Below are 105,718 nucleotides of genomic sequence, written 5' to 3'. Positions count from 1 at the left end.
AATTACACCACGTGCGCGGACGCTAACTCTCGCCCAGCCAGAAACAGCGCGCCCCTCAATCACGGCATGAAAGCAAAGAGGCGACCGGTGTTGTTACAATGCCGGTGACCAGGACCCACACGCCTACCTGACCTAGGTGTTCGAATAGTCGCGGCCGAACTACCGCGATCATAATATGACAGGCTGCTCCTTTGGCACTGTCCGAAGGGCCGTCACAGCAGTTAATCGGCAGCGTCACACGTCATACATGTATCGACCCACTGATTTTCTGCTCATGCTACAAGGAGACAGGTAGCAATGAGTGTGGGTATGGAAGACGGCGTTAAACGTTGGACCGCGAAGCGCAAGACGGCGCTGGTGATCGAGATCAACGGTGGCGGAGGCGAGCCGGTCGTTCGATCTGTCGCCCTCTGAGATCGAGAGCTGGGTCGATGACGCGAAGCGGGGGATGGAGAATTCGCTGCGGGCGACCCGCTCGACATCCGCGAGCAATACGAGAAGCAACTGAAGGAACTGCGAGGCAGGCCTACGACGAGGCTATGCTGGAGCTGCGTGCGCGAAAAAAGTTCCAGGCCCTGCTGGATGCTCAGGACGAGAAATGATCCGCAGCATTCATCGGGGCCTGCTCGCGGACGGGTTTGCGGTGCCGCTGACCAAGCTCTGCGCCTGGTTTGGCGTCCCGCGGCGCACGGTCTACTATCTGCCGACGAAGGGTGCGCCGAAGATCGCGGCGCGCTTCGCGGAACCGATCAAGGCGATGATCGAAGGCAATCCGTCCTTCGGCTACCGCACCGTAGCGTGGCTGCTGGGCTTCAACAAGAACACGGTCCAACGGATCTTCCAGCTGAAGGGCTGGCAGGTCCGCAAGCGGGCGCTCGGCATGCGGCCGCGGATCGAGGCGATCCCTTCGGTGGCCGCCGCGCCGAACGAGCGCTGGTCGACGGACATGTGTCGGGTCTGGGCAGGACGCGACGGTTGGACCACCCTGGCGCTCGTCATCGACTGCCACACGCGCGAGTTGCTGGGCTGGCACCTGTCGCGCTCGGGCAAGGCCACGACGGCCGCCAGCGCGCTGGAGCACGCACTGATCACAAGGTTCGGCACGCTCGACCGGGTGCCACAGCCGTTCCTGCTTCGCTCCGACAACGGCCTGGTCTTCACCAGTCGCAAGTTCACCGCGCTGGTGCGCGGCTACGGGCTGAGGCAGGAGTTCATCACCCCACATTGTCCGCAGCAGAATGGCATGGTGGAGCGCGTAATCCGGACGCTGAAAGAGCAATGCATCCATCGTCAACGCTTCGACAGCATCCAGCACGCCGCCCGCGCAATCGGCGACTGGATCGGCCTCTACAACCATCGGCGCCCGCATCAGGCGCTGAAAATGAAAACGCCAGCACAGGCATTCAGATTAGCGGCTTAACCTGAGCAGATTCAGATGGGTCATTACAATGCCGCGGCCCTTCGTCTGCTGCTCACGTTGCTGATCGACTCGGCCGTGTGATTTGGTCAAGCACGTGCGACAGAATGGGGTTGTCGCCCTTGTCGCCTAAGGTCAATTTCACCGCACTGATGTCGCCGGTGGCCGTGTCATCGCTAAATGCACTTTGCGATGTTGGCGTCTGCGTAGGGTTCCATACTGGTGCGTGAGCCAGCTTCCATCACAGGAGGAATTTGATCCCGTGCTATCCTACCAGCAGGTTCAGCGGCACCGGCGCGTGCCGCATGAAGTTCTCCACCTCGGCCGGCTTCTACCAGCGCCTCAGCGTTGGGAAGTCAAGGACCAGCCAGTGTGACCGGCAAGCGACAGAATGCTCGCGACCATCCGGGCGTTTGCCTCAGCGCCGGCCCGGATAGGACCTTCACCGTTAAGCGAAGCTGTACCGCTGCATCACTGAGCGCCGGCGGTCGGCCACTGGCTCTGACCTTGGGCGCGAGTTACACCATATCCTTGTCCAGCCAAACCAACAGAAAGCCACGCCACTTCAGTGCCCCATTGTGACTTTCCAGTTCGTCGTACGGCAGTCGCACCACCCTAGCAGGTTGCTGAAATAGTCACTCTGCCGGGACGTTTTCCTGTTCGGGCAGCTGGGAGCTTATCGCCTTGCGGCTGTTTCAGCGAGTAACTGACTTCAGTTCGACGCAATGGTCAGACGACGAGGTCAGACGGCGAGCAGCCTCGGGAGCCGGCCGAGATTGTTGGGGCCCTGGTCAGGATGAAGCGGGAGCGCACCTTTTCGAGGCCACGACGGACGGTCTGGGCCATGCCGCCCAACGGTCTTGGCCCAGCCGAAAGCCTCTTCGATGCGTTTGCAATGACGTTGGGATGTGGCGGAGCCGTTGTGCAGGGTGGTTCGCCCGTCTATCCCCGAATACCTCGATCTCTGGGCGACATGGGGCGTAACGCAGGCCTCGCGCAGGTGGTGACACAGCCTGCAGCATCGAAGCCCCGGTCGGCACCCAGCGTGAGCCTCCTGGTCGATCCCGGGGAATGGCGGTGGATCATGTCGCGCGCCGTTCGGCCCGGCCATCGGCCTGTGTGAGGTCGACCTGCACGATAAGGCCTGACCGATTCTCCATCAGGGCATGACCAATGAAGCACAGCATCGCGCCGGTGCCGAGGGGCTTCCTGTAGAGCCGCGCATCCGGGTCGGTGACCGCTCTAGGGGTGGCATTCGTCCGCCTCTGCCCCCGGAAGTCGACCTCGGCATTGCAGCTGTGGCGGGGGTCTCGGGGCATCGGATCGGTCTTGATTGCTGCGGTCGAGGTGGATGGATCGGGAGCGTGGTCCCATGATCCCGCGCGAGGTCTCGGTGCTCAACAGCCGTCCCGGTTTTTGGTGAAGACCGTGAGCACCCACACGGGATCATCAATGCTGAGGCCGGCAAACCAGCGAAACAGCAGGTTATACTGCATCTGCTCCATCAGCTGCCATCGGAGCGGACCGAATAGAGGATCTGGAGCAAGCTGGCCCGGATCAGCGACTCCGGGGCAATCGAGGAGCGACCGAAGGGGACGTAAAGGCTCCGAAATCGGTGTCGACACGGGCCAGCGCGTCGTTGACCACCTGCCGGATCCTGCTAAGGGAATGCCTGCCGGGATGCGGTCTACGAGATCGACATAGCTGAAAAACGACCCGCTCGTCTCGTCCGTACCCCGCAGCGTGATCTCCCTTCGCCGTGGGAAGGGGTGACGCATGTTCTCCATCCAAGGTCGAGGCCGACTATTTCAGCAACCTGTCGGCAGGTTGCTGAAAAGGGCCTCTGGGTCTGCGCGGGAGCACGCAATCGTCTGTAATCTGGGAAATGCACCCCGAAATCCATGCATTACTGGTGATTCTGAGGCTGATCTCCGATTTCGGGAGCATGGACATGACACTTCAGAGCTTTTTCAGCAGCCTGTTAGTCATGGCAGACCATAAAGCACATAGGCTCGGTTTGCGATTCTCCATTGGCAGGGGTTTCCGTAACTACCTCGTGTTAAAAGCAAATAATATCAATGATTGAATTCGATCCAATGGCGCGTCGCGCCGTCGCGCCAGTGTACCACCCTGAAGAGCTAAGTGGAGCCTTGAGATCGGTGGTCAGATGCAGCGCTTTCGATTCAGAGGCGCCTATATGCGTTTCAGGCTCCGAAGTCGCCTTTTTGCCCGAGCAGCGCAAACCGCTGATCGCGCCTCCGCCATTTGCTTGTCAGACCCCGCAACCGGTCTTGTCGCGCTTTAGTCCACCCCTGCGGCCGCCAGCGCATATTTGTCCGACCCCGTGCCCAGCAGTCTGGCGCAAGCTGTGCTTGACCTGATTGCTGTCCGCACGACTTGCCCTGGTGGCAGTGAGATGTTTGGTCTTGCCATTGCCATTCACGGCGGGTCTTCACAGGTTCATCGCATAAGTCACTGCCCGTCCGCCCGCTTCGGAACGAACAAGGGCTCCCTGACGTTCGAGAGCGGTCAGATCTCGGGTGGCGGTTGCGGCTGAAACGCCGGTAATCTTGCGGTAGCTCCGGGCGCTGAGCCCAGCAGCCACGCGTTTCGGGCCTTGCGCGAATACCACTTCAAGCGCGTGACGTTGCCGGGGGGAAAGCGCGGGGCCGTAACGAAGAAAGAAGGCGTTGCGGCGGAGGAGATAGCGTGCTTCTTCCCGGCTTGCCTCAGCGCCCTTTTGCAGGCAGCGGAGAAACCACAGGACAAAGGCCGTGGCGTCCACGGCCCCCTCCCCTTCCCTACGTCCTGCCTGGAGCGCCTGATAATAGGCTTTTTTCTCCCGCTCGATCTGTCGCGAGAGCGAGAATGGAAGGGCACGCCCGGTGGCAAAGACATGTTCGATAATTGCTCGACCGATGCGCCCGTTGCCGTCCGAGAAGGGGTGGATCGACTCGAACCAGAGATGCGCGATAGCAGCGGCAATGGGCACGGGCAGCGGCCTTGGCTGCGCGAGCCAGTCGAGGAAACCACGCATCTCGTCGGCGACGCGATCCGGCGGCGGTGCGGCATAAAGCACCTCCTGTTTGCCCGCTGCGGCGGAACGCACGATTTCGATATCGAAGCGCCGCCAGCCGCCCTTGTCCTCCACCTCCATCCCGTAGAACAGCAGGCGGTGCCACTCGAAGAGATCCTCCTCCGTCAACGGGCCGGTTGCCTCCCGCGCGGCAAGCATCAGCGCCACGATCGCATCGGAGCGACGGCTCAGAACTGCCCGCTCCCGGTGGCGAAGCGACGCGATGACGGAGGCCTCTATCTCGGCGGCGTTCAGCGTGACGCCCTCTATTCCGAAGGAGGACAGGGCCTCCTGCACGATCTGGCCGAGCCGCAGATTTTCCAGATCATCGCCGGACAGGCCGGCCTGCAGCCCCTGCGCCTCGCCCAATGCCTCCTGCGCATCAGCAAGGGCAAGCTCCACGGCCGCGGGATCATAGGTGAACTGCGGCCAGAATGGGGATTGCCAGATATGGGGCATGAGGTGTTTCGCCTTGTTATTCACCTCTCAATATGCTGAATTGTGAGGTGAATACAGCGTGAAAACGCCTCATGCGGAAAGGGCGACGGGAGTCACCGCCGCCCCCCATGTCAGATTGCGTTGGCCTTCAACTGCCCCGCAATATGCTCCGCCTGACGGATTGCCAGCGAAACGATAGTCAGCGTGGGGTTTTCCGCCGCCGATGTGGTGAAGACCGAACCGTCGGAAACAAAGAGGTTCGGCACGTCATGGCTCCGGCCCCATTTGTCCACCACCCCGTCGCGCGGGTTCTCCGACATCCGGTTGGTCCCAAGGTTGTGGGTGGAGGGATAGGGCGGCACCGGCATGGTCCGCACCGCCCCCGCGGCACGATAGATCCGGTCGCCCGCCGCATAGGCATGGTTGCGCATGGTCACATCGTTCGGGTGATCGTCGTAATGCACGTTCGCGACGGGCTGGCCGAACTTGTCCTTGACGGAGTGGTTCAGCGTGATCCGGTTGGTCTCCTGCGGCATGTCCTCTCCCACGATCCACAGCGCCGCCAGCTTGTCGTAATCGTCGAGAATGGAGGTGAAGCTCCGCCCCCAGCCGCCCGGATTGACGAAGGCGGCGGTGAAGGGCAGGCCCAGCGATATGGTCTCCATCTCATAGCCGCCGACATAGCCCCGCTCCGGTTTGTGACCCACCTCGTCCTGCACGATCCCGGCCATGACGGTGCCGCGCCAGAACCTCACCGGCTGCTCGAACACCGCAAAGACGGATCCCGTGGTGTGGCGCATGTAGTTGCGTCCCACCTGACCCGAGCGGTTCGCCAGCCCATCGGGAAACATCTCGGAAGCGGAGGCGAGCAGCAGGCGCGGGCTTTCGAGGGAGTTGGCGGCAAGACAGACCACACGGGCCTTCTGCACCTGCTCCTTTCCGTCACGGTCAATGTACCGCACACCGGTCGCGCGGCCTTGGTCATCGTGTTCGATGCGGGTCGCGCGGCACTGGTCGCGCACCTCCAGAAGCCCCGTCGCCTCACCCTTTGGGATGTCGGTATAGGCGGCGGACCATTTCGCACCCCATTTGCAGCCCTGAAAGCAAAAGCCGGTCTGCTGACAGGGTGGCCGTCCGTCGTTGTCCACGGAATTTATGGCCATATGGCCCGTGGAAACCTCCTTGTAGCCTGCAGCGGTGGCCCCCTTCTCCAACACCTTGAAGTTGTTATTGCCAGGCAGACCAGGAAAGTCGTTGGTGCGGGTGACGCCCAGCTTCTTTTCGGCCAGGTCATAATACGGGTCCAGATCGCCCCGGGTGATCGGCCAGTCCAGCAGGTTCGCCCCGTCCACGCGCCCATAGGTGCTGCGCGCCCTGAACTCATGCTCCTGCAGCCGGAGCGATGCGCCCGCCCAATGGATCGACGTGCCGCCCACCGCCTTTACGATCCAGGCGGGAAGGTCGGGAAAATCCTTTGCCACGCGCCATGAGCCAGAGGTCGAACGCGGCTCTCCCCAGCTCAACTGCGTGAAGCTGTCCCATTCGTCGTTGATGTAATCTGCCGGAAGGAGCCGTGGGCCCGCCTCCAGCGCGACGACCTTCACGCCGTGCTGCGCCAGCTCGTTGGCCAGCACCCCGCCACCCGCGCCGGAGCCGATGATGACCACGACGGAGGCATCGTCATGCGTGTATTTCGCTGTATCCACCATGATTGCGCCCTCCCCTTACAGCCAGTCGATGTCGTCGAAACCGCGGTCGATGTAACCACCCTTGGAGAAACTTTCTCCCTCGTAGCCGAAGAGCGGCCATATCTCCTTCTGGTTATAAAGCCCCGTCACGAGGCCGGAGCGCACCTGTCGGAAGAACGGCGTCTGCTCCACCACCCTGAGAACCGCGACGCGCTCCTCCTCCCAACCCGCGTTGAGGTAGCCGGTAAGCCCCTGCCCCACTGCGGCATCGTTGAGCAGTTGCACCCCCGCCTCCACACCGGGCGCCTTTTCCGCCGTGTCATAACCCTTGACCGCGAGGGCGTAGAACCGGTCTCCCAGACGGTCGTGCGGATAGATGTCCCGCGCCATCTGGATCAGGGTCGCCATGGTTTCGGGTTTCAGCACCTGCGTCTCCAGCGCCCAGGCCGCATCCCGGCCGGACACGAACCCCGTACCGATCATCAGCGTGGCCCCCGCCGCCACGGCACGCCCGAGCAGGGCACGCCGGGTCAGTCCCGCATGGCGCAGGCCATGCGGAGAGACAGCCGTCAGGCTAGTCGTCATTGGTCTTTCCTCCTCCTCGGGTCGCCCCCTCCTCCGGGGCTGCCTACCGCCGGGGTGGACCCCGGCGGGCCTTCATTACAGGTAGCGACCGGCGCGCTGCAGCACCTCGATCTCGTAACCGTCGGGGTCCTGAATGAAGAAGAATTTCGCGATCACCTCGCCCCCGGGCGCGAAATCGACCAGCTTGCGGGGCGCAAGGCCAAGTTGTGTCAACCGCGCGTGCTCGCTGACGACATCATCGACGGAAACGCCCAGATGACCATAGCCGTTACCGCGCTCGTAGGGCTCCTCCCGCCCCTTGTTCACGGTCAACTCAAGCTCGAAGCTGCTTTCGGCATTCGCGAGATAAAGCAGCGTGAAACTGTCGAAATCCAACTTGTCCACCAACTCCAGCCCGAAGGCCCGGTGGTAGAAATCGACAGACCGCGCCTCCTCCATCACCCGGATCATGGAATGGATCATTTTCGCCATGGTCATTCTCCTCGCAAGTAAGGAAAACCGCTTTCGACCGGGCCGGGGTAGTATCATCTTACCCGCCGGGATTTTTTGTAGGCCCCGGGCGGTCGCAGTCCTGATCAGGGCCATAAGGCCCCGCGCGCCGGAGCCGGTCAGCGGATCAGGCGGCGCGGTTCATGTCCCTGCCCTGCCCGGCCTGACGTTTCTCCAGAAAGACGAGGCACGAGCACCGGAGCAGCGACGTGAAATTCGCAGGCTCGCCGTAAAGCTCCAGAACTTCACTGTGCAGGGTGGACAGGAAGGCACTGACGGAAATGTCCTGATCGGCCGCGATCTCATCTATGATCGCCCAGAAGGCCGCCTCAAGCCGCACCGAGGTGCTCTGTCCATTCAGTCTGAGCCGACGGGTGATGGGTTGATAACGTGCCGGATCCTGCTTCGCGAACATTTCGCACATGGCTCGGTCCCCCCTAGCTGTCGGAAAGCATCGCATGCAGTTCTGAAATGTCAAAGAATCGCGTGGCCTTGCACCGCGTCCTCCGACTTTTTTACGTCATCGGGCGCGTTCGGCCACGGGAATCAGGGGGGTGGAATCTCGGCAACGCGCCGCCTAACGTCGCACCGGGAACGGGAGATCACGGGGAGACATCATGAAAATCAAGGCCGCCGTCATTCAGATCGGCTCTGTACCCTTCGACGCCTCCGCCACGGTGGAGAAAGTGGGCGAGCATGTCCGCGCTGCCTCGGCGCAGGGGGCCGAACTGGTCGTGCTCCCGGAGGCGCTCGTGTCCGCCTATCCAAAGGGTGTCGATTTCGGTGCACGGGTGGGCGGACGCCTGCCCGAGGGGCGTGACGCATTTCTGCGTTATTTCGACAGCGCCATCGATGTGCCGGGCACTCATACCGACCGGCTGGCGGAGATCTGCCGGGAGGCGCGGGTCCATATGGTGATCGGCGTGATAGAGCGCGACGGTGGCACACTGTACTGCACGGTGTTGTTCTTCTCGCCGGAGGAGGGGCTGCTCGGCAAGCACCGCAAGCTCATGCCAACCGCGATGGAGCGGCTGATCTGGGGATTTGGCGACGGCTCCACCTTGCCGGTCTTCGAGACGGAGATCGGGCGGCTCGGCTCTGTCATCTGCTGGGAAAACTACATGCCGATGCTGCGCATGGCGATGTATGGGAAGGGCATACAACTCTACTGTGCGCCCACCGCCGATGATTCCGATGGCTGGACCGCGAGTATGCGCCACATCGCGCGCGAGGGCCGGTGCTTCGTCTTCAGCGCTTGCCAATATATCACTCGCGCCGCCTTCCCCGCTGATTATATCCCGATTCAGGGCAACGATCCAGAAACCGTGCTCATGCGTGGCGGCTCTGTCATCGTGAACCCGCTGGGCGAAATCCTCGCCGGTCCGGTTTACGGAAAGGAGGCGACGCTCATTGCAGAGGTCGATATGGATGACATCGCGCGCGGAAAATACGACTTCGACGTAGTAGGTCACTACTCACGGCCCGATATCTTCAGTCTGATCGTGGATGAGGAGCCCAAGTTCCCGGTGATCGGCAGGGAATAGCCAACCCCCGATCCTCTCCGCGCTCTTTTTCATCCGATTGGAGGAGGGCGCGGAAATCGTTGCGGTATTGAATGAGTTGTGGGATGTTATTCGCAACAAACGTTCATAATCCACGGCGGGGACATTCATGGATGCAGTGATCGGCCAGATCGGTGATCTGGCGACGTCGGGCGAGCGGATGATCGAACGCCTGCGGCGCAAGGCGTTCCTGCCCGGCAGTCGCAAGGGTCTCAATCTGCGCATCGGTATCGCTGAGGCGGCGCAGCTTCTGGGATGCTCCACCAACCGCATCCGCATGGCGGAGGAAGACGGGCGCCTCCCCCCTCCCCCGCAGTCTGAAAACGGTCGGCGGCCAGGATATTCCATCGAGCAACTGCTCAACATGCGGGACGTGCTCGGTGCCAGCCCCCGCCGCGGCCCCGATGACACGCCGGCCATCATTGCGGTGCAGAACTTCAAGGGTGGTGTGGGAAAATCCACCGTAACCACACATCTTGCACATTATTTCGCGGTTCAGGGATATCGTGTGCTGGTGGTTGACTGCGACAGCCAGGCCACCACGACGACGCTGTTCGGCTTCAACCCGCATTTCAATATCGAGCGGAACGAAACGCTCTATCCCTACCTTTCCATCGATCCGACGGAGGCCACGCTCAATTACGCCGTCAAGCGGACGCCATGGCCGAACGTGGACCTGATACCGTCGAACCTTGAACTGTTTGATGTGGAGTATGAGCTCGCCGCTGCGGGTTCGGACGGCCAATCCGTGCTGCCTCTGCGCTTTCGCAAGCTTAAACAAGGTCTTATAGACCTTTCCAAGAATTACGATGTCGTTATTCTGGATCCGCCGCCTGCATTGGGCACCATCTCGCTCGCGGTGATGCAGGCGGCGAATGCGCTTCTTGTCCCACTGGCTGCAACCACGCCCGACTTCTGCTCCACGGTGCAATTCCTGTCCATGATGGATCAGGTCCTGCAACAGCTCGACGGTGCAGGTATTTCCGTGGACTACAGTTTCGTGCGGTTGATCTGCTCGAAGTTCGACAGCAACGACCCCTCCCATGCCATGATCCGCACCATCATGGAGCAGACCTTCGGCCCCGCGCTGATCCCTGTTCCAATTCTGGAGTCTGCGGAGATCAGTCATGCTGCGCTCCGTATGATGACGGTCTATGAACTCGAGAAACCCATCGGCACCGCCAAGACCCACAAGCGGTGCCGCGCCAATCTGGATGAGACGCTGTCTCAGGTGGAACAGCTCGTCCGTCATGGCTGGGGGCGGATCACGCCGGCTGATGAGGCCGATATTTTCTATGCGGCGGGCTGAGGGGGAAACAAATGGCGCGAAAGCAAAGCGACTATCTGGCCGATCTGCTTGGTAGCAACGACCCCTCCCCTGCCACCGAAAGGGTACGTCCCAGCACGCTTCTGAGTCGCGAATCCGCCCTCGCCCGCGTGCAGTCCGGGGAGGTCAAGCAGGTCACGCAGCTTCTCCTCGACCCTTCTCGCGTGCGCGTCTGGTCGGGTAATGCGCGGCGTTATGACCGGCTGACCGAAGAAAATTGCGCTGATCTCATCGAATCGCTGATAGCGGAGGGGGGACAGAAAGTTCCGGCGGTGGTGCGGCATGTCAGCGACGACCCCGCATATGATTATGAAGTCATCGCAGGAACCCGCCGGCACTGGTCCATCAGCTGGTTAAGGGCTCATTCCTACCCGGAAATTCAGTTTCTCGCGCAAGTTGCGATGCTCGATGATGAGGCGGCATTTCGTCTCGCGGACATCGAAAACAGGGCGCGCCGGGACATTTCTGATCTGGAACGTGCGCGAAATTACGCTTCCGCCCTTTCCAGTCACTATGGCGGCAAACAGAAGCGAATGGCGGAGCGGCTTCGGGTATCGGAAGGCTGGCTGTCCAAGATGCTGCGCGTGGCGGCCATTCCCGACTCCATTCTTGCGGCCTTCAGTTCCGTGGACGACATCCAGCTCAAACCGGCATACAGCCTTGCACAGGCCCTGAATGACAGGGACGCCTTCAGAGCCATCAGCGCCGAGGCGCTTCGGATCGCCAAGGAGCAAGATGACCGGCTCCATGCGCGAAGGGAGGCGCTCTCCTCCTCCGATGTGCTCTCCCGGCTGATGGCTGCCCCTCGCGAAGAAACCTCCCGCGCACGAAGCAGACCGCTGGTGTTCAATTCCAGACTCGGGCGTCCGGCGCTTTCTGTTCAATCGGTGAGCCGTCAGGGCATCACGCTCCGTCTCCATTCCGGTTCGGGTGCAAGTCGCGAAGAGCTTGCCGGGGCGCTTATGGAAGCGCTTGATCAGATGGAGTCGGGTGGCTTCGATCTGAAATGATGTCCGCTGCGAAAAGTTTCCCCGGGGAAACTTTTCACGGCCCCTTTCGCAAGAAATTTCCCCGGGGAAACTTCCGATGACCATCTCCCGAAGCAACCGTGGACCGGAACAGTTCGACCTGTTTCTACCTTACATCGCCGACCTGCCCCTGCGGGATCAGCGGGAAATGATGGAGCGCCCGTTCTTCAGTCTTGCCAAGTCGATTCGTACGAAACCCATCGACTATCGCAGCCCGGACGGAAAGCTCTGGGTTCATGTTTCCGCCAACCCGGACTACGGCATGGCCACGATCTGGGACGCCGATATCCTGATCTATTGCGCCAGCGTCCTGGCCGACATGGCGCGACGCGGCATCAACGATATCCCGCGGAAGCTCGACCTTATGCCTTACGATTTGCTCCGTTCCATTGGCCGGCCCACTACCGGGCGTGCCTATGAGCTGATGGGGCAGGCGCTCGACAGACTTGTAGCCACGACGGTAAAGACAAATATCCGCGCGGAGAACCGGCGTGAGGCGACTTTTTCCTGGCTGGATGGATGGACCCAACTCGTAGATGAACGGACAGGGCGCAGTCGGGGAATGACGATTGAACTGTCCAACTGGTTTTACGAAGGCGTTCTGATGACAGGCGGTGTATTGTCGATAGAGCGAGCTTATTTCGCGATCACGGGCGGGCGGGAACGCTGGCTTTATCGAGTCGCACGCAAGCATGCCGGGGGGGCAGGCGAGCAGGGCTTCGCGATCTCCTTTCCGACATTGTTCGAAAAATCGGGCGCGGAGGGTCAATACCGCCGCTTCAAGTTCGAATTGCTCCGCATCGCTGACAAGAACGAACTTCCGGGCCATGCCCTCACCGTCGAACATGCGACGCGAGGAGAACCCATGCTGCGCATGCGCCGCCTGTCTCAGCCCGACAAGATTGCCCAGGTCATCATCGATACGCGTGCACGTGCGAAGACACTGAGCTCCGTCTATGATCTCTCTGATGAGACGACGAAGCGGCTGCGATCCGAATGCCCCGGATGGGACCTGGGCTTTTTGCTCCGCGAGTTTCAGGCCTGGGTAGCAGAGGCCGCAGGCCGCGCGCCCACCAATCCAGAAGCAGCCTTCATCGGCTTCGTGCGCAAATACCACGAACAAAACCGGCATCTGCTTCGCTGAGCGTTCCCGAAGTGTCGTGCGCCTCCGCGGTCCTCCTACGCGACATTCGATCATCAACCACGAACACACCCCAATTGAAGCTCTCACGGCGGAGAGGCATCAAAAGTGATTCAAACCAATGCGCAAGGAACGCGCAAAATCGGAGTCGTAGACACATCGGGAACGGGTTTCGGCACTTCAGGAACAGTGCCCCGACACATCGGGAACGAGCACATCGACATATCGGGAACGTATGATCGATCCTTCGGGAACGAAGTCCGGGAAATAGTCATTCGTTATCATCATATTAGGGCCTGATTTTTCGCTTTAACTGCTTAACTTCAATATAAACCTTCTAAGCGTGATCATTTCTTTCTTTGATTTGAATTGCCGGAGCAAACGGTCATTCATCACGCCCCGAGCGAAATCGATAGCGTCTTTCCGGCCTAAGCCATTTAGGCGAAAGCACTTTCCCTACCGCGAGGTGTTAAAATTTTTCACTTTGGCACGCATGGAGAAGCAAACAATTCCCCCCGCCATGCGCCAGCGAGCGTCCGCCCGGCGACGATGACCCATATCACCCCCAGCAGACCGACCATCGAATATCCCAAAAGACCAATCGCGGTAATCGGCAGCAGAACCGACAGTTTGAGGGTCGCAAGGGCATAGACCCCGATTGGAAAGGTGTAGCCCCACCAACCGAGGTTGAACGGCAGGCCATCTCGCAGATAGCGGCAGGTGATCAACAACGCCATCGCGCACCACCACAGCCCGTAGCCCCACATCATGACCCCGCCGATAAGGCCAATACCTGAGGCGGCGGCACCATACTGGTCCAGACCATGGGCTGTCAGGATATCAGGTGCTACCTGGCCGAGGGTCATCAGCCCCAAGGCTCCAGTGGCGATCGGACCCAGAGCCAGCCAGCTTGACGCCGCCATGGACGCGTGCGGAAGCTTGTGAAGTGCGAGCCGCAGCAGCAAGACGACCAGCATGCTCATCGCAATCGGTACCGAAAGCGCCCAGAGTGTGTAAGAGACCCAAAGAACGGTCAGCCCGTTTACCGCATGGGGCGCAAGTAACCCACCGGAAACGGCCGCTACCTCCGCCGCTACCACTGGCAGAAGCCAAACCGCAGTCATCTGCTCCATGGAGTGGCTCTGCCGGGTAAACATCATGTAGGGTATGGCGACGCCGCAGAGGGCTGCCAGCGCCACGTCTATCCACCACAGTGTCTCGGCCACGATAAAGACGGATGCTCCGAAACGTTGCGCGCCATAGATGAGGAAGCCATTGATGATCGTTGCGAGGCCCATCGGGATGCAACCGAAGAACATCGCCATGACCGGATGGTTGAAGACCTGCTTTACCTCGCCGGGGAAGATGGCCCACCGAGCGGCGTAGATCACGGTGAAAAGGCTGAAAAGGACGATATTGGCTACCCATAAAACCTCTCCCATCGCGCGAAACGGCGTCTGGGCGAGGGCGACGGCGAGGATCCCTGTGCCCATCGTTACCGCGAACCAGTTGGGCGTAAACTGCCGAACCACTTCCCGAGAGCTGTCGAGGCGGCTGAGCGGCTGGAAGGTGGATGTCACGGTGCGCATCGTTTCGTCTGTCCTTTTGGGTCCTGCGGCGGAGATAAAGACACCGGGATCACCAATCCAACGGATTAAACTTGTTCGAATGATCTATTTTATCGATGATAGTTTACGCCCGTTGCGGGGCAGGGCGCTTCATCACGCAGAGGAAGAAAGATGACCCTGGAACAGTTACGAATTTTCATTGCCGTCGCAGAACGCCAGCATGTGACAGAGGCCGCGCGTGCGCTGAACCTCACGCAGTCCGCCACCAGCGCCGCCATCGCAGCGCTGGAGGAACGCCATGATGTTCGGCTTTTCGACAGAGTCGGGCGGGGGATCGTATTGACTGATCTGGGGCGGAGCTTCCTCCCCGAAGCACGCACGGTCGTTGCACGGGCCGAGGAAGCGGTAGCCTTCCTCGCAGCCTCTACCGGTCTGCACCACGGGCGGTTGCGGCTGGTCGCCAGTCAGACCGTCGCAAACTACTGGCTGCCGCCGATCATGCAGAGTTTTCACGCCGCCCACCCGGGGATCGAACTGACTTTGCGGATCCTCAACACCCACGACGCAGGAAGCGCCGTCGCGGAAGGGGAGGCTGATCTCGGTTTCGTGGAGGACGAAGTGTCCTCCCCTGCGTTTACACTTACGCCTGCCGCCATGGATCAGCTCGTCCTCGTCGCCTCGTCGCCGGTGGCGGATCCTGGCAGGGCGGGTTGGGTCTTTCGTGAAAAAGGCTCGGGAACCCGTGCGATATTGGAACAAGCGCTCGCAGCAGCCGGTGTGACACCGAGGATTGAGATGGTGCTCCCCTCCAACGAAGCCGTGCGTGCGGCGGTGGAGGCGGGAGCAGGGATCTCCGCTCTCTCCCGCGTGGTTGTAGAGGCGTCGCTTGCCGCTGGCCGGCTGGTCGAGCTTCCTTTTCCACTGCCACCCCGCATGTTCCATGCCGTCCGCCCCACGGAACGCCATGTAAGCCGCGCCGCGCAGGCGTTCCTGAACGCCGCTCTCGGCACTGCAGACCTCCCTTTGGGGAAGGCAATCCTGTCGAGCACCTGAAGCAACGGCGCGCAGGCTCTCCTGTGGCAATGTGCCGGTCATGCGGGGTGATATTGTCATCATGGATGACTGTGGTGTGCTGATCCTTCCGCCTGAGGAGGCGCCAGACGTGTTGGAGGAGGCCACTGTCCGGCAGGCGCGCGCCAACCGCAGTCGTGGTCGCATTGCCGCAGGCGAGAAGCTCGGCGACCTGTCAGGGGCCAGCGCGCTTGTGGCGGCGGCGATCTGAGGGCATCGCGCCCGTGCAGGGGAGGGGGGCCGGCCTCATGCCGGACGGGGGTCAATGGATCCCCGCAGCCGTCTGGCAGGCAGGCTGACCCTTGAGCAGTCGGTCTATGCTTCCCAAACTCGGTGGTCCTGCCCGATCTGTCGCCATGAGCCGAGCGCGGGAGTGCTGCCGAGCGGAAATATCGGTGAAGGGGTAGGCTCACCCATCGGTGCGCGGTCCATCCGTCGGCGAGGATGTGACACCGGCACCGCCTGAAGCAACCGTCGTGTATAGGGATGAGAGGGCTGGCCCAGCACCGCGTAGGCCGGACCTTCCTCAACGATGCGCCCGCGATACATCACGACAATGCGGTCGGCGACACGCTCCACCACGGCCATGTCGTGACTGATGAAGAGCATGGCGAGATCATCGTCACGCTGGAAGGATTTCAGCAGATCGAGAATCTGCGACTGGATCGCTACATCGAGCGCAGAGACAGGTTCGTCTGCAATCAGCACTTTCGGGCGCAAGACCAGCGCCCGGGCGATGCAGATCCGCTGGCGCTGGCCGCCGGAGAACTGATGGGGATAACGCTCAAGGCTCCCCTCCGGCAGGCCGACCCGCGCGATAAGGGCTTCCAGCAGGGCGCCCTCCACCGGCAGGCCCCTTATACGCAATGGCTCCGACAGTATCTGGCGGATAGACATGCGCGGGTCCAGCGCAGCGTAAGGATCCTGAAACACCATTTGAATATCGGCGCGCGCGGCGCGCAGATGCTCCCCCTCCAGCGTCAGGAGATCACGCCCTGCCAGGAAGGCGCGCCCTTCGGCCACGGGGAGGAGCCGCAGCAGGCTCTTGGCAAGCGACGATTTTCCACAGCCGCTTTCGCCGATGATCGCCACCGTTTCCCCGGGATGCAGATCGAAGCTCACATCCTCCACCGCATGAACATTGGCTATATGACGACGGAGCAGGCGCGAGCGCACAGGATAACGGGCTGTCAGGTGGTGGACGGATAACACGGGCGCGGCGCGATCAACCTCGACGGGTGTAGCTGTCCCGCCTTCCCGGAACTTCGGTGCAGCATCCAGCAGCTTGCGCGTATAGGCGTGACGGGGGGCGTCGAACACCTTCTGGACCGTGCCCTCCTCAACGATTTCACCCTGAAGCATGACGGCAACGCGATCGGCGATCTCTGCCACGACGCCCATGTCATGGGTGATGAACAACACCGCCATTCCGTTCTGCTTCTGGAGGCCGCGGATCAGCCCCAGGATCTCGGCTTGCACCGTTACGTCAAGCGCGGTCGTGGGTTCATCCGCGATGAGCAGGTCCGGTTCACAGACCAGTGCCATGGCGATCATCACCCGCTGCCGCATGCCGCCCGAAAGCTCATGGGGATATTGGGCCATACGGCGCTCGGGGTCGCTCAGGCGGACCTGCTCCAGCATGGCAAGCGCGCGGACTTGCGCATCGGCGGCCCGGCCATGCTGGCGGATCGCCTCCGTCAGCTGGGCACCGATCGTCATCACCGGGTTGAGCGATGTCATCGGGTCCTGAAAGATCATCGCAATCCTGGCGCCCCGGAGCCGCCGAAGCACTGGCTCCGGGGCCGCCGCGAGATCGACAGGTTCCTTGCCTGAGAGGATGATGCGGCCGCCGGTGATCCGTCCTCCCTGAAAGTCGATAAGACGCATCACCGATTTCACCGTGACGGACTTGCCGGACCCTGACTCTCCGACCAGCGCAAGTATCTCGCCCCGGTGGACATCAAGAGACACTCCGCGCACAGCGGGCTGCGATTGTCCGCCAAAGGACACGACCATGTTTTCGATGCTCAGGAGGGGTGCGCTCATCGGTTTATCTCCGTCAAGCAGCCGCGCGGTGGGCCCAGGCGCGGATTTCCAGCAAAGAATCCCGGCGCGAGGCCGCCATCTGCACCACGGAAAGCCCCGGTGCCTCGCCATCGCCGATCCAGTCGTTCCAGACCGTCACGAAATCCGGCCAGTCCGCCATGTCGGCGATCCAGAGTTGCGCATTGATGAGAGCGCTTCGGTCTGTGCCCATCTCCGCCATCAATTCGTCGATTACGCCCAGGATGCCGCGTGTCTGACCTATGAAACCTTCCGCCTTGTCAGGCGCGGTAAGGCAGACGGATGCGATATCCCCCGCTGCGGAGCCAAGGAAAATCTTCGGCCCCCAACTGTCCTTGCGCCCGGTTTTCCGAATACTCATGCTGCGGCTTCCTGGCGGTAAGCGACGGCGACGATCTCAAGAAGCAGATCCGGTCGGTAGAGCTCTCCCGAGACGCAGGTCCGCGCAGGGGGGTTCGTGTCGTCCACCCATGTGTTCCAGACGGAATTCAGCGCCGAAAAGTAACACATGTCCTTCAGCCAGATCGTCACGCTGAGCAGGTCGGACTGCGAGATGCCGGTTTCCGTCATCAGCGCGTCGAGCTGTGCGATCACATCCTTCGCCTGTTCCTTGATGTCGCCGTCCAGATTGCGGGGCTGCAGCCCGGTGAAATGAACCCACTGACCTGTTTGGCAGACCAGCGAACGGCGAGCCCCGTCCATCGTGTTGAAGTGAGAGCGTTTGGTCATCAGTATTTGCCTTTCAGTGCGATTTGAGTTTCGGGTCGAACTGGGTCCGCAGGACGTCCCCCAGCAGGTTGAGGCCCAGAACGGTCAGAAAGATGGCAAGGCCGGGGAACAGGGCCATCCACCAGGCGCTGGAGATGTAGGAGCGCGCATCCGACAACATCCCCCCCCAGGTCGGAATGGTGGGCGGGACGCCAAGGCCCAGGAAGCTCAATGAGGATTCCGCGATGATGGCGTTGGCCATCGAGAAGGTCGTGATGACAATGATCGACAGCATGACGTTGGGCAGAATGTGATGACGGATGATGAACCCGTCCTTCGCGCCGAGCGCGCGAGCGGCGGTGACGAACTCCCGTTCCTTCAGCGCCATGGCCTCTGCCCGCGTGACCCGCGCATAGGGGATCCAGCGTTGGGCCGTCAGGGCAACGATGACGATCGTCAATCCCTGACCGATGAAGGCCACAATGGCGATGGCAAGCATAAGCGGCGGGAAGGACCAGGTGATCTCTACCAGCTTCTGGATCGCGCCATCGATCCGACCGCCGAAATAGCCGGACACTATGCCAAGAAATACGCCGGCGACGCTCGCAAACAGCGCCACGCAAAGGGCAATGACAAGCGACACACGTGCACCGAAGATGATGCGGCTCAGGATGTCCCGGCCGACATGATCCGTGCCAAGCACATGCGGCCCCGTCCAATCCGGGGGCAGCATGGCAGACATGAGATCCTGCCGGTTCGGGGCATGCGGCGCGAGGATGGGTGCGAGGATGCCGGTCAGGATCAGCAGCCCCAACACCGTGAAGCCGAATGCGGCCTTGGCGCCGAACAGGTGCCGGTAACGGGTGCGAAGGGTCTGCCAGCGGGTGCGGAATTCGGGGACGGAGATCTCGGCCATATCAGTTGATCCTGATGCGCGGGTCGATGACGGTGTAGAGAATGTCGATGATCAGGTTCACCAGGATGAAGATCGTCGTATAGGTCAGCACGAGCCCGACGATGAGCGGGAAGTCCCGCGCCCCTATCCCTTGCACGAGCAGACTGCCGATGCCGGGCCAGGCGAAGACCGTCTCGACGATCATTGCCCCTGAAAGAAGCGCGCCGAATTCCAGCCCGACGATGGTGACAACACCGACCAGCGCATTGCGGAAGGCGTGGCGCCAGAGGACCCTCGCGCCGCTCAATCCCTTGGCGCGGGCGGTCATCACGAAATCTTCGCCGAGCGCGTCCATCACCGAGGCGCGGGTGAGCTGGGTGATGATCCCGGTCATATTGGTGCCGAGCACAATGGCAGGCAAGGCAAGGTGCTTCAGAGCCTGTCCAAGTGCATCCCACCTGCCCTGAAGCAGTGCGTCAAGGATCAGAAACCCGGTGATCGGCTCCAGTTCCATACCCCATGGCTCTCGACCGCCCGACGGCAACATATGCAGGTGTCCGGCAAAAAGCAGGATCAGCAGAATGCCGATCCAGAAGTTCGGTGCCGAAATACCCGCGAAGGAGATGGCGGATGCGATTGCGTCCCACATCGTCCCGGGGCGTGCCGCCGCCAGCACGCCAAGCGGAATGCCGATAAAGACCGCGATGAGCGTGGCGGCCACGGCGAGTTCTATCGTCGCGGGCAAGCGTGTCGCAATGACGTCGAGCACGGGTATCTTGTAGCGGAAGCTGTCGCCAAAATCGCCGACAACCGCCTTTGCCACGAAGTTGGCGAACTGGAGAGGTGCGGACTGATCCAGCCCCCACGCTTCCCGGATTCGGGCCTTTTCCTCTGCCGTGGCTTCGTCCGACACAAGCATGCTTACCGCATCGCCGGGCGCGAACTGCATCAGTGTGAAGATCAGCGCGGCGACAACCAGCAGGACCGGAACGGCCCCCGCGAGCCGTCGTGCGATATAGAACAGCATGGTGCTTCCTTCATGAGGGAATTGGCACAGCGCGCGTGCAGCAGCTGAAAGTCGGCGTCAGTTCACGAAGATTTCCCAGCCGTTTACCTGGTCGGCCGGCCGCGGTTGGAAGGTGACGGTGTTGGAGATGCCCCAAGCCATCTGGTGCTGCCACATGAAGGCCGCCGGTGCTTCCTCGACGAGGCGGGAGATCACGGACTGCATCTTCTCATTGCGCAGGGCGGGATCGAACTCCGCCTTTTCTGCCGCAAGCCGCGTATCCAGTTCCGCGTCGGAATAGCCAATCCGGGGAGAACCGCCCGTGCCGAAATACTGGTGGAGTGCCCGCGACGGATCGATCATCGAGCCGCGCCCCATATAGTAGAAGGGCACCTTGCCCGCCTGCACGTTCGACCAAAGCGTGGCCCATTCCGGCGTATCCAGCGTGACCGTGAAACCCGCCTCTTCCAGCATCGGCAGCATGGCCTCCGCGATCTGGCGGTCGGCCGTATACCGACCCACGGGAGTGGAAAGCGTGATTTCTACGCCTTCGAGCCCGGCCGACTTCAGCAGGTTCCGTGCCTTTTCGGGATTGTAGTCGTAGGGGCTGACGAAATCCGGATCAAAGCCGATCTGGCCTTCGCTCACCGGGCCATTCAGCAAAGCTGCCTGCCCTTGCAGGATGGCCCGGACGATGCCTTCGCGGTTGATGGCATGCGCGACGGCCTGCCGCGCCTCCTTCCTGTCCCAAGGGTGGGTTTTCGGTGACATGGCGAGAAACATCATCTCCACCGAATTGATGGTCTCGATCCGGGCATTGGGCATGTCGCGGACGCGCTGCACAAGTTGCGGCGGCACCCCTTGCGCGATCTGCACCTCACCATTGGCAAGTGCCGTCACGCGTTGCTCCGGTTCCGGCAGGATGCGGTACATGACCTGGCGGGGATTGTTCGGCGACAGCATCGGATGCCCGTCGTTCCGCTCAAGGATCATATGCTCACCGATCCGCACCTCAGCGAGTTTGTAGGGCCCGGCGCCATAGGGTGCCTTGCTGAACATCTCTGCTCCATACTGGTCGTAGAGCGCCTTGGATGTCACCACGATCCCGGCGAGATTATCCCGCAGGGTCGCATCGGCGGATGTCGTCCGGATCAGCACAGTAAGGTCGTCGACGATCTCTACCTTGTCGATGCTGGAGACAAGATAGCCCTTGCCGGAAGTCGGGTCGTTCTTCAGGAAGTTGATGGAATGAACGATATCCGCCGCTACCACCTTCTCGCCGTTGTGGCGGGTGAGTCCCGGGCGCAGGCGGAGCTCCCATGTCAACGCGTCCACCGGTTTCACGCTCTCCGCCAGATAGGGGACGTATTCCTTTCTGTCGAAGTCGTAACGCATGATGCAGCCGTAAATCTGGCACCATACGCTGGAAACGAGCACGACCGGATCGGAGTAGGGGTTATGGCCGGAGATCGTCTCGGTGATCGCGACGGCTACGCGGGCATTCGTCGGCTCTGCGGCAGTCGCCGGCGCGGAAAGAGCCACGGCGGCGAGGGTGGAAAGCAGAAATTTTTTCATGTCCGTCCGTTTTGCTCCGGCCTGCCTCTATGGGGCAAGCTGCTGGTGTAAAAGGATATGTTGCTGGCGTTTTGGCTTGCTTCGTAAGTAAGTGAATGCTTACTTACCTGATGAACAGGCAAATTTCGTGGATTCTGGCAAAAACGCCCGCCATCCGCAAATTATGCCTGATTCATAGGCGTTCAGAATGACGCTTGCACATGAAAGGGACGAAAAGCGTGCGAGAAAGCAAGGCGAAGGCAGATTCCAACGCGGTGCACGGTGTTCAGGAACGGCTGATGACAGCTGCGACGGCGGAATTCGTGGCGCAGGGCTATCATGGTGCAAGCGTGTCGAGGATTATCGAACGCGCGCAATGCAATGTGCGGATGATCTACCACTACTTCGGTAGCAAGGACGGTCTCTATCGTGCCTGTCTGGAACGGGTCTATGACGATCTGCGTGCGGCAGAGGCGCAGGCAACCTTCTGGGAAGACCCGCCGGATCACGCGATCGCGGCCCTTGTGCGTTTCACCTTCGACTATATGACCGCGCATCCCGAGTTTCAGGGCATGATGCGTATCGAGAACATGGTGGAGGGGGAGAACGTTCGCAGGCTCATGGCAGTCAACCACCGCGCAGGGAACCTGTTCACCAGAATCGACAGCGTCTTGTCGCGAGGGTCCGCAGAGGGCGTATTCGCGCGGCGCCCGGAGGCGGCTGAACTCTACCTGTCCATTCTCGGTCTTGCCACGATCCACTCCTCCAACCGCCATACAATGGGTGTCGTGCTGGGAGAGGATCTTGCCAGCCCCGCCTTTCTCGAGCGACGCCGCCGGATTTTGCCCGACATCATTCTATGCTGGCTGCGAACCGGGGTGGAGGAATGAGCCCTGCGATAACGACCCCGCATCCGCTTGCGACAGCGGCGGGGCAGGAGATTATCGCGGCGGGCGGCACGGCGGCAGAGGCGATTATCGCGGCGGGTGCCGTCCTCACGGTTGTCATGCCGCATTTCTGTGGCATCGGCGGGGATGCGGTCTGGCTGCTGGTCGACCGCCGCGGGCGGAAGAACTGCCTTCTCGCCATCGGCCAAGGTATAGCGCGCCCCCCGGTTACCGCGGCAATCCCCCAGCGTGGTCCCGGTTCTGTTCTCACCACCGCGGCAGTCGTGGATGGTTGGGGCAGGGCGCATGCGCTTTCCGCTTTGCATTGGGGAGGGCGGTCGCGGTTCGGTGATCTGATGCAGCCAGCCATCGGACTGGCAGAGTCCGGTTTCGTCATCTCTGCGTCCCAGAAGTTCTGGCGCGATTTTCGCGCTTCCGAAGCGGAAGACTGGCCTGGCTTCGCGCAGCATTTTCCCCGCCATGTCATCGTGCAACGTCAACCAGACCTTGCGCGCAGTCTGCGTGAGATAGCCGAACACGGCCCGCGCAGTTTCTATGAGGGGCTGCTGGCGCAGAGAATTGTTGCCGGATTGCGCGCGGCGGGCGTGGTGATCTCCCTCGATGATCTTGCGCGGACACGGTCGCGGGAATGTGTGCCTCTTGAATTGCCTTATCGGGATTTGACGCTTCTGGCGCCGCCCGCGCCAACGCAGGGCGCGGTGACGCTCGCCATCATGGGTATACTCGAGCGCTTCGAGTTGAGCGTCCTTGCGCCCGGAAGCGCGGATCACCTGCATCTGTGCGTGGAGGCAGTCAAACGCGCGTTCCTCTCTCGCGATGGGATTGCGGACCCGCGCTTCGCGCCGGATAGGACGTCGGAGATGATCGCACCTGCGCGACTGAACAAGGATGCGGAGGGGATCGACATTCATCGCGCCTTGCCGTGGCCGGCCGTCTGGCAGGCAGGTGACACGGTGTTCCTTGCCGCGCATGACGCGCACGGAAATGCCGCGAGCGTATTGCAAAGCACGTATTTCGACTGGGGGAGCGGGGTTATTGCTGGCGACACGGGCATCCTGTGGCAGAACCGAGGCGCCGCATTTTCCCATGACCCTGCGCACCCCAATGCATTCGCGCCGGGAAAGCTGCCGTTTTACACGCTCAACCCCGGCATGGCCCTGCGGGAGGGGCGGCCGCGGTTTCTCTACGGTACACAGGGGGCTGATGGCCAACCGCAGACGCTCGCGATGCTATTGACCCGCCTCATAGACTTCGAGGAGACGCCGGAAGCCGCCTTGCGGGGGCCACGCTTCTTGCTGGGCCGCACCTTTTCCGACAGTCGCGACAGCCTGAAGGTCGAAGCGGATGCTGGACCGGCGCTGGCCGCCCTGCAAAGCCGCGGACACGAAGTATCGCCCATACCGGAGTTGAGCCCGCTCTCCGGTCAGGCCGGCGTCATTGCGCTGTCGAGAGAGGGGGCTGTCGCCGCGCATGACCCGCGTGGTGAGGGAGAAGGCGTGGTAATATCACCCTTGGAATGCCATGCGTGAAATGGGTTGCGGTTGAACGCTGCCTTCCGGATGGACTTCAGCCTTATTCGCGATGCTGGGGCGCGAGGTCGAGAGTTGCCATCGGTAACATGCGGGCAGTTCCGGCGATCGCTGCGTGTTACCGACGGCGGTATTGGGCCTGTCCCCCGGTCCGAACCACGTTCCATCATCATGCAGGACAGAAGCGCATTTCTAAATCCGACAGCAGGGTAACGGTCGAGACCATTTCAGCCTTCGGAGAAGCCGCGTCGCACGACCAGTTCGTGATCCACGTTTCTTGACCTCGTGACAAAGGCCCGGCTGATATTCTCTGCAGCGCGCTGTATTGCTGGCAGAAACTGCGATTTGACCTGTTCGGCGTTCGCCCGCGTCATCGGTGTGCCGACGTTGATGGCCGCAACAGCGCGCCCTTCGGCGTCAAACACGGGCACGGCAACCGATATCAGACCTTCCTCGAACTCCCCTTCGACGAGCGCATAACCCTGATCGCGTACCGTCGCGAGACGCTCTGCAAAAAGGACGGGATCGGTGATCGTCCGGGGCGTTACCGGCTTCAGAAGTTCGGGGTTGAGAATTCTGTTCAGTTCGGCGGGCGGCAGATGTGCAAGCAGCACCCGGCCGAGGGCAGAAACAGCAGCCGGCACACGCGTACCCACCGAGATCGTGACGCTCTGCACGATCCGCCGGGCCTCTGCACGGGACAGATAAACGACGTCGGACCCGTCCAGCACCGCGAAGGAGCAATTTTCCGAAAGCTCCTGCACCACCTCCTCAAGGTAGGGCTGCACGATCTCCCGAAAGTTCCAGGTCGAGAGGTAGGAATAGCCAAGTTCGAGCATCTTGGGCAGCGGGCTGAACGATTCCTGCTGATTGCTGAGATATCCGAGCTCTGTCAGCGTGAGCAGGAAGCGGCGTGCCGCAGCACGGCTGAGGCCGGTACGCTCGGCGACCTCGCTGGTCGTGACCTGCGGCTGATGTTCGGAAAAGAGGCGCAGAACCTCGATGCCGCGTGCCAGAGCAGAAACGAAGTCAGCCGGCTTGATCTTGCCCGCGGCGTTCGCGGGTTTGCGGCTCGTCGAGGCCTTGGCGATTCTCGCCATGCGATACTCCCTTGGGTCTTTGCGGATGGGTTGGGGCCGGGTCTGCAGGAAATGGCGACCGCTGGGCCACGCGATATCGCACAGTATGATGGCATTTCGGGCAATGACAAGATCACATTGCGGAATGAAAGGACTGATAACGGGCAAAATTCATATTTTCGCACCGATGTGCGAAAATATGTTGACACCTAAGGTCGAAGGCGCGAATTTTGCTTGTCCGCAACAGGAGGAGCCGCTTTGGAAGCTTTGAGGATTGAAAAGCTCGTCAAGGAGTTCGGCTCTGTACGCGTGTTGAAAGGTATTGATTTAATCGTCAACCGCGGTGAAGTGGTTGTCGTGCTTGGTTCATCCGGTTCCGGTAAATCGACCATGCTGCGTTGTGTCAACCTGCTTGAGATACCGGACGAAGGTGCGATTTACCTGGATGGCCAGAAAATCGGCAGAGATTCGGGCAAAGGGACGGAATATCCCGCTGCGGAGCAGACGAAGGTGCGCGGGCAGGTTGGGATGGTATTCCAGCAGTTCAACCTCTTCCCCCATCTGACGGTCGAGCAGAATGTGATGCTGGGGCTTCTGAAGGTCCGCAAGCTCGGAGCGGCGGAGGCGCGGGCAATCGCGCACACCTGTCTCGACAGGGTGGGAATGGCGGACAAGGCCGGGCGTTACCCTGCCGCGCTGTCGGGCGGACAACAGCAGCGTGTGGCGATCGCACGCGCGGTGGCCATGCAGCCGACATTGATGCTTTTCGATGAGCCCACGTCCGCGCTCGACCCGGAGCTGGTGGGCGAGGTTCTGAACTCCATGCGGCTTCTGGCCGAGGAGGGCATGACGATGATCATTGTCACGCACGAACTGGGCTTCGCCTATAATGTCGCGACGCGCGTGGTCTTTCTCCACAACGGCTGCATCCATGAGGACGGGCCGCCGCATGAGGTGCTCGTTCGCCCCCGGACACCCCGGATGAGGGAGTTTCTCGCGAGCCACTCGCAATTCCGCATTCCCGAGCACAAGATGGCGGCGGAGTGAAATGCAGGGCATTGCGCAGACCGCTCATCGGATAGAGGATCGCCGTTTTCTCCGGGGAGAGGGGCGCTACCTGGCCGATATCCGGCCGGAGGGTTGCACTGCGATGGTGGTCGTGCGGTCTCCGCATGGCAATGCCCGGATCGGAGATATAGACACTGCGGCGGCTCTCGGGATGCCCGGAGTGCTCGCTGTACTGACCGCTGCGGATGTCGCGAGCGCCGGGGCAAAGGCGCTCCCCTGTCTGGCGGAGATAGGCAAGTGGGACTGGGCGCGACCTGTGCTTCCCGCCCGGCCGTTGCTGGCCGCGGATCAGGTCCGTCATGTCGGTGAGCCGGTCGCGGTGGTGATTGCCGAAACGCCTGATATGGCGCGCGATGCGGCAGACATGGTCGTCGTCGACTACGAACCGCTGGAGACCTGCGCGACCGTTGAGCAGGCCCTTGCGGGAGAAACAAGCATATGGCCGGAGGCCCCTGACAATATCGGGTTTGACTGGCATTCGGGTGATGCGGAGCGGGTTGCCGACGCCTTTGCACGTGCCGCCAACGTGGTATCGGTGGACCTTTACAATAACCGGGTCGCCGGCATGTCGCTGGAGACGCGCGGTGCGATAGGTGAGTGGGACGCGCGCGAGGAGCGGTTCACCCTGCATGTCTCCTCTCAGGGGGGTCATGCGATCCGCCGCATCCTGTGCCAGAACGTGTTCGGCATTCCAGAAGGGCGGATGCGGGTCATCACGCCGGACGTGGGCGGTGGGTTTGGCCCAAAGATTTTCGCCTATCAGGAATATGCGCTGGTGCTGCTGGCGGCGGTGAGACTGAACCGGCCTGTGAAGTGGGTGTCCGATCGCGGCGAGGCCCTGATCAGCGATACCCAGGGGCGCGCACAGACCTGCCGGGCAGAACTCGCGCTCGATGACACGGGCCGCTTTCTGGCAATGCGGTTCGACTGCCTTTCGGACATGGGTGCCTATCCGGGCCAGCATGGGCCGAACATCGCCACTGTCGCAGGCGACGGCCTGCATCCCGCGACCTATGACCTGGAGGCTGTGCATGTCCGTGTTCGCGGCGTGTTCACAAATACACTGCCTACGGACTCCTATCGCGGTGCCGGTCGGCCCGAAGTGATCTACGCCGTTGAACGGCTGGTGGATGCAGCAGCGCGCGAGCTCGGCTTCGACCCGGTAGACCTGCGGCTCAGGAATTTCGTTCCGCGCGGGAAGATGCCCTTCACGACGGTGACGGGGCAGGTTTACGACGATGGGGATTTCGCCCAGTTGACGGAGCGCGCCGTCGCGCTTTCGGATTTCACCGTGCGGGAGTCGCTCCGGGAAGCGGCGCGGGATTGCGGCAAGCTCTCCGGCATGGGGTTGGCTTACTTCATCGATCGCTGTGGCCGGGGGCTGGATGAATTTGCAGAACTGCGCTTTGATCCGTCCGGTTCAGCAGTGCTCATGGTCGGCTCGCAGAACAACGGTCAGGGTCATGAGACGGCCTATGCCAATATCGTGGCGCAGGGTCTGGGATTGGATCGCCGCCTGATCCGCGTCGTTCAGGGGGATACCGATCAGGTCGCCTTCGGGCGCGGCACAGGCGGGTCGCGCGCTCTCGCGGTCGGGGGGAATGCGGTACATCTGGCCACCGGCCGGGTACGAGCAAAGCTTGAAGCCATCGCGGCGCATCTGCTGGAAGGCGAGGTCTCGGCACTCCGGCAGGAGGAAGGGCGGTTCCACCTGACCGGCACGAACCGCAGCGTGACGCTGGCAGATTGCGTGCGCGCGGCTTTCACAGCACCACTCCTCCCCGCCGGCATGGAGCCGGGGCTGTCCATCGCCGCGCATTACCGGCCGGAACGTCCGACCTTTCCCAACGGCTGCCATGTCGCGCAGGTCGAGATCGACATCGAAACGGCGGAGATCCGGCTGACCCGTTATGTGGCGGTGAACGACGTCGGTACGATCCTCAATCCCCGTCTGGTGGAAGGTCAGTTCCACGGCGGTCTGGCGCAGGGCGTCTCGCAGGCGTTGTTGGAGGAGGTGGTCTATGACCCCGAAACCGCCCAGCCGCTGACCGGGTCACTGATGGACTATTGCTATCCCAAGGCAGACGATTTCGTCGCCTTTGAGATTGATTTTGTGGAAATCCCGTGCCGCATCAATCCGCTTGGCGTGAAGGGCTGCGGTGAGGCGGGGACAATCGCCGCTCCACCTGCCATTGCCAATGCGGTGATGGATGCGCTGCGCGACTACGACACGGAGGGCCTTCAGATGCCCTTCACGGCACCCAAGCTCTTTGCCGTCCTGGCGCGCGGTCCCCGTGCGGCGGGAAAGTGAGCGCACAAGGCCCCAACACGGAGAGAAACATGACGATCGGCACGTGGATGAAAGCAGCCGCCGTTGCGGCCGCGTTAATTGCGCCGGGCGTGGCGCTTGCTCAATCGACCTGGGAGCAGATCCAGTCCACCAAGAAGGTGCGGCTCGGCTGCGCCCAGTCCGAACCCTGGTGCTTCAAGGATCTGAGCGGCACGACGGATGGTGTGAGCGTGACGTCAAACGGAAGTGTCTATCGCGGCGTCGCTGTCGCAATCGGCAAGTATATTGCCGATTCAATGGGGGTGGAGCTTGCGATCGTGGACACGACCTGGGGCAATGCGGTGGCAGGGCTGCAGGCGAACCAGTACGACTTCATGTTCCAGCTTGACGCGACGCCCGAACGCGCGCTGTCGATCGACTTCGCCGGACCGGTGATGTGGTATCCGGTAGCGCTTGTGGTGAAGGACGATTTCGCGCCAACCACCTGGGCAGAACTGAGCGACCCGAAATACCGCCTCGCCGCGCCCGCAGGAACGACCTTCGTGGATGTCATCTCCGAGAAAGCGCCTGCCGCAACGCTCGCCACCTTCCAACAATCGAGCGAAGCCATCGCCGCCTTTCAATCCGGTCGCGTTGACGGGGCGGCCTCCACCGGGCCGATGGCGGATGTCACGCGTCTTCGGCTGAAATCCGGCAAGACGCTCGTGCCGAAGCCTGTGGTCGCGCGCCCCTCCAGCGCCGGGATCCGCAAGGAAACCGACGAGCGTTGGAAGAACTTCCTGCAGGTCGCCGTGACCTATGCCTATGACACCGGCACCACGGACAAGCTCTATCGCGACTTCCTTGCCTGGCGGGGGCTTGACCCCGCCACTGCCGTCTCCACGCGGCGCGAGGATCTGATGCGCTGAGCCTCTGCCCGTTCCGGCCTTGCGCCGGGCGGGCCCATGCTCTCCTCGGGGGTCGGCAAAGGTCTGACCCGGATTGGAAGCCCTCTGCGGAAGGACGGACAGGTGGACTACGTTTGGGACTTTTCCGCCGTCTGGCGGAACATGGATCAGCTCCTCGCAGGGCTGAAGGGTACGGCGATCCTGACGGTCGCCTGTCTGACACTGGCCCTGCCGCTTGGTCTTGCGCTTGCCGTCATGCGCATGTCGCCGCAACGCCTTATCCGCTGGCCCGCCGTGGCGGTCGTGGATTTCTTCAGGGCAGCTCCGGCGCTGGTGCTCATCGTCTGGTTCTATTTCGCCTTTCCGCTTATCGCGAATGTGAATCTGGATGCTTTCGGCGCCGCCTTCCTGGCCATCGGCCTGCAATCCTCCGCCTATATGGCAGAGGTGTTCCGCGCGGGTATGCAGGCCATCGGTCGCGGACAATGGGAGGCCGCATCCGCCATCGGGCTGACCAAAGCGGCAGCGGTGCGTCACGTCATTCTGCCGCAAGCCGTGCGGCACATGATACCGGTGTTCCTCATCAGATTTGCCGAACTGGTGAAGGGCACGACGCTCGCCGGTATCATCGCCTATGGCGAGACGGTCTATCAGGCGAACATGCTGGCCGCTCAAACCTATCGGCCGCTGGAGGTCTTTACCCTCACGGCGCTGGTGTTCTTCATGCTGATCTTTTCGATCACCGGAGCGGCTCAGCTTCTGAACGCACGTCTTGGGCGGGGAAAGTAGATCATGGGCTACGCTTGGGATTTCTCCTCCGTCATTCGCTACAAGCATGTTCTGATCGAGGGGCTGCTCGGTACCCTGTGGCTGGCTGCACTCGCCGTGACAACGGCGATGGTGGTGGGTATCGTCGTGGCGCTCTGCCGTATCTCTGCAACGCGGCTTCTGTCCTGGCCGGCTGCCGCGATCATCGCCTTCTTCCGCAACATCCCCTACATCGTGCAGCTTTTCTGGTTTTTCTATGCGGTGCCGGTGATTTTCGGCGTACAGGCATCGCCTTTTCTGGCCGCCTACGCCTCTCTCTCGCTTTATGGCGGCGCCTATTTTGCCGAGATCTACCGCGCTGGGATCCGCTCGCTCGACCGGGGCCAGTGGGAGGGCGCGAAGGCCATCGGCCTTCCGATGGGCGGCGTCATGCGGCACGTCATCCTCCCGCAGGCTATCCGCCGTACGGTTCCCGCCCTCACCACGCAGACGATCGAGATGGTGAAGCTCACCACCGTCGCGTCCTCCGTCGCCTATTTCGACATTCTCTACGCCGGCAAGCTTATCGCGGATCAGGATTTCCGTCCTATCGAAGCCTATACTTCGGTGGCGATCCTGCTGATTGGCGCGCTGCTCATCCTGTCCTGGGCCGCATCGCGGCTTGAAGCGAGGCTCCGCCGTGCCTGATACCCTGACTGCATCCTTCCGGCCCTCCGAGGCGCTCCGCCGGACGGGTTCTTCCGCCACGATCACCATTACCCAGACCGCGCGCGATCTGCGCGCCGCCGGGGTGGATGTGATCTCCCTCAGTGCCGGTCAGCCGGACTTCGATACGCCCGCCCATATCGGCGCGGCAGCCGCCGAGGCAATCCGCCGGGGAGAGACGCGCTATCCACCCGTCGCAGGCATCCCGGAACTCCGATCCGCCATCGCTGCGAAATTTCGGCGGGAGAACGGTCTGGAATATCAGGCCAACGAAACCATCGTCAGCACAGGGGGCAAGCAGGTGATCGCAAACGCCCTGCTGGCGACGCTCGGCCCGGGCGATGAAGTGGTGATCCCAACGCCAAGCTGGGTTTCATACCCACAGCTCACCGCCTATTGCGGGGCGACGCCGGTGCTTGTTCCCGGCGATCCGCGGCACCAATACAAGGTATCCCCCGAGGCGGTGGCGGCGGCGATCACACCGCGCACCCGCTGGATCATCCTGAACACGCCGAACAATCCAACCGGTGCGGTCTATTCGCCCGCCGAACTCGCCGCACTGGCGGAGGTATTGGAGCGGCATCCGCAGGTCTGGATCCTGACCGACGACATGTACGAGCATCTGCGCTACGACGGCATCCCATTCACGACCATGGCTCAGGTCGCGCCTGCGCTGAAGGATCGCACGCTGACGATGAACGGCGTGTCCAAGGCCTATGCCATGACCGGTTGGCGCATCGGATACGGGGCGGGGCCACGTCCTTTGATCGCGGCGATGGAGAAGCTTCAGACCCAGATCACCTCCGGGGCCTGCTCCATCGCACAATGGGCGGCAGTGGCGGCGCTGGAGGGGCCGCAGGATTACGTGTCCCAAAGCCGCGAGGCCTTTGACCGGCGGCGGAAATTGGTGGTCGCGCGGCTGCGCGCCATTCCGGGCATGAGCTGTGACATGCCGGAGGGTGCATTCTACGTCTACCCGTCCTGTGCGGGTTACATCGGCTGCACGACCCCGGCAGGTCGGAGGATCGCGACGGACGAGGATTTCGTCATGGCCCTCCTGTCGGAGGCGCGGGTGGCCACGGTGCATGGCGCCGCGTTCGGCGGCACCGACAGCTTCCGGCTTTCCTATGCCGCGGCGGATGCGGAACTGATGCGCGGCTGCGACCGGATCGCGGAATTCTGCGCGACGCTGCGCTGAGACGAGGAAGGCCGCGAAGCTGCTTGTCGCGCTTGGGCCCTGTCGCGGCGGGACAGGTTCGCTTGAGGGCCGCTGAAAAGGCTTCGGGGCTCGCGCCGAGGCGGAGATCTGCCCCACATTGTCGAAGAGCGCCCGGGAAACTCTCGACCGGCCCGGTTTCCTGGCATTCAAGGTAAACCCGGGCCAATGCTCGACTGCTTTCAGCCTGTTAATGGCGGGAAGGCTGCTGCGCTCTGTCGGTTGACATTTTTCCGATCCTCTTTTCAGGTCATCCGCGACGATAGGGGAGAGATCGAGCCATGAATCCTGCAACTATGACCGGACTGGAATTGCTGCGCGCCGCGGCAGCCGGCAAACTGCCGCGCGCCTCGATCAGCGGTACGATGGGCATGTCCACGATGGAGGTGGAGGAGGGACATATCGTCATCCATGCGCGGGCGGACGAACGGCATCTCAATCCGATGGGCGGTGTTCATGGCGGTTTCGCGGCAACCGTGCTGGATTCGGTGACCGGATGCGCCGTGCATTCCCGTCTGCCTGCAGGCGCGCGCTACGGCACGGTGGATCTCAGCGTGAAGATGCTGCGCCCCGTTCCTTGCGATCAGGCACTGCTGGCCGAAGCCAGAGTGACCCATCTGTCGCGCTCGCTTGGCGTGGCGGAGGGGACGCTGCGCGACGAGGCGGGTAACCTGCTCGCCAGCGCTTCGGCGACCTGTTTCATAAAGCGGCCCTGACAAGGTCTGCGGCTTCTCTCGGGGCAATTGTCTGTCTTGCCGTGCAGGAAATGCATGTCCCGGGCCCAGACGCATAAGTCATGACCGCCGTTCTCCACGCCTGCCGTCGGAACGAGGGTGGAAAAAGGGTCATGCCACGTGAGTAAGTGAACGTCCCGCGCCTGCGGGACGCAATCGGGAGACTCCCGGCGCGGGGCAGGGGCTGTCCCGGGGAAATAGTTTCTGCACCATCCCGAAGTTCTGGACGCGAACAGAAAATGGCCCGACGCTCAGCGGAGTCTCCAGAAGGACCGACTCGGCAGGCCGAACGGTGACCTCGCAACACCGGATGCAGGGAGCGCGACATGACAATCGACCTCGACCCCGATACCGATCTGGGCTTCTCCCGTGTTCTGGCCGCGCCGAGACATCTGGTCTGGGAGTGCTGGACGCGACCGGAACATATTCCGCATTTCTTTGTCCCCGCTCCGCACAGGGTTACGGGCGTGGATATCGACCTTCGCGTCGGCGGGAGATTCAACACGACTTTCGACGTGGATGGCGCCGTGGTGGAGAACCGCGGCGTCTATCTGGAGATCGTGCCGGAGGAGAAGCTGGTCTTCACGGACAGCTATACAGAAGGCTGGAAACCAACGCCCGCGCCGTTCATGACCGCGATCCTGCTGCTTGCCGATGCGCCGGGCGATGAGACTGGCTATACGGTGATCGTCCGGCACCGCACGCCGGAGATCCGCAAGACGCATGAGGAGATGGGGTTCCTCTACGGCTGGGGGACTGCCGCCGCGCAGCTCGAAGCCTATTGCGGGGGGCTGCAGGGTTAGCCTCGTCCCCCCGCCCCGGAGGCCGAATGGATTGAGCCTGCCCGTCACAGCAGGCGCCCCGCTCCCAAGACGGCGTGAGGGGAACACCCCCTCGCGCCGCCGGATCGTTGCAACGGATGGCGCCGACGGTGGAAGCCCGGTTAGAACGGGCTGTCAGGGAAATAGAACCTCTCGGCATTCTCCGGCGTGATGAGGGTCGAGCCGATGATGAACCGGCCGTAGACCGGCGTGTCGGAGACGAACCGGAGGGCGGTCATTTCTATCGCCGCGGAGATCAGCGCCGGGGGATAGGTCACATCGACGGGGAACTGCGGATCCTTGTCCATGATCCGCTTCACGATCTCCTTCATGCCGGCGCCGCCGATGATCCACATCTCGTTCGTCCGGCCTGCCTGAGCGATCGCTTCCTGCACGCCGATGGCCATATCGTCATCCGCTGCCCAGACCGCGTCGATATGGGGGTATTTCGACAGATAATCCTGCATCACCTGAAAGGCGTCGTCGCGGTTCCAGTTGCCGTGCTGCTTGTCCAGCACCTCGATGCCGGAGCCGTCGATGGCCGCTTCGAAGGCCGCGACACGTTCGTTGTCGAGCGTCGTCGGGATGCCGCGCAGAACGACCACCTTGGCGCCGGACTTCAGGTTGGCCTTGAAATATTCCCCGGCCACCCGGCCGAAAGCGGTGTTGTCGCCCGCCACGTAGAGATCCTCGATCCCGTCGATGGCAAGGCCGCGGTCCACCACCGTGACCCACTTGCCCGCGTCCTTGACCGCTTTGACCGGCGCGGTCAGCGGCTCGGATTCGAACGGCAGGACGACGAGGCCGTCGATGTTGCGCGTCGCGAGCATGTCTTCGATATCGTCAACCTGCTTGCCGGGTTCACCGGCCGTTGCGAGCACGAATTTCAGGTTGGGATAGACCTTCGACAGCCGCGCGATCGTCTGTTGCGCGTGCCAGTTCAGCCCTCCCATGAAGCCATGCGTTGCCGACGGGATGGACACGCCGATCGTGGCGCCCGCATCCTGTGCCCGCACTGCTCCCGCTGTCGCGATGGCGACGGAAATCGCCGCTGCCGCGGAAAAGAAATGCCTGCGTTTCATATTTTCTCCTCCCCTTTGTGCCGCCGGCATGGCGGCCTTCCCCTCATGCCGCCACGTTGGGCGGAAGCTCTCTCCTGCGCCGGCCGGAGCCTGTTCTCTGCCCGGACGCGCTGCAGGGTTCATCGCCCCTCGGCCGTCGATTTTCCCCGCTGCAACACGACGGCGAGCACGATGATGACGCCCTGAATCGCACCGTTGAGATAGGGCGACACCAGATCGGCGAGATTCAGGATGTTGTCGATGAGACTGAGGATCAGCACGCCGACCACCGTTCCCCAGACCCGTCCATATCCGCCCTTCAGGGCCGTGCCGCCGATGATGACGGCGGCGATGGCCTCCAACTCCCACAGAAGGCCGGTGGAGCCGGAGGCGGAGCCAAGGCGCGGAACATAGAGGATCGTCGCAAGCCCGACGAGCAGCCCCAGAAACACATAGGCCATGAGGCGCGTGTTCTCGACATTCACCGCGGAATAGCGCGCCACCTTGTCGTTCGAGCCGATCGCCTCGATATGCCGGCCAAAGCGCGTGTGCCGCATGACGACCTCTCCCACCACCGCGGTCACGGCGAAGACGATGATCGGCCATGCGATTCCGAACAGCCCGCCGTAATAGACCGGACGGTAGAACTGGCGCGCATCGAAGTTGAGGCTCAGCGTGCCACCATCGGCGATCCAGGTGACGAGGCTGCGGAATATCCCCATCGTGCCCAGCGTCACGATGAACGGCTCTATTCCGACGCGGGTGATCAGCGCCCCATTCACGAACCCGGCCGCAAGGCCGACGGCCAGCGCGACCGCCATCCCCGCCAGAACGAGCGGCACACCGATTCCGAGCGTCGGGATCAGCGCATTCATGGCGAGGATCATCATTCCCGCGATGAAGGCCGCCATCGACCCCACCGAGAGGTCGATCCCCCCGCTGGTGATGACGAATGTCATGCCGATCGCGATCATGCCCGTGAAGGCGGACCGGGCAAGGACGTTGGTGATATTGCCCGCCGACAGGAAATTGGGGTTCAGGAGCGCGCCCACCACGATCAGCAGGATCAGCGCGGCCAACGGGCCAAGGGTCGAGAGGGAGAATTTACGCATCCGCTTCGGCCTTCCCTGTCGTTCCCATCACCAGCCGGACCACGGCGGTCTCGGTGATCTCCGCGCCTTCCAGCATTCCGGCCACGAGGCCCTGCCGCATGACCATCACCCTGTCCGACAGTCCCAACACCTCGGGCATGTCGGAGGAGATGACGATGACGCTCAGCCCCTCCCGCGCCAGGCGGTCGATGAAGTGGTAGATCTGGCTTTTCGTGCCGATGTCGATGCCGCGGGTGGGTTCATCGATGATGACAACCTCGGGATCGGGAAGCATGGTCTTTGCCAGCAGCAGCTTCTGCTGATTGCCGCCCGAGAGATTGCCGACCGCCATGTCGCGCCGAGGCGCGCGGATGTCGAACTCGGCAATGGCGCTGGTCAGGGCCTCCTCCTCCGCGCGGCGCGACAGCAGCGGCCAGCCGAAGCGTTCCAGCGCAGGCAGTGTCAGGTTCTCGCGCAGGCTCTTGGTGAGGAGGAGGCCGCTTTCCTTGCGGTCCTCCGTCAGATAGCCGATGCCGTGGCGGGCCGCATCGCGCGGCGATGCCACACGGATTGCCGCGCCGTGCCGGAGGAGGGTGCCGCGGTGGGGCCGCAGCCCGACCAGCGCCTCCGCCAGTTCCGTCCGTCCCGCACCGATCAGCCCGGAGATCCCCAGCACTTCTCCCTGCCGCAGCGCGAAGGAGACATCGCTGACCACGGGGGGCACGTCGAAATCCCGCACTTCCAGCACGGCGGGGCCGAAGGTGGTCCGGCGGGGCGGAAAGATGTCGGTCAGCTTGCGCCCGACCATGGCGGTGGCCATGCTGTCCTCCGACATTTCGCCGCGCAGCGCACGGCGGACCACGGCACCATCGCGCAGAACGGTGATGCGGTCGGCCAGACGGTCCACCTCCTCCAGCCGGTGGGAAGTATAGAGCAGAGCCACACCATTCGCCCGGAGCCTGTCGATCTGGCGGAACAGCACCTCCACCTCCCGCCGGGTCAGGGGGGCGGAAGGTTCGTCCATGATGAGAACACGGGCATTGCGCGACAGCGCCTTGGCGATTTCCACCATCTGACGGTCCGACACCGAGAGATTGCGGATGCGCGCATCCGGGCTGACGCGGCATTCGAGCTGATCGAGCAGCGCCTGCGTCGCCTCCCGCATGGCGCGATGGTCGAGCAGCAGGCCGCCCATCTCGCGGCCCAGCCAGATGTTCTGCGCGACGGTCAGGTCCGGGGCCAGGTTGAATTCCTGATGGATCACGACGACGCCCAGTGCCTCGGCCTCCGCGCCGGACCGGTAGGGCGCCGGGGCGCCGTCCAGCAGAACGGTCCCGCTGCTCGGCTGAAGAAACCCGCCGAGGATCTTCATGATCGTGGACTTGCCCGCGCCGTTTTCGCCGATCAGCGCGTGTACCTCGCCGGGGTGGAGATCGAAATCGATGCCGTGCAGCACCTCGATCGGGCCGAAGGCCTTCCGAACGTCCCGGAGAGAGAGGGAAGGGGACGTCATAGCCGCACCCATCTGGCATTGGCTTTGGAGGACCGGACGGCGGCGGCGATGAACCGCATGCCGCGCATCCCGTCCTCCAGCGTGGGAACGATCACGCCGTCCGGCAGCGGCAGCCCCGCCTCCCGTGCGCGGATGGCCCGCGCGGCCTCCACGTAGATATTCGCAAATGCTTCCAGATAGCCCTCGGGATGTCCGGCCGGAACGCGGGTGAGACGGGTGGCGGCCGCCGTCGCCTCCGGCCCGCCGCGGGTCAACAGGCGCTTCGCCTCTCCGACGGGTGCGAACCACAGGCGGTTTGGCTCCTCCTGCGCCCATTCCAGCCCGCCCCGCTCCCCGTAGAGCCGCAGACGCAGGCCGTTCTCATTGCCCGGAGACACCTGACTTATGAGGAGCGTGCCCCGCGCCCCGCCCGGATAGCGCGTCAGAATATGGGCATTGTCGTCCAGAACGCGCCCCGGTCCGAAGGACGACAGGTCCGCCGCAATCGCCTCCGCCTGCATCCCGGCGACGAATTCCGCCAGATGTAACGCATGCGTACCGATATCGCCGAGCGCGCCGCCTGCACCCGACCGTGCAGGGTCCGTCCGCCATTCCGCCTGTTTCGATCCGCTGGCCTCGACAGGTTCCGTCAGCCAGTCCTGAAGATATTCCACCTGCACGAGCCGGATACGGCCCAGCGTGCCGCGCGCCACCATGTCCCGCGCCTGCCGGATCATCGGATAGCCGGAGTAGGTCTGGGTCAGAACAAAGAGCGCCGGTGAGGCCGCGGCCACTCGTTCCAGCCGCTTGGCTTCGGCGAGAGTGGCGCTCAACGGCTTGTCGCAGATGACGTGGATGCCGCGTTTCAGAAACTCGATGGCGGGGCCGACATGCCTGTCGTTCGGCGTGACGATGGCGACGGCGCGGATGCCATCCTTCCGCCGCGCCTCCGCCCGGGCCATCTGTCGGTAGTCGTCGTAGCTGCGTGCCAGACCCAGTTCCTGCGCCGAGACCCGCGCCCGCTCCGGCGAGGAGGACAGCGCCCCCGCCACCAGCGCGAACTGCCCGTCCATGGCCGCAGCGATCCGATGCACGCCGCCGATGAACGCGCCCTGACCACCCCCGACCATGCCGAGCGGAAGCGGCGTCATTCCTCCAGCCCCAACAGACGGCGGTTGTCCGACCGCCCTGTTCCCGCATCGGCGAAATCGTCGAAGGCGCGGTCCGTCACCCGGATGATGTGGTCTTTGACACGGGCCGCGCCCTCGCGCGCGCCGTCTTCGGGGTGTTTCAGACAGCACTCCCATTCCACCACCGCCCAGCCTGCGAAATCATATTCGGTGAGCTTGGAGAATACGGCGCCGAAATCGACCTGTCCGTCACCGGGGCTGCGGAAGCGACCCGCCCGTTTCAGCCACGGCTGATAGCCGCCATAGACGCCCTGGCGCCCCGTCGGGTTGAGTTCCGCGTCCTTGACGTGAAACATCCGAATGCGCTCATGATAGATATCTATGAACTCCAGATAATCGAGGTGCTGGAGCACGAAGTGTGAGGGGTCGTAGAGCAGGCAGGCCCGCGGATGCCCGCCGACGCGCTCAAGAAACATCTCGTAGCTGACGCCGTCATGCAAGTCCTCGCCCGGGTGGATTTCGAAGCAGATATCGACTCCCTCTTCCTCCGCATGGTCGAGGATCGGACGCCACCGGCGCGCCAGTTCGTCGAACGCCTCCTCCACCAGCCCCGGAGGGCGCTGCGGCCAGGGATAGAGATAGGGCCAGGCGAGCGCCCCGGAAAACGCGGCCATCGCGGGCAACCCCAAGCGGCGCGAGGCCGTCAGGCTCCGCTTGACCTCATCCACCGCCCATTCCGTCCGCGCCGCGGGCAGGCCCCGGAGCGACGGCGGCGCAAAACCGTCGAAGCAGATGTCATAGGCCGGATGCACGGCGACCAGCTGACCCTGCACATGAGCGGAAAGTTCGGTAATCGCGATGCCCGTTTCGGCAAGGCTGCCCGCAACGTCATCGCAGTAATCCTGCGAAGCGGCGGCACTCTCCAGATCGAAGAGCCGGTGGTCCCCGGTCGGGATCTGCACCCCCTCATACCCGAGCGACGCCGCCCATTTCGCAAGCGGCAAAAGATCATCGAACGGCGCGGTATCCCCCGCGAACTGCGCCAGGAAAAGACCCGGTCCCCTGATCGTCCTCATCGCTCCTCCCCCGCCGCGACGGCACGATGTAATCGATTGCATTCAGCATAGACATGCAATGTAATCGGTTGCAATCCTTTTGATCACAGGGAAGCGGGAGAAAAAGGTGAGCAGGGAGCGACCGAGAATTGGCGATGTCGCGCGGATGGCGGGCGTCTCGACGGCCACCGTCAGCCGGGCGCTCTCAAACCCGGCGCTGGTCAGCAGGGAGACGCGGGCCGCTGTCATGGATGCGGTGGAGGCGACGGGCTACCGGCTCAATCAGGCCGCGCGCAACCTGCGGCACCGACGGACGGGCGCGATCGTGGCGCTGGTTCCAAATCTTGCCAACCCGTTCTTTTCCCAAATTCTCTCGGGTATCGCCTCCGTGCTGGGTCCGGCGGGCTATAATCTGCTGATCGTCGATACATGGACGGCCGGTTCCGATCGGCTCCGCGACTGTGCCGAACCTTCGCTGGCGGACGGGCTGATCGTTCTGGACGGCACCCTGCCTGCGGAAATCGTGACGGGCCGCCTTCCCGTGGTGGAGGCCTGCGAGTGGATCAATGGATTGGCCGCACCGCGGGTCAAGATCGACAACCGGGCCGCGGCGGGGCTGGCGATCGACCACCTCGTCGATCTGGGGCACCGGCGTATCGGCCATGTCGCGGGCCCGCCGGAAAGCGTGCTGAGCGTGGCGCGGCTGGCCGGTGTGAGGGATCGGCTGGCGATGCGCGGGCTAAGTCTTGCCGAAGATGCTCTCTATGCGGGGGATTTTTCGCTCGCCTCGGGGCGGCGTGCGGCTCTCTCCTGGATCGCGCAACCTGCTGATCTGCGGCCCACCGGCCTGTTCCTCGCATCCGACGCCATGGCCTGCGGCTTCATGGCGGAGGTTCAGCGCCACGGCATTCGCGTGCCGGAGCAGGTTTCCATCGTCGGGTTTGACGATATCGAGCTGGTGTCACATGTTTCGCCGCCCCTGACGACGATCCGCCAGCCGCGTACCGCCCTTGGCCGCATGGCGGCGGAGCGCCTCCTTCATCAGCTTGGCGGCGCAGAGGAGGCGGAAAGCGACACGATCCTGCCGGTGGAACTGGTCATCCGCTCCAGCGCCACCGTATTCGCAGGGTGAACCCTTCCGGTTGCCGGACCTTGCCGGAGCGATCTGGGGCGGGTTTGCGGGTTGCGCCTCCCGGTCGTCAGTTGCGCATTTTCTAAAGCACGCGGGCGCCGCGCTGGTTTCCATGGGATGCATCGGGGCTACCGGGAGGTCGGCATCGAAACTGGATCAGCGTCTCACAAAAGGGTTGCGGCAGAAATACCCATCCAGTAATGAAACGTAATAACATTACATATGGAGCATGCCATGACCGTCAGCCCCCTTGCCCCGGATCTCCGGCTGCCTGTCACTGTGCTTTCAGGGTTTCTGGGCGCAGGCAAGACGACCCTTCTCAACCATGTTCTGAACAATCGCGAGGGCCGTCGCGTCGCGGTGATCGTCAACGACATGTCGGAGGTGAATATCGACGCCGATCTCGTGCGCGGTGGAACCGAACTGTCGAGGGCGGAGGAGAAGCTGGTAGAGATGACGAACGGCTGCATCTGCTGCACCCTGCGCGACGATCTGCTGCTTGAGGTGCGGCGTCTCGCCGAGGAGGGTCGCTTCGACTATCTACTCATTGAATCCACCGGGATCGCAGAGCCGCTCCCCGTAGCCGCGACCTTCGATTTCCGCGATGCGGGGGGCGAAAGTCTGTCGGACATCGCCCGCCTCGACACGATGGTGACCGTGGTCGATGCGGTGAACCTGACCCGGGATTTCTCCAGCCACGACTTCATTGCCGATCGCGGTGAGAGCCTCGGAGCGGAGGATGAGCGCACGCTGGTCAACCTGCTGACCGACCAGATCGAATTCGCCGATGTCATCATCCTGAACAAGGTCACCGCCGCGGGCCCGGTCCTGCTGGGTCTGGCCCGCAAGATCGTCCGCGCCCTCAACCCCGATGCGCGGCTGATAGAGACGGATTTCAGTCGGGTGGCGGCTGACGACATCCTTGACACGGGAAGGTTCGACTTCGACAGGGCGCATGAGCATCCGCTCTGGGCCAAGGAGCTTTACGGGTTCGAAAACCACGTCCCGGAGACCGAGGAATATGGGATTTCCTCCTTTGTCTATCGGGCCAGGCGGCCATTCGACCCGCGCGCGATTCACGCCGTTCTCAACGGCGATCTGCCGGGCGTGATCCGGGCGAAGGGGCATTTCTGGATTGCGAGCCGACCGAACTGGGCGGTGGAGTTCAGTCTTGCCGGCGCCGTCTCCAGCGTGACACCGCTTGGCGGGTGGTGGGCCTCCGTGCCGCGGGACCGCTGGCCCGGTCATCCCGACAGTCTCGCCGAGGTGGCGAAGGTCTGGCAGGACCCTTGGGGTGACCGGCGGCAGGAACTGGTATTCATCGGCGCTGGCATGGACCGGGAGGCGCTGACGGCGGCCCTGGACGCCGCGTTGATCGATGCCCAGGACTTTACCCCGGAGCGGTGGAAGCAGTTGCCCGATCCGTTCCCGCAATGGGAACAGCGCCGCGTGGCTTGAGCCGTCTGCCTGCCAACCGCAAGCCTCCAGAGGCATTGCCGTGCCGGCCTTGCAGCGCATGGTCTTCTGCCTCGGACCGAAGGAATTCCACGATGGCGCAGAACCTTGCCACCTCCTTGAAGTGCCGCCGCCGCCGGTGCCCGATGCAGCGTTACGACGGGCTTCCGCCTGAACTCAGGGCGTGGCTCGCGGGGGCGGCTTTACCGTGGAGCCCCCATTCCGCGCTGCGTCTGTGGTCGCGCGCGCTGCGCGAGGCGCAGGGTGATGCCGGATCGGCCCGCGCACGGCTCGACCGGACGGAGCGGAGGATGCTGGAAAGGGACCGTCTCAGGATCTGGGGCCGCAGCTATCCGCGACCGGCTGGCCTCCACGAGACGGGGGAGGCGCTGCCTGCAGCTCGACGGAAGGGGCCGGTATTCCGCGGCCGCCACCAGAGCTGACATCGCGGCTGCTCAAGGGTGGCTTGCTCCCGGGACACTTCCTGAAGGCAAGGTGTCGAATTCGATGTCAACGTGCCGGTTCTTCCGGGGGCGTTGTTCACTTCCGCAGCGGGCGGCAGGGTTCCCATGGCCCGCTGCGATCTGAGCGAGGGCGAGTGGCGGCGGGTCGAGCCGTTATTGCCGAAAGCCGTCCAGAGCAGGTCCCGAGCTCGGGGCCGACGTGTGGTGAACGGGATTCTACATCCTGCGCACCGGGCGCTGCGGCGCGATCTTCCCGACCGCTGACACCGTTTATGGTCGCCTCAACCCCCGCAGCAGGTGCGGTATCTGGCTGAAAGTGTTTGAGGAGCCGGCGCAGCGCGCGCCGCAGCCGGTCGCGTTGATCGGCTCGTCCAGAGTCCGCGCCATCAGCTCGTCGCCGGTGGGAAAAGGGCCGAGGATCCTGTCCTTGGCCATTCTCACGGCGGACCAAGTTGCAGGATCCACGCCATTGTCGATCAGAATGGCCCGTCCCGTCCGCCTGCCTGTCACGCGGGACCGTATCGCACCTGGTAACGCCTCCGGCGGGACGGTGGCCCCGGTGTTGCCGAACGCACCGCCGGCATCCGTGATTGCCGATCGCGGCTCGGACAGCCGTGCCTTGTTCGCATGGGTGGCGGCAAGGGGACAGGCCCGTGTTCCAGCGGCGCAGCCACCCGCACCGCACAGTCCTGTCCGACCTCTGCCGCGGCAACCTGATCGAGAGAGTTTTCTGCAAACTCAAGCAGGTCGCGCCGCATCGCCACCCGTTTCGGGAGACAGGCAACCAGCTTTCCTCCCCGCAGGCACCCTCCCATCGGCGAGGATAGGGTGGTGCTCAGGTGTGTCCGTAACTCAGTCAGACGGTCTCGGTGATCCTCTGGTTCAGGGCATCGAAGAACTGGAGCGTGAGTTTCTTGGCGGTCGAGTCGATCAGCCGGGTGCCGAGCTGCGCAAGCTTGCCGCCGATCTTCGCTTCCGCATCGTAGGTGAGCAGCGTACCCCCCTCCACGGGAGCCAAAGCTATGACCGCGCCCCCTTCGGCAAAGCCCGCCACGCCGCCCGATCCCTTGCCGAAGATGCGATAGCCGTTCGGCGGGTCGATCTCGCTCAGCGTGACGTCACCGGCGAACCGCGCCTTGACCGGTCCGACCTTGAGCGCGACCGTCGCCGTCAGCCGGTCATCCTCGCCGCGCTCGAGACTTTCACAGCCGGGAATGCAGGCCTTCAGCACTTCGGGGTCGTTGATCATCTGCCACACCGTTTCCACGGAGGCGGGGATCAGTTGTTCGCCGGTGAGTTTCATCGCGTCCTCCGCTCAGATGTAGTCAGCGGCACGGTCAGCTTCGACCGCCGCCGGATCGCGTTCCGCCGCCGTCCCGAAACCGGCGCCACCCGGCGTCCGCATATGGATGCGGTCGCCCTTGCGGATGACATGCTGCACCTTTTGCTCGTTCGGCGTCAGCGCCCGGTCGTTGATCTCCAGAACCCCCGGCTGCCCATGGTCGCCGCCCGCGATTCCTGGCGGGGGTACCACGGTCCGCTCGGCATGGAAACCGACGACCACCGGCAGGTCGGAGCGGTATTCCAGCAGTGTCTCCTGCCCCAGCCCGCCGCGATGCCGCCCTGCGCCACCGGAGCCGATGCGGAAGCGCTTGTGCTGCACGCGGAAGTTCGACTGCTGCTCCATCATTTCCACCGGCACGCAGGAGATGTTGGAGGGCCAGCTCAGCGCGTTGTAGCCGTCGCGCTGATCCGTGCCGCCTGTGCCACCGTTGAAGAAGAACTTGTTCACATAAGTTTCGCCCGTGGGCGTGACGCCGGTGGCCTGAAGGCTCCAAAGCGGCGAACCGGGGCCGGCGGCGACGCGGGTGGGATCGGCCTTCGCCAACGCGCCGAACACGGCGAACGGCAGGAAATGCCCGGTCAGCGTTCGCGTCTGGCCGGAGGCGGGGTAGCGATGGTTCAGGATCGATCCCTCCGGCGCCACCACTTCGATCGGGCGCAGCGCACCATCGTTGTTGGGCATGTCGGGCGCCAGGATGCATTTCAGCCCGTAGACCGTCTGGGCATAGGTGTAGCAGAGCGCGACGTTCACCGCCCGGTCCACCTGGGGGGAGGTGCCGTCGTAATCCACCAGCACGCTGTCGCCCTGCACCTTGACCTTGATCCGGATGGTCAGCGGCTCCACCACACCGTCGGTGTTCAGTTCGTAGTCGTATTCACCGTCCGGGAACCTGCGGATGGCGTCCCGCATGGCGGCCTCCGACCGATCAAGAATCTCGTCGGCGAGACTCACGAGTTCGGTGAGCTGGTAGTCGTCCATGAGGGCAAAGAGCCGCTTTTCCATCAACTCCAGCGCAGAGACCTGCGCCCAGAGATCGCCCACCACCTGATCGGGAACGCGGACGTTCTTGCGCAGCAGCGCGATGAAGGTCTGGTCGACCTTCCCTGCGTCGATCAGCTTCAGCATCGGCACCTGAAAACCTTCCTCGAACACGTCGCGGATGTCGGAGGTGCCTGTGCGGCCGCCCATGTCGGGCGAATGCGTGGTGGAGGCGGCAAAGCCCGTCAGCTTGCCGTTCAGGAAGATCGGCTTCACCACGGTCAGGTCCGGCAGGTGGCCGGTGCCCATCCACGGGTCGTTGGTGATGAGCACGTCGCCCGGGTTCAGCGTCTCCGCCGGGAAATGGTCGAGGAAATGCCGCACCGTCTTCGGCAGCGTGCCGATGAAGGAGGGGATGGAGTCGGTTGCCTGTCCCAGACACCGGCCCTTCGGATCGGTGATGATGCAGGAGAAATCGTAGGATTCCCGCACAAGCGTGGAGAAGGAGCTGCGCACCAGCGCTGCCGCTGCCTCATCGACCACGGAGACCAGGCGGGTCCAGATCACTTCGAGTGTGACGGCGTCGAACCGAGGGGTTTGCATGAGCATCTTGCTGTTCCTGTCCCTGAGCGTCAGTTGGCGATGGTGACGACGATGTTGCCGTTGGGCTCCACCCGGAAGCTGCCCTCGGGGCCCACCACGAGAGTGGATTCCGGCTCCTCGATCACCGCCGGGCCATGAATGTCGATACCGCCCGGCAGCATGATCCGGTCATAGACCGGGGTTTCCGTGAAGTCGCGAAGTTCGGGGAAATAGATCTGGCGGCGCTGTTTCACGGCTGTTTCCGGATCGGCGCCATCGGTCTGACGTGCCATCCGCGCCGAGCCGGTTTCGGCGGAGACGGTGATGCGGACGTTGACGATCTCGATCCGGTCGGTGGGCGGGTTCAGGGTGAACACCTCCCTGTAAGCCGCGCGGAAGGCGGCCAGCACCGGCTCCATCGAGGCGGCGGAGTAGGGGCCTTCCGGCAGTTCCACGACCAGCTCGAAGCCCTGACCGATGTAGCGCATGTCTGCCAGCCGGCGCACGCTGATCGCTTCCGCCTGCGGTACGGTCTCCGTGACAACCGCGCGGCTTTCTGCTTCCAGCCGCTCGAAGGTCATCTCGAGGGCGGACCAGTCCACCTCGGCCACGGGCCGGGCGACAGTCGCCACCCGATCCACCCGCGCGGGGGCGATCAACAGGCCAAGCGCCGAGGCCACGCCCGCGCCCGGTGGGCAGACCAACCGGCCGAGGCCCAGCTTCCGCGCCACCTGATAGCCGTGCAGCGGACCGCCGCCGCCCGTAGTGACGAGCGCATAGCGCCGCGTGTCCTTGCCGCGTTCGGCGATGTGCACACGTGCGGCGCTGGCCATGTTCTCGTTCACGATGTCATGCACGCCCCAAGCCAGTTCGGGAACGGAAAGCCCCGTGGCACCGGAGAGCGATCCGAGCGCCGAGGCGGCCGCTTCCGGGTCAACACTCATCGTGCCACCGGCAAAGAAGTCGGGGTTCAGATAGCCGAGCGTGAGGTTCGCATCGGTCACCGTGGGAAGCTCGCCGCCCAGGCCGTAGCAGGCCGGACCGGGTTTGGAACTCGCGCTTTCCGGGCCGACCTTCATGAGACCCATCTTGTCGATATGGGCGATGGAGCCACCGCCCGCACCGATCTCGATCAGTTCGATGGTGGAGATCTTGATGGGCAGGCCGGAGCCTTCCTTGAAGCGCCGGGTCCGGGCAGCCTCGAACTTGTAGGAGATCAGCGGTTCTCCTTCATCGACCACGGACAGTTTCGCTGTCGTGCCGCCCATGTCGAAGGCCAGCACATGCGATACGTCCGACCGCTCCCCAAAGAACGCCGCCGACAGCGCGCCGGCAGCGGGGCCGGATTCAAGGAGCTGGATCGGGTTGCGCCGGGCTTCGTCGATATTGGTCAGCCCTCCGCTCGAAACCATGAGGAACAGGGGCGCGGTGACGCCGATCTGCTTCAGCCGGGTTTCGAGTTCGGTCAGATAGGCCGCTGCAAGCGGCTTGACATAGGCATTGGCGACGGCGGTGGAGGTCCGCTCGTATTCGCGGATCTCGGGTGCGACCTCGAAGGAGGTGGTGACGGAGACGCCCGGATAGGCAGTGCGGATGAATTCTGCCGCCGCGTCCTCATGCGCCGGGTTCGCATAGGAGTGAAGGAAGGAAATCGCGATCGACGTGGCCCCTTGCGTGACAAGGCTTTCCACCGCCGCCTTCAGGCTCTCCATGTCGAGGGGCGTTTCCACCTCGCCGCGCGGGGTCATGCGTTCCCTCACCTCGGCACGCAGGGTGCGGGGGACGAGGGACCGCGGCATCTCGATGAAGATATCGTAAAGTTCGAATTTCCGCTCGCGGCCGATCTCCAGAACATCGCGGAAACCTTCGGTCGTCAGCAGCGCCGTCACGGCGCCCTTTCGCTCGATCAGGGCGTTGGTGAACAGGGTCGTGGCGTGGACGACGCGATTGACCTCTGCCGGATCGACGCCTTCGCGCCGGATGATGCGCTCTGCGCCCCGGATCACCGCCTCGGAGGGGCGGTCCGGTGTGGTGAGGACCTTGAGGTTGTGCTGAACCCCCTTCTGCGGCTCGAAAAGCACGAGGTCCGTGAAGGTTCCGCCAATATCGATCCCAAGTGAATAAGGCATCGCATCGTCCCGTCCTGGGGCCGCCATAGCGCTCAGGGAGCGGCGGCTGGTTGCTGCTGGTGCGCCGGGAACCGATGGGTCGGGTCCCTGTCTCGACATTTCTACGCCCGAAATAATAATCGCACAAGTGTGCGAAAAACATTAAAGGCAAAAAATCTCCCGTTTGCGGCGATCAGTGCGGAATGGTGTCAGAGATAATCTGCCGCATTGGAGACCCAGCCCCTGGCGAGAAAGTCCGCGCGCGGCGGCGCGAAGATGTCGATCAGGAGATGACGACCGGACCCCAGACCTTCGGTCGTGTGAATGACTTTCGGAGGGATCACGCAAAGGCTGGGGGACGGAGCCTCGAGATGCAGATCTTCGCGCCAGACGGTCGCGTCGGGCCCCCACGGCGTGCGCAGATGGTGCAGGAAACTGCCCGCCAGCGCCAAGGACCCCTGCTCAAAATCCTCATGCGCGTGGGGCGAAAGCTTCGTTCGGTCACGCAATCCCGTGTATTCGACCCAGTTGAAGCTGAGGCATCGGCTGCGCAGGATCTTCAGCCGCGGCTTGTCGGTGGGCGCGTGGATATCATCCGCGTGGATGACCCGAGGCCCGGACTGCACCGGATGGCCCGGGGGCGCGAGTGGCAGTATCCCGTCTTCGGCTGCAGCATAATCGGCGTCGTTTATCGCATCGGCAGGGGCGCCGCCGCTGATCGGCTTGATGATGGCGATCGCCGTTCCGGGTGCGGCCACGATGGAAAAATCACCCTCCCCGAGCAGGCAGAGAGAGCGGGCAGGGGCTTCGACCGTCCGATCTTCCTGTGTCACGCATCCGGAAGCATCGGGAAAGATCGCGACCGCTTCTATGGCGGCTTGCTGGCGGAGAGGCTCTGCTCCCGCCACGGCATAGTCCACGATGAAGCGCTTGCCCCGCGCCCGCGTCAGCCGCCAACCGGAGGGAGCCGCATCCGTCGGGAATTCCACGAAACCGGGCAGGCGCGGCATGGTCTGAATGGTCATTGTGTGATCCTTTCGTTTTGAAGGGAGCCAGCTTCGGCCAGAGTCCGCGCGCCTGCCAGCACCATGCCCTGATCGGAACCGATGAGTGCCAGGGAGACGCCCCGGGCCCGCAATCCGGCAAGGGCGGAGGGCGTCGCGCCATAGGCGCCAAACGCCCGGCCGGATGCCTGCGCTGCGGAGGCGACGCGGCTGAATGCCCGGTCGATTTCCGCGCCACCGGAGCGTCCGAGCCCCAGTCCGACGCCAAGGTCTGCCGCGCCAAAGAATACGCCGTCGATGCCAGGGGTCGCCGCGATGGCTTCCACCTGATCCAGAGCTTCCGGGTCTTCGATCTGGGCGATGACACTGACTTCCTCGCCTGCTGCAGCAAGGAAGTCGGCCATGGGTCGCGCCGTGAAATCTCCATGCCGGGTGGAACCGGCATAACCGCGTCCACCTGCGCCGAACCTTGCCCAGCGGGCCACATCGGCAGCCAGCGCGGGTGAGCGGACGTGGGGAACGAGCAGCCCGGAGGCTCCGCCGTCCAATGCCTGAAGCGCGGCTTCCGGGCTGGCATGGGAAAGCCTGACCAGCGTTGGCAGGTCGAGAGCCCGCGCCAGGGCAAGGCACCAGTCCAGCTCACGCCGGCCCAAGGCCGAATGCTCTGCATCCAGACAGATGAAATCCACCCCGGCCCGCGCCATGATCTCCACAATCTCGGAGGCGGGGGTTTTGATGAAGGTGCCTGCCATGAAAGCACCCGCGCGAAGGCGGGCGCGGAAGCGTGAGGCTGCGCGCTCTTGGGACACGGATGGTCTCCTGTTCTGAGGATCGGCTATGCCGGCGATCAACTTTTCCCGGGTCAGCGGGGCAAGGGTTCCCGCCAGCGGAAATACTGCATCGCGACCGGGATCAGCCATTCCTGCCGCGCCGGCCACGCCACGGCACGCGGAGCATCAAGGCGGAACAGGCTCCGCGCCTCCTCCGTGCGGCCAAGGATCGCCATGGCCGCCTTGTTGCCGAGATAGGGCGCCATCGCGAGGCCGGAGAAGCAGTAGCCCATTGCGAAATGTATGCCCTCATGCTGACCGACATGGGGAAAAAGATCCTCCGTCGCCGCGCATTTGCCCCGCCAGGCGTGGGAAATCCGAACATCCCGCAGCTCCGGGAAGAAATAGGCCATCTCCTCCCGGAGGCGCAGGGCCATATGGCGAAGTGAGGGGTGCAACAACCCCGTCCGTCCGCCAAGCGCCAGCCGATTATCCGGGGTGATCTGGTAGTAGGTCGAATTCTTGCGGTTGTCGTGATAGGTGCGCCGCCCCGCCCGCAGACGCGCCACGGTCGCTTCGGGAAGCGGTTCCGTGCCGATCATGAAAGCGACGATAGGGATAAGCCGCCTGTGGTGCCAGCGCTGGCCTTTCGGCGTGTAGCCGTTGGTCGCCACCAGGACGTCTCGCGCAATGACCTGCCCGCGCGTTGTGTGAACCGCGAAGCCCCGCGGTTCTTTCTGAATTGCCGTCACGGGGGTATCGCCGAGAACGCGCGCGCCCTGCGCCATGGCCTCATCGAGCATCGCTCGAGTGTAGAGCGCCGGGTTCACTGCCGCGTTGGCGCGGATGTGCACACCTCCGACGTATCGGTCGGATACCAGTTCGGCGTCGCCCGCCGTCAGGAAATCGACAGCCTCGCCCACGTGTCGGGCTCGAAGCTCCCATTCGCGGAACAGCTTGTCGCGATGGCCCGGAGTGACTGCGCCCACCACCCGGCCGCAGTTGCGAAAGCCGGTTGGGCGGTTCAGCGTGGCGATGCGGGAAAAGGCATCATCATAGACCTGACCCAACTCTCCGAACCAGGCCTTTGCCGTATCGAGGCCGCGCTCCTCCATCATCTGGCCGAAGCTGTGCTTGAAATACCGCCCAAGCATCGCCCCGTTTCGCGAACTGGCCCCCCCGCCCGGAACGCCCGCGTCCAGCAGCAACACATCCCGCCCTGCCGCCGCCAGTGTCTGTGCCGCCGCCGCACCCGTCAGACCCGCCCCCACGATCACCACATCGGCGCGCGTCGGCAAGGGAGCGGGAGCACCCCGCGCCATTCCACCGGCAAGCGTCCACCACAGGGGCGTCTCCGAAAAATCATCGGTAAATGGCGGAAGACTCATTGGCAGCCCCTCGAACTTACGTCAGAATGTTTATCGCACAACTGCGCGAAATCCAATATACGAATTTCCGACGGATGTGGGAAACCGGAGAGGAAATGGGAAAGAGGGCCGCGGGATGATCGAAGTGACGATGAAGGTGAACGGGCGGGAGATCACGCGGACCGTGCCGGGACGGCGGCTTCTCGTCGAGTTGCTGCGGGAGGATCTCCGTCTCACCGGCACACATGTCGGATGCGACACCAGCCAATGCGGGGCCTGTACGGTCCACCTCAACGGGCGCAGCGTCAAGTCCTGCACCGTGCTCGCCGCGGCCTGTGACGGGGCCGAAGTCACCACGATCGAAGGTATCACCCCGCCCGAGGGGCTCCATCCGATGCAGCAGGCGTTTGCGGACACCCACGGCCTGCAATGCGGCTACTGTACGCCCGGCATGATCATGACGGCCCTGTCGCTCGTCCGCCCGGGAGGAGGGGTGCCGGATCGGGAGGAGTTGCGTGAGTTGCTGCATGGCAATCTTTGCCGCTGCACGGGATATCAGAATATTCTCGCCGCCATCGAGAAAGGCGCAGAAATGATGCACCGGGGAGAGGCGTGATGCACGACTTCGCCTATCACCGTCCGCGCGATCTTGCCGAAGCGCTGGCACTCCTTTCCGGTGACGACGGGGCAATGGTTCTGGCAGGGGGGCAAACACTTCTGCCCACCATGAAACAAGGACTGAACCAGCCCTCCGCATTGATCGACCTGTCGGGGATTGCGGGGCTTTCCGACATCCATGAAATCGCGGACGGTTTTCAGATCGGCGCGATGGCCACGCATGCGGCCGTGGCGGGTGATCCCGCGATCCTGCGCCGGTTTCCTGCTTTTGCGCGGGTGGCCCGCCAGATCGGCGATCCCCATATCCGCAACCGGGGAACGATTGGGGGTTCCCTTGCCAACAACGATCCCTCTGCAGATTATCCGGCCGCCCTGCTCGCCTGCGGTGCGGTGATCGTGACGGACAGAAGCGAGTTGCCGGTGGAGGAGTTCTTTGCCGGGCTTTTCGCTACGGCGCTCGATTTTGGCGAAATCATCACCTGCATCAAGGTGCCCCAGCCGAGGCGCTTCGGCTATGCCAGCATCCGCAACCCCGCCTCCCGCTATGCAAGCACCGGTGTCGCCGTGGCGGTGCGTCAGGATGGAACGGCGGTTGTCGCGGTGACGGGGGCAGGGCAGGACGGTGTGTATCGCTGGTCGGAGGCCGAGGCGCGCCTGAATGATGATTTTTCGGTTGCAGCCGTGGAGTCCCTCTTGCCGGACGCGGATGACATGATGGCTGATGCCCGCACGCCGGGCGCATACCGGGCGGCCCTTGTTCTCGCCATGACGAAGGCTGCGGTAAGGACGGCACATGAGCAACAGATCAGCCGATGGCGATGATGCCTTGTGATGCGCGCTTCTCCGACCGCCATTATCGCTTGCCTTCCCGGCAATCATGCGGGGAATGGTTTGGGGGAGTCACATCGGGAGGATCTCCGGCATAGTCGATGCAGCGCCTTGATGCGACCAAGGCCCGAGCAACGCGGGCTTCGGCAAGGGCGCTCGGGCTGCGGGGAAGTTCGCCTGACAAGAACGCCCGGCGTCGAGGCGGCTGAACTGAAAAGGATGTCCGCTTGCGCGCGCTGATGATTTCGGGAGAGGGTTGCGGTGCTATCCGGCCGTCCGCCCCCTCCGACCGCCCGTGTCGTGTGCGGGAGGACACTCCGTCGGATACTCCGATGGCCGCCCCGGAGCCGGCTTCCAGCCTGCATCGACGGCAGGTTTGCGATAGCTCTGGCGATCATCTCCCCGGCAGCAGTCTCCACCATCTGTTCGCGCCAAAGTATCGCGAAGGGTCGAAAGGGGCCTAAACCCTGAACAAAGCCAGCCCATAAGGATATTCAGGAAAAGCCGCTAATTTTTTCGAACATCTTTGCAGAGTGAAATTTTTTATGGTGTTAGGCATAGTATCGCCAAAGCCGATGCCGTTTGCAGTCGGTATGTTGCGGACGCCGCAAGTATTATTTTAATCGCACGCCTGGTTTACCGCCAACGCTTTATCGCTGGACAATTTATGGAATTTGCGAGCATTCTCCTTGCAAGAAGGGGGAAGATTCCTCGCCCTTCCGAATTTAAACTAGGCGTCTGCTTTTTCTGCCAGACAATGAACAGCGGCTGATGAGTAGGCGCTCCATCTAAAGTGAATTACACCATTCGGTCGTGATAGCCCCCGTGGCAGGTGTCTTTTTGGCTATCTCAACTGATATATTTCGGGGGCAACGACTTGGCTGGAAGCAAACCCTCTGGTCCCGATAACGAAGGCACACTGTCTGGATTTCTGGGAACCGTCGAGAGGGTCGGCAATGCCGTGCCCCACCCGGCAATCATATTCCTGATCCTGATCGGCATCATCATCGTCCTGTCGACGATTTTCGGCCTGATGGGCACGTCGGTGGTCTATGAAGGCTACGACGTGGCACTCGGCGATATCGTTGAGCGGGAAAGCAGCGTCCGCAGCCTTCTGTCGCCGGATGGAATACGGTTCATGCTGACCAGTCCGGTGGCCAATTTCCTGGCCTTCACCGGCGTGGGGGTGATCCTCGTGGCGATGATCGGTGTCGGGCTGGCGGAGGAATCCGGGCTGATCGCGACGCTGGTGCGCAAGCTCGTGGCGATCGCGCCGCGGGGGATCTTCACCTTCATGATCGTCTCGGTCGGCGTCCTGTCCTCGATTGCGGCGGATGCGGGATACCTCGTGCTCGTGCCGCTGGCGGCCGCTGCCTTTCATAGCCTTGGCAGGCATCCTCTGGCGGGCCTCGCTGCGGGTTTCAGCGGTGTTGCCGCAGTGTTTCTGGTCAACGTCTTCGTGACGCCCACGGATGCGCTTCTGGTGGAAGTCACCAATGATGCGGTGCGTTCGGTCAATCCCGCGGCGCAGATCACCCCCGTCGGCAACCTCTATTTCATGATCGTTTCCTCCATCGTCATGGCGATCATCTGCACGATCATAACCGAGAAATACGTGGAGCCCCGCCTTGGCCCCTATACCGGTGGTGTACCCGTGGAGGTGCATGACGGGCTGACGGACGCGGAACAGCGCGGGCTGAAGGCAGCGGGCCGTACCCTGCTCATCGTCGTGCTCATCATCGCCGCGCTCACGGTGCCGCCGATCCCATGGGGCATATTGCGCAATCAGGACACGGGCGGGATCATGTCGGGTTCGCCCTTCATGAGCGCGCTCATCATTCTGATCAGCACGGTATTTCTGTTCGTTGGCTATGCCTATGGCCGCGCGGCGGGCACGATCGAAAACATGACTGCCGCGATCGGCCTTATCGTGAAGACCTGGGGCGGACTGTCCGGCATGATCTTTCTGCTGTTTGTCATCGCCAACTTCATCGCCTTCTTCAACTATACCAACCTTGCGACGGTTCTGGCGGTCAACCTCGCCGATATCCTGCAGGCCGCGCCGCTGGGAGCGACCAGCTACATCTTTCTCTTCATCTTATTGGTGGCGCTCATCGACATCATCCTGACAGGCGCGCTGGCGAAATGGGCCATTCTGGCGCCCGTTTTCATTCCGCTGTTCATGCGTCTCGGGGGTGAGCCCAACCTGGTGCTGGCGGCCTATCGCGTGGGCGACAGCCCGATGAACGTCATCACGCCGCTGAACGTGTATCTGGCTGTCATGGTGGGGTTCGCCCAGAAGTATGAGAAGGACGCCGGGATCGGAACGATCGTGGCTCTCATGCTGCCCTATACGGTGGTGCTTCTGGTGCTTTGGACCCTGATGCTCGTCGCCTGGTACCTGCTCGGCGTCCCGTTGGGGCCGAACTGATCCAGCGACGGTTCCCGTCACCCGAATATACAGCGCGGCTGCCCCGAGATACTGAAGGGATTTCAGCATGTTCACAGTAAGACCGGCGACATGTGGCATGGTTTTTGCTGTTCTGATGATCACGACCCTCACCGCCTGTCGGGAGGAGGATAAGACGGCTGCGCCCGAGTTGCGTCCCGTGCGGAGCATCGTCGTGGCCGAAAGCGCCTCGGGAGAGACGGTCACCCTGTCCGGCACGGTGGAAAGCCAGATCCAGGTCGAACTGGCGTTCCGTATCGGCGGGCGGCTTGTCGAGCGGCTGGTGAATGTCGGCGATACGGTCGCGCCGGGGCAGGTCCTCGCACGGCTCGATCCGGCGGATGAGGAAAACGCCCTGCGCAGCGCCGAGGCCGCGCAGATCGCAGCAGGCGCCCAGTTTTCCGAGGCGCGGTCGAATTACCAGCGTCAGCGCCAGCTTTATGAGCGCGCGTTTCTGGCGCGGGCGGGGCTCGAGCGGGCCGAACAGGTCATGACCTCGGCCCAGAGCGCCTTCGACGCCGCCGATGCACAGGTGGGAATAGCGCGCCGGCGATTGGACGACACAGTGCTCGAAGCCGATGCCGGAGGCGTCGTCACGGCAGTGGGTGCGGAGGCGGGCGAAGTCGTCACCCCCGGGCGGCGCATCGTTCAGGTTGCGCGGGACGGGGGGAAGGATGCCGTCTTCGACGTGCCCGCGGCGATTGTGACGGCCAGCCCGCCTGACCCGGAAGTCTCGATAAGGCTAAGCCTCAATCCGGGTGTCAGTGCCACCGGACGCGTGCGGGAGATCGCACCGCGTGTGGATCCTGCGACCGGCACCATTCGCGTCCGCGTCGGTCTGATCGACCCGCCGGAGGAGCTCCGGCTGGGCTCCACCGTCAACGGGCGCGTGCATTTTGGCGGTTACGGAGGGATCGAACTGCCCGCCTCGGCCCTGACCTCCGCGGATGGTGCGCCGGCGGTCTGGATCGTAGATATGAACACCGGCACGGTCTCGCTTCGGCCTGTCGAGGTGACACGGTTCACGCCGTCTTCTGTCGGCATCTCCAACGGCGTGCAGCTCGGCGACCGGGTCGTCACAGCCGGGGTGCAGGCGCTGCGTCCGGGCCAGAAGGTCCGCCTCCTCGGGGAGGGATCATGATCGGTCCCAACCTGTCGGAATGGGCGATCCGCAGCCGGTCCCTGACCATCTATTTCATGCTGGTCGCCGTCATCGCGGGCGCGTTCGCCTTCATCAACCTCGGTCGTGACGAAGACCCTTCCTTCACGATCAAGACGATGCTGGTCACTGCCGTCTGGCCGGGTGCCACGATTGAGGAGACCCAGCGCCAGCTTACCGACCGGCTCGAACGCAAGCTGGAGGAAACGACAGGCCTGGACGCTGTCCGTTCGATCACCCGGCCGGGGATCGTGACCATTTATGTCGATCTTGAGGGCGCCTTCCCGCCGGAGCGCGTGGGCGCGGTCTGGCAGGAGGTGCGCAACGGCATCGGCGACATACGCCACACGCTGCCGCAGGGGGTATTGGGGCCGTTCTTCAACGACGATTTCGGCGATGTCTTCGGCATCGTCTACGGCTTCACCGCGGATGGATTCAGCGAGCGCGAACTGCGCGACTATGTCGATTTCGTACGGACACGCCTGATGGGCGAGGTGCACGGGATCGGCAAGGTCGAATTCATTGGTGTGCAGGATGAGGCCGTCTTCATCGAATTTCAGCCCGACCGGGTTGCTGCCATGGGTCTGGACTACGGTCAGATCCTCGCCGCTATCGCCGCACAGAACGTCGTGCGACCCTCGGGCACCATCAACTCGGGCAAGGAAAACCTGATCCTGCGGGTCAGCGGGGCCTTTGAATCGGAGAACGATATCCTCGACGTATCGCTGCTCGCCGACGGGCGCGCGATCAGGCTCGGCGATATCGCAACCGTCCGGCGCGGCTTCGTGGACCCGCCGCAACCGCTTCTGCATGTGAACGGCAAGCGGGCTATCGGCCTTGGCATTTCCATGCGGGAAGGCGGCGATATCCTTGAGCTCGGGGCAGAGATCGACCACGCCATGAAGGGTATCGTCGCCGACCTGCCGATCGGGATAGAGCCGCATCTGGTTTCCGATCAGCCCCGCGTCGTGACGACGGCGATCGGGGACTTCATCACCTCGCTCTATCAGGCGATTGCCATCATTCTGGTCATCAGCTTTGTCACGCTCGGTGTGCGGGCCGGAGCCGTCGTGGCCGTGGCGATCCCCGTGACGCTCGCGGCCGCGTTCCTCGTCATGGATGTCATGGGCATCGACCTGCAACGGGTGTCGCTTGGCGCGCTGATCATCTCGCTGGCCCTGCTGGTCGATGACGCGATGACGACGACGGACGCGGTTCTGCGCAGGCTTGCCGCGGGCGATACGGTGGCGGAGGGGGCGACCTATGCCTACCGTCGTCTTGCCGCACCGATGCTGACCGGAACGCTGATCACGATTGCCGGCTTCGTTCCGATCGGCTTTGCCCAGAGCCAGGCCGGCGAATACACGATCTCCCTGTTTCAGGTGGTGGCGATCACGTTGATCGCCTCATGGCTGGTTGCTGTCGTGTTCACGCCGATCATTGCGGGTGTGCTGCTCAAGCCGCCTTCCGCAGCGGTCAGTCAGGAGCCGGGCCGGTTCCTGCGCGCCTTCGGCAAGTTCCTCAATATCGCGATCAGCGGCCGTTGGATCACGATTGCCATTACGGCCGTTGCCTTTGCGGTGGCCGTTCTGGGCATGCAGCAACTCAACCGGCAGTTCTTCCCGCCATCTGACCGCAACGAACTGATCGTCGACTTTCAGTTGCCCCGATCCAGTTCGATCTTCGCCAGCGAGGAGGCCATCTCCCGGGTGGAGCGATACCTTGCCGCCAGTGAGGACGTGGATTTCTGGACCAGCTATATCGGCCGGAACGTCATACGCTTCTATCTCCCGCTCGCCATCCGGCCGCCAAGCGACCACCACAGCCAGATCGTCGTGATGGCCAAGAGCCTGGACGCGCGCCTGCGGCTTCAGGATGCGCTTGACAGGTTTCTGGTGGAGAACATGCCTGAGGCGGTGGTGCGGGTCAGCCCGCTGGAGATGGGTCCGCCGATCGGCTGGCCGTTGCAATACAGGCTGAGCGGTTCGGATATTGAGGTAATTCGCACCGAAGCTCTTCGGCTTGCAGAGGTGATCGCCTCTCACCCCGGCACGCGGAGGGTGCATTTCGACTGGATCGAGCCCGCCCGTCAGCTTCGCATCGAGATCAATCAGGAGCAGGCCCGGCGCCTTGGGTTGACCAGCTCACAGCTCTCCGCCGTGCTCAATACAGCGATTTCCGGCTCGACCGTCACTCAGCTGCGGGACGACATCTACCTTGTGAACGTCATCGCGCGTGCACAGGCGGAGGATCGGATTTCCCTGGATGGGCTTGGCACGCTTCAAGTGCCGGTGCCGGGGGGGCGGACCGTTGCCCTCAGTTCCTTCGCCACCTTCAGCTTCACGCAGGAACAGCCGCTGATCTGGCGGCGCAACCGCGAACCGACGCTGACCGTGCTCGCCGATGTGGCGCCCGGACTGTTGCCGGAGACGGTCGTCGCCGATCTTTCCGACAAGATCGCGGCGCTGAATGCATCGCTCCCTTTCGGTCACCGGATCGAGACGGGCGGAACGGCCGAGACATCGGCGGAAAGTCAGGCAGCGGTGTTCGCCGTGGTTCCGCTGATGGCGTTCCTCATGCTGACGCTGCTGATGGTGCAGCTCAAGAACTTCCGCATGGTGGGTATTGTCGTGCTGCTTCTGCCCTTGGGGTTGATCGGCGTGGTGGGGGCGCTGTTGCTCTTTGCGCGCCCGCTGGGCTTTGTGGCGATTCTGGGGATTCTGGCGCTACTCGGCATGATCGCGAAGAATGCCGTCATCCTGATCACACAGATCAACGATGAACGGGCGGCGGGGGCCGGTGTGCGCGAGGCGGCGGTCTCATCGGCGATGAACCGATTGCGACCCCTGCTGCTCACCGCGCTTTCGACAGTTCTCGGCCTGTTGCCGATCGCGCCGACCCTCTTCTGGGGCCCGATGGCATTCGCGATCATGGGGGGATTGCTGGTCGCGACCGTTCTGACGCTCATCGTCCTGCCGGTCCTGTATGTGACGCTCTTCGGCGATGACAAGAACGGGGGCACCGACAGGATCGCGGAGCCCGCGGGACCGGCCGCGCCACCGCAGGATGCCTGAGGAAGACGCGCCCCTTGCCTGGACGGGGGTGGCCGACAAGGCCAGCTATTACAGACTTTTTGCGGCCTATGTGCTGGCGCTGCTGGCCACCGGCATGGCGACGGTTGCGCTGGCACTGCTGGCCTATGATCTGGCGGGGGGCGATTCCGGCACGGTGATGGGTACGGCGCTTTCTCTCAAGATGCTGGCCTATATCATCGCCGCCCCCTTCGTGAGCGTGCTGATCCGGCATGTGCCCCGCAAACCGATGCTCATCACATTGGATATCCTTCGCGCGGGCAGTCTGGTGCTGCTGCCGTTCATCACCGCGATCTGGCAGGTATATGCGCTTGTTTTCGTCTTCTCGCTGGCCTCCGCCATCTTCACGCTCGTCTATCAGACGATCGTTCCCTATCTGCTGGCCAATCAACATGACTACACGAACTCGTTGGCCCGCTCACTGATCGCAAGCGAGCTTGAAACCTCGCTCAGCCCGCTTCTCGCCGCGGGCCTCCTCCTGGCCTTTGCATCGACGGGCGTTTTCGTCATCAGCGCGCTTGCCCTCCTGCTGTCGGCATGGCTCGTCAGCCGGATGCGCACGCCGGAGCCGACAGGCAGGCGGAGCGAACGGATGGTCGCCGCATTCCTCCGCGGGCCGAGGCTGTTTCTGCGGACACCCCAACTGCGCGGGCTTATCGCGCTCGACATCGCGGTGGGCTGCGGGAGCGCCATGGTGATGGTCAATACCGTGGTCATCGTGCAGGGCACGTTCGAGATGACCCGCTACGCGAGTGCCATAGCCTTTGCGGTGTTTGGACTCGGGTCCATTTGCGGGGCCATCGTGATCACACCGGCGCTCCGCGTCCTTCCGGAGCGGTCGATCATGATCGGCGGGGCGGTATTGCTGTCAGCGGGTCTGCTGGCGGGTATGGTGGTGTGGTCCATTCCCGGTCTGCTGACCCTCTGGTTCCTGATCGGTCTGGGATGTGCGCTTGCCCTGACGCCGGCGGCCTATCTCATCCGACGTATCGCACGGCCGGCGGATCTTCAGGCCCTGTTCGCCGCGCAACTATCGTTGACAAGCGCGTGCCTGCTGGTCGCCTATTCGGTGGCGGGCTGGCTGGGCGCACGGGCCGGGCTACCGGCAGCCTTTGCCGGGTTCGGGATCATCGCTGCTGGCGCGACGCTTCTTGCCGCGGTGCTCTGGTCCGTGGGGAAGGGGCCTACTGCGGACCCGCCAAGGGCAGAAGGACCGCCTCGCTGACACCTGCCACGACATTGACCGTCGCTTCGAAGACGTTGGACTGACGATTATCGTCCCGCAATATCGTGGCGCCGAACCGGTCGATCCCGCCGATGAGCGCAATCAGCTCCGGAGAGGTGGCGACCGCAAAGTGATTGAGCCGGTCGCCCGTTCCCCGCACATCGCTGAGATCGATCACGATGACCCCCGGCAGATCGGCGACCCGCCCGGTGTCGCGGAGCGCGCCCAACCGTTCCGTTCTGCCGCGGAGCAGCCCCGATATCCACAATGCCCGGTCCCGACCCGAAACCGCTATGTAGATCGGCATCTCTCTTGGCCGAAGTGCCGAAACCTGGCTTCGGAACACATCGATATCGAGATCGGGGGAGAGCAGCACCACCGCGCGCAGTTTGTCGAGAACGCTATCGGAGCCCCGGATGGCGATCTGGCGCACCGCTTCCATCACCAGCAACGCACCCATCGAATGCCCGGCAAGTATCACGTTATCCGCCTTGCTGCGCGCCACCAGCGTCAGCACCTTTTCCAGTCCATCGCGGGCGAACAGCGCGCTTTCCCGGTCGTAGGCGTAACCGCGCATGCTCGCCGCCGATGGCCAGGCATAGGACAGGGCCACCCCCGGCGTGGCGAAGTCATGCGTCATCTGGGCGTGGCGATACAGTCCTTCGGCGAAATTGGTGTTGAAGCCGTGAACGAAGATCGTCACCTCGCGCGCCCCCGGAGGCCGTTGGACAAGGCGTGCGTTCAGGGCGCGGAGGAACGCGGGCTCATCCGCAAAATGTTGTTCTGAAACCGTCAGGAAATCCGTCTCCGGGTCGGGCTTGCCGTGTCGTGGAAAGGTGATCGTGCCGGTTTGCCGTTCCGGCGGGACGGAGATCGCGAACGCCCCCCAATGCAGTGTCTGGGACCGCGCGCTTGACAAGCCGGTCCCATCGGCGGTGGGCCTGCGGCTCGTCGCGACCAACACCTCCGTGACCTCGCCCGTCCGGGCGGCTTCGGGCGATATCGTGATCGTCCCCCGTGGCGCACAACTGCACAGCGCGACGCAGAACGACAGGACAAGTCCAAGCTTTCGGATGATCGGGCCTCCGGGACGGCGAACATAGGTGCAATGTTACCCGAACCGGGCGACTTGCGACAGCGGCCGGCACGCGGTTGAAGTCCCGCGTGCCGGCCGCGGCGCCGGGACTTTTAAAGCGCCGCGAGAATGCGCGCCCACGAACGGATGCCCTTGTGGAAGCTCACCAGCTCATACTTTTCATTGGGGCTGTGGATCCGGTCGTCGCTCAGGCCAAAGCCGGCCATCACCACATCCATACCCATCCGCTCCTTGATCATGGTGGTCACCGGGATCGATCCGCCCCCGCCAACAAAGGCCGCGTCCTTTCCCCATTCCTCGCTGAGCGCGGTCAGCGTGCTCTGGAACACCGGCGCCGAGGTATCGAAGGCCACCGCGCGGCCCGCTCCATGCTCTATGAACTCGACACGGCAATCGGCGGGAATGCGGGCGTTGACGAAGGCGCGGAATGCGTCGCGCACCTTGTGCGGATCCTGATCGAACACCAGCCGGAAGGAGATCTTGGCGGACGCCATCGCCGGGATCACGGTTTTGAAGCCCGCGCCCTGATAGCCGCCCCCCATCCCGTTGACCTCGCACGTCGGGCGGGACCAGACCATCTCCAGCACGGAGCGTCCCTTCTCTCCGGCGGGCACCGAGAGCCCGACTTCGCCGAGAAAATCTTTCTCGGAGAAGTCCAGCTTTGCCCAGCTCTCCCGCAAAGCCTCGGGAAGTTCAGGCACTCCGTCGTAGAATCCAGGCAGCGTGATGCGGCCGCTTTCATCACGCAGATCGGCGAGAATACGGGCCAGCACATGGTTCGGATTGGCGGCCGCCGACCCGTAGAAGCCCGAATGCAGGTCACGATCGGCGGCGTGGATGATGATCTCCTCACCACAAAGGCCGCGAAGCGAGGTGGTGATCGCCGGGGTCTCCTTGTCCCACATGTTGGTGTCGCAGATCATCGCGACATCCGCACGCAATTCGTCGGCATTGGCGTCGAGGAACGGCGGAAGGTTCACGCCTCCTGATTCCTCCTCCCCTTCCAGAAGGATGGTGACGGCGATCGGAAGCTTGCCCGTGACGGCCTTCCACGCACGGCAGGCTTCCACAAAGGTCATGAGCTGCCCCTTGTCGTCCGCAGCACCGCGGCCGACGATGAATTTCGATCCGTCCGCACGCGTTTCGATGGAGGGCGCGAACGGGTCGTGATCCCAGAGATCGAGCGGATCGACGGGCTGCACGTCGTAATGCCCGTAAAAGAGCACAGAGGTGCCGCTGGCCCCCCGGTCATGCCCGACAACCATCGGGTGCCCGGCGGTGTCGCGCACGCTCGCTTCGAACCCGATGGAGGCGAGATCCGCGGCATGCCACTCGGCACAGGCCCGTGTCTCCGCGTCATAGGCCGGGTCGGTGGAGATGGATTTCAGACGCAGCGTGTCGAACAGGCGTGCGATCGCATTGTCAATGTCAGCGTCGATATGGGCAAGAACGGAATCCAGTTCACTCATTTGAGAAGCTCCTTCCCTTTATCTGCAATGTTCAGGCGCGTGGTGCACCCGCGATGGAAGAACAGCGGAAAGCGGCAATCGATCAGAAGGGCCAGATAAGCGGCACCAGCCAGACTGCCACAACGAAATACCAAACGGTCAATGGCAGACCGAGCGGCCAGTAGTCACTGAATCTGTACCCCGCCGGACCCATGACCATGGTGTTCGATGTGGTGGACACCGGCGTCAGGAACGATGCCGAGGTCGCCACGCTGAGCGCCATTATTGCGGGGAGCGGCGACACACCGAAGGCATTGGCCGCCATCACGGCGACCGGCAGCAGGATCATTGTCGTGGCGGTGTTGGACACCACGATCCCCATGACTACCGCCAGAATGAAGATCATGGCCAGAAGCAACCGGGGGGAGGCGGCGCCGACAACCTCGACGACATGATGGGCGATAAGCTGCGCGGCCCCCGTCTCCACCAAAGCGGCGGAGAGCGGAAACATCGCCGCAATCAGGACGACGGTGGTCCAGTTGATCGCCCGGAACGCGTCCTCCACGCTCAGCAGGTTCAGAAGCAGGATAGCGCCAGCGGCCAGTACCGCCGCCACCGAAGGGGCCAGAGCCCCGGAGGCGATGGCGATGACCATGGCCGCCACGATCAGCAGCATGGCATTCGCGCCGACACCCAAAGGCACAAGCTGCCGCCGCACGGAGTCCGACCGGTCCACGATCAGCACACCCTCCCGCGCCTCGTATTGCCGCAGGGCGGTCCACGGTCCCTGGATCAGCAGGTGGTCGCCCGCATGCAGCGTCACCTCCCCGATCAGGTTTTCGCCGTGCCGCTGAATCGCCATGACCACCAGATCCCCGGGCGTGATGACCATTCCGGGAAATATGGGCTGCCCGATCAGGGAAGACCGCAGCGGTATCACCGCTTCCACCACGCCTGTTGAGCGGTCAATGAGCCCGCCCGCCGCCTCCGCCCCGGAAAGAGCAACGACTTTCAGCCCCTGCCGGCTGGCGAAATCATGGGCCTTCTCGGACGAACCGCGCACCACGAGACGATCGCTGGCCCGCAGTGCTTCCCTTCGCCGGGGCGTCCCGGCCGGTCCGATGACGGAGATCAGCCGCAGCCCTCCTTCCAGCGGAAGCTCCTCCACCCGCGTTCCCGCAAGCGCGGAGCCTCGCACCGGACCAAGAACGAACGTATCGCTGGTGAGCCTGTACTGCTGCACGAGCGTTTCGGCATGGCGTCTCAGATCGCGCGGCAGGCGTGGCGCGATACGGGCGGGAACCAGCCGGGATCGCAGCAGCAGAACGATCACGATCGTGCCGGCAAGAAGCGGCACCCCGGCCCATGCAAATTCAAAGAAGCCTATCGCGTGGCCGGTATAGTCGAGCGCCGAATTCGCGATCAGAACATTCTTGGGCGCCCCGGTCAGTGCCAGATGCGATCCCGCGCCGGAGGAAAACGCCATCGGCAGCAGGAATTGCGACGGCTGCTCGCGCAGTCGGACGGCGATGAGCATGACGACCGGCATGAGGGTGCCGATGGCCCCGCTGGAATTGATCAGCGGGCAAAGCGCGGCAACGGCCAGCATCCCGATAACCAGAAGCCGTCTGGAGCTCCCTGCCACCAGGCGCTCGAACTGCTGGCCCATCCAGGCGGTGACGCCTGTGGCCTCAAGCCCGGCGGTGACAATGAAAAGAGCGGCGACGAACACCACCACCGGGTCGCCGAACCCGACAAAGATGTGGTCGAGCGACAGGATACCCGTGAGGTAGAGCGACAGCGCACTGCCCATCGCGACCACGACCAGAGGCAACCTGTTCAAGATGAACAGGCCGATCGTAGCAAGAACGATCAGAAGAAGGAGCGAAATGTCACTCATCTTGTCACGTCGTTCTTCAAAAGCTCCAGATCACGGGCACCCAGAACACCGCCACCACAAAGAACCACAGCATGAAAGGCAGTCCGAACTTCCAGTAATCGGTAAACTTGTAGCTGCCAGGCTCCATGACCATGAGGTTGGTGGGCGTGGCGACCGGCGTCAGGAAGGAGGCCGCCGCCGCCACGCCCACCGACATCAGGACAGGTTCAGGAGATATGCCCATCTGCTTTGCCGTGACGACCGCGATGGGAATGATGATCAGCGCCGTTGCCGTGTTGGAGATGACCTGCCCGAGAATGGCTGTCAGCACGAACAGCCCCGCCAGCAGCATACGCGGCTCGGATTGCCCGACCACCGCCACCAGCTTCTCGGCCAGCAACTGTGCCGCGCCGGTCTGCTGGATTGCTACCGACAGCGGCATCATCGCGCCGACGAGGATCACCGTCGTCCAGCTGATCGACCGATAGACCTGATCGACGCTGAGGATGCCGGTGAGCACGAAGGCGCCCGCGGCCAGAAGACCGGCGACAGCCGGCGGCACCAGCCCGGTCGCAAGAAGGATCACCATTCCCGCCAGGATCAGCAGCGTCGTCTGCGCCCCCGGCCCCATGGGGAGGGCCTGACGGCGGACGAGTTCGGGGGAATCGACGACCAGAACCTCGGCGGGCTCCAGCCGGGTTTCCATCGCCTCCCACGTTCCCTGAAGAAGCAGCGTGTCGCCGGAGGCCAGCTGGTCTCCCGAGGTGAGATCCTTCCCCTGCCGCTGGATCGCCAGCACGATGAGGTCGCCGCTCGGCGTGACCATTCCGGGAAAGAAGCGTTCGCCGATCAGCGGAGAGCGCGGCTTGATGACCACTTCCGCCAGCGCCGAATTCCGGTTGAACAAGGTGTTTGTCGTCTCGTCCGCGCTGACGGCATCGACCATGACCAGCCCGAGTTCCTGCGCGAATTCGCCCACGGCCGCGCTTTCCCCCCGCACGACGACGATATCCCCGGCGTTGAGTTGTGCGCGCTGCCCGGACGTGCCTTCCCCTCCCGGGGTAACCGAAACGAGCGCCAGCCCCTCCCGGTCGGACAGGTCGAGAGCGCGACGGCTCGTTCCCACGAGCGGAGAGTCCTCCCGGATGCGCAGCGTCTGCACTTCGGACGACAGCCGGTATTGCTCAACCAGCGTCGAGGCGTGCCGGCTCAGATCGGTGGGCAATGTCTTGCTGGACCGGGCGGGCAGGAGCCTTTCCCCCAGCAGCACCGAAATCAGCACGCCGCCCAGCACCAGCGGAATCCCCACGAGCGCGAATTCGAAATATCCGAAGCTCCGGCCTTCGAAATCGGCGAGCGCCTCGGAGATCAACACGTTCACGGGCGTCCCTGTCAGCAGCAGCATCGAGCCGGAATGTGCGCCAAAAACCAAGGGCATCAACAGTCGCCCCGGCGCGCGTCCCAGCCGGACGGCGAGCACCACGACGACCGGCAGAAGTGCGGCGACTGCCCCGTTCACACTGATCAGCGCGCTGAGAACCGCCACGGAAAGGGTCATGAACACGATCAACCGCACCCGGCTGTTGCCGGACTTGTCGATCAGCATTTGCCCGACCCAGGCCGTAACCCCCGAACGCTCCATGCCCGCGCTGACGACGAAAAGCGAGGCAACGAAGATTGTGGCGGGGTCGCCAAATCCCGCAAGACTCTGCCCGATCGTCAGGATGCCCGTCGCCCAGAGAGCGAGCGCGCAACCGATGCAGACGATGATGACCGGAAGCCTGTCCCAGACGAAAAGAACGATCACGGCAGCGATGATCGCAAAGACAATCCAGATATCGGACACGAAAGTGCACCTCAATAGAGACTTTAATCGGGATCAGGCGCGAGAGCGAATTCGGTCGGCTTTGTGCAACCTTTATTCGAGCGTGCATTACTGGAATGGCGAAACGGGAAAATGGATCGCGCCATATCCGCCTGCACGAAATAGAGGGCACGGCAGTTATGAATGCACCTTATTCCGCCCCGCTCAATGCAGCAAGCAGCCATTTTCCTTGCGTTTGGTTCCGATTTCCTCGCGACGGCGAGTTTCCGAATCGGAAACATGGGGTATGATCCAAGGCACGGGACAACCGGTTTTGTCCTGCTACTGACGCCCGCCCCACAACCACAACGTGTATCCAAGGCTGTCGTGTGCTGCTCCCCATGATCCGTGCGTTGGACAAAAACGGCGTATCCGGCCATCCACCGGGGCGACTAGCAGGCTGCTAAAAGTCCTGAAATGTCATGCTTATGCGCCGGAAATCGGAAAATCGGCCCGGAAACGCCCGGCAGTATATATGGATTTCCGGCTGGATTTCGTCAGATTGCGAACGATTTCCGTTCCAACACAGGCCAAAAAACCTTTTTCAGCAGCCTGCTAGAGGGCGGTGCATAGGTGAACCATGTCAGGCGCCGGGGGCGGTGGCAAAGCCGGGGTCATGTGATCCTGCAATACCTGTAGTAACAAATCGGCATTTTCCATTGTGCGTCAAAATGCTCATTTTCCGGTGGTGCCAAGTCGGACTGGCTGAAACACGTGGTGTGGCGCCCTACCTGCGCTCCTGCGGAAGCCAGGGCCGAAGGGGCACTTCAGTGGGGCGTCGCGCCACAGACCTGTTTGGTGGACGACCTTGCGGAGCCTTTGGGAGAGGGTGGGGGGAATGAAGATGGAACGGGAAACCGCGAGCGACATCACCGGGACGCTGGCCCGCTTTGCCGCGCTGACGTCGTGGAAGGACATGCCGCCGGAGGTTCCCCGGCGGGCGCTGGCGCTCACCACCGATCTTGTCGGCTCGATCCTCCGCGCGGCGGGAGAGGCGGAGTCCAGTCCCGCCGTTCTGGCCATGGTCGAGCGGCTCGGCATGGCGGGAAGCGGGCCCTGCACCGTGTTTGGCCTGAACCGTCGCTACGGGGCGGCGGCAGCGGCGTTGCTGAACGGCACGTTTGGCCATTCCCTCGATTTCGACGACACCCATTCAGACAGTTCGCTGCATCCGAGCGCGCCGGTGGTCCCGGCGGCCCTCGCGGCGGCGGAACTCACCGATGCTTCCGGCGAGGCGCTTCTGGAAGCGATTGTTGTCGGTTTCGAGGTGTGTTGCAGGCTGGGCATGGCGCTGGATCCAACGGCGCATTATGCGCGCGGCTTTCACCCTACGGCGACGGCTGGCGTCTTCGGGGCGGCGGCGGCGGCGGGTCACATCTTCGGTCTGGACCCGGAAAGAATGTCCGCCGCCTTCGGCATTGCGGCGAGCCAGGCTTCCGGTTCATTGCAGTTTCTTGAAAACGGCGCCTGGAACAAGCGGTATCAGGTGGGCGAGGCAGCGATGAAGGGGCTCATGGCGGCGACCATGGCCCAGGAGGGTTTCGTCGGCTCGCAGGCACCGATCGAGGGGCGCATGGGCCTGCTCGCCGGCTATACGGATGATCCGCATCCCGAAAAGGCCACTGCGGGACTCGGCGAAATCTGGGAAACGCTACGCATCGGGGTAAAGCCCTATCCCGCCTGTCGCTATACCCATGCCGCGGTGGATGGGCTGCTCGCCCTGCAGAGACAACACGGCTGGAAGGCGGAGGAGGTCGCTGGGATCTCCGTCGGGTTGCACCGCAACGGCATCACGCTCGTGGGCGCGCCGATCGAGGCGAAGCGGCAGGCGCGGAGCATCGTGGAGGGTCAGTTCTCCATGCCCTTCGCCGCGGCGGTCGCCCTGCTCCGGCAGCGGTTCGGCTGGGATGATTACGATCTGCTCGGCACGCCGGAGGCCGAGGCAATCGCCGCCCGCGTCGATGTGTGGCAGGACAGCAGCCTTGAAGGCCTGCGCCACCCGTTCGGCGCGACCCTGCGGGTAGAGGCCCGGGGCGAGCACCATGAGCTGCGCGTGCCCGATCCCTCCGGTGAGCCCGAGACCTTCCCCGATGACACGGCGATGGCTGCGAAGTTCCGCGCGCTGGCAAGGCCCGTCCTCAATGCCGACAGCGATACCTGGCTTGCCCATCTGCGGGGTTTGGAAACCGCCGTTTCCGTGCGCGGGCACCTGACAGCTCTGGACGCCGGCCGCGTCTGACCCCGCATCGAGCGGGCATCCTCGCACGGCACGTCTTTCGGGAGAGCCGCTGGAGATGCTCGCGCCGAAAGGCGTGACGAGAGCGTTCGCCGATTGGCACACCTCCCGTCCTTCCGAATGGCGTGCGGGCATATCGGCGGACACCCCCGGCACGCCATGAGCGCGCGTGGCAATGCTTCCCCGGCATCACTGATAGCAAAAACATGCATTTGTTGGGGAAGCACTACTTGCGCGAGCATGGTGGCGGGATGGAGGGATTTCGATGAACAAGCTTATGCGACCGGGGGTGGATGCCAACGGCCCGCAGGCGATCTATGAGGCTTTTCTCGCTCGGGGAAAGTTCATGATCCAGCGGGCACGGGCGACGGGGGAGCATGTGTTCTACCCCCGGGTACTCTCCCCCGCCGGGGAGGATGATCTCGAATGGGTGGAGGCTACGGGTCGGGGCACCATTTACGCCATCACCGTCAACCGCACCCGCGAGGGGGCCTCCAACATCGCCCTCGTCGATCTGGAGGAAGGCCCCCGGATGATGGCAACCATCGCCGGGGTTGAGACCGCCCCCATCGGCGCCCGCGTCAAGGCGCGTATCGAGACGGGCGAGCCTCCGCGCGTGGTCTTCGAGCTGGAGGAATAACGCATGGCACATTCCCTTCGCGGCAAGACCGCCATCGTCGGCATGGGCACCGCCGGGCTGGGCGAGGCGCCGGGCTATTCGGCGATGGAGCTGCTCGGCCAATCCGTCCACGCCGCTCTGGCGGATGCGGGCATGCGCCTCTCCGATATCGATGCGGTCTTTGCCGCGACGAGCAGTCACGCCTTTCCCACGCTGAGCGTGTCGGAATATCTCGGGCTGAAACCGAAGTATTTCGACGGCACCAACGTTGGCGGTTCGAGTTTCGAGATGCACCTGCTGCAAGCCTCGCTCGCTCTGGAGGCGGGGCTCTGCGATGCGGCGCTGATCTGCTACGGCTCCAATCAGCGCACGGCGGGCGGGCGGCTGGTGTCGATGTCCGAACCCCAGTGGCACGAGGTCCCGTATCACCCGCGCCACCCGATCACCGCCTATGCGCTCGCGACGAGCCGGCACATGCACCAGTTCGGAACGACGCGGGAGATGCTGGCCGATGTTGCCGTGGCGGCGCGGGGCTGGGCCAACATGAACCCGGACGCGTTCGCGCGGGGTCCGCTCAGCCGGGAGGATGTGCTGGCCAAGCGCATGGTCAGCGATCCGCTCAGCACGGGGGACTGCTGTCTCGTGACGGACGGGGCGGCGGCCTGCATCCTCGTCCGGGCCGAGCGGGCAAAGGATTTTCCGAAACCGCCGGTCTATTTCCTTGGAGCGGCGGGGGCGAGCTGGCACCGCTCGATCCAGTCCATGCCGGATCTGACGGTGACCGCAGCCTCCGACAGCGGGCCGCGGGCGTTCGAGATGGCGGGGGTGGATCGGTCGGATGTCGATCTGCTGATGCTCTATGACGCCTTCACCATCAACACGATCCTGTTTCTGGAAGACCTCGGCTTCTGTCCCAAGGGGGAGGGCGGGCGCTTCGTGCAGGATGGGCGTATCGCCCCGGGCGGGGAGCTTGCGGTGAACACCAATGGCGGCGGGTTGTCCTGCGTGCATCCGGGCATGTACGGCATGTTCCTGATCGCGGAGAGCGTGGCGCAGATCCGGCGCGAGGCGGGCGAGCGGCAGCTAGAGCGCGCCGATATCGCCCTGTTGCACGGCAATGGCGGAACGCTCTCCAGCCAGGTGACCGCCTTCCTTGGGTCGGAAGCGGTGGTGTGACCATGCGCGATCTTGCGATGAATTACGATTTTGCAGCGCTCGATGCATTGTTGTCGCCCCGCTCCGTCGCGATCATTGGGGCTTCGGACGATCCGACGCGGATCGGCGGGCGGCCGATAGCTGCGATGCTTCAGGCGGGGTATCAGGGGCGGCTGCTTCCGGTGAATTCCGGGCGGAGCATGGTGCAGGGGCTGGTCTGCCACCCCGATGTCGCCTCCCTCCCCGAGGCGCCGGAGGCCGGGATCGTCGCGGTCGCCGCCCAACATGCGCCCGGCGTGGTCGAGGCGCTCGGACGGCGCGGCTGCCGGGCCGTCACGCTGTTCTCCGCAGGGTTTGCCGAAACCGGAGAGGTGGGGCGGCGCGCGCAGGAGGAGGTGCTCGCCATCGCCGCCCGTCATGGGATGCGTGTGCTCGGCCCGAACACGCTTGGCGTTTACAACCTCGCGACGGGATATTTCGGAACCTTCTCCTCCTCGCTGGAGCTTGCCTTGCCGCTGCCGGGCCGGGTCGGCATCGCAAGCCAGTCGGGGGCATTCGGGGCGCATCTCTCCGTTCTCGCGCGGGAACGCGGGATCGGGGCTTCGGTGCTCGTCACCACGGGCAACGAAGCGGATGTGACGGTGGCCGACGCGATAGGCTGGATGGCGGGCAGCGATGCGGTCGATGTCATCTGCGCCTATCAGGAAGGCTTCAACGATCCTGCCCGCCTGCTGGCCGCGCTCGATGCCGCGCGCGCGGCGGGCAAGCCGGTCTTCATGCTGAAATCGGGGCGCAGTCAGCTCGGAGCGTCGGCTGCGGCCTCGCATACCGCTTCCCTCGCGGGCGATGACGCGGTAGCCGATGCGGTGCTGGCGGATCACGGCGTGATCCGGGTACGCGATACCGACGAGATGCTGGATTTTGCCTATGCGGCGCGGGCGCGTATCTTTCCGCGGGAGAACACGCTCGGGATCATCACGATAAGCGGCGGGGCAGGTATCGTCGCCGCGGACGAGGCTGAACTGGCAGGCCTGCCGATGCCTCCGATGCCGCCCGCCGCGCAGGACCGCCTTCGGGAGGTGCTGCCCTATGGCGCGCCGGGCAACCCGCTCGACTGCACCGCACAGGCGCTGAACGATCTATCGCTGTTCGAGACCTTCGCCCGTTCGGCCTTGCAGGACGGCGGCTACCGTTCGGTGCTGTGTTTTCTGACCTATGTCGCGGGCGGAGCATCGCTTGCGCCCCGTCTGCTCGAAACATTGCGCCGGATCCGCGCGGACTTCCCGGACCGGCTGCTCGCCCTCTGCCTACTGGGACCGGAGGAGGTCCGCCGGGCCTATGAGGACGCGGGCTATCTCTGCTTTGCCGATCCGGGACGGGCGGTCAAGGCCATCGCCGCCATGGGGCGGGTCGGGGAGATGCGCGGGCCGCAAGCGCAAACCCTGCCCGCGCTGCCGGACGTCACGCTCCCCGAGCATACGCCGGACGAGCATGAGGCCAAGCGTATCCTGACCGCCGCCGGCATTCCCGCCGCGCCGGAACGGATTGTCAATTCCGTCGAAGAGGCAGTGGCGGCGGCGGATGACCTGGGCTTTCCGGTGGTTCTGAAGATCGTCTCGCCCGATATCCTGCACAAATCCGACATCGGCGGCGTGCGGCTCGGTCTCGCCGACGGCGAGGCGGTGCGAGCGGCCTATCGCGGCATTCTCTCCGACGTCGGCCGCGCCGCGCCCGATGCGCGGATCGCGGGGATGCTGGTCGCGCGGCAGCTCACGGGCGGGGTCGAGTGCTTCATGGGCATCAGCCGCGATCCCACCTTCGGCCCCGTGGCCGCCTTTGGGCTGGGCGGTATCTTTGTTGAGGTTCTGAAGGATATCGTGCTGCGCCCCTGTCCTTTCGACGAGGCCGCGGCGCGGGAGATGATCCTGTCGATCCGCTCCGCGCCATTGTTGACCGGCGCCCGCAACCGGCCTCCGGTGGATCTGGATGCGCTGGCGGCGATCCTGTCGCGTCTGTCCGCCTTTGCCGTGGCCGCGGGGCCTCGGCTTCTCTCCGTCGATCTCAATCCCGTGCTCGCCCGGCCCGATGGCGCCTGGGCGCTGGATGCCGTGGTGGAGGTCGCGGAAGACGGTATGGAAGACGGAGAGAAATGACCGATGACGACCGGCTGATGGCCCGGGGCAGTCTTGAGGTGCGCGCCGTTTCCGCCCGGCTTCTCCGCAGTTTTGCGATGAGGCTCGACGATCTCAGGATCGCGGATCAGTCGACCCAACCGAGGGCGGTTTTCAGGGCAGCACCGCGCTTGGGTCGTGCGGCCGGGATCCTTGCCACGCGGCGCGCTGGGAGCGTCTCGGCAGCGGCGATTGGCGACACTGCCCGCCAGCAGGCCCAAGGCGCGCTCAGTCACCGTGACGGCTGGCCGATTATCAGGGCGGGCAGGACTTACGCCCGTGCTGAACGAACGGCGCATGGATCACGAGGCCATCTCTGCCCCAGTCACGGATCGCGTGAAGCGGAGCGAAGCCGGGGCCGGGCTACTCCATGCTGAAGGTCAAATGGCCGCGCCTTTATTGGACGGTCCGCGACCGGATCATGGAGCGGTCGTCCGGGGCGATCTTCTGAGGCGGTTGCCGGAAGCCGCAGCGGTTTTCCCGTCACGCCTACCGGCCCGGTTCGAGCTACGGAGACCGTCGGAGATACAGAGGAACATCGTGGCCCGACAGGTGCCCGATCATTGAGATTGACCGCTGGAACGAGGGAGGAAAAGACGATGACGGTGGATCTGGGGTTGCGCGACAAGGTTGCGATCGTCACGGGCGCAGGCGGGGGGATCGGGCGCGGCATCGCGCTCGAATTCGCTCGCGCGGGCGCGAAAGTGGTCATCAACGATATCGGCGTCTCGCTGGGCGGGACGGGCGAACGCTCCTCCGCGCCGGCGGAGGAGACCAAGGCGATGATCGAGGCCATGGGTGGCGCGGCGATCATCAGCACCGAGAGCGTGTCGGAATGGGGCGCGGCACGGCGCACGGTTGAAATGGCCATGGATCATTTCGGACAGCTTGACGTGGTGGTCAACAACGCGGGCATTCTGCGGGACGTCATCTTCTACAAGATGGAGCCCGCCGATTGGGAGGCTGTCATAAGCGTCCATCTGAACGGCAGTTTCTACATGAGCCGTGCCGCCGCCGAACCCTTTCGGATGCAGGGAAGCGGCGCCTATGTGCATATGACCAGCACGTCGGGGCTCATCGGCAATTTCGGACAGGCGAATTATTCCGCCGCCAAGCTGGGCATCGTCGGCCTGTCACGGTCCATCTCGCTGGACATGGCGCGGTTCGGTGTGCGCTCCAACTGCGTGGCCCCCTTCGCCTGGAGCCGGATGACGTCCTCCATCCGCGTGGACAGCCCCGAGCAGCAGGTAAGGGTTGACCGGATGAAGCTGATGACGCCGGAGACGAATGCGCCGCTTGTGGTCTTTCTCGCCTCGGCAGCCGCGGAAGGGATCACGGGACAGGTGTTTGCCAGCCGGATGAACGAGCTTTTCCTGTTCAGCGCGATGCGGCCGGTGCGGAGCGTCCATTCCGCCGAAGGCTGGACGCCGGAAACCATTGCCGAACGCGCCATGCCCGCGATGCGGGGCGGTTTGGTCGCCGCGGAACGCAGCCCCGAGGTCTTTTCCTGGGATCCCATCTAGCCAAGCGCGGCTGACCGATCGCCTCAGGCGGGGTGGTGAGGCCATGCACGCTGGCCCTCGTCAGAGGGTCGTGCCAGGCCACTCGCCGGAGGTGACCAGGTCGCGGACGGTGTTGTTCAGCATCTCGGTGAACGGCCCCATGAGGCGGCTGGGCTGCCGGTTCAGCGATGTCCAGATCACCAGCATGCGGCCGAGGGCCGGCGCCTCTATCGGTCTGGCCACGAGGCGACCGGCCTGCACAAGCGGGAAGACGCTGACTAGCGGCAGGATGGTGCTGCCGGCCCCGCGCTCCACAAAGGCGAGAAGGGTGGGCAGGATATCGATCTCCAGCGCGATGTTGAGCGGCACGCCATTCTGCAGCGCGGCCTGATCGATCAGCTTGCGCAGCCCGTGGTCGGGGCTGGGCAGGATCGCTGTCGAGGCGAGAGCTTCCCGCAGCGGAACAGGCGCCTGCGGGCTTCCCGGTGGCTGGATCAGGAACAGCCGCTCCACCAGCAGGGGCTGCACCTTCACCAGCGGAACCTTCGCGCCCTGATAGGTCACGCCTATGTCGATGGTGCCGCGTTGAAGCCAGTCCTGAACATGCCCCGAAAAGCCGGTGGTGATACGCAGCTTGACCTCCGGGTAGAGCCGCAGGGTTTCAGCCACCAGCGGGGTGGCCAGAACCTCTGCCACGGTGGGCGGCAGACCCAGCGTGATTGTCCCCCGCAGCCGGTGATCCCGCGCGGTTATATCCTGCACCATGAGCTCGACGTCATCGAGCACCTTGCGCGCGCGATCTGCCAGCGTCTGCCCTTCCTCCGTCGCAATCACCCCGCGTCCGTGCCGGCTGAGCAGGCGCACGCCCAGCTCCTCCTCCAACGCCTGAACCTGCCGACTGAGAGCGGGTTGGGCAATCTGCAACCGCTCTGCCGCGGCGGTGATGCTGCCAAGCTCGACGATCTGCACAAAGCTGCGCAGCTGACGCATGTCCAAGATGCCGGTTCCTTATGGCAGTTATGTTTTCAACGCACTTGAAACATAGGTCCGTACAAGACAGCGTGGCAAGTGGAGGAGATCGAGGGGGGTTGCGCGGCGTCCTGCACCTGCGTGTCCCGCTCATTTGGGGGAAATCAAAATGAACGCTTCACCGGTTCTGCGCATCTTGCGCAGCGGGTTGTCTGCGCTTGTCCCGTTGGCTCTCGCTGCGGCGGCCTCGGCTCAGGAGTTGCCGCGGACGATGATCTGGTCATCCTACGACGTGGGGTCCGCCGGCTATTCCGAAGCCTCCGCCATCGCGGATGCGCTTGGGCAGAAATACGGCACAAAGGTAAGGATCCAGCCGTCGGGCAGCGGTATCGGCAGGTTGCAGCCGGTATTGATGGGCAGAGCGGACTTCGGTTTCCTGTCCACGGAATCCTTTTTTGTTTCCGAGGGTATATACGATTTCGCAACGCCCGACTGGGGTCCGAGGAGCCTCCGCACCGTCGCGGGCCGGCCCGCCTCCTTTTCCATGGTTGCGGCGGCGGATGCGGGGATCGAGACCGTCAGCGACGCAAAAGGCAAGCGGATCGCGCTGGTTGCGGGCAACCCGTCCCTCAACACCAAATGCGAGGGCATTCTCGCCTTCGGTAATCTCACGCTCGACGACGTGAAGGTCGTGATGTTCCCGACCTATTCCGCGGCAATGGCTTCCATGACCAAGGGGGAGTCCGACGCCACCTGCACCACCGCCACGGTCAGCCAGCTTTACGAACTCGCGGAGTCGCCGCGCGGCCTGCACTGGGTTGCGGTCGATCCTTCCAATACCGAGGGCTGGGCGCGGCTGAAGGAGGTCTCGCCCATGATGGGACCGTTCGAGGAGAGCATCGCCGCGGGTCTCAAGGACGGCGAGAAGGTCTGGATGACCTCCTACCGGTATCCTGTCATCGTCTCTCTGGCCGAAAAGTCGGATGACGAGGTCTATGCCTTCATCAAGGCGCTGGATGAGACCTTCGGCACCTACAAGGACGCCACGGCGACGATGAACCGGTGGGATCTGCACATCTCGGGGCAGCCGCCTGTCGATATTCCCTTCCATGAGGGCGCGATCCGATACCTGCGCGAAAAGGGCATCTGGACCGAAGAAAACCAGAAGTGGAACGACCAGCGTCTTGCGCGGATGAATGCGCTCACCGCCGCCTGGGCCACCTTCCTGCCGGAGCACAAGGATATGGCGGCCGGGGAGTTCGCGGACGCCTGGCTGAAACGCCGGGCCGAAGTCGTGGCCACCCTGAGCAACTGATCGCAGAAGCGTCGGCGGCGCGTCCCCGTTACGCGCCGCCGTGGTTCCCCTCGCAGGAGAGTTCGCATGCCCAGACAAAGCGAAGCGCCGGAGCAGACCCCGCACCACAGCATCGAAATCGCCGAAAGCGGAAATACCCGGCCAGGTGGGTGGGCACGGATCGTGGCGATGGTGCTGGGTGCGGTGGGCCTCGTCATGGCGGTCAACCAGGTATTCCTGCTCAACCTCTTCGGCTTTCAGCCGCTGGGGAACAGCTATCTCTATTATCTGATCGGCATCTTCCTGTCGGTCGCGTTCATCGTCACCCCTGCCCGAAAAGGCGACACCGCGACCCGATGGTATGATTGGGTGCTTGTTGCGATCACGCTGGCCTGCGGCGCCTATCTGGGCATGAACGGCCTGCAGATCATCACCAATGGCTGGGAGTTCGAGGCGCCGCTGGCCGCGAACCTCGCCTCCGTCGGGCTGGTGCTGGTGGCGCTGGAGGGCGTGCGCCGGGCGGGGGGGTTGATCCTGCTCGGGACGGCATTGTTCTTCGGTGCCTATCCTATATTCGCCGACTACATGCCGGGCTTCCTGTGGGGGACGGAGTACAGCCTGATGGGTACCTTCCGCGTCCATGCCATGGGGGTGGAAAGCATCATCGGCATTCCCATGCAGGTGGTGGCGGAGCTGGTGATCGGCTTCGTGATCTTCGGCTCCGTTCTGACGGTGACCCGGGGGTCGGAGTTCTTCATGGATCTCGCCGCAGCGCTGCTCGGGCGGAGCCGGGGCGGCCCGGCCAAGGTCGCGGTGTTGGGCAGCGGGATTCTGGGATCCCTTTCCGGCAGCGTGATTTCCAATATCCTCACGATCGGCCCGTTCTCCATCCCGACCATGAAAAAGACGGGATACCCGGCGGTCTATGCCGCGGCGATCGAAAGCTGCGCTTCCACCGGAGCCACGCTGATGCCGCCCGTCATGGGAACGGTGGCCTTCATCATGGCATCGTTTCTCGGTGTGCCCTATGCCGATATCGCCATGGCGGCGCTGATCCCCGCGGTGCTCTTCTATCTCGCGCTGCTTTTTCAGGTGGACATGTATGCCGCGCGTCACGGGCTGAAAGGCGCGGCGGAGGGCGAGATCCCGAAGCTCGGCCCGACGCTCCTGCGCGGCTGGCCCTATCTGCTGGCTTTGGTCGTGCTGATCTATGTGCTCATGGGTCTGCGGCAGGAGGTCTATTCGCCCTACGCGGCCTCGGCGGTGCTTCTGATCGCCACCGCCTTCCGCAAGCGGACAAGGATCACGCTGGCCCGCGCCAAGCTGCTGCTTTTTGATATCACCAGCGGGATTGCAGCGTTGGTGGCCGTGCTCGCAGGTATCGGGCTGATCGTGGGCGGGCTGTCCTACAGCGGCGTGGCGGGAGCCTTCTCGCGGGAGCTACTGCTCTACGCCAACGGCAGCGTGCCGCTGATGCTGATCGCCGGGGCGGCGACCAGCTTCATCCTCGGCATGGGCATGACGGTGAGCGCCTGCTACATCTTCCTGTCGATCCTGCTTGCGCCCGCGCTTATCGCGGCCGGGATGGACCCGCTCGCCAGCCACCTGTTCATCCTTTACTGGGGCATGCTGAGCTACATCACCCCGCCGGTAGCGCTTGCGGCGATTACGGCTGCGAATATCGCCAAGGCACCGGCGATGAAGACCGGCTTCTACTCCATGCGCCTTGGCGGCATCCTGTTCATCCTGCCGTTCATCTTTGTGTACGACACGGGATTGATCATGCAGGGCGGGGCGCTGGCGATCGCCAGATCCGTCTGCCTCAGCGTGATCGCCATCTGGGCCATGACTGCCGCGATGGAAGGCTGGCTCTACCGCGCCGGACGGCTGCGCCCTCTTGCGCGAGTTGCGCTCGGGGTGGCAGGCATCCTCATACTGTTGCCGGAGTTCTATTCGATGATACTGGGTTTCCTGATGGTGGCGGGCGTCGTGGCAATGACGGTGATGCGGCCCCTTGGCCGGGAGAAGATGACAGTGGCAATGGTGGAGCCGGGCGAATGATCGATAAACGTGTTCCTGGTCTGGATGTCGCCGTGGCAGCGATACAGGACGGCGCTTCGGTGATGATCGGCGGCTTCGGCTCCGCCGGGGTCCCCTTCGGACTCATCGAGGCGCTTGTGGAGAATGGCGCGCGGGACCTCACGCTGATCTCCAACAATGCCGGGGCCGGCGAGGAGGGCATCTCGGCGTTGCTGAAGGAAGGCCGGGTGGCCAAGGTGATCTGTTCCTATCCCCGCTCTCCCGGGTCGATCTGGTTCGAACGGAGGTACGAGGCGGGGGAGGTGGCGCTGGAGATCGTTCCCCAGGGCACATTGGCGGAACGTATCCGCACGGCGGGGGCCGGTCTGGGCGGCTTCTTCACGCCCACGGGCTATGGCACCCTGCTGGCCGAGGGCAAGGAGGTCAGGATGATCGACGGCAAGGGCCACGTGTTCGAGACGCCGCTTTCGGCCGATTTCGCGCTGATCCGCGCGGATGCCGCAGACCGCTGGGGCAACCTGCGCTACCGGGCGACGGCGCGGAACTTCAACCCGCTCATGGCAATGGCCGCCCGTCACACGATCGTCGAGGCGCGCGAGGTGCTGGACGAACCGTTGCCGCCCGAAACCGTGGTGACGCCCGGTATCTTCGTCTCCTCGGTCACCGCCGGTATGGCGCAGGGCGGAGTCCAGGGCGGGGTGCAGGCATGAACCGGCTGTCCGACAACGATATCGCGCGCCGTCTGGCGCAGGACATCCCCGACGGGGCCTATGTGAACCTCGGGATCGGCATGCCCAACCGCGTGGCGCATTTCGTGCCGGAGGGGCGCGAGGTGATGTACCAGACCGAAAACGGCCTGCTTGGAGTCGGGCCGCAGCCTGCACCGGGCATGGAGGATCCCGACCTGATCGACGCCTCGAAGAAGTTCGTCAGCACGATCCCCGGCTCGGCCTTTTTCGACCATTCCACCAGCTTTGCCATGATGCGGGGCGGACATCTGGATATCGCGGTTCTGGGCGCCTATCAGGTGGCGCAGAATGGCGATCTGGCCAACTGGGCGACGCTTGACCAGAGCTTTCCGCCTGCGGTCGGCGGCGCGATGGACCTCGTTGTCGGGGTGCCGAACATCTACGTCATCATGCGGCATGTGGACCGTGCCGGTGCCCCGAAGCTGCTGGAGCGATGCACCTATCCTCTCACCGGGCTGGGCGTTGTGTCGCGGGTCTATACCGACCTTGCGGTGCTGGAAGTTCTACCCGAAGGCTTTGGGATCATCGAGCTTGCTCCCGGCAACAGCAGGGCGGAAGTTCAGGAGTTCACCGGCGCGAAACTGTATGGCTGAGGGCTATTCTAACGGGGCGCTTCTGCCGGTCTGCAACTGCCGGGGTTCGGCGACCGTCTGAGGCGATCCACCGGTCGCCCCGGTTCCGGCCTCCCCCGGTGAGGGCGCCGTCAACCGCGGATATGCGCGGAGGCTCGGCGCACCCGCAAGACCGGCCCGCCCTCCCGCCAGCGGGCCGAGGGCGTCGGTGGGTGCTTCGTGCGTGAAGCACAGCACCCCCCGCAGCGTCGCGACCGCCGCTGGCGAAGCGCCCCCAGCTGGCGCCAGCGGTCAAGAGACGCTTCCATTGGCCTGCGGCTTCATCCCAGGCTGAAGATCGGAGATTTCATATCTGTCGAGGGGTCGCGATTCAGATACAGCCGGGCGATCAGCCCGCGCATCCATACGACACCCGGATCGGCATGCAGCCGACGGTGCCAGAACTGCTTGAGTTCGATGACCGGGATGTCGAACGGCGGTGGGACGAGCTTCAGCGGCGCGATCCGGCCATAGGCCCGCCCGACGGCAAGCGGGACGACGGAGATCAGGTCGGATGAGGCCACCAGCAGCGGGATGGACATGAAATGCGGCGAGCGCAGGATGATGCGCCGCTCGATCCCCAGCTCAGCCATGCGGCGCTCGGCAATTTCCTGGCTGCGGCCCTTCTGCTCGACCACCGCGTGTTCGAGGGAGGCGAACTGCTCCAGCGTCAGACTGTCTCCGATCACCGGGTGGCCTTCGCGCACGACGCAGGTGAAGGGATGCTCGAAGAGCTTCTGCTGATAGATGAGCGCGCCCTGCAGATCGGGAAAGTAACCGAGGGCGATGTCCACGATGCCTTCGGCCAGCGCCTCCTGCAACTCGTCGGGCGGCAGGGAGAGACAACGAAGCGTGACGCCCGGCGCCTCGCTGCGCAATCTGGCGATGATTTCGGGCAGGAAGACCAGCTCCCCGATGTCGGAGGTCGAAAAGGCGAAGCTGCGTTGCGCGGTTGCCGGCTCGAAGCCCCGCTGGCGGAGAAGATCCTGCCGCACGATACCGAGGATCCGTCGCACCGGCTCCTCGATCTGCTGGGCGAAGGGGGTGGGCCGCATGCCAGAGCCATCGCGTACGAAAAGCTCATCGCCCAGAGACGCACGCAGTTTGTTCAGCCCGAAGCTTACCGTGGGCTGGCTGGTTTTCAGTCGCACAGCGGCGGCGGTGACGCTGCCTTCTTCATAAAGCGCATCAAGCACCATCAGGAGGTTCAGGTCGATCTCACGATAATTCATGATTTAAATAATCAAAATTAAACGAATTCGCTAAGTAGATTTAGCTGTGACTGCTACATTTTCAGAGCCGGGCGGAGGAGGTCTGGCGAGGGAGGGAAAATGGACAGACGCAGCTTTCTGGTCGCCGCGGCGGCCGGTGCAACGTTGAGCGCGACAGGCGGACTGCGCCCGGCTCTGGCCGAGGCGAAGCCTTTGAAGGTGGGGGTAATCGTCCCTATGACCGGTCCGTTCGCGCCCTATGGAAAACAGATCGAGACCGCAATGCGCCTCTATCTTGCCGAGCATGGAGAGGAAGTCGCGGGCCGGCGGATCGAACTGATCGTCAAGGATGACGGGGCCGTGGCCGATGCAACGAAGCGTCTGGCGCAGGAACTCGTCGTGCATGACAAGGTGGAGGCGCTGGCGGGTTTCGGGCTGACGCCGCTTGCCCTTGCCGCGGCGCCCATTTCCGCCCGCGCCAAGGTGCCGCAGATCGTCATGGTGGCGGCGACCTCGGTCGTGACGGAGAAATCGCCCTACATCGTGCGGACCAGCTACACCACGCCACAGGTCACATCGAAGATCGCCGATTGGGTCGTGGAGCAGGGCGACCGGAGCGCGGTGACGCTGGTGATGGATTACGGCCCCGGCGTCGATGCGGAGACGACCTTCAGGACACGGTTCGAGGCGGCGGGCGGCAAGGTTCTGGAAAGCCTGCGCGTGCCGCTGCAAAACCCGGACTTTTCCGCCTTCCTGCAGAAAGTCGCGGATCTGAAGCCGCAGACGCTCTTCGTCTTTGTCCCGTCGGGAGTCGGCGCGCCGCTGCTGAAGCAGTATGTGGAGCGGGGGCTGGACAAATCCGGCATCCGGCTCATTGCCGATGGAGGGGTGACCGATGACGAAACCCTGCCGCGCATGGGGCCACCAGCGGAAGGGATCCTGACCGGGTTTCACTATTCCGCCGCGCATGACAGCGATCTGAACCGAAAATTCGCCGCCGCCTATGAGGCGAAGGCCGGCACGCGCCCCGCCTTCATGGGGGTCGCCGCCTGGGACGGGATGCACCTGCTCTCCGAGGCCCTGAAGAAGACCGGCGGGCAGTCGGATGGGGACAGCCTCATCGCCGCGATGAAGGGAATGGCATGGGAAAGTCCGCGCGGGCCGATCTCCATTGACCCCGAAACCCGCGACATCGTGCAGAACGTCTATATTCGCAGGGTCGAACAGCAGGATGGGCAACTCTGGAACGTCGAATTCCAGACCTATGAGGCCGTGCGGGACCCCGGCAAATCGGCGTCCTGACCGCTCCTGCCCCGGACGTGTCGCTTAAAGACCGTGCCGGGTGCCATGACCCCGGCCGTCCCCCTTTTGCCAGGAGGCTACCATGACCCCCGCCGTCCTTACCCCTTTGGAAGCTGCCGCGCCGGTTGGCCTTCCGATCTCCGATCTCGATCCGTTCGATCATGCCTATTTCGATGACCCCTATCCGGCACAGGAGGCGCTGCGCGAGGCGGGGCCGCTCGTGTGGCTGTCGCGCTATGGCATTTACGCGGTGGCGCGGTACGAGGAGGTCCATGCCGTGCTGAACGACTGGCAGACCTTCTGCTCGTCGCGCGGGGTCGGGCTGTCGGATTTCGCGCGCGAAAAGCCCTGGCGCCCGCCGAGCCTCGTGCTGGAAACCGATCCGCCGGAGCATGACCGCGCCCGTGCCGTGCTGCAAAGGGTGCTTTCGCCCGTCGTGATGCGGCGGTTGAAGGAGGATTTCGCCGCCGCTGCCGATTATCTGGTCGCGGACCTGGTCGCGCGTGGCGGGATCGACGGGATCATCGATCTGGCGGAGGCGTTTCCGCTTTCCGTCTTTCCCGATGCCGTTGGCCTGTGCCGGGAAGGCAGGGAGCATCTGCTGCCCTATGCCGGGCTGGCCTTCAACGCCTTCGGGCCGGACAACCGCCTGCGGCGCGAGGCGCTGGAGCGCGCAGCGCCACATGTCGCATGGGTCACGGAGCAGTGCCGGCGGGAGAACCTGTCGCCGGATGGTTTCGGAGCCGCTGTCCATGCTGCCGTCGATACAGGCGAGATCGCGTCGGAGGAGGCCGTTCTGCTGTGCCGCTCCCTGCTGACGGCAGGGCTGGACACGACGGTGAACGGCATCGGGGCGGCGCTCTACTGCCTCGCCCGCTTCCCCGAGGAATTCGCCCGGCTGCGGGATGATCCGTCGCTTGCCCGCGCGGCCTTTGAGGAGGGTATCCGTTTTGAAAGCCCGGTGCAGACCTTCTTCCGCACCACGACGCGCCCGGCGGAGATCGGCGGCGCGCTGATACCGGAGGGCGCAAAGGTGCTCATGTTCCTCGCCTCCGCAAACCGCGACCCGCGCCGGTGGGAGGCGCCGGAGGTTTATGACCTCGGGCGCCGCGCCTCGGGCCATGTCGGCTTCGGCTCCGGCGTGCATATGTGCGTGGGGCAGCTTCTGGCCCGGCTGGAGGGGGAGGTGGTGCTCGCCGCGCTGGCCCGCCGCTGCGCCGGGATCGAACTTTCGGGTGCTCCGCTGCGCAGCTACAACAACACGCTCCGCGGTCTTGCAGCCTTGCCGCTACGGTTGATACCGGCCTGAGTGTATACACTCATTAACGGTGTATCATACTTTAGGTGGATATAAATACCGTTGAACCGCAATGAATTTGCGCGAATCGGGATTCGTGTATACCGATACACCCAGAGGAGCCACCATGACGCAGGAAGCTATCCCCGTTGACACGCAGACCGGCACGCAAACGTCGCGCGCCGTGATGGGGATGCGCGACCTGATCGTAACGGGCGTGATGGTCCCCGGCGAACGGTTCACCGAAGTCCTTCTGGCAGAGCGGCTGGGCATGTCGCGGACCCCGATCCGCGCAGCGATCCAGCAGTTGCGGGAGGAGGGGCTGCTGGAGCCACTCGCCTCCGGCGGGTTCACGGTCCGGGGTTTCCTGCCGCGGGAGATCGCGGAAGCCATCGAGATCCGCGGCGCCATCGAAGGTCTCGCCGCCCGGCTTCTGGCCGAGCGGGGGGTGGAGGAGGCCGTGCTGCGCCATCTGGACGGCGTGCTCGACGGTATCGACCCGGTGCTGGAGGCCCCGGTCTTCGGTCAGGCCCAGATCATGCGCTATTCCGCCGTGAATGCGGAATTCCACGCGGGTCTTGTGGCGGCCACGGGCTCGGCGCTGATCCAGCAGGAGGCGCAGCGGGCCAATGCGCGGCCCTTCGCCTCGGCCAGCGCGCTCGTCCAGCTCAATGAGAATTCCGAACAGGCGCGCCGGCATCTGATCGTCGCGCAGGATCAGCACCGGGCGGTGCTGGAGGCGATACGCGGGCGCGAAGGCGCGCGGGTGGAGGCGCTGCTGCGGGAACATGCGCGGCTTTCGCACCGCAACCTGATGCGCGCGCTTCGCCTTCACATGCCGCTCGACGGTCTGCCGGGAGCAAGCCTGATCCGCCGCTACGGCTGATCGGGAACAATGCGGCGCGGGGAGGGAGCCCCGCCCGCGCCACAGGGGAGGAAACGAATGAAACGACGCAACCTGCTTGCGGGCGCAATACTCGGCGCATCCGTCGCTCTGGCCGGGCTTCCGGCACTGGCGGCCGGGGATCCGCTGAAGGTCGGGCTGATCCTGCCGATGACCGGTCCCTTCGCCTCCACGGGGCGGCAGATCGAGGCGGCGGCCAGGCTCTACATCGCCCAACACGGCGCGACCGCCGACGGGCGCGAGGTTGAACTTCTGGTCAAGGATGACGCGGGCGTGGCCGACACGACCAAACGCCTTGCGCAGGAGCTGATCGTCAAGGACAAGGTGGCGGTGCTGGCAGGCTTCGGCCTCACGCCGCTGGCCATGGCCACCGCGCCCCTTGCCACGCGGGCAAAGGTTCCGGCCGTGGTCATGGCGGCTGCCACGTCCTCGATCACCGAACAGTCGCCCTATGTCGTGCGGACAAGCTACACCACGCCGCAGGTCACCTCCAAGATCGCGGAATGGGCGGCGAAGGAAGGTATCAAATCCGTCGTCACCATCGTTTCCGACTACGGTCCTGGTATCGATGCGGAGAAGACCTTCGTGCAGGACTTCGGCAAGGCGGGCGGCACTGTCGCTGAATCCCTGCGGGTGCCGCTGGCGAACCCGGATTTCTCGCCGTTCCTCCAGAAGGTGGCAGACCACAAGCCGGACGCGATCTTTGTCTTCGTGCCCTCCGGCGTCGGCGCGCCCTTCATGAAGCAGTATGTGGAGCGGGGCCTCGACAAGTCCGGTGTGCGGCTCCTGGCGGATGGCGGGATCACGGATGACGATATCCTCAATGGCATGGGCGATCCGGCGCTCGCCGCGATCACGGGCTTCCACTATTCCGCCGCGCATGACAGCGCCGAGAACCGTGCCTTTGTCGAGGCCTTTACCAAAGCGAACCCCGGAATGCGCCCCAACTTCATGGCTGTGGGCGGGTATGACGGGATGCATCTGATCTATGCGGCGCTGGAAAAGACGGGTGGAAAATCCGATGGCGACAGCCTGATCGAAGCGATGAAGGGCCTGTCCTGGATCAGCCCGCGTGGCCCGATCAGCATCGATCCTGAAACGCGCGACATCATCCAGAACGTTTACATGCGCAAGGTCGAACGTCAGAATGGCGAGCTTTGGAACATGGAGTTCGAGACGTTCGAGGCGGTGAAGGACCCGGCCAAGACCGGCTCCTGATCTCTCTCCGAGCTGACCTCCCTCTGGAAGGTCTTCGCCGTCCTCAACGATGTCTCCCCGGTGCCGCATCAGGCACCGGGCCGGTCGCCGCGTGCCCCGGAGGGGCGGCAAGACGACCGGCACCTTCCCGATATCGCCTCTTGCCACGGAGCATCCGCTCATGCTGACCATCCTCATCGACGGTATCGCCTATGGGATGCTGCTGTTCATCCTCGCTGCGGGCCTGTCCGTCACCCTCGGCCTGATGAACTTCATTAACCTTGCCCACGGCGCCTTTGCCCTGATGGGCGGCTATGCCACCGCGATCTTCATGAACCGCTGGGGGGTGCCGTTCCTTCTGACCCTGCCGCTGGCTTTTCTGCTGCCCGCCCTGGTCGGCGCGGTGGCGGAGCGGACGCTCTACGCGCGGCTCTACCGGCGCAGCCACCTCGATCAGGTCCTGTTCTCCATCGGCCTCGTCTTCATGGTGGTCGCGGCGACCGACTATCTCGTCGGCTCCCAGCAGCAGCTCATCACTCTGCCCGCCTGGCTTCAGGGCAGGTTCGATCTGTTTGGAATTCCGGTCGGACGGTATCGCGCGTTTCTCATCGTGCTCTGCTCGGTGATGGTCATCGGCCTGCAACTCGTCATGACGCGCAGCCGCTTCGGCTCCCGGCTCCGCGCGGCGGTGGACGATCAGCGGGTGGCCCGCGGGCTTGGCATCAACGTCGGCACGATCTTCGCGGCCACATTCGCGGTGGGCTCGGGCCTCGCCGGTCTCGGTGGGGCGCTGTCGGTGGAAATCCTTGGCATGGATCCGACATTTCCGCTGAAATACATGGTCTATTTTCTCATCGTGGTCACCATCGGCGGGACGGCGGGCCTGATCGGGCCGTTCATTGCGGCGCTGCTGATCGGCGTGGCCGATGTGGCCGGCAAGTACTACGTGCCGGAGCTCGGGGCCTTCCTCATCTACCTCCTCATGATCGCCATTCTCATCTGGCGCCCCCAGGGCCTCATCGCCCGTGCCCGCTGAAAGGAGACGCTTCATGGCCACCGACCTCACCCTTGCCGCCACGGCGCGCGGCCCGGCCCACGGCTCCGCCGCGCTGGAGTCCCGTGCACTCGCGAACCTTGGCCGGGCGGGCCGCTGGAAGCCCGCCGAGATCATCTTCTGGGCGCTGGCGGCCGCCAGCTTCTTCCTGCTGCCCGACAAGCATCTCCTGCTTACCGAAATCGCGATCCTCGGGCTCTTCGCGGTCTCGCTCGACCTGATCCTGGGCTATGCCGGTATCGTGTCGCTCGGGCATGGCGCCTTCTTCGGGCTTGGCGCCTATGTGGCCGGTCTGGTCTCGGTGCATCTGACGGGCGAACCGCTGACAGGGCTGCTTCTCGCCGGAGTGGCGGCGGCGCTGCTCGGGCTGGCGACTGCGCCCCTCCTGCTTCTGCGTGCCTCCGATCTCACGCGGCTGATGGTCACCCTCGGCATCGCGATGCTGCTGCTGGAGGCCGCGAACAAGGCCGCCTGGCTCACCGGCGGCGCCGACGGGCTGCAGGGCGTGTGGATCGACCCGCTTCTGGGCCGTTTCGAGTTCGATCTGATGGGCACGACGGCCTATGCCTATTGTCTGATCGTCACCTTCGTTCTGTTCCTCGTCGCGCGGCGGGTGGTCACATCGCCCTATGGCCTGTCGCTCCGGGCGATCCGGGACAACACGCTGCGCTCTGCCACCATCGGCATTCCCGTCGGCAAGCGGCTGGTGGCGATCTATACCTTCTCCGCCTTCATCGCGGGTATCGCGGGCGGGTTGCTCACGCAGACCACGATGTTTGTCTCCCTCGACGTTCTGGCCTTCCACCGCTCGGCGGATGTGCTCTTGGTGCTGGTGCTGGGCGGGGTCGGATACCTTTACGGCGGTCTGATCGGTGCGGTGGTGTTCAAGCTGTTGCAGGACGTGCTGTCCAACCTCACCCCGCAATACTGGATGTTCTGGATCGGCCTCATCCTCGTCGTCATCGTCCTGATCGGGCGGGAGCGGATCAATGCCGCGCCGCGCGCACTCTGGACCCGGATCCGGGGGGGCAAATGAGCGCGGCATTGCAGACCGTCGGCCTTCAGAAGCGCTTCGGCGGGCTGACGGCGACCGACAACGTGACCTTCACGCTCGCCCATGGGGCGCGCCACGCCCTGATCGGTCCGAACGGCGCGGGCAAGACCACCTTCATCAACCTGCTGACCGGCGTTCTGCCCGCGAATGAGGGGCAGGTCCTGCTGGAGGGCGCCGATGTCACCCGCCTGTCGCAACAGCAGCGGGCGCGCCGGGGCCTTGGCCGGACGTTCCAGATCAACCAGCTCTTTGCCGCGATGACACCTGTCGAATCCATCGGTCTCGCCGTCTCGGAGCGGATGGGCGGCGGCGGCGACTTCTGGCGGAGCCTTGGCTCCCGCAAGGATATCGTGGCCGAGATCGTGGAACTCTGCGAGCGGTTCCGCCTGACGGAAGTCATGGACCACCAGACCCGCAACCTTCCCTACGGCAAGCAGCGCCTGCTGGAGATCGCGGTAGCCCTTGCCGGGAACCCGCGCGTCCTCTTGCTGGACGAGCCCGCCGCGGGCGTGCCGGAGGCGGAGCGGCAGGAGTTGCTCGACACGCTGGCGGCGCTGCCGAAGGACGTGTCCATCCTGCTGATCGAGCATGACATGGACCTCGTATTCTCCTTTGCCGACCGGATTTCCGTGCTGGTGAACGGCGCGCTGTTCGCTGACGGCACGCCGGAGGAGGTGATGGGCGATCCCCGCGTCCGCGACGTCTATCTGGGAGGCGATCATGACTGATCTGCTGAAACTCGGCGATCTGACGACCGGCTATGGCGACGCGGTGGTGATCCGCAATCTGTCGCTCGTGCTCAACGAAGGCGAGGCGCTGGCCGTGCTGGGCCGCAACGGCGTGGGCAAGACCACGCTTCTCGACAGCATCATCGGCGTGACCCGCCGGTTCGGCGGCACCGTGATGCTGGGGGGAACCGACCTCACCCGCGCCGCACCGGAGGCCCGCGCCGCCGCCGGGATCGGCTGGGTGCCGCAGGAGCGCAACATCTTCCGGTCCCTGACGGTGGAGGAGAACCTGACCGCCACCGCGCGGCCCGGAAAATGGACGCTGGAGCGGGTCTATGAGATGTTCCCCCGGCTGGCGGAGCGGCGGACCAACATGGGCAACCAGCTTTCGGGCGGAGAGCAGCAGATGCTCGCCGTGGGCCGCGCGCTGATGCTGAACCCGCGCGTCCTGCTGCTGGACGAACCCACCGAAGGTCTGGCCCCGATCATCGTGGAGCACCTGCTGGCCTCCATCCGCCGGATCATCCGGGAGGAGGGAATGGCCACGATCATCGTGGAGCAGCACGCCCGCAAGATCCTCGGCGTCACCGATCGCGCCGTGATCCTCGACCGGGGCCGGATCGTGCACGAAGGGCGCAGCGCCGCCCTGCTCGCGGATGCGACCGCGCTCGAAACCCATCTCGGCGTCATCGCCAAACAAGGAGCCGTCCATGCAAGTTGACGCCACGCTCGCCCCGCTGGACGAGACGATCACCCTCGATCAGCTTCACCTCGACCCCTATCCGATCTACCACCGCCTGCGCCGGGAGGCCCCGGTGATACGGGTGAAGGCGGCGGGACGGACCTTTCTGACCAAGGCCACGGATACGAAATACGTCAAGGACACGCCGGAGATCTTCTCCTCCAACGATCCCAACACGCCGATGAAACCGGCGTTTCAGGCCCATACCCTGATGCGAAAGGACGGGCCGGAGCATCTGGCGGAGCGGATGGCGATGGCCTCCGCCCTCATGCCCAAGACCATTCAGGAGGTCTGGCAGCCGCTCTACCGTCAGTTCGCGGCCCAATACCTCGACCGGCTGCCGAAGGGCGAGATCGTGGATTTCCACAAGCTGATCTCAGGCCCGCTGGCCGCCCGGATCCTTGCCCATATCCTCGGCATCCCGGAAGCGACGGACGAGGAGATGATCTTCTGGAGTCAGGCGCTGATCGACGGGGCCGGGAACTTCGGCTGGCGGCCCGAACCCTTCGCCGTCTCCGACCGGGCCAATCTGGAGATGAATGCGCTCTTCGACCGTTGCGTCGAGCGGGTGCGCGCCACGCCGGACCGCTCGGCGTTGTCCGTCATGGTGAACGCGGAAAACCCGATCCCGATGGCGCAGATCTATGCCAATATCAAGATCGCCATCGGCGGCGGCATCAATGAGCCCCGCGATGCGCTCTCCACCATCGTCTATGGCCTGCTGACCGAGCCCGGGCAGTTGGAGGAGGTCCGCCGCACCGGCAAATGGGGACAGGCCTTCGAGGAGGGCGTGCGCTGGGTCGCCCCGATCCAGGCCTCCTCCCGGCTGGTGATGGAGGATGTGGAAATCCGCGGTTGCCTGATCCCGAAGGGCGACACGGTGATGACCATCCAGGCTTCCGCCAACCATGACGAGGATCTCTACGATCACCCCGAGCGCTTCGATGTCTTCCGCGCAAAGAACCCGCATCAGGCCTTCGGCTCCGGCCCGCATCACTGCGGGGGCGTGCATATCTCGCGCCGGACGGTGGGCGCGGTGATGCTGGAAATGCTGTTCGAGCGCTTCCCCGGCATCACGCTGCCGGACCCGGAGGTCGTGCAATGGCGGGGCTTCGGCTTCCGCGGCCCGATCAACCTTCCCGTCATTCTGAACTGACCCCGGCCCCGTGCCGGACGCTTCCGAGGAGCAACCCCATGAAGATCACCTATATCGCCGCCGACGGCACCGAAACGCAGGTCGATGCCCGCCCCGGCGACAGCGTCATGCAGGCCGCCGTCGCCAATGACGTGGATGGCATCATAGGCGAATGCGGCGGATCCATGATGTGCGCGACCTGCCATTGCTACGTTGACGATGCCTGGGCCGATGCCACCGGCGGCCGGGGGGAGGGGGAGGATGACCTGCTCGACTGCGCCGCCTCCGAAGTGAAACCGACGAGCCGCCTTTCCTGCCAGATCAGGATGCGGGAGGAGCTGGACGGGCTCGTCATCCATCTGCCGGAGGCACAGATATGACGGCGCCGCTCCCTCCCGACGCGCGGGTGGTGGTGGTCGGCACGGGGCAGGGCGGCTTCCAGCTTGCCGCGAGCCTGCGTCAGGAGGGGTTTGCGGGGTCCGTCACGCTGATCGGTGAGGAGCCGGGCCTGCCCTATCAACGCCCGCCGCTTTCCAAGGCCTACATGGCCGACGGGGATGCGGAGCGGCTGCTGCTGAAGCCCGCCGGATTCTACGCGCGCTCGGCTCTCACGCTGATCGACCGCACCCGGGCGAGCAGGATCGACCGGGATGTCCGGACCGTTCATACGGCGGATGGCGCGGCGCATCCCTATGACCATCTGGTTTTGGCGACGGGTGCGCGCCCGTTCCGTCCGCCGGTGGAGGGTCTGGACGGGCCGGATACGGTGGAGCTGCGCACGCTCGCCGATGCGGCGCTGCTGCGCGGGCGCCTTGCTCGGACACGACATGCGATCGTCATCGGCGGCGGGTTCATCGGCCTTGAGTTCGCCGCGATGGCGCGGGCGGCCGGGGTTGACGTGACCGTGCTGGAGGCGGCGCCCCGGCTGATGGCGCGCGCACTGTCTCCCGCGCTTTCCGACTGGTTTCTGGCGGCTCACCGGGCAATGGGAACGGAGGTTCTGCTGGGCGCCGGCGTGGCGGCGGTGGAAACGGGGCAGGGCGTTCGGCTGACCGATGGACGCACCATCGCGGGCGACCTGATCCTTGCCGCGACGGGCGTGCGCCCGAACGTGGAACTGGCGGAGGAGGCAGGGCTTGGGGTGCAGAACGGCGTGATCGTGGATGGGCGGCTGGTGAGCGCCGATCCCGCGATCTCGGCGCTCGGGGATTGCGCAGCCTTTCCGCTGACCGACGGCGCGCGGGTAAGGCTCGAATCTGTACAGGCAGCCGTGGACCACGCGCGCCACATCGCCCGCCGCCTCGTCAAGGGTGCCACAGGGGACTACGCCGCCGTGCCGTGGTTCTGGAGCGATCAGGGCAAGCACAAGCTTCAGATTGCGGGACTGGGCGCCGGGGCGGATGAGGTTCTGTCCCTGCCGCAGTCTGCCGATCAACCGGTCATGCTGCTGTTCCGGGCAGGGCAGCTTGCCGCCGTTGAGACTGTGAATGCCCCCGTCCAGCACCTTGCCGCACGAAAGCTCATAGGCACTCCGCGCGAGGAACTGGAGGAGGTTGGTTTCGATCTCAAGGAAGCCCTCAGGACAACAGCACGTTAGAAGCCTGCTGAAAAAGTCCTAAAGTGTCATGCTTATGTGTCAGAAATCGGAAAATCGCCCGGAAAACCCCGGAAATATATTTCCGGCTGGATTTCGTCAGATGGCGAACGATTTGCGCTCCAACACAGGCCAAAAAACCTTTTTCAGCAGCCCGTTAGAACGCTGCTGCAGAAAGATTTTAGGCCTGCGCAACCTGATGAAATTAACAAGGCAATCCAAACGCTTGGGAGGCCTCGGAGACAAATTCCCCGATGTCACAGAATGACATAGACATCAGAACTTTTCTGGGCTTGTTAGCTATCAAGCTAGCACGCATGTCCTCTCCAACCCGAAAGCCCATCAGTCACACAAGCCCTGCTTGTTGCCATCCGCCTGTTCGGTTCCATCAATCGGCTCGCGGTGTTGCGACTGGCCGGCATCGGCCTGACGCTCTCGCAGCGGTTCGCAAGGTGCGCCTTTTCGCGTCGTGTGCTTCATCTCGTTATCTCCCTGTGTCGAGGAAGAAACCCTTCGCGGCTGGCGATGTTCCCGGGTATCGGAATTTGACGGCACGCCGTCATCCTCCCTTCCGGCGTTTGGGGTCTGTCCATGGAGAGCATCCACCGGACATCAAGTCGCGGATTCGCAGACGGAAGCGGCGCGCGCCTTGTCCCTACTGGCATGGTGCGTCGGCATTGGAAGCCGGGGACGGTCGTGCAGCCACGATGATCCACAGTGACGGCCTTTCGGCGTTAACCCGTGTACCTGTCAGCCCCTCAAGTTCCCGGCCGGAAGGATGAAAGCCGTCGCTCGTTGCGACCGAAGCGGAAGCGCTACCGGGACGACAGACCAACCGAACGGCACACCTCGCAAAGTTAGCGCTCTGCCGTGACGTCCCTCTGCAAGGACAAGCGGAAGCCCGAGGGGGGACGTGACACCTGCGTTCTCGCAGGGGGAAATCTAACCCTTAGGGCGGGAGAGGCGCTCGCGCAGTTGCTCGGCAAGCGTCGCCAGCCGACCGGCAGCGACACTTCCCTTGCCCAGAATGCTCGCCAGCTCGCTCTCAACCCGCTCCCGAGCGCTTTCCCTATCCGGCAGCGGGGGAAGGATGTGGGCGTAATAGGTCCGGTCGAGCAGGCGGTGCAGCAGCCGCTCCCCCGGAAAGGGGTCGTTGTTGTTGATGGCCCGCGCGGCTTTCAGCAGATTGCGGATGTCATATTGGCTCGGGTCGATATCGGTGACCATCTTGGGCAGGCCGAGCAGAGTATAAACCCCGATACGCGCGGTGCGGACCGAACTTTCCATGGTGAAGATGATGTCGTTCGAGGTTTCCACGAACTGTCCCATCAGGGCGAGATTGGTGCATCCCTCCGGCACAACGCGTGGCCTGTCGCCGGCTGCGCGGGGCATGAACTGCGCGGTGATATAGGGCATGAGCGACAGGCGCACCTTGGTCGCCGCAGCAATCTCGTCGATATGGTCATCGATGCCGAGATGGTAGCACAGCTCCGCGAGCACTTCCCGTCCGGTGCATTGCGGCATCGGCTTCTTGATGTGATTGCCGTCCTTGTCCATCAGCAGGGCATAGACCCAGAGCACGAGGACATCCTTCGGCTGATCGGGAAAATGCGGCTGGCGGTTGCAGGTGAAGCTCAGCACCCAGTTGGAGTCGGTGAAGGTGATGACACCGCCCGTCACCGTTTTGCCGGAATAGGGATCGTTGACGGACAGTTGCTTGAGCTTTTCCGTGAGCGGCGAGGGCCGGCAGGTGAGCGTGGCGGATTCCCACATGGACCCGGGGATGTTGCCGCAGAACTTTTCCGGCTTGCCGAAGACCGGTGACTTCCGCGCGAGGTTGAGCCACAGATCCCAGTCGCTCCCCTTCGGCGGCAGGCCGGGCCGCGCCTCGAGCTCCGGGGCGGTCGCGTCATCGCCATAGGCGGTGGCATCGGTCATGGAGCCGGTAAGCGCAAAGACCACGTCTTTCGGCCCGACGGGAATGACCTGCTCCCCACCCTCCACGGTGCAGCGAAGCGCGGTCACCCGACGCTGCCCGTCCTCCTCCTCCATATCCAGATCCTGCACGCTGACGCCAAAGCGGATCTGCACACCCAGTCCGCGCAGGTGACGGGAAAGCGGCACCACGAACGTATCGTGCTGATTGTACTTCGGGAAGATCAGGGCCGACATATCGGCCAGCCCGTCGATCGCATCGAGGAACCGGTGCATGTAGAGCTTCACTTCCAGAAGGCTCTGCCAGTTCTGGAAGGCGAACATGGAGCGCCAGAAGAACCAGAAGTTGGTCTGAAGGAAGCTCTCGCTGAAATACTGTTCGATGGTGATGTGGTCGAGCTCCTCCTTGCGTTTCAGCAGCAGGCGAAGGAGTTCCCATTGATGCGCCCGTGTCAGGCCAAGCGTGGAGAAATCGCGGATCTGGCCGCGGTTGTGCAAGAGACGGGCCTTGGACCAGTTCGGATCGTTGTCGTTTATCAGCCGGTATTCATCCAGAACGCTGTATGGCTCCGGCAATTCCAGCGCGGGAATGTCCTGGAACATGTCCCAGAAATTGTCATAGGTCCAGTTCATCTCCCGGCCGCCGCGGATCAGGTAGCCTTCCTCTGCATTGCCCGAGCCGTCGAGGGAGCCACCTTCGATCTGCATCGTGTCGATGATGGTGATGTCCTCACCCTTCATGCGCCCGTCACGGATCATGTAAAAGGCCGCCGCCATGCCCGCGATGCCGCCGCCGATGATCCACGCCTTCCGTCCTTCGACCGGCGTGACGGGCAATGGGCGGTTGCGCATGTAGGGGCCAGCGAAATCCGGGGGCGGCAGGGTATCCTGCGGCCCTTTGTGCCAGTAGCTTTTCCCGACATCCGCCTCAACCACCGGGGCGGACAGGGGCCGCTGCGGGCCGGATTTCTCGTTGGTCATGACCATCTCCACCATTCCCGCCCGGCAGCCCCGCGCCCGGAGGATTTAGCGTCGGACCGGAGAGGGGCAAGCCGCGTCATCGGGCAGCACCGCCGGGCAGGGAAGCAGCTTCCGGTGGGGCTACTGCCACATGCCGCGCATCTTGCGGGCAATGTCGATCTTGGGCGGCGGCGCGGCCTCTGCGGCGATGGGGGGAGACCAGTAGGTCACGTCGAAATGCTCCAGCATGTCCCGCGTGATGAAACGGGTGCGGGCGGCATAAAGGTGACGGTCCCCGTTGCGGCTTTGCTGCGTGACATGGAACTTGAGCGGAATGCCCAGCGTCAGCCGGTCCTTCGCGCGCGTCATTGCGACGTAGAGCAGGCGGCGCTCCTCCTCCAGTTCAGCCGTATCGCCAACCCCGAGGTCGGAGGGGATGCAGCCATCGACCGCGTTCAGGACAAAGACGGAGCGCCACTCCTGCCCCTTGGCGGAGTGGATGGTGGAGAGGATGACGTAATCCTCGTCCTTGAGCGCCACGCCGGAAGGCCCGCTGGTGGCATCCGGCGGGTCGAGGGTGAGATCGGTCAGGAACCGCTCCTGCGAGGGATAGGCCATGGCGATCTGCTCCAGCTGAAGAAGATCGGCGCGGCGGAATTCAGCATCCTCGTGCAGCCGGTCCAGGTGCGGCTCATACCACAGCCGCGCCCGGCTCAACGCCTCCGGCCAGCCAACGGGGCGCAGGGTCTGAACCAGCTCAGCCCAGCCGGTCACGCGGGCCGGAACCGGGAAATCGGACAGCGCCTGCAGTGGCCGCGGCGCTGTGGCCATCGCATCGAGCACCCTGCCCGCCGTTCCGGGCCCGAGGCCGGGCAGAAGCTGCAGCGCCCGAAAGCCCGCCACCCTGTCCCTCGGGTTCTGCCCGAACCGGAGCACGGCGAGCAGGTCCTTCACATGTGCCGAGTCAAGGAACTTCAGGCCGCCGAATTTCACGAAGGGCACGTTGCGCCGGGTCAGCTCCACCTCCAGTTGGCCGGAATGGCTGGAGGTGCGGAACAGCACCGCCTGATCCCGGAGGCGCATCCCGTCTTCCCGGTTGGCGAGAAGCTGATCAACGACATGCCGCGCCTGATCCATCTCGTTCGCCACGGTGACGAGCCGGGGCTTCTCGGCGGAGGCACGGTCGCTCCAGAGGGTTTTGCTGAACCGCTCCCGCGCCTCTGCGATCACGGCATTCGCGGCGGTGAGAATGGGCTGCGTCGATCTGTAGTTCCGCTCCAGCGTCACCACGGCGGCGGGCGGCGTGAAGGCGGCGGGGAAGTCGAGGATGTTGCGCACGGTCGCCGCACGGAACGCATAGATCGATTGGGCATCGTCGCCCACCACCGTCAACCCCGCCCCATCGGGTTTCAGCCCCTGGAGGATGCGCGATTGCAGGCGATTGGTGTCCTGATATTCGTCGATCAACACGTGATCCCACATCGCGCCGATATGGGCGGCAAAGTCCGGTTCCTCCATCACCTCCGCCCAAGCCAGAAGGAGGTCGTCGTAATCCAGCACGTTCTGCGCCTGCTTCGCCGCGACATAGGCTGCGAAAAGCCGCTTCAGGTCCGCCTTCCACATCGCACACCATGGGAAATGGCGTTTCAGGACATCCGCAAGCCCCTCGCTCGAGTTGACGGTGCGGGAGTATATGGCAAGGCAGCTGCCCTTGCCGGGAAAGCGCGCCTCGGTGCGCGACAGGCCGACCCCATGGCGGGAGAGGTTCATCAGATCGGCCGAATCCTCCCTGTCATGGATGGTGAAATCCGGTGTCAGGCCGATCTGCGGTGCATAGTCGCGCAGAAGCCGCGCGCCGATCCCGTGAAAGGTTCCCGCCCAGGTCAGGGCATCCGCGGCATACCCCGCGGGGAGAGCGGAAGCCGCGATCCGCTCGACCCGCCGGGTCAGCTCCGCCGCCGCGCGACGCGAAAAGGTCATGAGCAGAATACGGCGCGGATCGACGCCCTGCACAAGCAGATGCGCCACGCGATGCGCGAGCGTATTGGTCTTGCCCGATCCTGCCCCGGCGATGACGAGGAGCGGCCCCGCCCCATGCTCCACCGCCTGCCGCTGCCGGTCGTTCAGTTTGTCCAGATATCCCATGCGCGACTCCCGGCTTCGCGCGCAGGTTAACGGTTCGTGAACGGAAGGGGAACGGGTATTGCGGCGCCACCCGAGGGAGGCGCCGCGCGTTTCGCGTCACGGATCAAGGGCGGTCACCGCAGGTGATGCGGTGCGTTCATGCCCCAGACGGGCGTGTCGATCCCCTCTGCCCGTGCCTTCAGCTGCAGGGCGAGATAGCGGGAATAATGCCGCGACTGGTGCAGGTTGCCGCCGTGGAACCACAGCCCTTCCTGCTGGGTGGGCTTCCACATGTTGCGCTGCTCCCCCTCCCACGGGCCGGGATCCTTGGTGGTTTCGGAACCCAGACCCCAGCATTTGCCGACCTTGTCCGCCACTTCCTGACTGATGAGATCCGCCGCCCAGCCGTTCATGGACCCGTATCCCGTGGCATAGACCACCAGATCGGCGGGCAGTTCCGTCCCGTCGTCCAGAACGACCGCATCTTCGCTCAGATGGCTGATCCCCTTGCCGGATTGCAGCTTGATCGACCCGTCGATGATGAGATCGCAGGCCCCCACGTCGATGTAATAGCCCGACCCGCGGCGGAGGTATTTCATGAACAGCCCGCTCTCGTCATCGCCGAAATCGAGCATGAAGCCCGCCTTCTCCAGCGCTGCGTAGAAATCGGCGTCGCGTTTCTTGATCTCGTCATACTGGGGCACGTGGAAGCTGTGCATGATCCGATAGGGGATGGAGGCAAAGATCATGTCCGCCTTGTCATGCGTGATGCCGTTTGCCACCGCCTGCTCGGAATAGAGCCCGCCAAGACAGACCTCCATCAGGCTGTCGGACCTGACGATATGGGTGGAGGAACGCTGCACCATCGTCACATCCGCGCCATTTTCCCAGAGCGCGGCGCAGATGTCATGGGCGGAGTTGTTGGCGCCGATCACCACCACCCGCTTGCCGCGATAGGCATCGGGGCCGGGGTGGCGGCTGGAATGCTGCTGCTCTCCCTTGAATACGTCCTGACCGGGGATTTTCGGGACATTCGCCTTGCCGGACATGCCGGTCGCCAGCACGAGCTGCTTGGGGTGAAGCACGATTTCCTCGCCGTCGCGCTCAACAGTGACGGTCCATTCCTTCCGCGCTTCGTCCCATTGCGCCGATTTGGCCGTGGTGCTGGACCAGTAATTCAGCTCCATGACCTTGGTGTACATCTCCAGCCAGTCGCCGACCTTGTCCTTGGGCGCGAAGACCGGCCAGTTGTCGGGAAAGGGGATGTAGGGCAGGTGGTCATACCAGACCGGGTCATGCAGGCAGAGCGACTTGTAACGGCTCCGCCACTGATCTCCGGGGCGGGCGTGACGGTCCACGATGATCGTCGGCACGTTCAACTGCCGCAGCCGCGCCCCGAGCGCGATGCCGCCCTGTCCGCCGCCGATGATGAGCACGTAGGGCTGCTCCTCATAGCCCAGACGGGCGGTTTCCGCCTCCCGCTTTTCCTTCCAGCTTTTGCGGTCCGGGTCATGCCCATGCTCGGCACCCATCGGGCGGCGGAGGCCGCGGGGTTCCTCGTGGCCCTTCAGTTCGTGGAGCGTGGTCAGGAGCGTCCATATCCGGCCGTCCTTCATGCGCAGATAGCCCACGCCGCGGCCCGTTGCCGTTTCGAACCGCAGCCAGCCCTCCGTGACATCGCCGTTCTCGCCGACCTCCTCCGCCGGGTCGAGATGCAGGGATTCAGGCTTGATCGCGGCAAGCTGCTCCGCAGCCATCGCGCGGATCTCCTCCCGCCCCTCGCAGGTGCGGATGTTCCAGGTGAAAGCGGCCAGATCGCGCCAGAAGCCCGTCTCCAGAAACAGATCCGCCACCGCATCCGCGTCCTGCGCGACAAGCGCGCGTTCCAGATCGCGGATGAGCGCATCGAATGCGGCATGTCTTGTCGTGTCGAGCATGGTGTCCTCCCTCTGCTTCGCCATGATGGCCGACCCTCCCCGGCCGGCCCTTCGCCGAATCGCCCCGTGAGGGTGCGTTGTGGCGGTGGGACAAGACTGGGGCGGGGGACGAGAAACCGGAAACAAAAATACGACATCACATGTTTTCAACAAGTTAAACGAACGTGCGTTGCCGCGCCCTGCAACAGGTGTTGCATCGCCCTGCAACAGGCTTCCCAAGCGCCGCGCTTCCGCTAACCTTGTTCCGTCGGAGGAGGGGCCGGCATGGGGAGGAGGAGGGGATGGAGGATCTCCACCACATCCGCGAGATCGAGGAGGTCTCCCGTGGCAGGGCCGGGCAACGCGCGCCAGTGGTCGTGCAGAGCTGGCTGCGCTGTCTGAACCAGCACCGGCTGGATCCTGCGGCACGGTCGGAGGCCTATATCCTGCCCGACAGCGCGCTCCGCCTGCACAGGCAGCGCTCGGAGGATCTCATCGCGATCGCGCGGAGCGGTATCGAGCATCTCTACTCGCTCGTGGCGGGGCAGAACTACGTGCTCATGCTGGCCGACAGTGCAGGCGTGACCGTGGAATATCTGGGCGATCCCGCGCAGAAGGCGGCGCTGCGCCGGAGCGGGCTCTATCTGGGGGCGGAATGGTCCGAGGAGCGGGCGGGCACCTGCGCGCTCGGCGCCTGTATCGAGACGGGAGAGGCGCTCATCATCCATCAGAGCGATCATTTCGACCTCGCGCATACCGGGCTGTCCTGCACCGCGGCGCCGATCTACGATACCGGCGGGCGGCTGGCGGCGGTGCTGGACATCTCGCTCCTCTCCTCTCCCCTGCCGCGGGCCAGCCAGTCGCTGGCGCTGAACCTCGTCCGGCAATCGGCGCGGCGGATCGAGATGGCGAACCTCATGGCGGAAAGCAGGCGCGAATGGGTGCTGCGCCTGTCCGCCGGCGCGGATTTCCTGGATGTGGACCCGGAGGCGGCGGTCTCGCTCGATACAGCCGGCCGGGTGATCGGCATGACCAACGGGGCGGCACGGCTGATGGCGCGGGCGGCGGGGCTGGACTGGCGGGGTCCGGAGGCGCTGATCGGGCGGCCGATCTCGGATTTTCTCGACATCTCGCTGGACCGGCTGGAGGGGTTGACCCGGCAGCGTCAGGCGGCGGAGCGGTTCGTGGAGACGCGGGACGGTCATCGCCTGTTCGCCCATGCCATAGAGCCGCGGCCCGCCCCGCTCCGTGCCCCGCCGCGGCCGGAGCGGCTGCCGCAGGGCCTCCGGGGGCTTGCGGGGGCGGATCCGGTGATGGAGCTGGCGCTCGGCCGCGCCGCGGCGCTCGCGGCCTCACCCCTGCCGCTGCTGATCGAGGGGGAGACCGGCACGGGGAAGCTGACGCTCGCGCGGGCGATACATGCGCTCGCGGGCAAGGGCCCGCTGGTCGTGCTGCCCTGCGCCGGACTGGCCGAGGAGGACGGCGCGCTGCTCTTTGGCCGGGCAGGGGAGCGGGGCGGCGGAATGATCGCGGAGGCCGGTGGCGGAACCCTGGTGCTCGACAAGGTGGAGGAGCTGCCGCCCGGATTGCAGCGCCGGTTTCTCCGCCTTGCGGCGGAGGAGGGAGCCTTGCCGGTCGGCGGGGTGCGGGCTGCGCCCCTGCCTTTGCGGATCATCGCGACAAGCCAGTGCGATCTTGGTCAGGCGGCGGCGGAGGGGCGCTTCCGGGCGGATCTGTTCCATCGGCTGAACGGCGCGCTCATCCGTCTTCCGGCGCTGCGCCATCGGCAGGATCTTCTCTGGCTGGCCGAACGCGCCTTCGCGGAAGCCTTCGCGGCCCCGACGCCCCTGTCCGTGGAAGTGGTGGAGGCATTGTCCCGCTACGACTGGCCGGGGAACCTCCGGGAACTCGGGTATCTTGCCCGCGCGCTGGCCGTCACCGCTACCGGGCGGGCGGTGCTCCCTTCGGATGTCCCGCGTGCGGCCGCCCATGTGCCGCAACATGCAGAGGGGGAGGCGGCGCAGCTTCTCCGCGCGCTGGAGGACTCGGGGGGCAACATCTCGGAGGCGGCGCGGCGGCTGGGGGTGAACCGTTCCACGATCCATCGGCAGATGCATCGCTTCGGGTTGAAGGGCGGCGCGGGCCGCTGACAGCGGGGCGGGTGGCCTACCCGGAAAACCTGCAGCGGAAACCCGGAGGGGCCGAACCTCTCCCCCTTGAGTCGTCGGCCAACGAAGGAGACGGCCTTCGGCGGAGCGGGCCGATCCGGCAACCCGTCATGGGCGCCGCTCCCCGCCGCAGACCAAGAGGCGTTCGGCCGGGCATTCTGTCGCGTTTCCCCGTTGCAAACGGCGTTTCCGCTCTGCTCCCCGCGACCGCAGACCGGAAATTTCACCCAAACGGCGGGTCGTCCTTTACAAGTCAGCGGGTTCCTGCTGAACACGCGAACGGCACCTTTCCATGAGGGCGCCGGTTCATGACAATGGATCTTCAATAAGAGCGGAGCGACCCCGGTCGTCAGCTGCCACAAAGAGCAGGAGCAGTTTCGAGGTGTCAGATCAAAACGTGCGGACAAGGCATGATCCCGCGCCGGCGGAGGGTGCCGCGTTTCAGGTGCGTGGCCGCTTCCTGACGGCGCTCGCGCTTCGCATCGGCACCGATCGCGCGGACGGCCCGTTCTATGCGCAACTCGACGAACAGTTGCAGCAGACGCCCCAGTTCTTTCTGGGGGCGCCGGTTGTGCTCGACTTCGTCAACGCCCCCGCCTTTGCCGATCTCACGGCGCTCCGCGACCTGGTCGAGAACCTTCGCGCGCGCGAGTTGCGCGTGTTCGGGGTGCAGAATGCCCCGGGGATGGATCCGGCAGTGCTGCAATCCCTTGGCCTGATCGTGCTGAATTCGGGCAAGGAAGTGCCGTTGCCGCGGGATGCCACGCCCGCACAGGCGGCAGACCCGCAAAGGGTGGACGCCCCGCCCCCCGTCGTGAACAAGGTGATCCGCTCGCCCATCCGTTCGGGGCAGCTCATCGTGGCCGAGCACGGAGATCTGACGGTCATCGGATCGGTCGCCTCGGGCGCGGAACTGGTCGCCGCCGGGAACATCCATGTCTATGGCGCTCTCCGGGGCCGGGCGATGGCGGGCTGCCACGGCAATACGGATGCCCATATCTTCTGCCAGACGCTGGATGCCGAACTCGTCGCGATCGCGGGCCTTTACCAGACCAACGAGGGTCTTGAGGACACGGCACGTCAGCGCTGCGCGCATATCTATCTGAAGCAAGAAAAACTCTGCATGGAGGTGGTCGGGTGACGACGGAACTGAAGGACAAGCCGCCTCTGGGGCGGGTTATCGTGATCACATCCGGGAAAGGCGGCGTCGGCAAGACGACATCGGCCGCGGCGATCTCGGCCGGTCTGGCAAAGCAGGGCTTCAGGACGGTCGTGATCGACTTTGACGTGGGCCTGCGCAACCTGGACATGATCATGGGCTGCGAGCGCCGGGTGGTGTTCGACTTCATCAACGTCATTCAGGGTGACGCGAAGCTCAAGCAGGCACTGATCAAGGACAAGCGGCTTGACAATCTGTCGATCCTGCCGACCTCGCAGACCCGCGACAAGGATGCTCTGACGCAGGAGGGCGTCGAAGAAATCCTGAAGGAGCTGAAGGCGGAGTTCGACTACATCGTCTGCGACAGCCCCGCCGGGATCGAGCGCGGTGCGCAGATGGCGATGTATTTCGCCGATGAGGCCGTGGTCGTCACCAACCCGGAAGTATCCTCGGTGCGCGACAGCGACCGCATTCTCGGACTGCTGAGCAGCCAGACCAAACGCGCGGAGACGGAAGGTTCCGAGCCGATCAAGGCGCAGGTTCTGCTGACACGCTACGATCAGGCGCGTGTCGATATCGGCGAGATGATGACGGTGGAGGATGTGCTGGAGATCCTGGCCGTGCCGCTGCTGGGGGTCATCCCGGAAAGCAAGGCGATCCTGAAGGCCTCCAACGTCGGCACGCCCGTCGTTCTGGACGGACCCTCCGCCGCCGCGCAGGCCTATGAGGATGCCGTGACGCGCCTGACGGGCAACAAGCTCGAAATGCGTATCGCGCAGGAGCCCCGGCCCGGACTCTTCAAGCGGATCTTCGGGCGGGCGTCATGAACATTTTTGGCTTTGTTCGGAAAACCCGACCCGCCCCGTCGGCTCAGACGGCGAAGGAACGCCTGAAAATCCTTCTGGCGCATGAACGTGGCAGCGGCAGCAGCACCGACCCCGATTACCTGCCGATGCTTCAGCGCGACATCGTGGCCGCGATCCGCAAATACGTGGCCATCGGCGACAAGGATGTCGAGGTCAGGATGGAACGCGGCGAGCAGATGTCGAGCCTTGAGATCAACATCGAACTGCCGAAGGGCGCGACCCCCGCATCCTGAACAGCCCTGCGTCCTGAACAGCACAGGGCAACCGGCAGGCCGCTGCACTGCCGGTTGCCTGGGCGCAGCGGTGCCGGTGCCCCAAGCGTGGGAGTGCCGGATTCTGGTGCCCAGGCTGGCAGCCCTCGCCCCTTCCGGCGACGGCCCGAGCCGCATCACGCCATGGGTGTGCGACGGCTCCGCTTCGGCACATGGGCCTCACAGGCTGCTGAAAAGTTCTGAAGGCTGATGCCCAGGCTCTGGACATCAGGACATCTGGCCCCGGAATAATCGGGTAAACGTCCGGCTGGATGCCGTCGGATCGCAAAGGATTTCCGCTCCCGCACCGACCTGGAAAGCCGTTTTCAGCAGGCTGCCAAGGTGCTGGCGAAGGGGCGCGTGGTCCAGGCCGAAGGCCCTGCCACGCGCGGGAGAGCGACGACCCGCGAGGCCCGGGGTGCTACGCTGTCGCGGGATGAAACGCACCGCAGGCCGCCCTTGGCAGGCTGCTGAAACAGTGGGGCATCTCCCCGGTGCTTGCGTTGAAAGCCAGAAAATCTGTCCGGTCACGCGCCAGAACGTGCGGTTTCCGGGGCACTCCTCAACAATGTGGGAAAGAGCTCCGCCCCAGAGCAACCGCGGAATGCTTTTTCAGCAGCCTGTTTGCGATTGCGGCATTCCGCTCCGGCAACGCCAGCGTCAAAGCCTCCCCACCCCGACAAAGGCGGTGTGCAGAGACAACGGCGTAGGGCCTCAGAGAGCGATGTCCTGCCGCATGTCGCGGGCGATCATCGCCTGTATGCGCGCCACGATCTCATCGGCGTGACGCCGGGCGAGCTTGTCGCAAAGGTCGATGTCCTGCGCTTCGACGGCAGCGATAAGGGCCTCGTGCTCAAGGATGTAGGGGTGGGGGTTTTCGGGCTGGAAACCGGGGTAGTAATACATCCTCAGGATGCGCCGCCCCTCATCCAGCAGCCTTGAGAACAGCGCGAGGTAATAGGGATTGCGCCCCGCCTCTGCGATGGCCACGTGAAAGTCGCGGTTCGTTGCGATCATCGCGCCCTCGTCGCCCGCTGCCACCGCCATGGCGAAGCGCTGCTGCGCCGCACGGATGCGGTGCAGATCACCGGGCTGATGGAATTGGGCGGCGAGACGCGTCGTGACCCGGTACATCAGTGTCAGCGCGTCGAAGAACGTGTGCAGGTTGGGAAAGTCGATATTCGACACCATGGTGGAGCGGTTCGGCAAGGTGTCTATCAGCCCCTCCGCCGCCAGCCGGACCAGCGCCTCGCGGATCGGTGTGCGGGACATGCCGAAGCGTTCTGCGAGCTGTATCTCGTCTATGATGCTGCCGGGCGGAAGGTCGAGATCGAGGATCTGATTGCGGAGCAGGTCATAGACCAGCTTCACGCCCGAGCCACGCTTGCGGTCGGGCGGCGCGGCGGTGTTCTTCTGGGTCATCGTGCTCCTCCGCCTGTCGACAAAGGGAATACCGCGCAAGGCGGCGGCAATCAACCGCACCTCGAAGTCCGAGCAGGGAATGCGGCCACGGTGTCTCCGCCCGGCGGCTGTCGGCACGAAGAGCGGTGCTGATCGCTGATGGCAGAAACGTCGACCTGTTACGGGAGGTGGCGCATGCACCCGTCCGCTCTGCCTGTGAGGACGCATCATGGGGAAGTCGCCTTTCGACCTGCGGCGAAAGCGCCATCACCGGCTGCGCCAGCGCGGCTGGGAGCCGATGGGCGGCATCGCCATCGCCTGTCGGTCTGGAAAGCCGAAGCTGGACGCCGGTCTGCGACGTCATCCCACGCGTTTGGCACGCGGCATGGCCGATCGTCTGGCGGCCGGTCCAGCGCGTGGCGCAACACCCTCACGCCTGCCAGCCGCCATATGCACAGGGGCGGAGAGACCTCCGAAGAGAGTTCAGGTAGTCAGCGGCATGCGCTGCCGCTAGGGTCGTGCAAGGGAGGAACCATCATGCCGAAACGCCGATCTGAGCATCTACCACATGGAGCAGCGTCATGAACCCTGCGGAGTGGTTGCTGCGCAGCGCGAGAGTGTCGCCCGCGGCGCCAGCCCTGTGCCACGGCGCGAAAATCGTTGCCGATTATGCCGGTTTTGCCCGAAGGGCGGGGGCAATCGGGGCGGGATTGCGGGCGTCGGGAGTAGCTCCGGGGGATCGCGTCGCGCTTTTCATGACCAACAGGACAGACTATCTGGAGCTGGTCTATGGCGCGCTTTTTGCCGGGGCGCCGATCGTGCCCATCAACGCCAAGCTCCACCCGCGCGAGGCGGCGTGGATCATGGAGGATGCGGGCGCAACGGTCGCATTCGTCTCCGCCGATGTGGGCGCCGAGCTGGCCGCGCCCTCGGGCTGCCGGGTGATTGCCGTGGGCAGTGCCGAACATGCGCAGCTGCTTGCCGGCGCGCCGCTGGCCGCGCCGGAGCCGATGGCTGCCGGTGACATGGTCTGGCTCTTCTACACGTCCGGCACCACGGG

Annotated in this window: 86 protein-coding genes and 2 pseudogenes (1 of these 88 running past the window's edge); 51 read left to right on the top strand and 37 right to left on the bottom strand. The window is 64.0% G+C overall.

Annotated features, from left to right (window positions below):
* Positions 1 to 598: 598 nt before the first annotated feature.
* The gene (locus tag RT513_RS06575) at positions 599 to 1,420 is read left to right on the top strand and encodes an IS3 family transposase (RefSeq protein ID WP_290690264.1); all 822 of its coding nucleotides are present in this window, start codon (positions 599 to 601) and stop codon (positions 1,418 to 1,420) included.
* A 55-nt stretch (positions 1,421 to 1,475) separates the two neighbouring features.
* On the opposite strand, the pseudogene RT513_RS06570 reads toward RT513_RS06575, so the two are convergent.
* The 7 genes and pseudogenes from RT513_RS06570 to RT513_RS06540 all read right to left on the bottom strand — a co-directional run.
* A pseudogene (locus RT513_RS06570) lies at positions 1,476 to 2,039 on the bottom strand (transposase); the annotation flags it as partial.
* 120 nt (positions 2,040 to 2,159) lie between these two features.
* Positions 2,160 to 3,195 (bottom strand): annotated as a pseudogene (locus tag RT513_RS06565) (transposase).
* A 674-nt stretch (positions 3,196 to 3,869) separates the two neighbouring features.
* On the bottom strand, positions 3,870 to 4,952 hold the full coding sequence (locus RT513_RS06560) for a Fic family protein (protein ID WP_290690266.1): 1,083 nt from the start codon (positions 4,950 to 4,952) through the stop codon (positions 3,870 to 3,872).
* A gap of 110 nt (positions 4,953 to 5,062) precedes the next feature.
* Positions 5,063 to 6,640, bottom strand: a complete 1,578-nt coding sequence (locus RT513_RS06555) for a GMC family oxidoreductase (protein WP_290690269.1) — start codon at positions 6,638 to 6,640, stop codon at positions 5,063 to 5,065.
* Between the two features lie 15 nt (positions 6,641 to 6,655).
* Complete coding sequence (locus tag RT513_RS06550) at positions 6,656 to 7,204, bottom strand: Twin-arginine translocation pathway signal (protein WP_088215500.1); 549 nt, start codon at positions 7,202 to 7,204, stop codon at positions 6,656 to 6,658.
* A 75-nt stretch (positions 7,205 to 7,279) separates the two neighbouring features.
* The gene (locus RT513_RS06545) at positions 7,280 to 7,675 is read right to left on the bottom strand and encodes a VOC family protein (RefSeq protein WP_088215499.1); all 396 of its coding nucleotides are present in this window, start codon (positions 7,673 to 7,675) and stop codon (positions 7,280 to 7,282) included.
* A 145-nt stretch (positions 7,676 to 7,820) separates the two neighbouring features.
* Complete coding sequence (locus RT513_RS06540; RefSeq protein WP_088215498.1) at positions 7,821 to 8,117, bottom strand: ribbon-helix-helix domain-containing protein; 297 nt, start codon at positions 8,115 to 8,117, stop codon at positions 7,821 to 7,823.
* 193 nt (positions 8,118 to 8,310) lie between these two features.
* On the opposite strand from RT513_RS06540, the gene RT513_RS06535 reads away from it, so the two are divergent.
* From RT513_RS06535 to RT513_RS06520, 4 genes are all read left to right on the top strand, one after another.
* Entirely contained in the window at positions 8,311 to 9,237 is a 927-nt protein-coding gene (locus RT513_RS06535; protein WP_290690274.1) for a carbon-nitrogen hydrolase family protein, read from the top strand.
* Between the two features lie 127 nt (positions 9,238 to 9,364).
* The gene (locus RT513_RS06530) at positions 9,365 to 10,564 is read left to right on the top strand and encodes an AAA family ATPase (RefSeq protein WP_290690276.1); all 1,200 of its coding nucleotides are present in this window, start codon (positions 9,365 to 9,367) and stop codon (positions 10,562 to 10,564) included.
* 11 nt (positions 10,565 to 10,575) lie between these two features.
* On the top strand, positions 10,576 to 11,592 hold the full coding sequence (locus RT513_RS06525; protein WP_290690279.1) for a ParB/RepB/Spo0J family partition protein: 1,017 nt from the start codon (positions 10,576 to 10,578) through the stop codon (positions 11,590 to 11,592).
* Between the two features lie 76 nt (positions 11,593 to 11,668).
* Positions 11,669 to 12,754: a replication initiator protein A gene (locus tag RT513_RS06520; RefSeq protein WP_290690281.1), complete on the top strand. Its 1,086-nt coding sequence runs from the start codon at positions 11,669 to 11,671 to the stop codon at positions 12,752 to 12,754.
* Between the two features lie 476 nt (positions 12,755 to 13,230).
* On the opposite strand, the gene RT513_RS06515 is transcribed toward RT513_RS06520, so the two are convergent.
* Positions 13,231 to 14,340 (bottom strand): TDT family transporter, encoded by a 1,110-nt coding sequence (locus RT513_RS06515; protein WP_290690284.1) that lies wholly within the window; start codon positions 14,338 to 14,340, stop codon positions 13,231 to 13,233.
* Positions 14,341 to 14,490: 150 nt separating this feature from the next.
* On the opposite strand from RT513_RS06515, the gene RT513_RS06510 reads away from it, so the two are divergent.
* Together RT513_RS06510 and RT513_RS06505 are read left to right on the top strand one after the other, a co-directional pair.
* The gene (locus RT513_RS06510) at positions 14,491 to 15,372 is read left to right on the top strand and encodes a LysR family transcriptional regulator (RefSeq protein WP_290690287.1); all 882 of its coding nucleotides are present in this window, start codon (positions 14,491 to 14,493) and stop codon (positions 15,370 to 15,372) included.
* A gap of 40 nt (positions 15,373 to 15,412) precedes the next feature.
* On the top strand, positions 15,413 to 15,601 hold the full coding sequence (locus tag RT513_RS06505) for a hypothetical protein (protein WP_290690289.1): 189 nt from the start codon (positions 15,413 to 15,415) through the stop codon (positions 15,599 to 15,601).
* Between the two features lie 104 nt (positions 15,602 to 15,705).
* Here RT513_RS06505 and RT513_RS06500 read toward each other — a convergent pair whose 3' ends face one another.
* From RT513_RS06500 to RT513_RS06475, 6 genes are read right to left on the bottom strand one after another with little or no spacing between them, the layout of a single operon-like run.
* Complete coding sequence (locus RT513_RS06500; protein WP_290690292.1) at positions 15,706 to 17,436, bottom strand: ABC transporter ATP-binding protein; 1,731 nt, start codon at positions 17,434 to 17,436, stop codon at positions 15,706 to 15,708.
* A gap of 13 nt (positions 17,437 to 17,449) precedes the next feature.
* Entirely contained in the window at positions 17,450 to 17,815 is a 366-nt protein-coding gene (locus tag RT513_RS06495; protein WP_088215490.1) for a Rid family hydrolase, read from the bottom strand.
* Positions 17,812 to 18,183: a RidA family protein gene (locus tag RT513_RS06490; protein WP_290690297.1), complete on the bottom strand. Its 372-nt coding sequence runs from the start codon at positions 18,181 to 18,183 to the stop codon at positions 17,812 to 17,814. Before RT513_RS06490 ends, RT513_RS06495 begins: the two co-directional genes overlap by 4 nt.
* Positions 18,184 to 18,196: 13 nt before the next feature.
* Complete coding sequence (locus RT513_RS06485; RefSeq protein WP_088215488.1) at positions 18,197 to 19,078, bottom strand: ABC transporter permease; 882 nt, start codon at positions 19,076 to 19,078, stop codon at positions 18,197 to 18,199.
* Position 19,079: 1 nt separating this feature from the next.
* On the bottom strand, positions 19,080 to 20,084 hold the full coding sequence (locus RT513_RS06480) for an ABC transporter permease (RefSeq protein WP_290690300.1): 1,005 nt from the start codon (positions 20,082 to 20,084) through the stop codon (positions 19,080 to 19,082).
* Positions 20,085 to 20,141: 57 nt separating this feature from the next.
* Positions 20,142 to 21,638 (bottom strand): ABC transporter substrate-binding protein, encoded by a 1,497-nt coding sequence (locus RT513_RS06475; RefSeq protein ID WP_290690303.1) that lies wholly within the window; start codon positions 21,636 to 21,638, stop codon positions 20,142 to 20,144.
* A 278-nt stretch (positions 21,639 to 21,916) separates the two neighbouring features.
* Between RT513_RS06475 and RT513_RS06470 the strand changes: the two genes are divergently transcribed.
* Positions 21,917 to 22,507, top strand: coding sequence for a TetR/AcrR family transcriptional regulator (locus RT513_RS06470; protein ID WP_256947309.1), 591 nt, complete (start codon positions 21,917 to 21,919; stop codon positions 22,505 to 22,507).
* Positions 22,504 to 24,054, top strand: a complete 1,551-nt coding sequence (locus RT513_RS06465; RefSeq protein ID WP_290690311.1) for a gamma-glutamyltransferase family protein — start codon at positions 22,504 to 22,506, stop codon at positions 24,052 to 24,054. The genes RT513_RS06470 and RT513_RS06465 overlap by 4 nt, the downstream gene beginning before the upstream one ends.
* A gap of 227 nt (positions 24,055 to 24,281) precedes the next feature.
* Here RT513_RS06465 and RT513_RS06460 read toward each other — a convergent pair whose 3' ends face one another.
* On the bottom strand, positions 24,282 to 25,154 hold the full coding sequence (locus tag RT513_RS06460; protein ID WP_290690314.1) for an IclR family transcriptional regulator C-terminal domain-containing protein: 873 nt from the start codon (positions 25,152 to 25,154) through the stop codon (positions 24,282 to 24,284).
* Positions 25,155 to 25,391: 237 nt separating this feature from the next.
* Here RT513_RS06460 and RT513_RS06455 point away from each other — a divergent pair, with 237 nt between their 5' ends.
* From RT513_RS06455 to RT513_RS06420, 8 genes are all read left to right on the top strand, one after another.
* Complete coding sequence (locus RT513_RS06455; RefSeq protein WP_290690316.1) at positions 25,392 to 26,180, top strand: amino acid ABC transporter ATP-binding protein; 789 nt, start codon at positions 25,392 to 25,394, stop codon at positions 26,178 to 26,180.
* 1 nt (position 26,181) lies between these two features.
* On the top strand, positions 26,182 to 28,512 hold the full coding sequence (locus RT513_RS06450) for a xanthine dehydrogenase family protein molybdopterin-binding subunit (protein ID WP_290690318.1): 2,331 nt from the start codon (positions 26,182 to 26,184) through the stop codon (positions 28,510 to 28,512).
* Positions 28,513 to 28,541: 29 nt separating this feature from the next.
* Positions 28,542 to 29,399: a transporter substrate-binding domain-containing protein gene (locus tag RT513_RS06445; protein ID WP_290690319.1), complete on the top strand. Its 858-nt coding sequence runs from the start codon at positions 28,542 to 28,544 to the stop codon at positions 29,397 to 29,399.
* 102 nt (positions 29,400 to 29,501) lie between these two features.
* Entirely contained in the window at positions 29,502 to 30,167 is a 666-nt protein-coding gene (locus RT513_RS06440) for an amino acid ABC transporter permease (protein ID WP_290690321.1), read from the top strand.
* A 3-nt stretch (positions 30,168 to 30,170) separates the two neighbouring features.
* On the top strand, positions 30,171 to 30,833 hold the full coding sequence (locus RT513_RS06435) for an amino acid ABC transporter permease (protein WP_290690323.1): 663 nt from the start codon (positions 30,171 to 30,173) through the stop codon (positions 30,831 to 30,833).
* A complete protein-coding gene (locus RT513_RS06430; protein WP_290690325.1) occupies positions 30,826 to 32,049 on the top strand; it encodes a pyridoxal phosphate-dependent aminotransferase in 1,224 nt (407 codons plus the stop codon). Before RT513_RS06435 ends, RT513_RS06430 begins: the two co-directional genes overlap by 8 nt.
* A 299-nt stretch (positions 32,050 to 32,348) precedes the next feature.
* Positions 32,349 to 32,783, top strand: a complete 435-nt coding sequence (locus tag RT513_RS06425) for a PaaI family thioesterase (RefSeq protein WP_088215477.1) — start codon at positions 32,349 to 32,351, stop codon at positions 32,781 to 32,783.
* A 350-nt stretch (positions 32,784 to 33,133) separates the two neighbouring features.
* Positions 33,134 to 33,604, top strand: a complete 471-nt coding sequence (locus tag RT513_RS06420) for an SRPBCC family protein (RefSeq protein WP_290690553.1) — start codon at positions 33,134 to 33,136, stop codon at positions 33,602 to 33,604.
* Between the two features lie 140 nt (positions 33,605 to 33,744).
* On the opposite strand, the gene RT513_RS06415 is transcribed toward RT513_RS06420, so the two are convergent.
* The 5 genes from RT513_RS06415 to RT513_RS06395 all read right to left on the bottom strand — a co-directional run bounded on the left by RT513_RS06415 (position 33,745) and on the right by RT513_RS06395 (position 39,472).
* Positions 33,745 to 34,704, bottom strand: coding sequence for an ABC transporter substrate-binding protein (locus RT513_RS06415; protein WP_088215476.1), 960 nt, complete (start codon positions 34,702 to 34,704; stop codon positions 33,745 to 33,747).
* Positions 34,705 to 34,823: 119 nt separating this feature from the next.
* On the bottom strand, positions 34,824 to 35,795 hold the full coding sequence (locus tag RT513_RS06410; RefSeq protein ID WP_088215475.1) for an ABC transporter permease: 972 nt from the start codon (positions 35,793 to 35,795) through the stop codon (positions 34,824 to 34,826).
* Positions 35,788 to 37,287 carry a sugar ABC transporter ATP-binding protein gene (locus RT513_RS06405; RefSeq protein WP_290690329.1) on the bottom strand — a complete coding sequence of 500 codons (1,500 nt, stop codon included), beginning with the start codon at positions 37,285 to 37,287 and terminating at the stop codon, positions 35,788 to 35,790. The genes RT513_RS06410 and RT513_RS06405 overlap by 8 nt, the downstream gene beginning before the upstream one ends.
* A complete protein-coding gene (locus RT513_RS06400) occupies positions 37,284 to 38,417 on the bottom strand; it encodes a Gfo/Idh/MocA family protein (RefSeq protein ID WP_290690331.1) in 1,134 nt (377 codons plus the stop codon). The genes RT513_RS06405 and RT513_RS06400 overlap by 4 nt, the downstream gene beginning before the upstream one ends.
* On the bottom strand, positions 38,414 to 39,472 hold the full coding sequence (locus RT513_RS06395) for a sugar phosphate isomerase/epimerase family protein (RefSeq protein WP_290690333.1): 1,059 nt from the start codon (positions 39,470 to 39,472) through the stop codon (positions 38,414 to 38,416). Before RT513_RS06395 ends, RT513_RS06400 begins: the two co-directional genes overlap by 4 nt.
* Positions 39,473 to 39,578: 106 nt before the next feature.
* Between RT513_RS06395 and RT513_RS06390 the strand changes: the two genes are divergently transcribed.
* The 3 genes from RT513_RS06390 to RT513_RS06380 all read left to right on the top strand — a co-directional run bounded on the left by RT513_RS06390 (position 39,579) and on the right by RT513_RS06380 (position 42,481).
* The gene (locus tag RT513_RS06390) at positions 39,579 to 40,583 is read left to right on the top strand and encodes a LacI family DNA-binding transcriptional regulator (RefSeq protein WP_290690335.1); all 1,005 of its coding nucleotides are present in this window, start codon (positions 39,579 to 39,581) and stop codon (positions 40,581 to 40,583) included.
* Between the two features lie 234 nt (positions 40,584 to 40,817).
* Positions 40,818 to 42,041, top strand: a complete 1,224-nt coding sequence (locus tag RT513_RS06385) for a GTP-binding protein (protein ID WP_290690337.1) — start codon at positions 40,818 to 40,820, stop codon at positions 42,039 to 42,041.
* 92 nt (positions 42,042 to 42,133) lie between these two features.
* Positions 42,134 to 42,481: a DUF6525 family protein gene (locus tag RT513_RS06380; protein ID WP_290690339.1), complete on the top strand. Its 348-nt coding sequence runs from the start codon at positions 42,134 to 42,136 to the stop codon at positions 42,479 to 42,481.
* Between the two features lie 877 nt (positions 42,482 to 43,358).
* Here the strand turns inward: RT513_RS06380 and RT513_RS06375 are convergent.
* From RT513_RS06375 to RT513_RS06350, 6 genes are all read right to left on the bottom strand, one after another.
* Complete coding sequence (locus tag RT513_RS06375; protein ID WP_088215469.1) at positions 43,359 to 43,805, bottom strand: SRPBCC family protein; 447 nt, start codon at positions 43,803 to 43,805, stop codon at positions 43,359 to 43,361.
* 12 nt (positions 43,806 to 43,817) lie between these two features.
* Positions 43,818 to 45,434, bottom strand: coding sequence for a hydantoinase B/oxoprolinase family protein (locus RT513_RS06370; protein ID WP_290690344.1), 1,617 nt, complete (start codon positions 45,432 to 45,434; stop codon positions 43,818 to 43,820).
* Positions 45,435 to 45,457: 23 nt separating this feature from the next.
* On the bottom strand, positions 45,458 to 47,536 hold the full coding sequence (locus RT513_RS06365; RefSeq protein ID WP_290690347.1) for a hydantoinase/oxoprolinase family protein: 2,079 nt from the start codon (positions 47,534 to 47,536) through the stop codon (positions 45,458 to 45,460).
* A gap of 188 nt (positions 47,537 to 47,724) precedes the next feature.
* Entirely contained in the window at positions 47,725 to 48,540 is an 816-nt protein-coding gene (locus RT513_RS06360; RefSeq protein WP_290690349.1) for a hypothetical protein, read from the bottom strand.
* Complete coding sequence (locus RT513_RS06355; RefSeq protein ID WP_179209173.1) at positions 48,537 to 49,328, bottom strand: HpcH/HpaI aldolase/citrate lyase family protein; 792 nt, start codon at positions 49,326 to 49,328, stop codon at positions 48,537 to 48,539. The genes RT513_RS06360 and RT513_RS06355 overlap by 4 nt, the downstream gene beginning before the upstream one ends.
* A 53-nt stretch (positions 49,329 to 49,381) precedes the next feature.
* Positions 49,382 to 50,677 carry an NAD(P)/FAD-dependent oxidoreductase gene (locus RT513_RS06350; protein ID WP_290690353.1) on the bottom strand — a complete coding sequence of 432 codons (1,296 nt, stop codon included), beginning with the start codon at positions 50,675 to 50,677 and terminating at the stop codon, positions 49,382 to 49,384.
* Between the two features lie 115 nt (positions 50,678 to 50,792).
* Between RT513_RS06350 and RT513_RS06345 the strand changes: the two genes are divergently transcribed.
* The 6 genes from RT513_RS06345 to RT513_RS06320 all read left to right on the top strand — a co-directional run bounded on the left by RT513_RS06345 (position 50,793) and on the right by RT513_RS06320 (position 60,027).
* Positions 50,793 to 51,272, top strand: a complete 480-nt coding sequence (locus tag RT513_RS06345; RefSeq protein ID WP_290690356.1) for a (2Fe-2S)-binding protein — start codon at positions 50,793 to 50,795, stop codon at positions 51,270 to 51,272.
* Positions 51,272 to 52,096 carry a xanthine dehydrogenase family protein subunit M gene (locus tag RT513_RS06340; protein ID WP_290690358.1) on the top strand — a complete coding sequence of 275 codons (825 nt, stop codon included), beginning with the start codon at positions 51,272 to 51,274 and terminating at the stop codon, positions 52,094 to 52,096. Before RT513_RS06345 ends, RT513_RS06340 begins: the two co-directional genes overlap by 1 nt.
* 838 nt (positions 52,097 to 52,934) lie before the next feature.
* The gene (locus RT513_RS06335) at positions 52,935 to 54,533 is read left to right on the top strand and encodes an AbgT family transporter (protein ID WP_313533753.1); all 1,599 of its coding nucleotides are present in this window, start codon (positions 52,935 to 52,937) and stop codon (positions 54,531 to 54,533) included.
* A 115-nt stretch (positions 54,534 to 54,648) separates the two neighbouring features.
* Positions 54,649 to 55,692, top strand: coding sequence for an efflux RND transporter periplasmic adaptor subunit (locus RT513_RS06330; RefSeq protein ID WP_313533752.1), 1,044 nt, complete (start codon positions 54,649 to 54,651; stop codon positions 55,690 to 55,692).
* A complete protein-coding gene (locus tag RT513_RS06325; protein WP_290690367.1) occupies positions 55,689 to 58,784 on the top strand; it encodes an efflux RND transporter permease subunit in 3,096 nt (1,031 codons plus the stop codon). Before RT513_RS06330 ends, RT513_RS06325 begins: the two co-directional genes overlap by 4 nt.
* Positions 58,777 to 60,027 (top strand): MFS transporter, encoded by a 1,251-nt coding sequence (locus RT513_RS06320; protein ID WP_290690374.1) that lies wholly within the window; start codon positions 58,777 to 58,779, stop codon positions 60,025 to 60,027. The genes RT513_RS06325 and RT513_RS06320 overlap by 8 nt, the downstream gene beginning before the upstream one ends.
* Here the strand turns inward: RT513_RS06320 and RT513_RS06315 are convergent.
* The 4 genes from RT513_RS06315 to RT513_RS06300 form a co-directional block, all read right to left on the bottom strand.
* Positions 59,987 to 60,946, bottom strand: a complete 960-nt coding sequence (locus RT513_RS06315; protein ID WP_290690377.1) for an alpha/beta hydrolase — start codon at positions 60,944 to 60,946, stop codon at positions 59,987 to 59,989. The genes RT513_RS06320 and RT513_RS06315 overlap by 41 nt on opposite strands.
* Before the next feature lie 269 nt (positions 60,947 to 61,215).
* Entirely contained in the window at positions 61,216 to 62,592 is a 1,377-nt protein-coding gene (locus RT513_RS06310) for a M20/M25/M40 family metallo-hydrolase (protein ID WP_290690380.1), read from the bottom strand.
* 82 nt (positions 62,593 to 62,674) lie between these two features.
* Positions 62,675 to 64,471 (bottom strand): SLC13 family permease, encoded by a 1,797-nt coding sequence (locus RT513_RS06305; protein ID WP_290690383.1) that lies wholly within the window; start codon positions 64,469 to 64,471, stop codon positions 62,675 to 62,677.
* 16 nt (positions 64,472 to 64,487) lie between these two features.
* Positions 64,488 to 66,296, bottom strand: coding sequence for an SLC13 family permease (locus RT513_RS06300; protein ID WP_290690386.1), 1,809 nt, complete (start codon positions 66,294 to 66,296; stop codon positions 64,488 to 64,490).
* 862 nt (positions 66,297 to 67,158) lie between these two features.
* On the opposite strand from RT513_RS06300, the gene RT513_RS06295 reads away from it, so the two are divergent.
* From RT513_RS06295 to RT513_RS06275, 5 genes are all read left to right on the top strand, one after another.
* The gene (locus tag RT513_RS06295) at positions 67,159 to 68,553 is read left to right on the top strand and encodes an MmgE/PrpD family protein (protein ID WP_290690389.1); all 1,395 of its coding nucleotides are present in this window, start codon (positions 67,159 to 67,161) and stop codon (positions 68,551 to 68,553) included.
* Between the two features lie 262 nt (positions 68,554 to 68,815).
* Complete coding sequence (locus RT513_RS06290) at positions 68,816 to 69,190, top strand: Zn-ribbon domain-containing OB-fold protein (RefSeq protein WP_256947307.1); 375 nt, start codon at positions 68,816 to 68,818, stop codon at positions 69,188 to 69,190.
* 3 nt (positions 69,191 to 69,193) lie between these two features.
* Positions 69,194 to 70,345, top strand: a complete 1,152-nt coding sequence (locus RT513_RS06285; RefSeq protein WP_290690394.1) for a thiolase — start codon at positions 69,194 to 69,196, stop codon at positions 70,343 to 70,345.
* A gap of 2 nt (positions 70,346 to 70,347) precedes the next feature.
* A complete protein-coding gene (locus tag RT513_RS06280; RefSeq protein ID WP_290690555.1) occupies positions 70,348 to 72,477 on the top strand; it encodes an acetate--CoA ligase family protein in 2,130 nt (709 codons plus the stop codon).
* Positions 72,478 to 73,094: 617 nt separating this feature from the next.
* Positions 73,095 to 74,018, top strand: coding sequence for an SDR family NAD(P)-dependent oxidoreductase (locus tag RT513_RS06275; protein WP_290690397.1), 924 nt, complete (start codon positions 73,095 to 73,097; stop codon positions 74,016 to 74,018).
* Between the two features lie 60 nt (positions 74,019 to 74,078).
* Here RT513_RS06275 and RT513_RS06270 read toward each other — a convergent pair whose 3' ends face one another.
* Positions 74,079 to 74,987, bottom strand: a complete 909-nt coding sequence (locus RT513_RS06270; RefSeq protein WP_088215451.1) for a LysR family transcriptional regulator — start codon at positions 74,985 to 74,987, stop codon at positions 74,079 to 74,081.
* A 148-nt stretch (positions 74,988 to 75,135) separates the two neighbouring features.
* Here RT513_RS06270 and RT513_RS06265 point away from each other — a divergent pair, with 148 nt between their 5' ends.
* From RT513_RS06265 to RT513_RS06250, 4 genes are all read left to right on the top strand, one after another.
* The gene (locus tag RT513_RS06265; protein ID WP_088215450.1) at positions 75,136 to 76,281 is read left to right on the top strand and encodes a TAXI family TRAP transporter solute-binding subunit; all 1,146 of its coding nucleotides are present in this window, start codon (positions 75,136 to 75,138) and stop codon (positions 76,279 to 76,281) included.
* 66 nt (positions 76,282 to 76,347) lie between these two features.
* Positions 76,348 to 78,321, top strand: a complete 1,974-nt coding sequence (locus tag RT513_RS06260; protein ID WP_290690400.1) for a TRAP transporter permease — start codon at positions 76,348 to 76,350, stop codon at positions 78,319 to 78,321.
* Positions 78,318 to 79,010 carry a 3-oxoacid CoA-transferase subunit A gene (locus RT513_RS06255; protein WP_088215449.1) on the top strand — a complete coding sequence of 231 codons (693 nt, stop codon included), beginning with the start codon at positions 78,318 to 78,320 and terminating at the stop codon, positions 79,008 to 79,010. The genes RT513_RS06260 and RT513_RS06255 overlap by 4 nt, the downstream gene beginning before the upstream one ends.
* A complete protein-coding gene (locus tag RT513_RS06250; protein ID WP_290690404.1) occupies positions 79,007 to 79,642 on the top strand; it encodes a 3-oxoacid CoA-transferase subunit B in 636 nt (211 codons plus the stop codon). Before RT513_RS06255 ends, RT513_RS06250 begins: the two co-directional genes overlap by 4 nt.
* 299 nt (positions 79,643 to 79,941) lie before the next feature.
* Here the strand turns inward: RT513_RS06250 and RT513_RS06245 are convergent, their stop codons facing one another.
* Complete coding sequence (locus tag RT513_RS06245) at positions 79,942 to 80,892, bottom strand: LysR family transcriptional regulator (RefSeq protein ID WP_088215447.1); 951 nt, start codon at positions 80,890 to 80,892, stop codon at positions 79,942 to 79,944.
* A gap of 99 nt (positions 80,893 to 80,991) precedes the next feature.
* On the opposite strand from RT513_RS06245, the gene RT513_RS06240 reads away from it, so the two are divergent.
* From RT513_RS06240 to RT513_RS06190, 11 genes are all read left to right on the top strand, one after another.
* Positions 80,992 to 82,173, top strand: a complete 1,182-nt coding sequence (locus tag RT513_RS06240; RefSeq protein WP_088215446.1) for an ABC transporter substrate-binding protein — start codon at positions 80,992 to 80,994, stop codon at positions 82,171 to 82,173.
* 82 nt (positions 82,174 to 82,255) lie between these two features.
* A complete protein-coding gene (locus RT513_RS06235; protein WP_290690412.1) occupies positions 82,256 to 83,482 on the top strand; it encodes a cytochrome P450 in 1,227 nt (408 codons plus the stop codon).
* A 115-nt stretch (positions 83,483 to 83,597) separates the two neighbouring features.
* On the top strand, positions 83,598 to 84,356 hold the full coding sequence (locus RT513_RS06230) for a GntR family transcriptional regulator (protein WP_290690414.1): 759 nt from the start codon (positions 83,598 to 83,600) through the stop codon (positions 84,354 to 84,356).
* A gap of 57 nt (positions 84,357 to 84,413) precedes the next feature.
* Positions 84,414 to 85,592 (top strand): ABC transporter substrate-binding protein, encoded by a 1,179-nt coding sequence (locus tag RT513_RS06225; RefSeq protein WP_290690417.1) that lies wholly within the window; start codon positions 84,414 to 84,416, stop codon positions 85,590 to 85,592.
* A 160-nt stretch (positions 85,593 to 85,752) separates the two neighbouring features.
* Positions 85,753 to 86,607, top strand: a complete 855-nt coding sequence (locus tag RT513_RS06220; protein WP_290690419.1) for a branched-chain amino acid ABC transporter permease — start codon at positions 85,753 to 85,755, stop codon at positions 86,605 to 86,607.
* A 13-nt stretch (positions 86,608 to 86,620) separates the two neighbouring features.
* Positions 86,621 to 87,661, top strand: coding sequence for a branched-chain amino acid ABC transporter permease (locus tag RT513_RS06215; RefSeq protein WP_088215441.1), 1,041 nt, complete (start codon positions 86,621 to 86,623; stop codon positions 87,659 to 87,661).
* Positions 87,658 to 88,407 carry an ABC transporter ATP-binding protein gene (locus RT513_RS06210; RefSeq protein WP_290690422.1) on the top strand — a complete coding sequence of 250 codons (750 nt, stop codon included), beginning with the start codon at positions 87,658 to 87,660 and terminating at the stop codon, positions 88,405 to 88,407. Before RT513_RS06215 ends, RT513_RS06210 begins: the two co-directional genes overlap by 4 nt.
* Positions 88,400 to 89,128, top strand: coding sequence for an ABC transporter ATP-binding protein (locus RT513_RS06205; RefSeq protein WP_290690424.1), 729 nt, complete (start codon positions 88,400 to 88,402; stop codon positions 89,126 to 89,128). The genes RT513_RS06210 and RT513_RS06205 overlap by 8 nt, the downstream gene beginning before the upstream one ends.
* On the top strand, positions 89,118 to 90,305 hold the full coding sequence (locus RT513_RS06200) for a cytochrome P450 (protein WP_088215438.1): 1,188 nt from the start codon (positions 89,118 to 89,120) through the stop codon (positions 90,303 to 90,305). Before RT513_RS06205 ends, RT513_RS06200 begins: the two co-directional genes overlap by 11 nt.
* A gap of 38 nt (positions 90,306 to 90,343) precedes the next feature.
* Positions 90,344 to 90,664: a 2Fe-2S iron-sulfur cluster-binding protein gene (locus tag RT513_RS06195; protein ID WP_290690427.1), complete on the top strand. Its 321-nt coding sequence runs from the start codon at positions 90,344 to 90,346 to the stop codon at positions 90,662 to 90,664.
* On the top strand, positions 90,661 to 91,881 hold the full coding sequence (locus tag RT513_RS06190; RefSeq protein ID WP_290690430.1) for an NAD(P)/FAD-dependent oxidoreductase: 1,221 nt from the start codon (positions 90,661 to 90,663) through the stop codon (positions 91,879 to 91,881). Before RT513_RS06195 ends, RT513_RS06190 begins: the two co-directional genes overlap by 4 nt.
* A gap of 339 nt (positions 91,882 to 92,220) precedes the next feature.
* On the opposite strand, the gene RT513_RS06185 is transcribed toward RT513_RS06190, so the two are convergent.
* The 4 genes from RT513_RS06185 to RT513_RS06170 all read right to left on the bottom strand — a co-directional run bounded on the left by RT513_RS06185 (position 92,221) and on the right by RT513_RS06170 (position 98,834).
* On the bottom strand, positions 92,221 to 92,358 hold the full coding sequence (locus RT513_RS06185) for a hypothetical protein (RefSeq protein WP_179209169.1): 138 nt from the start codon (positions 92,356 to 92,358) through the stop codon (positions 92,221 to 92,223).
* Between the two features lie 462 nt (positions 92,359 to 92,820).
* Positions 92,821 to 94,794 carry an oleate hydratase gene (locus RT513_RS06180; protein WP_290690432.1) on the bottom strand — a complete coding sequence of 658 codons (1,974 nt, stop codon included), beginning with the start codon at positions 94,792 to 94,794 and terminating at the stop codon, positions 92,821 to 92,823.
* A gap of 120 nt (positions 94,795 to 94,914) precedes the next feature.
* A complete protein-coding gene (locus RT513_RS06175) occupies positions 94,915 to 96,918 on the bottom strand; it encodes an ATP-dependent helicase (RefSeq protein WP_290690435.1) in 2,004 nt (667 codons plus the stop codon).
* A 113-nt stretch (positions 96,919 to 97,031) separates the two neighbouring features.
* Positions 97,032 to 98,834: an NAD(P)/FAD-dependent oxidoreductase gene (locus RT513_RS06170; RefSeq protein WP_290690557.1), complete on the bottom strand. Its 1,803-nt coding sequence runs from the start codon at positions 98,832 to 98,834 to the stop codon at positions 97,032 to 97,034.
* Positions 98,835 to 99,115: 281 nt separating this feature from the next.
* Here RT513_RS06170 and RT513_RS06165 point away from each other — a divergent pair, with 281 nt between their 5' ends.
* The 4 genes from RT513_RS06165 (at position 99,116) to minE (ending at position 103,239) form a co-directional block, all read left to right on the top strand.
* Positions 99,116 to 100,963 (top strand): sigma-54-dependent Fis family transcriptional regulator, encoded by a 1,848-nt coding sequence (locus tag RT513_RS06165; protein WP_290690438.1) that lies wholly within the window; start codon positions 99,116 to 99,118, stop codon positions 100,961 to 100,963.
* Positions 100,964 to 101,363: 400 nt separating this feature from the next.
* Positions 101,364 to 102,122, top strand: coding sequence for a septum site-determining protein MinC (minC, locus tag RT513_RS06160; protein ID WP_256947306.1), 759 nt, complete (start codon positions 101,364 to 101,366; stop codon positions 102,120 to 102,122).
* Between the two features lie 26 nt (positions 102,123 to 102,148).
* Positions 102,149 to 102,967 carry a septum site-determining protein MinD gene (gene minD, locus RT513_RS06155; protein ID WP_198947717.1) on the top strand — a complete coding sequence of 273 codons (819 nt, stop codon included), beginning with the start codon at positions 102,149 to 102,151 and terminating at the stop codon, positions 102,965 to 102,967.
* Positions 102,964 to 103,239 (top strand): cell division topological specificity factor MinE, encoded by a 276-nt coding sequence (gene minE, locus RT513_RS06150; RefSeq protein WP_290690441.1) that lies wholly within the window; start codon positions 102,964 to 102,966, stop codon positions 103,237 to 103,239. Before minD ends, minE begins: the two co-directional genes overlap by 4 nt.
* Before the next feature lie 732 nt (positions 103,240 to 103,971).
* Here minE and RT513_RS06145 read toward each other — a convergent pair.
* Positions 103,972 to 104,679, bottom strand: coding sequence for a GntR family transcriptional regulator (locus RT513_RS06145; protein WP_290690444.1), 708 nt, complete (start codon positions 104,677 to 104,679; stop codon positions 103,972 to 103,974).
* 560 nt (positions 104,680 to 105,239) lie between these two features.
* On the opposite strand from RT513_RS06145, the gene RT513_RS06140 reads away from it, so the two are divergent.
* Positions 105,240 to 105,718: the 5' portion of a class I adenylate-forming enzyme family protein gene (locus tag RT513_RS06140; protein WP_290690450.1), read on the top strand. It continues 1,036 nt past the right edge of the window; 479 of the gene's 1,515 nt are visible here — the first part of the coding sequence; its start codon is at positions 105,240 to 105,242; its stop codon lies beyond the right edge, outside the window.

Source organism: Haematobacter sp. (assembly GCF_032102465.1).
Taxonomy (GTDB): domain Bacteria; phylum Pseudomonadota; class Alphaproteobacteria; order Rhodobacterales; family Rhodobacteraceae; genus Haematobacter.
The sequence above is the reverse complement of the archived record's forward strand: the minus strand, read 5'-3'. Positions and strand labels throughout refer to the sequence as shown.

Bases quoted from the DNA above. Each gene is read 5' to 3' on its own strand.
- RT513_RS06575 (WP_290690264.1), top strand. From the start codon at position 599: ATGATCCGCAGCATTCATCGGGGCCTGCTCGCGGACGGGTTTGCGGTG.
- RT513_RS06560 (WP_290690266.1), bottom strand. From the start codon at position 4,952: ATGCCCCATATCTGGCAATCCCCATTCTGGCCGCAGTTCACCTATGAT.
- RT513_RS06555 (WP_290690269.1), bottom strand. From the start codon at position 6,640: ATGGTGGATACAGCGAAATACACGCATGACGATGCCTCCGTCGTGGTC.
- RT513_RS06550 (WP_088215500.1), bottom strand. From the start codon at position 7,204: ATGACGACTAGCCTGACGGCTGTCTCTCCGCATGGCCTGCGCCATGCG.
- RT513_RS06545 (WP_088215499.1), bottom strand. From the start codon at position 7,675: ATGGCGAAAATGATCCATTCCATGATCCGGGTGATGGAGGAGGCGCGG.
- RT513_RS06540 (WP_088215498.1), bottom strand. From the start codon at position 8,117: ATGTGCGAAATGTTCGCGAAGCAGGATCCGGCACGTTATCAACCCATC.
- RT513_RS06535 (WP_290690274.1), top strand. From the start codon at position 8,311: ATGAAAATCAAGGCCGCCGTCATTCAGATCGGCTCTGTACCCTTCGAC.
- RT513_RS06530 (WP_290690276.1), top strand. From the start codon at position 9,365: ATGGATGCAGTGATCGGCCAGATCGGTGATCTGGCGACGTCGGGCGAG.
- RT513_RS06525 (WP_290690279.1), top strand. From the start codon at position 10,576: ATGGCGCGAAAGCAAAGCGACTATCTGGCCGATCTGCTTGGTAGCAAC.
- RT513_RS06520 (WP_290690281.1), top strand. From the start codon at position 11,669: ATGACCATCTCCCGAAGCAACCGTGGACCGGAACAGTTCGACCTGTTT.
- RT513_RS06515 (WP_290690284.1), bottom strand. From the start codon at position 14,340: ATGCGCACCGTGACATCCACCTTCCAGCCGCTCAGCCGCCTCGACAGC.
- RT513_RS06510 (WP_290690287.1), top strand. From the start codon at position 14,491: ATGACCCTGGAACAGTTACGAATTTTCATTGCCGTCGCAGAACGCCAG.
- RT513_RS06505 (WP_290690289.1), top strand. From the start codon at position 15,413: ATGCGGGGTGATATTGTCATCATGGATGACTGTGGTGTGCTGATCCTT.
- RT513_RS06500 (WP_290690292.1), bottom strand. From the start codon at position 17,436: ATGAGCGCACCCCTCCTGAGCATCGAAAACATGGTCGTGTCCTTTGGC.
- RT513_RS06495 (WP_088215490.1), bottom strand. From the start codon at position 17,815: ATGAGTATTCGGAAAACCGGGCGCAAGGACAGTTGGGGGCCGAAGATT.
- RT513_RS06490 (WP_290690297.1), bottom strand. From the start codon at position 18,183: ATGACCAAACGCTCTCACTTCAACACGATGGACGGGGCTCGCCGTTCG.
- RT513_RS06485 (WP_088215488.1), bottom strand. From the start codon at position 19,078: ATGGCCGAGATCTCCGTCCCCGAATTCCGCACCCGCTGGCAGACCCTT.
- RT513_RS06480 (WP_290690300.1), bottom strand. From the start codon at position 20,084: ATGCTGTTCTATATCGCACGACGGCTCGCGGGGGCCGTTCCGGTCCTG.
- RT513_RS06475 (WP_290690303.1), bottom strand. From the start codon at position 21,638: ATGAAAAAATTTCTGCTTTCCACCCTCGCCGCCGTGGCTCTTTCCGCG.
- RT513_RS06470 (WP_256947309.1), top strand. From the start codon at position 21,917: ATGACAGCTGCGACGGCGGAATTCGTGGCGCAGGGCTATCATGGTGCA.
- RT513_RS06465 (WP_290690311.1), top strand. From the start codon at position 22,504: ATGAGCCCTGCGATAACGACCCCGCATCCGCTTGCGACAGCGGCGGGG.
- RT513_RS06460 (WP_290690314.1), bottom strand. From the start codon at position 25,154: ATGGCGAGAATCGCCAAGGCCTCGACGAGCCGCAAACCCGCGAACGCC.
- RT513_RS06450 (WP_290690318.1), top strand. From the start codon at position 26,182: ATGCAGGGCATTGCGCAGACCGCTCATCGGATAGAGGATCGCCGTTTT.
- RT513_RS06445 (WP_290690319.1), top strand. From the start codon at position 28,542: ATGACGATCGGCACGTGGATGAAAGCAGCCGCCGTTGCGGCCGCGTTA.
- RT513_RS06435 (WP_290690323.1), top strand. From the start codon at position 30,171: ATGGGCTACGCTTGGGATTTCTCCTCCGTCATTCGCTACAAGCATGTT.
- RT513_RS06425 (WP_088215477.1), top strand. From the start codon at position 32,349: ATGAATCCTGCAACTATGACCGGACTGGAATTGCTGCGCGCCGCGGCA.
- RT513_RS06415 (WP_088215476.1), bottom strand. From the start codon at position 34,704: ATGAAACGCAGGCATTTCTTTTCCGCGGCAGCGGCGATTTCCGTCGCC.
- RT513_RS06410 (WP_088215475.1), bottom strand. From the start codon at position 35,795: ATGCGTAAATTCTCCCTCTCGACCCTTGGCCCGTTGGCCGCGCTGATC.
- RT513_RS06405 (WP_290690329.1), bottom strand. From the start codon at position 37,287: ATGACGTCCCCTTCCCTCTCTCTCCGGGACGTTCGGAAGGCCTTCGGC.
- RT513_RS06400 (WP_290690331.1), bottom strand. From the start codon at position 38,417: ATGACGCCGCTTCCGCTCGGCATGGTCGGGGGTGGTCAGGGCGCGTTC.
- RT513_RS06395 (WP_290690333.1), bottom strand. From the start codon at position 39,472: ATGAGGACGATCAGGGGACCGGGTCTTTTCCTGGCGCAGTTCGCGGGG.
- RT513_RS06385 (WP_290690337.1), top strand. From the start codon at position 40,818: ATGACCGTCAGCCCCCTTGCCCCGGATCTCCGGCTGCCTGTCACTGTG.
- RT513_RS06380 (WP_290690339.1), top strand. From the start codon at position 42,134: ATGGCGCAGAACCTTGCCACCTCCTTGAAGTGCCGCCGCCGCCGGTGC.
- RT513_RS06375 (WP_088215469.1), bottom strand. From the start codon at position 43,805: ATGAAACTCACCGGCGAACAACTGATCCCCGCCTCCGTGGAAACGGTG.
- RT513_RS06370 (WP_290690344.1), bottom strand. From the start codon at position 45,434: ATGCTCATGCAAACCCCTCGGTTCGACGCCGTCACACTCGAAGTGATC.
- RT513_RS06365 (WP_290690347.1), bottom strand. From the start codon at position 47,536: ATGCCTTATTCACTTGGGATCGATATTGGCGGAACCTTCACGGACCTC.
- RT513_RS06360 (WP_290690349.1), bottom strand. From the start codon at position 48,540: ATGACCATTCAGACCATGCCGCGCCTGCCCGGTTTCGTGGAATTCCCG.
- RT513_RS06350 (WP_290690353.1), bottom strand. From the start codon at position 50,677: ATGAGTCTTCCGCCATTTACCGATGATTTTTCGGAGACGCCCCTGTGG.
- RT513_RS06345 (WP_290690356.1), top strand. From the start codon at position 50,793: ATGATCGAAGTGACGATGAAGGTGAACGGGCGGGAGATCACGCGGACC.
- RT513_RS06340 (WP_290690358.1), top strand. From the start codon at position 51,272: ATGCACGACTTCGCCTATCACCGTCCGCGCGATCTTGCCGAAGCGCTG.
- RT513_RS06330 (WP_313533752.1), top strand. From the start codon at position 54,649: ATGATCACGACCCTCACCGCCTGTCGGGAGGAGGATAAGACGGCTGCG.
- RT513_RS06325 (WP_290690367.1), top strand. From the start codon at position 55,689: ATGATCGGTCCCAACCTGTCGGAATGGGCGATCCGCAGCCGGTCCCTG.
- RT513_RS06320 (WP_290690374.1), top strand. From the start codon at position 58,777: ATGCCTGAGGAAGACGCGCCCCTTGCCTGGACGGGGGTGGCCGACAAG.
- RT513_RS06310 (WP_290690380.1), bottom strand. From the start codon at position 62,592: ATGAGTGAACTGGATTCCGTTCTTGCCCATATCGACGCTGACATTGAC.
- RT513_RS06305 (WP_290690383.1), bottom strand. From the start codon at position 64,471: ATGAGTGACATTTCGCTCCTTCTTCTGATCGTTCTTGCTACGATCGGC.
- RT513_RS06295 (WP_290690389.1), top strand. From the start codon at position 67,159: ATGGAACGGGAAACCGCGAGCGACATCACCGGGACGCTGGCCCGCTTT.
- RT513_RS06290 (WP_256947307.1), top strand. From the start codon at position 68,816: ATGAACAAGCTTATGCGACCGGGGGTGGATGCCAACGGCCCGCAGGCG.
- RT513_RS06285 (WP_290690394.1), top strand. From the start codon at position 69,194: ATGGCACATTCCCTTCGCGGCAAGACCGCCATCGTCGGCATGGGCACC.
- RT513_RS06280 (WP_290690555.1), top strand. From the start codon at position 70,348: ATGCGCGATCTTGCGATGAATTACGATTTTGCAGCGCTCGATGCATTG.
- RT513_RS06275 (WP_290690397.1), top strand. From the start codon at position 73,095: ATGACGGTGGATCTGGGGTTGCGCGACAAGGTTGCGATCGTCACGGGC.
- RT513_RS06270 (WP_088215451.1), bottom strand. From the start codon at position 74,987: ATGCGTCAGCTGCGCAGCTTTGTGCAGATCGTCGAGCTTGGCAGCATC.
- RT513_RS06265 (WP_088215450.1), top strand. From the start codon at position 75,136: ATGAACGCTTCACCGGTTCTGCGCATCTTGCGCAGCGGGTTGTCTGCG.
- RT513_RS06260 (WP_290690400.1), top strand. From the start codon at position 76,348: ATGCCCAGACAAAGCGAAGCGCCGGAGCAGACCCCGCACCACAGCATC.
- RT513_RS06255 (WP_088215449.1), top strand. From the start codon at position 78,318: ATGATCGATAAACGTGTTCCTGGTCTGGATGTCGCCGTGGCAGCGATA.
- RT513_RS06250 (WP_290690404.1), top strand. From the start codon at position 79,007: ATGAACCGGCTGTCCGACAACGATATCGCGCGCCGTCTGGCGCAGGAC.
- RT513_RS06245 (WP_088215447.1), bottom strand. From the start codon at position 80,892: ATGAATTATCGTGAGATCGACCTGAACCTCCTGATGGTGCTTGATGCG.
- RT513_RS06240 (WP_088215446.1), top strand. From the start codon at position 80,992: ATGGACAGACGCAGCTTTCTGGTCGCCGCGGCGGCCGGTGCAACGTTG.
- RT513_RS06235 (WP_290690412.1), top strand. From the start codon at position 82,256: ATGACCCCCGCCGTCCTTACCCCTTTGGAAGCTGCCGCGCCGGTTGGC.
- RT513_RS06230 (WP_290690414.1), top strand. From the start codon at position 83,598: ATGACGCAGGAAGCTATCCCCGTTGACACGCAGACCGGCACGCAAACG.
- RT513_RS06225 (WP_290690417.1), top strand. From the start codon at position 84,414: ATGAAACGACGCAACCTGCTTGCGGGCGCAATACTCGGCGCATCCGTC.
- RT513_RS06220 (WP_290690419.1), top strand. From the start codon at position 85,753: ATGCTGACCATCCTCATCGACGGTATCGCCTATGGGATGCTGCTGTTC.
- RT513_RS06215 (WP_088215441.1), top strand. From the start codon at position 86,621: ATGGCCACCGACCTCACCCTTGCCGCCACGGCGCGCGGCCCGGCCCAC.
- RT513_RS06210 (WP_290690422.1), top strand. From the start codon at position 87,658: ATGAGCGCGGCATTGCAGACCGTCGGCCTTCAGAAGCGCTTCGGCGGG.
- RT513_RS06205 (WP_290690424.1), top strand. From the start codon at position 88,400: ATGACTGATCTGCTGAAACTCGGCGATCTGACGACCGGCTATGGCGAC.
- RT513_RS06200 (WP_088215438.1), top strand. From the start codon at position 89,118: ATGCAAGTTGACGCCACGCTCGCCCCGCTGGACGAGACGATCACCCTC.
- RT513_RS06195 (WP_290690427.1), top strand. From the start codon at position 90,344: ATGAAGATCACCTATATCGCCGCCGACGGCACCGAAACGCAGGTCGAT.
- RT513_RS06190 (WP_290690430.1), top strand. From the start codon at position 90,661: ATGACGGCGCCGCTCCCTCCCGACGCGCGGGTGGTGGTGGTCGGCACG.
- RT513_RS06185 (WP_179209169.1), bottom strand. From the start codon at position 92,358: ATGAAGCACACGACGCGAAAAGGCGCACCTTGCGAACCGCTGCGAGAG.
- RT513_RS06180 (WP_290690432.1), bottom strand. From the start codon at position 94,794: ATGACCAACGAGAAATCCGGCCCGCAGCGGCCCCTGTCCGCCCCGGTG.
- RT513_RS06175 (WP_290690435.1), bottom strand. From the start codon at position 96,918: ATGGGATATCTGGACAAACTGAACGACCGGCAGCGGCAGGCGGTGGAG.
- RT513_RS06170 (WP_290690557.1), bottom strand. From the start codon at position 98,834: ATGCTCGACACGACAAGACATGCCGCATTCGATGCGCTCATCCGCGAT.
- RT513_RS06165 (WP_290690438.1), top strand. From the start codon at position 99,116: ATGGAGGATCTCCACCACATCCGCGAGATCGAGGAGGTCTCCCGTGGC.
- minE (WP_290690441.1), top strand. From the start codon at position 102,964: ATGAACATTTTTGGCTTTGTTCGGAAAACCCGACCCGCCCCGTCGGCT.
- RT513_RS06145 (WP_290690444.1), bottom strand. From the start codon at position 104,679: ATGACCCAGAAGAACACCGCCGCGCCGCCCGACCGCAAGCGTGGCTCG.